Here is a 115343-nt window from a genome sequence, read left to right as displayed (position 1 = left end):
GGTGACGATATCAGTAAAATTCGTTCAAAATCTGGGATGCAGGCATTCCGTCGTGAAGTTCAAATGATCTTCCAAGATCCATACGCTTCATTGAATCCAAGAATGAAGGTCAATGATATCATTGCAGAAGGAATCGACATTAATCATTTAGCAAAAGATGCCGCTGAGCGTGAATCTAAGGTCAACGAATTACTAAAAGTCGTTGGACTTGATCCGAGTCACGGAACACGTTATCCACATGAGTTTTCAGGTGGTCAGCGTCAACGTATCGGGATTGCAAGAGCTTTGGCTGTTGATCCTCGTTTTATTATCTGTGATGAGCCGATTTCAGCTTTGGATGTATCGATTCAAGCTCAAGTTGTCAATTTATTACAAGACTTACAAAAAGATGCTGGACTGACTTATCTGTTTATTGCTCATGATTTATCCATGGTTAAACATATCAGTGACCGTATCGGTGTTATGCATAGTGGTAGATTACTGGAAATGGGGTCAAGTGATGATGTGTATAACTTTGGTGTACATCCGTATACTGAAAGTTTATTATCAGCGATTCCCTTGCCTGATCCAGATTATGAACGGACACGTAAACGTATCGTTTATAAACCACAACCAGAAGATAATAAAGAACGTAAACTAAGAGAAATCACGCCAGAACATTATGTGTACTGTTCTGAAGATGAAGTCGATGTTTATCGTAAAAAAATCGAAGAGAAAAAAGCCAAAGCAACTCAGGAGTAGCAGTTGGTCAACTAAATACTAGCTAAGAAAAAGAAACATTTTTCTTAGCTAGCATTTTTAAAAAAGGGAATGAAGATAAGAAGTGAACAGTTGAAATAGTGTGTTTTCGGGATATTTCACCGCTTCTTGTTAAGGTGGGAAATAAATGAAGGTATTAAAGGCGTATAAATATAGACTTTACCCTACTTCATTACAAGAAGAGTTTATCAAAAAAACATTTTCTTGTGTCAGACTTGTGCATAATCTTTTATTACAGGAAAGAATTCAACTGTATAAACAATTGAAAGAAAACCCTGATCTAAACGTTAAACTACCGACACCTGCTCAATACAAAAAAGAGCATCCTTGTTTAAGGGAAGTGGACAGTTTGGCCTTATCAAATGCGCAGGTATACTTAGATCGAGCATTTAAAAAATTTCATCGAGAAAAATCAGTAGGCTTTCCCAAGTTAAAACAAAAAAAGAATGCTGTTAACTCTTATACAACAAATAATCAAAATGGTACAGTGAAAATTATTGATGGAAAATATTTGAAGGTACCTAAATTAAAATCGTTGATAAAAATGAAAATGCATCGGCCGGTAATAGGGAAAATAAAGTCAGCAACGATTTCTTTAACTCCCAGCAATAAATATTTCGTTTCAATCTTGTGTGAAGAAGAAATTCCAACTGTTGAAAAAACACATTCGGCTATCGGGATAACTTTAGGTGTTTCAGAATTTGCGGTATTATCAAATGGCAGACGCATTGATAATGATAAATACACAAAAGAGTTTGAACAACGGATCACGAGAGAAGAAAGAAAGTTGATGCGGCGTAAGGAAATTGCGAAATCTAAAGGAACAGAACTCTCCCAACAGAAAAACTATCAGAAACAAAAATTAAAAATAGTAAAAATGCGGGAAAAATTAATGAATCAGCGCATTGATTTTCTGAATAAAATCACGACAGAAATTGTTAGAAAGTATGATTTGATTTGTATCGAAGATATTCAGCAAGCCGATTTTTATAGAAATAATAAGTTGCATCGAGGAGTTACAGATGTTTCGTGGGCATTATTTGTCTCGAAGTTAGAATATAAAGCATCTTGGTATAACAAACGGCTGATCAAAGTTTCTGCATGCGGAAAATGTTCTGAACATTCAGATAATAAAGAACTAAGTCAAATATTTTTTCAAGATATTAATACGAAAAAAAGTAAAAATGATCCAGAAACAGCCGCTAGTGTTCAAGTCTTGATTCGAGGCTTACAAGAAGTTGTGCAATAGTCACTGGAGATAAAGAACTGTAGGGACTACAGGGATAGCCTAGGGTATATAAGATAGATATAGCGTTTATTCGATCATTTATCTTTTTCTAGGAAATTTCTAGCGAATAGAGATAGTTCACTAATTATTAGTTAATAAAAAATCATCTTCATTCTATTGCATCAAGTATGAACGTACTTAGGTAAATAGGATGAAGTTTTTTTGTTTGGTGTTGTCAAAAGTATAGTACAATATAAATAAGATAAAAAAATCGAGAAAGGGGATAAAAATGACAGAATACCAAGCACTTGTTTTTTTTGATTTGGATGGTACGTTATTAGGTTCTGATGCAACAATTCCTAAAGAAAATAAGCAAGCAATTTTGCAGTTAAAAAAGAAAAATATTCTACCTATGATCGCAAGTGGGCGTTCTCCAAAGGAAATCAAGCAGATTACAGCAGAAACAGGAATTGATTCTTATGTGAGTTTGAATGGGCAGTATAATGTTGTCGAAAATCAGGTTGTCTCAAAACATGCGATCCCAATAAAACAAATCAATGAATTGATGACGTTTTCTAAATCTTTAAATCATTCGTTAGCCTGTTATACAGAAGATGAGTACGCTGCGTGTTATTCAACGAAAAGCATGGAAAAATTATATCAATTAGATCATGCACCACTTCCACGAATTTCATTAGATTTCCACGAAAAAAATGAAATTTATATGGTCTATCTTTTTTCAGAAGAACCTGAGAAAGATTCTCTATATCGGCAGACCTTTGCGAGAGAACTAACTTTCTTTAGGGATAGTCCTTATTCATTAGCGGTTGTTCTAAGTGGTCAATCAAAAAAATCTGGGATTCAGCAAGTCATCAAACGCTTGAACTTAAACGAGTTACCAACGTATGCCTTTGGTGATGGAAATAATGATTTAGGCATGTTTGAAGCTGTACAGACTGCGATTGCGATGGGAAATGCAGCGACAAATGTAAAAGAGCAAGCTGATTTTATTACAAAGTCCCATGTAGAAGATGGCATTCGATTTGGTTTAAAACATTTTGGCTTATTAGATTGAGAGGAAGTAGAATCATGACAGTAAAAATGATTGCAGTAGATATGGATGGAACGTTTTTGACTAGTCAACAAGACTATGATCGTGAGAAATTCAAGCAGTTGTACAACAAAATGAAGGAACAAGGTATTCGGTTTGTTGTGGCTAGTGGGAATCAATATTATCAATTGAAGTCCTTTTTTCCAGAAATCGCAACTGAAATCTCTTTTGTGGCTGAAAATGGTGCGTATATTGTCAGCGAAGGCAACGAGATTTTCAATGGTGAAATTGACCCGAAAACGATCCAAAAAGTATTGCAAATTTTAGTAAATTTTGAAGAGGGCCATATCATTCTTTGTGGGAAAAATAGTGCTTATGTTAGTCTTAACGAACCTGACGAATTTGTAGCACACGGTCAAAAATATTACCATCGTTTAAAAAAAGTGCCTGACTTACGTGAAGTGAAAGACGACACTTTGTTTAAATTTGCCTTGAGTTTTCCAGTGGATCAGGTAGAAACAGTATTGCATCAGTTGCATGTTGCTTTAGGCGATAAAGTTATTCCAGTTTCTAGTGGACACGGAGACGTTGATTTGATTGTACCTGGTATCCATAAAGCACATGGTTTGATTAAGCTACAAGAACTATGGGGGGTCAAAACAGAAGAAGTTGCAGCTTTTGGTGATAGTGGCAATGATTTAGAAATGCTGAAACATGCAGGATACAGCTATGCGATGGGCAATGGACAGCCAGAGGTCAAAGCAATAGCTAAGGAGATTATTTCATCGAATGATGAAAATGGTGTGTTACTAAAAATTGAAGAATTACTCCAAAACTAAACAAGCCAATAGATCACAGAACGCAATAGAAAGATGTTTCTCTCTTAGAAAAACTATTGACAATAGCGAATTATTATCGTATACTGTTAAAGTTGAGAAAAGAAAGCAGAAGCACCCGCTTCTCGCCTTAGTTGACAATGTCACTGGGCTAGATAGGATTCCTTGTATCGATCGATACAAGTCCGAACAATTGCGGGATCTGTATACAGAGCCTGTTTTTTATTGTATTTTATGACGATAATGAACACATAGGAAAAAAGTTTCGGCGCTGATTTTCTCTTAAAAAACTTGGAGGTGAATGACCATAGCAAAGGATATGATGGTGAACGACGGCATTCGTGCACGCGAGTTACGTTTGATCGGACAAGATGGCGAACAATTAGGTGTAAAAACAAAGGTAGAAGCATTGCAAATTGCTGAAACTGCGAATTTAGATTTAGTGCTAGTAGCACCTACTGCAAAACCGCCTGTTGCGCGAATTATGGATTACGGTAAATTCCGTTTCGAAACGCAAAAGAAAGAGCGTGAAGCTCGTAAGAAACAAAAAGTGATCAACGTAAAAGAAGTTCGTTTAAGTCCAACAATTGATTTAAATGACTTTAATACAAAACTTCGTAATGCACGTAAATTCTTAGAAAAAGGGGATAAAGTGAAAGCTTCGATCCGTTTCAAAGGCCGTGCCATTACCCACAAAGAAATTGGTCAGAAAGTTCTTGATCGCTTGGCTGAAGAAACTGCAGATATTGCTACAGTGGAACAAAAAGCGAAAATGGACGGACGCAGCATGTTCCTAACGCTGGCACCGAAGAATGAAAATTAAGCTAACAAGCTGATAATTAGTATGAAATTGTAGGAGGAAAATTAGTCATGCCAAAACAAAAAACACACCGCGGATCAGCAAAACGTTTCAAACGTACTGGTAACGGCGGGTTAAAAAGATTCCGTGCGTTTACAAGTCACCGTTTCCACGGTAAAACAAAAAAACAACGTCGTCAATTGCGTAAAGCAGGAATGGTTTCAGCAGGCGATTTCAAACGTATTCGCCAACAATTAGCAAGAATGAAATAAAAAAGCTTGCTTGATTTGAGAGAGCTGAAAAGATTCTTGTCACAACTTAGCAATTAAAAATAACTCATAGAGACAACAGATATATTAGGAGGAATTAACCATGGCACGTGTTAAAGGTGGCGTAGTAAGCCGTAAACGTCGTAAAAAGATCCTTAAGTTAGCGAAAGGCTATTACGGATCAAAACATACTTTATTTAAAACAGCAAAAGAACAAGTAATGAAATCTTATAGTTATGCATACAGAGATCGTCGTCAAAAGAAACGTGATTTCCGTAAATTATGGATTGCACGTATCAATGCAGCAGCTCGTATGAATGGCTTGAGCTATTCTAAATTAATGCACGGTTTGAAATTGGCAGAGATTGACATCAACCGCAAAATGTTAGCTGAATTAGCAGTGAACGATGCAGCAGCTTTTACAGCATTAGCTGACCAAGCTAAAGGTGCTTTAGCTAAATAATTGAATCTTCGTTGATTTATCAGCGTTTGTACCCACTCATTCGAGTGGGTATTTTTTTGAACTCATTTTAAGGTTAGGCTAAATTGAATATAATAGCTTGGAAAGTCGCTTTACAGCTATTTTTTGGTTTCAGTAAGTGAGTTACTAACTGTAATTGATAAAATTGTTGATCAAAAACAATTTCAACAGGTAATAACATTAGCACAGGAACATGTTAGATCTGCTCGAAAAGTAGCAGTCCAAAGCATTGTCTTATTGAAAAGCGAGCAAGAAGTACTACCTGTATCGGGGGGCAGGCTCTGCTTTAAGAGACGCTTGTAAAGCTGTATCAAAACGATTGATCCACAGCTACCTGCTCGATTAAAAAAGCGGGTTTTAGGAGCCTCGATTTCAAGAAATGATTACATATCTATAAAACTCGTCAAAGAATCTATGGCGTCAATTATCGCGTTGTATGTAAAGTTGGTATAAAATTTAATTTACTCATCCACCATACTTTGCTATCATGAATACATACAGAATTTTACTGTATAAGAAGGGGAGTATTGGATGGAGTATATTAAAAAGTTTTTTATTGTTATTGGATTGTTCTTATTGAGCCAAGTTAGTATGACTGCCTATACAATAGCAAAGGGATTTTCAATGGAAATGGGCGAAGTGAACATGCCGCTATTTGCAACGATTTTATTGATTTTATTGGCAATTGGAAATATCTGGCTATTGATTTATGTCGCAAAAAAGCTAGGCTTTTTGAGTTTCAAATTTGATTTTCTAACGAAGAAAAATATTGGGATCATAATTGTTGGGATTATCTTAGCAAGAGTTATCGCTATCGGCGGAACGTTATTATTGAATAATCAAGGAGCTAAGTCAACGGCTAATGATGCGGTGATTCAAACTATATTTACAGGTGAAAATCCATTATTGATTATATTGTTGCTTGGGATTTCAGCACCAATTATGGAGGAAATTGTTTTTAGAGGTGGCATCATTGGCTATTGGTTAGAAAAATTTCCAATTGTTAGTATTGCAATCAGCTCCGTTTTATTTGGCTTGATTCATGGACCAACAAACTTGATTAGTTTTTTGATTTATGGTTTGATGGGGCTGATTCTTTCACTATCGTACTATAAAACACAACGCTTGGAGGTAAGTATATCCATTCATTTTTTAAACAATATACTTCCAGCAATCGTGATTGCTTTAGGTTTGATATAATAAAATAGAAATAAAAAAAGCAAAAAATCTCGATGATTTTTTTGCTTTTTTTATGATCAGGAGCTAAAATTTCTTACAACATTCCGCGAATTATGATCAGTATAACCATGTGCAGTGGGTAAAATAGATAAAAGCCCCATTTAACCCAATTTGGCGAGTAGCCACGTTGACCATTATAATGTAAAAGCAACGGAATTGTTCCTAAAATGCCCAAAACGGATACCAGTTCATACCAAGGGACTGAACTAGGGGAAATAAGATAGGCAATCAATAGCAATAAAAACAAGAACCCAGCCGCATAAACGGGCGGAATAATTTTTTTAAAGTTAGGATTTTGAATCCGATAAAAACCAAAAATGATCAACACGCCAATCAAATTCCAATCAGACATTACTGTGGCAAAAGAAAAGCCAATGACTAAAAGGATATGTTCAGCTGTATTTTCTGTTTTATCATATAAAGTAATCAAAATCAGCCCCATTAGAAGCGTAAAGAAAATATTATTGACTAACTCGGTCGCACTAAAAGGATGATCAGGATAGAATAACATATGAAATGGATAGATAGAAATAATCCAGAAGAAAGCTAAACGCGTTGCATATTTTTTGATATTTCGCGTGTAATGAAAGCCTTCCACTAATAAATAGGCCATGATAGGAAACGTCAACTTCCCAATGAATTCAGTAAAAAAGAATAACTGATCGGAATACTCATAAAGCTTAAACCCGCTACCAATATGATTCAGCAACATAGCAACAATTGCAATTACCTTTAAATGAAAGGCATCTAATTTTTTGTTCATAAAATAATTCCCCCTAAACGTTCTGATTTAAAAATAACATATGTATCATTAAGAATCTTGGGGCTTTAGCTGTATTTTTCACTCTGATTTTTTAGATTGATGTTCACAATAATGGATTTAAGTGGTTCGTTTTGTATACATTTTTTTAGTTTTAGATTTTTACATCGTGTAAAAAAAATGATATATTATTCTTATGAGGAAAAATAGTGAAAGTCTTAGGTTAGACAGATGCATGGCATCGAGCGTTATAGGCTATCTCGCTATTAAAATGAAAGGAGGACAAAAATGAAAGAAGATCAGCGTTTCGGAATAATGAAAAAATATGTCAATCTTGTTTTAGATATTGTTTTAGGCGTGCTTGCCGTACTTATTTTAATTTTTATGATTCGTCAATTGATTGACATCAGTACATTTATTGCCAAACCAATGACACCAAAAAACTTATCGATCGTAATGCAGGAAGTTGTGGCATTTTTCATGTTATTTGAGTTTATTATGATGGTGATTCGTTATATTCAAGAAGGTCATCATATTCCAATTAGGTATTTGATTCTGATTTGTATTACGGCAATCTTAAGACAACTGATGGTGATACATGGGGATGCAATTCAAACTTTACTGTTATCAGTGTCAATTTTATCATTGGTGATTGTATTGTTTGTACTTAATTTAAGCGGCAATAAGTCTTATGTGGGATTTAAAACCAATGTGGACGAGAGCAAAGAATCAATTAAATAAACAGAAAAGAGGTTACTCCAGTGTAAGGCTGAAGTAACCTCTTTTTAAATACTTAATAATGAAATCAAGACGATTGCTAAAAGTACTTGAATAAAACCAACGGATAATCCGTAAATCAAAAAACGTTTTCCTTCTTTGAAAAACTTTTGAAAGTCTAAGCGTAAACCAATTGCTGCTAAAGCAGTGATTTCAAACCAACCACTAAAGAAATGGGCTATTTCACTGAATTCTTTCGGTAAATGAATCAGACTATTTACAATACAAAATAAAAGAAATCCTACTACGTACCATGGTAAAGCTGAGCTCTTTTTCTTAGATGGTGATCCGACAGTCTCTAAACTAGGCGTTCGTTGTTGTTTGAAGCGACCAAAAAGGTAAACAACTACTACCAACAACATGATGCGCATGATCTTAAATAACATAGCGAGTTCCACTACTTGTCCATTGATCATACTGGCACTTGCTACTACTTGCCCAACGGACTGTAAAGTACCGCCAATCAAAGCACTTTTTGTTAAAATGTCACTCCCATAAATAACAGACCCAATAAGAGGGAGTAGCAGCATCAGGATCGTGCCTAGCAAATTGACTAAAGTGATGATTTGCCCTTTCTCTTCTTCCTTTGCATGGATCGAAGGGGCGATCGATGCAATCGCAGATGAGCCACAGACAGCATTTCCACCAGCCATCAATAAGGACATATTATCTGAAAATAACATTTTTTTTCCAAGAATATACGTCGCAATAATTGTCAAACTCATTTGTAAAAGGATAAAAAGTCCGCCTTTTAGCCCGATTTGAGCAATGGTCTGAAAGGTAACGGTTGCCCCTAACAAGACCACGGAAAATTCTAACAACTTTCCTTCAGCAATTTTGGTTCCTTTTTCAAGAACTGGATTTTTCAAAAAAGTATTGCCTAATAAAATACCCAGTAAAATAGCAATCGTAGCAGCGCCCAGAGTTGGTAGCCAAATAGCCACTACTTTGCTGATAACAGCTACGACAAACGCAGTTATTAGTCCTGGTAAAATGAGCATGATCGTTGTTGCATAAGAATTTTTTCCATTATTATTTTTCACTAAATCATTCCTCTTCTTTCTTTGTATCTCTTTGAATCTAGTATAACGAAATAATTTGCATTTGAGAAATAAATAGTTAAAATAATATCTATAACGAAAATGAATGGAAAGGGTTACTATGTTTAAATTACTGAAAACCTTTCGTAGTGTTTACGAAACAAAAAATTTTTCAAAAGCGGCAGAACAGCTGTTTATCTCCCAACCAGCAGTGTCTAATCAAATTAAACAATTAGAAGAAGAACTGGCTATTCAACTATTTATTCGAAATGGGCGCCAAGAAATCATCACAACCAAGCAAGCAGATATTTTATATCATCATTTGCTTAATTTATCAGATGATTGGGAAGATGCACTACAAGCACTGCGAATCAAAGCAATTCCTAGAGAAACATGTCGGATTGTTGCTTCGAATACATTCGCCGTGTATTATCTGCCAGAAATGATAGTACAATTGATAAGCCAATTTCCAGAGGTTTCATTTATTTTAGAAATGGATAACTCTGAACAGGTCTTAGACAAAATCGAAAAACATCAAGCACACTTTGGCTTTATTGAAAAACCTTTAGTCACAGATTCAATTATTCGCCAAGAGATTTTATCCGATGAGTTAGTTCACGCTGGTGATTTTTCTCAAAAGCTTTGGCTTGTTCGAGAGGAAACTTCTGGTGTTTTTCATTATACAGAACGTTATTTTTTAGAGCAGAATCTGAATCCTCAAAAGATGGTCATCAAAAATAATGAAATGATCATTCGATGTTTAGAGCAAGGCATAGGTCAATCCATCATATCCAAAAAATCCCTGACGAAGAAAATAACCTGGCATTCTCTAAGCCAAGAATATCGAAGAAACTTTTATTTTATAAAAAGACAACACATCGAATCATCACAATTGCAAGCAATCAATCGATGGATTCAGGTCTATTGTCATAAAACAAATAGTTGAACTGCTTAAGAATGGTCGTTAAATGAATCGAAAGATTATTGTGTAAATAAAATAGCCGTTTTAATGGAAAAAAATAGGTGTCCTGTGCTATCTTAAATAAGAGATAATGAATAAAAATAGAGCAAGTATGTAGCTGAGTTTTGAGATGTGAGATGTAGTATAGTAGCTGTATGACAGGAGGAAACATCGTGGGAGAAGGATTTTTATGGAACATTCAGTTAAAAGAGTATGTGGCAACAGTGGACCAAACAATCAATATCGACCAAGAATTCATTGATTATTATCAAAAATTGGCAACGCAAGCCAATCAATTAGTAGCCAAAATAAATGCTGAGACATTGGCTGTAACCCTACCTAAATTGATGGCGATAGATGAAAAATGCACATTGGTTATTTTTTTTATCTTTAATGATTATGCACTAGAAAATGATACTGCCATCGATACAATTCGCTTAATTGAACAAGACTATAAAAAAACACATAGGGAAAAATACATTTTTGATATGCCGGAATACGAAACCTGGTCAATTTCGCAAAGAATTTTCTGATCGGTCTATCATTGTTACATAGGAACTTATTGGTAACAGCTAAAATCACTAGAACAATTTTGAAAAAGTGCAGCAAACGGTTAGCGTTGGTTGTATTTTTTTGTAAGTATTTCTAAACGTAGGAAAAACGATGAAAAGTGCTTTCTTTTTAAGAAAATGGCATGATACAATAATTCAGTCTAACTCGTTGACATAGTGAATAAAAGGGGGTGTAATAGCATAAAATCAATTGATTATGTAGCAAAAATTATTAAAGAAATGGGAATAGATCACTTATCAGAATTTAAAATAGAAGAACAAAATAAAGCCTACGAAGGCGCAACCTTTGAAGTAGGAAATCAATCCTTTAGAAGTAGAAGAGCCAAAAAAACACCTAAAAAGTTAGGCTATTTTGTTGCATTTTGGGAAAAAGACGAGAACCGTAAAAATCAACCTTACGACTACGAGTCAGCACCAGATAAATTAATCATCACTATATTTGATCAAGATAAAATAGGACAATTTGTCTTTCCAAAATCAATTTTAGCAGATAAAAATAGTTTAACTAATAAGAAAAAACGAGGTAAAATGGCCTTACGCCTTTATCCAGACTGGATAAAGGGGTTGAATAAAACAGCAGCGGAGACACAACGTTGGCAACATTCTTATTTTATAGATCTGACAAATACGTGGGATTTGGATTTTTTAGACAAACTTTATTTTGGCTGAGCGTTTAAAAAAAGCTCAATCAAAAAACTGGAGATAAGCAAAATGCTTATCTCCAGTGCTAATAGTCATCAATTAAGAAAATACAAATAACGATGTTTTTATAAAAGGAAGTATTGAAAAAGGGTGCGTTGGTTTGTACATTGCATTTTCTTAAAGAATACTTGGGAGTAGTAATTGACTATTAGCTTAAAAGAAACGCTGCTTACTCGTTTAATCATCCAGGAGAATGGGTAAGGCTGGTTGGGATCAGCCTTTAATCTTGTCAATGGTTGGTTGACATTGATATGTTATGAAAAAAAGTAAGCAAGCGTTCCTACCAGATAGAAACGGATAAATAAAAAAATGGCGCTGGATACACATCCAACGCCATTGTAAGTTCAATAAATAAACATAAACATCTCCATGCCAGAAAAAACTAGTACAAACCTCTAGAAATTTCTGTCAAAATTGAGTAAAATGGAAGATGTCAATGTATAAATATTGGCTTAAGCAACTTGATTGGTCAGGTGTTCACTGACTGTTCAGGGCTTCATGATTTAGTTGGTAGCTAAATCATGAAGTGCTTTTTTTTTATCCTATTCGTTTCTATCTAACTTCCATTTTATAGGAAAACCGTTTTAGGGTCAATAAAGGGTTGGAAAAAAATTACATGAATGAGTATTTTCTAGTACTTTTCATGTGTAAATTATCTCTTTCATTAAAAAGGAAATAACTGTCCATTCTTGTTTTTAATAAAGAGAATAGAATACTAGCTTCCTTGAAGTGGATGGATGAGATGGCTACTGCTATCAAAACAATACCATTATTTTGGTTCTACAGGATATTTCACTGCGTTTTTTTTCATCTTTTCACGAATGATTTGTGGAACATCTAGGTCTAAGTCTGAAGCCAACATGAGTGAATAGATGAGGACATCTGCTAGCTCCTCTTGGATATTTTCAAAAGTGGCTGAGACTGCTTGTTCACTGGAACACCATTGGAAGTTTTCCAATAGTTCTGAGGCTTCTAAAGAAATTGAAATGGCTAAACTTTTTGGGGTGTTATAAGGACGCCAATTCCGTTCATCTCGAAACGCATTTATTTCTTGAATCAATTCATTCATACTTATTCTCCTAACCATTTACATTTTTATCTATTCTAACATAGAAATTTTTGACTGAAATAGTTTCTGCCAAAAATTCAATGATTCTTCCCTTTGAAAAAAGCCAATGCTAGCGTAAAATGAATGGAGTACAAACAAAAAAGCTGTGAGGAGAGAAGCAGTGTTGATAGAACTTGTAATGGTACTGACAGTTTTTACATATGGCAGTAATTTTATTTTATACATGACTCTTAGAACAAAAGAAAAAATCCAAGGAATTGAAAAGTTATCGATCTTTTTTGGTGTGAATATGACGGTTCTGCTTTTAGATGGTATTTTCTTGTTTATTGGTAAAGTCTTATCAGATAGTGGTATAACTGTTTTGGAATAGGTAAATATAAATTTCTGATAACAAATTATAGATATAGTAACCAACAATACAATTTGTAGAAGAAATAAATGATTATTTTTCATGAAAATGAAAAAGATTATGAGCGAATAAAGATGATTTTGGGAACACTAAAGCAGAAGCAGATGAATTGACCGTAGGTAAAAAATATACGGGGAAAATTGATTATGATTCAGATCAAGATCATTTTTTCAGTAAAGTAGATTTAAATAATCCCTATGTGATAGTAACGAACAAACGATTAGTTGTGTTTGAAAAGAGTGAAGACCTAGAAAATCCGACTAATTGGGTTAGCGGAAGAGGAATACGCCAGTATGATGAAAGAAATGGCCGATTCTACGCAACGTGGGAAACGAGCAATCCATCGAATAAAACGTTAACCTACCTTTATTATTGTATGAGATGGGGAAAGGGCGACACTTATGAGCTGGAATTAGTGCCATATAAAAAGACAGCGCCAATCGTCAAAGAAAAAGAAGTCAAGATAAAGGTTGGCGAAAGCTATCAAATCGAAGCGCAAGCCACAATTGGACTACCAGAAGAATATCGCTTAAAGAAAGAAGTGTTCTACGAAAAAAGAAATGACCGAATCGCATTTGGTAAGAACAATTTAGACGAAACAAACCGAATAAAAGAAATAATAGGAGTAGAACCTGGGACGTCATCTGTGACAGTAATCGACGAAATCTCTTATGAGAGAACAGAAATTAATGTGACGGTAGTTTCTTAGAAACAACCATTTTGAACGATGAAAAAATAGTCTATAGTTAAATCTTATTTACTTGAAAAGATTAATCATAGGCTATTTTTTTATTTAGAAATATAAAACTAAGTTGTAACATTGTTCCAAAAATAGAATGTGCATTGTTAAGAATGGGTTTGCTTGGAATTAATTTCCATTTTCTAAAAGAGGCTATAGAATTTACGTGATTAAACTTAGCGAGGGGAGATAGAAAAACTTTTGTTTCTTTTTTTTATTAAAATTTCGGCTAAAAGTCCTATATGAATGACGCAAATTTTCTGATAAGGTACAATAGAAGGAAATAACTGGAGGGTAAAAGAATGGCAAAAATCATGATTATAGAAGATGAAGCAACGATTCGCGAATTGATCAGTGAAGAGTTGCAGAAATGGCAGTTTGATACCTTTGGAACAACGGATTTTAATAATGTTTTAGAAGATTTTCAGCGTGAAGAACCACAATTGGTTTTATTAGATATCAATTTACCTGTGTTTGATGGGTACTATTGGTGTCAGAAAATCCGAGAAATTTCGAAAATTCCAATTATCTTTATTTCAAGTCGCAATACGAACATGGATATGATCATGGCGATGAACATGGGCGCAGATGATTTTGTCACAAAACCATTTCAAATCGATGTGTTGATTGCTAAAATCAATGCTTTACTGCGTCGTTCGTATAATTATTCTGAGGTCGGTAGTGAAATCATGTCCCACAACGGAATTACATTGAATGTGGATAACGGCAGTATGGAAATCAATGGGGAAGTGATCGATTTAAGTAAAAATGAATACCGTCTATTGTATATTTTGATCAAAAAACATGGGAAAATTTTAACGAGAGAAAAATTATTGCGTGCGTTGTGGGAAGATGAACGTTTTGTAGATGATAATACCTTGACCGTCAACATCAATCGGTTAAGAAAAAAAATTGAACAGGCAGGGCTTGAAGGCTATATCGAAACAAAAGTTGGGCAAGGCTATATTGTTCCATAGATAGGAGAAGAAAATGACGATTTATAAGTATTTAAAAGATCATTGGCTTCTGTTGATTGGCTGGCTATTTTTTATTGGAGTGACCTGTTTTATTTTATGGTTATCGCCTGATATGGTTGTGAATCCATCGATCATTGGGTATCTCGTGTTATTACAAGGACTATTTTTACTCTTGTTTTTAACGATCGATTATTCCTTAAAAAAACGGTGGTGGCGCTCATTAGATATTACGGAGCATCCGCCCTCTTTACAACAATACCTAGGAGAAGCGTCAAAATCAGAAGAAAAATTAGTGCAGGATTATATCAATGGCTTGTTAGTGGAGCATCAGCAAGGTATGCAACAAGCAATCAATAATCAACAGGAACAAAAAGATTATATCGATTCATGGGTTCATGAAATTAAAGTTCCTTTAGCAGCAGTCAATTTGATTTTGCAATCGATCGAAGATGATATACCTGAAAAAAAATACTACTTAGTTGAAAATGAGCTGAGCAAAATCGATGAATATGTGGAACAAGTACTTTATTATGCTCGTTTAGACAGTTTTTCTAGAGATTATTTAATTCAGGAGTATTCGCTAAAAGAAATCGTCCAATCTGTGATTCGCACGCAAGGCAATTATTTTATTCAAAAGAATTTACGTTTTTCGATCGAAGGGGATGATCAAATAGTTTTGACTGATGCGAAGTGGGTCGCATTTATCTTCAAACAATTAGTGAGTAATGCCATTAAATATACACCGGCTGGCGGTGAGATTACAGTTACTTTTTCACAGACCAAAGAAGGTGCTTGGTTAGCCTTAAAAGATTCAGGAATCGGAATTCCTAAAGAAGACCAGCGTCGGGTTTTTGACAAAGGCTTTACAGGTGAAAATGGTCGGACAAGTGAACAGCATTCAACAGGTTTAGGACTATATTTGGCGAAAAGCCTTGCAGATAAGTTAGGGCATCAATTGACGATGGAATCAGTTGAAGGAGAAGGTACGACGATTTACTTGTTGTTTCCATTTTTAAGTTATTTTAACGAGCGAAGATAAGCATTAACATACTAAGTAAGGTGCTAATAACGAATAAAAGAATGTTAAAATCTTTAAATGAGAAAAAATCTATCAAAATTTTCCTATCTTATAGTTGTATAGTAAACGCTTTTATTGTTAGACTGAACACATCATACTTTTGATAGGAGTAGATTATGGAAATAGTAGTAGCATTGATCCCAATGTTTGCCTGGGGCAGTATTGGTCTTGTCAGTGGTAAAATCGGTGGTAGTGCGAATCAGCAGACTTTAGGCATGACCATAGGTGCGTTGATTTTTTCAATAGTTGTGTTTTTTGTTGTTCAGCCAGTGATCACTATTCAGATGATCGTGATTGGTATTTTATCCGGTTTATTTTGGAGTGTCGGGCAAAATCAGCAGTTTCATGGTATGAAATATTTAGGTGTGTCTGTAGGATTGCCTGTTTCAACAGGAATGCAGCTGATCGTCAATACGATTGCAGGTGCGGTTTTTTTTCATGAATGGAAAGGTAGTCGGGATTTTATTTTAGGATTTATTGCACTTGGGTTATTGGTGTTAGGGGCGTATTTAACGGCTCGACAAGATGATGACAGCGGTGTAGAAACAACGAATAAGCTATTTGATTTTAACAAAGGGTTACGAGCATTAATTATTTCAACAATTGGTTATGGTGCGTATACGATCATGATCAACGCAGCTGGCCTTGATCCGATGGGAATCATTTTGCCTCAAAGTATTGGTATGGTAATCGGTGCGAGTTTCTTTGCATTTAAGAAGGTTAAGCTGGATCGTTATGTCTGGACGAATATGACTTGTGGTCTGTTGTGGGGGCTAGGAAATATTTGTATGTTGTTGACGATGCGTCAAATTGGTTTGGCAATCAGCTTCTCTCTGTCCCAAATGGGCATTATTATTTCAACTTTAGGCGGAATCTACTTACTTGGTGAGCGCAAGTCTAAAAAAGAAATGAGATATGTCATTATTGGTTGCCTATTCGTTATTTTAGGTGGTATTCTTTTAGGGTATATGAAAGCGTAAATGTCCTATTTACGCTTATTTTTATGAGGACATTTTGCAATGGTTAAGAGTAGAAAATGGATAGATTTATTGGAGGAAAAGTAATGTCGATGTTTCGGAAAAAAGAGCTAACGGCTGTCTCAAGTGAGCCAAGCGCAATGAAAAAGGATTTAAAAACAATGGATCTGATCATGCTTGGGATCGGTGCCATTGTTGGAACAGGAATTTTTGTCGTGACAGGAGTTGCGGCTGAACAATACGCAGGACCTGCGTTGTCGCTTTCATTTTTAGTTGCGGCAGGAGCAATTATCTTAGCCGGGTTATGTTACGCGGAATTTGCCTCAAGGATTCCGGCAATCGGCGGTCCATACGCTTATATGTATGTTGTGTTTGGCGAACTTGTTGCTTGGATGACAGGCTGGTTAGTGATTTGTGAATTCTTTCTAGCTGTTTCTTCTGTAGCTTCAGGCTGGTCAGGTTATGTTCATGGCTTTTTAAATAGCCTTGGTGTAGATTTTCCAAAGGCATTGAGTGGTGCCTACAATCCAGCGAATGGTACTTATGTTGATTTGATCGCGATGCTGGTGCTTTTAGCAGTTACTTTTTGGGTGTCATTAGAAGCCAAAACAGCTTTACGGTTAAATAATGTGATGGTATTTGTTAAATTTGGCATTATTACTCTCTTTTTAATCGTCGGCATTTTTTATGTGAAACCTGATAATTGGCAACCGTTTATGCCGTTTGGATTTTCAGGTGTAGTAAGTGGTGCAGCTGTGGTTTTCTTTGCCTTTTTAGGATTTGATGCAGTAAGCATGACGGCAGAAGAGGTAAAAAATCCTCAAAAAGATATTCCAAAAGGCATCATCGGTTCGATCATTATAGCCACTGTTTTATATGTGATCGTGACATTAGTTTTAACTGGAATCGTACCGTTTGATGCTCTTGGTGTGAAAGACCCTGTCGCATTTGCGATGCGCTTTGTACAGCGCGATGGCGTAGCAGGTGTCATTTCCGTTGGGGCGATTTTAACACTTTTGACTGTGACAATTTCCATGATGTACAGTTTAGCTAGAATTATTTATGCCATCAGTAAAGATGGTTTATTGCCAAAATTTATGAGTAAGATCGATGAAAAAAAACGCACACCGAAAAATGCGACTTATGTAGCTGGGGGTTGCACCATGATTTTCGCAGGGCTAGTCCCAATGGAATTATTAGCCGAGTTGACAAATATTGTGACTTTGATGTACTTGATCGTTATGGCGATTGGCATTATTCGTTTAAGAAAAGTAGCCGGTGATCCTAAACCAGGAGAATTTAAAATTCCTTTTGTCCCGCTTGTTCCTATTTTATTAGTCATCGTTAGTATTGGGTTAATGCTGCAATTACAGGCGGCAACTTGGAAAGCTTTCGCAATAGCCTTGGTTTTAGGCTTTGTTATTTATTTTGCTTATGGTTATAAACATAGTAATGAAGGTAAAATTAAACATTAAACGTCAAAATCAGTGATCGAAAAGGTTGCTGATTTTTTGCTGTCTTTTTTTAGAATAAAGGAATTTTACTGTAAATCGTGATTCGTTTACAGTATAGTGATAGTAAATAATGAAAAAAGGAGAGGATCAAAAGCATGTCCTATCGTATTGAAAGGGATTCTATGGGAGAAATTCAAGTCCCGAAAAATGCTCTTTGGGGAGCGCAAACCGAACGCAGCCGTCAAAATTTTAATATTGGTATCGAAAAAATGCCGATTGCGCTTATTCAAGCCCTAGCACTGGTAAAAAAGAATGCGGCTAAAGCCAATGAAGCAGCTGGGAAGTTAAATATGCAGATCAGTCAAGCAATTCAACACGCAGCAGATACGATCATCAAAGGTGAGGTAGATGAACAGTTTCCGCTCTCTTTATGGCAGACCGGCAGTGGGACTCAAACCAATATGAACGTTAATGAAGTCATTGCTTATTTAGCGGCTAAAACTGGCATGACCGTGCACCCCAATGATCATGTCAATATGTCTCAAAGTTCAAATGACGTTTTCCCCACAGCGATTCATGTAGCCGCTGTTCGGTTGATTGAGCAGCAGCTATTCCCGGTCATGGAGCAGATGATTCAAACGCTGAAAAAACTAGAAACTGAAAATGAAAAAATCATAAAAATAGGAAGAACTCATTTACAAGATGCAACACCAGTGACTTTTGCACAAGAAATCAGTGGTTGGCGTTCTGGTCTGGAACATAGCTATCAGATGCTAGAGTTGACGTTGCATGAACTGAAACAATTGGCGTTAGGAGGCACAGCGGTAGGAACTGGATTAAATGCGTCAAAAGAATATATCCAACTATTTTTTAACTTTTTGAATGAAGAGACAGATAATCAATTTATAGAAAATCCTAATAAATTTCATGCATTAGCAAGCAAGGATGCTGTTGTTTTTACTTCAGGAGCATTAAAGGCGCTCGCTGCTAATGCGATGAAAATGGCTAATGATATTCGTTGGATGGCAAGTGGACCAAGGAGTGGCTTAGGTGAAATCACGATTCCTGCAAATGAACCAGGTAGCTCTATCATGCCTGGGAAAATCAATCCAACGCAATGTGAAGCATTGACCATGATTGGAATCCAAGTCATGGGAAATGATACAACAATTGGGATCGGTGCTTCCCAAGGCAACTTTGAATTAAATGTCTACATGCCAGTAATAGCATATAATCTGCTCCAAAGTATAGAATTGTTGGCCGATGGATTGCGTTCATTTGATCAAAATTGCTTGATCGGAATTAAAGCAGATCAGGAAAAAATGGCTTTATATGTGGAACGCTCGCTGATGCTTGTAACAGCTTTAAATCCTCATATCGGTTATGATAATGGCGCGAAGATCGCGAAAAAGGCTTTCGAAGAAAATACAACGCTAAAACAGGCCGCTCTATCTTCTGGATTAGTGACAGAAGAAGAATATGAACGTTGGGTCATACCAGAACAGATGTTAGGACAATAAATAGCGTTAATTTGGAAAGGAATGGGGAAATTATGGCAGATATTTATGAAGAAGCATTAAAAGCACACGAACAATGGCGTGGGAAAATCGACATTCATTCAAAAGTAACAGTAAAAACAAAAGAGGCCCTATCTTTAGCTTACACACCAGGAGTCGCTGAACCATGTAGAAGAATCCATGAAAATCCAAATAAAGTCTACGATTATACGTGGAAAGGGAATACTGTTGCAGTCGTAACGGATGGTACCGCAGTTCTGGGTCTAGGTGATATTGGTCCTAAAGCTGCATTGCCAGTTATGGAAGGGAAAGCCTTATTATTTAAAGAATTTGCTGGAATCGATGCGATCCCAATTTGTCTAGATACGAAAGACCCAAAAGAAATCATCAATATCATCAAAGCTATGGCTCCAACATTTGGCGGTATCAATCTAGAGGATATCTCCGCTCCACGCTGTGTAGAAATCGAACGGACATTAATGGAAGAGTTGGATATTCCTGTGTTTCATGATGATCAGCATGGTACGGCCATCGTTACGATTGCGGCATTGATCAATGCGCTAAAAATCGTTGGTAAAAAAGTCGATGAAATAAAAGTAGTTGTATCAGGAACAGGCGCAGCTGGTAGCGCAATTATAAAAATGTTGCATCATTTTGGCGTGAAGAAGATCATCGCATTTAATATAGATGGTGCATTATCTAAAACGCTGGACAGACCGCTGAATTTCTTAGAAAAAGAAATTATTGAAATCACGAATCCTGAAAATTTTAGCGGTTCTTTAGGAGAAGCGATGGTTGGAGCTGATGTGTTTATCGGTGTTTCTGCGCCTAAATTAGTCTCAAAAGAAATGGTCGCTTCAATGAATCCAAGTGCTATCGTATTCCCAATGGCGAATCCGGAATCAGAAATCGATTATCAAGATGCGATCGATGCAGGTGCGGCAGTTGTTGGAACCGGTCGTTCAGATCATCCAAATCAAATCAATAATGTCTTAGCTTTTCCAGGCTTGTTCAAAGGGGCATTTGTCGCGGGAGCCACGAAAATCACTGAAAACATGAAACTAGCGGCAGCAAAAGCAATTGCAGAAATCATTCCTGAATCAGAGCTTACAAGTGAGTACATTATTCCTTCACCGTTTAATCAAGAATTAGTGGATGTCATTATACGTGAAGTTGCTGCAACTGCAGTACAAGATGGTGTTATTAGAAGAAGATAGATAAAAAAGACAAAAAAGTTCTATCTATTGTTTTTTGCAAAATAGGTGGAACTTTTTTATCTAGAGAAAATAACAGGATTTCTAGTTCAATAAAGCCAAGTGTGGTATACTATTTAGGAGTAATTTCAAGAGAATGCTAGAAGGAGGATGTTTCTACATGTCAGAAAAAGAAACATTTTATATCACCACCCCGATTTATTATCCAAGCGGACAACTACATATCGGCAATTCTTATACAACGATTGCCTGTGATGCGATGGCCCGTTACAAACGTTTGATGGGCTTTGATGTATTTTACTTAACAGGTGTGGATGAGCACGGACAAAAAATTGAAAATAAAGCCTCGGAATTAGGCGTTACACCAAAAGAATATGTCGATAAAATGGCGGCAGATGTTCAAAAGTTATGGAAAACGCTTGATATCAGCTATGATAAGTTTATCCGTACAACAGATGATTACCATAAAAAAGCTGTTCAGCAAATTTTTAATCGCTTATTAGCACAAGGTGATATTTACCTTGGTGAATATGAAGGCTGGTATTCTGTGTCAGATGAGGAATACTTTACTGAAACACAACTAGCTGAAGTGTATCGTGATGATGAAGGCAAAGTGATCGGTGGTAAAGCACCTAGTGGGCACGATGTTGAATTGGTAAAAGAAGAATCGTATTTCTTTCGTATGAGCAAATACGCGGACCGCTTGTTAGCATATTACAATGAACATCCAGAATTTATCCAACCAGAATCACGTAAAAATGAAATGATCAACAATTTCATCAAACCTGGTTTAGAAGATCTGGCTGTCTCACGTACAACATTTTCTTGGGGAATTCCTCTATCGAATGATCCAAAACATGTTGTTTATGTATGGATCGATGCATTATCAAATTACATTACCGCATTAGGCTACGGCTCAGAAGATGACAGCTTGTTTAAAAAATATTGGCCGGCAAATGTTCACATGGTCGGCAAAGAAATCGTTCGTTTTCATACGATTTATTGGCCAATCATGTTGATGGCGTTAGAATTACCACTACCAAAGAAAATTTTTGGACATGGTTGGTTATTGATGAAAGATGGAAAAATGTCTAAATCTAAAGGAAATGTTGTTTATCCTGAGATTTTGGTCGACCGTTACGGCTTAGACGCATTACGTTATTATTTATTGCGTGCGATTCCATTTGGAAGTGATGGCGTCTTCACACCAGAAGATTTTGTTTCTCGTTTAAACTACGATTTGGCGAACGACTTAGGTAACCTTTTAAATCGTACGATTGCAATGATCAATAAATATTGTGAAGGACAGGTTCCGACCTATGCCTCAAAAGTAACGCCTTTTGATAGTGAATTATCTACAACTGCGGCAAATGTAATCGGAAAATATCATGAATCAATGGAAAAAATGGAATTCAATACGGCAATTGCTGAGGTTTGGACATTGATTTCACGTGCCAATAAATATATTGATGAAACACAACCATGGGTTCTAGCAAAAGATGAAGAAAAGAAAAATGAATTAGATAGTGTGATGGTCCATTTAGCTGAAAGTTTACGGATTGTAGCGATCCTTTTACAACCAGTGATGACTGAAACACCCAAAAAAATCTTTGAACAATTAGGGTTAGATTCGGAAACAATGAATATGGAAGCCATCCATTTTGGTGAGTTTCCAACAGATATTAAAGTTGTTGCAAAAGGGACCCCAATTTTCCCTCGTTTAGAGATTGACACGGAAGTTCTCTACATTCAAAAGAAAATGGCGCAAAACGCCCAAACAACGACAGAAGAAATCAAATGGAATCCAGAAGAAACAGAGCTTATTTCAACGAAAGAAAAAGAAATCAAGTATGAGGATTTCGACAAGGTAGAATTAAAAGTTGCTGAAGTCATTGATTGTAAAAAAGTCAAAGGTGCAGATAAATTATTACAATTCCGCTTAGATGCTGGTGATGAACAAGATCGTCAAATCCTTTCTGGAATTGCTGAATTTTATCCAGACCCAAGTGCATTGATCGGTAGAAAAGTCGTGATTGTAGCGAACTTAAAACCAAGAAAAATGCGTGGTCAGATCAGTCAGGGAATGATTCTTTCCGCTGAATCACCAGAAGGTAAACTACAGATCGTTGACGCACCGAAAGATATGCCGAACGGGGCAAGCATTGCCTAATTAAAACAGTAGAACATATAAAGAAGAGTAACAGCCTCTATGCTAAGAGTTATCTTACATAGAATTAGCTGTTTCTTTTTTTTTAATTATTTACAAAAAGGCAAGGATGATTTTATATAAATATAAGCAAAAAAATAATATCGATAAAAATTATATCAAATAAACTTATTTTATTGTATCATTATGATAGAACAAAATAATTGAATTGGAAATAAGGAGAATGTTGGATGAAAGTGAAAAAGTATCTGTTGGGGATCATCACAAGTGTAGTGATTTTGTTATTAGCAGCATGTGGATCAGATCCTAGAAAAGAATTTACTAATACCATGTTTAGCTCTAAAGGACAAGAGTATAATGCAGCAAGTTTTGAAATGAAGATCAAGGATTTAACGTATGATGGGGATGAAGGCGGCGCCTATGTCAAAATGTTTGCTAGTCAACTGAAAGATATGAGTATTGATGGAAGCTATGCGGTCGATGAGAAAAAAGATACGGTGGAAATGGAAATTACAGCAAATTTGTTTGGTGAAAAATTACCATTCCAATTCGTCGGAAATAAAGAGAACTACTATATGTCTACTAGTTTTGTCTCTGGATTGTTGGATTTAGCCAATTCATTTGGTTATCCCTTTGAGCTTAGTAAAAGCGATTTGAATAAACTAAAAGGAAAATATATTGATATTGCTGAAGCTGGTGATACACTTTCATCAGGTGAATTAGACAAGAAAACGAAGCCATTGAAGGATAAAACTTTTGTAAATATGGAAGAGTCCAAAATGGGAAGCGAAATGAAAAAATTAATTGAAAGCTTCGATAAAGATTCGTTTAAAAAAGATAAGGATGTTATCACACATACCTTTACTAAAAAAGAAATTATTAGAATGATGGAAAAAATCGATGAAGTTGCCAAAGAAGACAAAGACTACAAAAAATCAGATGATGCGATAGAAATGAAAGATGCCATCAAATCACTGAAAAAAGACATGGACAAAATGGATATAAAGGTCAGTATCAATCAAAAAACAAAAGCCTTTGATACAGAAATTGCTATTGCAGCAACTGATGAAGATGCAGCGTCCATGACTATGGTCATGGCAATCTCAGTAAAACCACAAAAAAATAGTGCAAAAATCAAAATACCAAGTAAAAAAGAAATCATCAGCCAAGATGAGTTGGAAGAAATTTTAGCAGAGATCACTGGAACTATTTCGGACGATTCGGATTTCGAGTTAGAAGATGATATATATGATTACAGTGATTTAAAAGATGATCCAGATATGCAAGAGCTGATCGATGCTCAATTAGATGCAATGATCGAACAAATCGAAGCCAATCCAAGTGCCGTCACCGAAGCAAAAGCTAATGAAGCACGTGAAGAGGCGAAAGAAATTTTCAACGACAAACAAATGAAAAAATTAAATGAAGCACTAGACAAAGCGCTAGAAGCGGGAACCATTTAAAAGATCATAAATAAGCGGTAGCTTCTACAATCAAATCAGTGATTTGATTTGTACAAAGCTATCGCTTTTTCTATTACGATAGAACGGTCATTGTGTAAACGATCAGGGGACAGAAAATTTACTTGAGTAACTAGAGTTTCAGTTCAAAGGAGGAGTACGATGTGTATTTTTTGCGAGATATCGGATTTTGTTTTAGAAAATGAATTAGCTGGAGCATTTTATGATAAATTTCCTGTGAATGAAGGACATTTGTTGATCATACCTAAAAATCATAGAAGTGACTATTTCGATTTATCACAAGTGGAAAAACAAGCAGTCGAGGAACTGATTCAAGCAGGGAAACAACTACTAGAAAAAAACTATCAACCCGTAGGATATAATATTGGGACCAACTGTGGTGTATATGCTGGTCAAAGTATTATGCATTGTCATATCCATCTAATTCCTAGATATGTTGGCGATCTAGAGAATCCTAAAGGCGGAGTAAGAGGTGTGATTCCTACAAAACAAAATTATTAAAATAGGAGTGAAGTAGCATGCTTTTAAAGGAAGTAACGTTATTAGATGAACAGATGTATTCAATTACGAAATGAGTTGACAGAGGAGAGATTACAAAAATGGTTCCGTGCTATTGGGTTGAGTTAAACGGCCAAAATAAACAGCACTTCCTAAGTAAAAGTGCTGTTTATTTTGGCTGTTTATGCCTATCATCAACTAAAATCTTAATTTTTTATTTGATTTAAATTTGTGGAAACGAGCGGGTAAAAGCATGATCAAAATCGCATAAGGAACACTGATGATCGACCAAGCCAAAGTTCGGCTCAAGCTATTGTATTTATATAACCAGTTTAATAAAAAATGTAGGCCTAAGATACCAAGAGCTACAAAAGTTAGAACAGCATAGTGCGACTCATTTTTTATGGCAAAGCGAAAAATACTACCAATCAGCGGGACCAAATAAAAATAGGCACTCGTCAATGAAATACGCCAACTTTTAGCAATCGTTCCAAGATTGATCAAAAAAAATACAATGGATAACACAATTCCTAGTGGTGGAAAAAATGCAACCAAGGTGGCATAAATAGCTCCCCATAAAATCATCAAGGGTCCCTTTACAATTGCTGCAATCACAATAAAAAGAGCAATCAGCAGAAATTGCTGTGTCATCGTTCCATAGGCCAATAAACCGAACAGAATCAATAAAAGCCAATGCCAAACTGTATTAACTTGAGGCTTCCTCTGGATCGTAACATTTTTTTGAATCGTTGATTTCAGAAAGTCAGAATCTTCGAAGAAATTTTTCAAAAGCACTCACTCCTATCAAATTGAAAATTAGACTGGAATTAAGTTTACTGCTGAATAGATAAAAAAACATCGGGCTAAAGTCGGTTGTTTTAGCCTGATGTTTTTAAGAATTCATTAAGTAGCATGGATTCGTTTTTAATATTACTTAGAGGCAAGCAACTCAGAAATCTCCCCGATATAAGGTAGAAATACCTGTTTCATCCCCCGAGAAATTGCTGTATAAAGAATTTTCTTCTCTCTTTCAGTTGTCCCATAACGTACGGTAGAAGGATCGTGGATGATCACATTATCAAATTCAAGCCCTTTTGCCATATCAATCGAAAGAATTAGGGCATCAAAAGCACTATTTTTTTGTAGAAGCTGCTGTTTCAATAATGCTGCTTCGGACGCTGTTTTGGTAATCACTACAGTATCTTCTTTCTGTGCCAATGAATCTAAAATAGAAATAAGAGTATTTAGATAACTCGCTTCATCTTTACATGAAATAAAAGTCGGTTTTTCGCCATCTTTTCGGATAGAAACAATCTTGAGTTTCTCATGATTTGTCACTAACGTTTGGAATAGCTGTGTAATTTCTTTGCTTGAGCGATAGCTATTCAATAATTGATACGAAGTAACAGAACGACTGGAAGCGGATAACAACTCTTTCAGTGCCATAAAGCTGATCGATGTATTAAAAATCGCCTGATTTTCATCTCCAGCTAAAGTAAAGTTCGCTTGCGGGAATAATTTAAGCAATAAAAGAATTTGAGCTTCAGTATAATCTTGTACTTCATCTACCAAAATAAACGCCATTTGTCGATTCGATAAATCTTCAATAAATGTATCTTTGAGCAATAACAAAATTACGACTTCATCTGCCGTATAGGCGGTCGTTACTCGTTCATACGTCTCTTGCTGATACTGTTGATACAATGCTTCAAAAAGTAACCATTGATCAAACCAAGTAAAATCAGCAATCGCAGTCACTACTTTGCGGTATTTTTGTTGCAATCGTTGAAGGGCAAATTCTGCTAATTGTTCCTCATCTTCTTCTGTAAAAGTCATGTCAAAATAGCGTAATTGTTCTGCTTCAGTTAAGTCTTGCATCTGATCAATCATTTGTTTCGATTTCGCTTGCTTGATCAAATAACGATTCCACAAACTTGAAAGCTTTTCCTTTGTTGCAGAAAGTCGATCTCTGATCGATAAATTCGTTGGGGTTTCTTGATATAAACCAAAAATCAATTCAGCAGAAAATAGTGTTTTTCGTTTGAATAAAATTGGTTGGAATAGCGATTGTTGAATGAGAGATGCATCTTGAAAATATTGAATGAAGTCCACAAATTTCTGTGACTGAATCACTCTTTGTTTGGTAGCGACTTGTTCAGCAGTGATTCGTTTAAAATAAGCTGATTCACTTTCAATGGGTGCTTTTTCCCGAAAGGTAAATTTAAGAAATTGCAGCAACGTCAAATTCATGGGATTCCGCTCCCCTAAATTTGGCAATACTTGAGAAATATAGTCAATAAAAGTTGAATTAGGAGAAAGCAGTAAAATATCATCGGCAGTGATTTTAGTCCGATGATTATAAAGTAAATAAGCAATCCGTTGCATGATTGCAGACGTTTTCCCACTGCCGGCGATGCCATTGACTAAAAGCAAGGGATGACTTTCATCACGGATGATCTCATTTTGCTCTTGTTGAATCGTCGTCGTGATATCTTTCATATATTGAGAAGAATCAGCCTCAAGTGTATGAAGTAAAATATCATCCTGAATCGCAAGGCTGGTATCAAAAAAGTTGATCAAACGATCTTCTTCAAGGATCAATTGTCTTTTCAAATTTAAGGTAACAGGAATTTCATTGTTGCTGACATGATAATTGCTGTCGCCTAAAACATTATTGTAAAAAAGAGAAGCAATCGGTGAACGCCAGTCGTAAATTCGTGATTCTCCATCCAAATTGGTAAAATCATTCATGCCGATATAAAAAACGTCACGATCCGCACCATCATCTAAAAAAGTCACATCGATTTTTCCAAAATAAGGGACTTGAAGTAGGCGTTCGACTTTTTCTAATTGTTTAGCCGCAGTTGCCTGCTGCAAATTTAATTGATCGATTTCTCTATTTTTCATTTCCATTACGGCAAATGTCTCTAAGTTATCAGAATAACTGTCGAAATTTAGTTTAGTATCACCGCTAAATTGGTCTAATACTGATTGTCCTGTCATATTAACATCATCAATAGCGGTTTGATAGACATCTTTTGCTTGGGTCAATTCCTCGTAAACTTGGTGCAGATGCTGGGTTTCTTGTGTAAGCTCGTTTGACATAGGGGTTCCTCCTGACATAAATTGCCGTGACCGAATAGTATAAGCTATTTTGTTGAATAAAGCAATTATAAGAAGCTGATAATTTATCAGTGCTGTCCATTCAGATTTTGGTTAAAATGTGATAAAGTATAGAAGACAGAGGAGGGGTTTACTTGATTTTTGATTCTCATACCCATTTAAATGTAGAACAATTTAATGAAGATATTCCAGAAACAATTCAACGTGCGAAAGAATTAGGTGTAACGGAGATGGCGGTGGTTGGTTTTGATACACCAACGATCGAAAAATCTCTGGAGCTTAGCCAACAATATAAAGAAATCCAAAGTATTATCGGATGGCACCCAACAGAAGCAGGGAGCTATACACCTGAAATCGAGAAAAAAATTCAGCAATTATTAACCACGCCTAAAGTAGTCGCACTTGGCGAAATCGGTTTAGATTATTATTGGATGGAAGATCCAAAAGAGGTTCAAGATCGTGTGTTTCGACGTCAAATCGCAATCGCCAAAGAAATGAATTTACCAATCAGTATTCATACACGGGATGCGATGGAAGACACATACAAGATTTTAAAAGAAGAAGATATTCGTGATATTGGCGGAATCATGCATAGCTTTAGTGGTGACCCTGAGTGGATGGCAAAATTTTTAGAAATGGGCATGCATATTTCTCTAAGTGGCGTTGTAACGTTCAAGAAAGCTTTAGAAGTGCAAGAAGTAGCCAAAGCAGTGCCGTTAGATCGTTTATTAGTCGAGACTGATGCACCGTATTTAGCACCTGTTCCCTACCGAGGCAAACGTAACGAACCAGGCTATACCCGTTATGTAGTAGAGAAAATCGCAGAATTACGAGAAGTCCCATTTGAAGAAATTGCGAAGCAAGCAACTACGAATGCTCATCGCTTATTTAGGTTAGATAAATGACAGACAAATTGAGAATTGAAGAAATTATTGTCGTTGAAGGAAAAGACGATACCAGACGTATCCAAGAAGTTGTGGATGCTGATACGATCGAAACGATTGGCTCAGCAATCAATGAGGATATTCTAGAACAAATCGAGCATGCACAAGAAACACGCGGCGTGATCATTTTCACTGATCCAGATTTTTCAGGTGAAAAAATTCGTAAAACGATCATGGAAGTTGTTCCCGATGCCCAGCATGCGTTTCTCTCACGACAACTTGCTGCCCCTAAAAAAAGAGGGAATAGCTTAGGTGTGGAACATGCCAGTGATGAAGCGATTTTAGAAGCACTAGAAAAAGTAGTGACGCCTATTATTGAATCAGATGATTACCAAGAAATAGCTAGACAAACCTTGATCGAATATGGTTTAATAGCGGGAGCTCGTGCAAAAGAACGTCGTGAAAAATTAGGAGATGAATTGCGCATTGGTTATACCAATAGCAAGCAATTGACCAAACGCTTGAAAATGTTTCGTATCACAGAAAAAGAATTGATAGAGGCAATGCATAATATAAACGAATTACCTAGTGAAAAATCGGAGGAATCAATTTGACAGAGTACAAAGAAATCGCCACTCCTTCAAGAACCAAAGAAATTTTGAAGAAACATGGCTTTTCATTCAAAAAAAGTTTAGGACAAAATTTTTTAACCGAACCAAATATTTTACGCAAAATCGTTGAAACAGCAGGAATCGATACCCATACTAATGTAGTAGAAGTAGGTCCTGGTATTGGGGCTTTAACAGAACAGCTAGCCAAAAACGCAGCCCAAGTCTTAGCTTTTGAAATCGATGATCGCCTGATTCCTGTTTTAGAAGAGACAATGAGTCCGTATCAAAATGTCACAGTTGTCCATAATGATGTACTAAAAGCCGATTTAGTCGGTACAACCAAAGAAGTTTTTAAAGAAGAGCGTCCAATCAAAGTTGTTGCCAATTTACCTTATTACATTACAACACCGATCATGATGCACTTTTTAGAATCTGATTTAGATGTCCAAGAAATGATCGTTATGATGCAAAAAGAAGTCGCAGATCGAATCTCAGCAAAACCCGGAACAAAAGCTTATGGCTCGCTATCAATCGCAGTCCAGTACTTTATGGAAGCAAGTATCGCGTTTATTGTACCGAAAACGGTCTTTATCCCGCAACCAAATGTTGATTCTGCCATCATCAAATTAACTAAACGTGACAAACCAGCCGTTGAGGTAACAAATGAAAAAGAATTCTTCAAATTAACAAAAGCGTCTTTCCAGTTACGTCGTAAAACACTATGGAATAACCTGATCCATTACTATGGTAAAGATGATGAGACAAAAGCATGGTTAACCCAAAGCTTATCCGAAGCGGAAATTGACCCATCACGTCGTGGTGAAACATTGTCATTAGAAGAATTTGGACGTCTAAGTAATACATTGGAAAAAAATCGTTAACTCTGTACTAAGCAAAAAGAGAGTGAGAAAAGTTGATAACTTTTCTCACTCTCTTTTTGATAGTAGACGTATAGAAGTCTATCGAAATAATTTATTTTAACTTTATGTAAAATAATTGCTTTCAGTTATTGACTTTTTCTGAATATCAAGGATAATCATAAATAGAAAGCGCTTTCTTTTATTAGGAGTGAAAATATGGAAAATAAGAAGACGAGAAATATTCATTGGATGCTGGCGGCTATTTTTTTAGGATACACATGTATTTATATCGATAAAACAACAATTGGTATGTCACTGGTGACGATTGCAAATGATTTAGGATTTGATCCGCAGCAAAAGGGTTTGGTGTTGAGCGCCTTTTTTCTAGGGTATACAGTTTTTCAAATTCCTTTTGGGTATTTATCAAGTAAGATTGGTACGAGAAAAATGATGATCATCTCCGTTTTTTTAGTAGGAATTTTTCTATTTTTATTCGGGTTTGGCTTTTCTTTATTGTATTTGCTTTTAGTTCGTTTCATGACAGGTGCGGTTGCTCATTCGGGTTATCCGTCTTCTGTCAGCACGTTCATTTCACAAGAATTGCCAATAGAAAAACGTGGGCCGGCACAATCGACTATGATCGCTTCATCAGGTTTTGCGGCAATTGTTGGTCCCTTACTGATTGCGCCACTTTTACTTCAAGTTGGTTGGCATAGGACTTATTATATTTTAGGGGCGGTGGTTCTTTTGATTGCAGTATTGATGTATGTTGTGATTCCTAAAGAATTTGGTGGAGTAAAAGAGCATTTAAAAAATAAGCGCACGATTTCATTCAGAGAAGTATTACAGGATAAAAATGTTTGGATTTTGATATTTGCAGCGTTTTTCATCAATGCTGCAATTTATGGGCTAAATGGCTGGATGGCGACTTATCTAGTCGAAGCGCACGGACTGGCTCTAACTCAAACGGCTTATGTAACGGCAGTTATTGGCTTTTTCACAATGGTGGCAGCGATGTTAGGCGGGGTTATGGTCAATAAATATTTTATTGGAAAAGAAAAAAAGGTGATTTTTGTCGCAACGATAGGTGGCGGACTTTTTGCTCTTCTAGTTTCAGTTGTCGGATCATTCTTCATGAGCATGATTTCATTAGCTTGTGCGGTGGCTTTTGCTAGTTTAGCTTTTGCGACGCTAATGAGCATTCCAGTTAAAATATTCCCTTCAGATGAAGTTTCTGCTAAATATGCGACGATCAATGCGATTGGTGTTTCAGGTGGGTTTGTGGCGCCGACTATTATTGGGGCATTGATTCAATTTTCTAATGGCGGCTTCTTCAGTTCATTTTTATTTATTGGCGTTTCATTCGTTGTTTCTGGGGGGATTACGTTATTGATTCAAAAAAATCAGAAATCTTAATTCAGAATTTTGAAAAAAGTAAAAGGGTGTGAGAAGATGTGTACGGGAATCACAGTGAAATCTAAATTAGGGAACAGCTATTGGGGACGGACACAAGAATTTAATGTATTGTTGGATTACGACGGTGCGATTATCCCTAAAAATTATGATCTAAGTACATCATTGGATCATTATAGGACACATTTTGCTGCAATGGGTATAGCTCTAGCTGGTAATCCATTATTAGTAGACGGAGTGAATGAAAAAGGATTAATGGGCGGTTCTTTTTATTTCGGCAATGATAATCGCTATGTTGAATCGGATGAAATTCGCAAGATGGGAAAATTGCCATTGGCTGGCGCTGAATTTGTGACCTATGCCTTAACAAATTATGCATCAGTTGCGGCAATAAAAGAGCGAGTCAATCAAGAGACAGCGATTGCAATTGTTGACAATCAGGTTGGCATTCCGCAGCACTACGTTTTCCAAGATGAATCTGGTGCGTCGATCGTTGTAGAACCATCGATTGAAGGCGGCTATGAAATATATGATAATCCTGTGGGAGTTTTTACGAACAGCCCAAAATTTGACTGGCATTTAACCAATCTTCAAAATTACGTAGGACTTAGTGACATGATCGCACCAGCTATTCAGATGGATAATCTTTATGTGTTTTCAAATGGTAAAGGATCTGGTTTGCGCGGAATCCCAGGCGATTTTACTCCACAATCTCGTTTTATTCGTGCAGCCTATCTAAAACACTTTTCTGAAAAAGTAGATGATGAACAGGTAATAGAACAAATTTTTCATATTTTAGATAGCTTTGATATTCCTAAAGGAGTTGTGAAAGTCAGTTCACAGACGGATGTGCAGTACACCCAATATACCAGTGCCTACGATAGTAAGGAAAAGCAACTGTATATTCATTTGTATGAAAATCGTAGAATCCAAACCTTGTCATTAAAAGCCGGTAGATTAGATAATTCTGTACCTCAGTATTTTGAATTAAAGAGGGAACAACAATATTATTCAATGCCTAAAAAGAACGAAAAATAGACCTAAAATAAAGTTGATGGAAGAGAATTACGGGAGAGACTAGTCATAGCACCGAAGGAGCAACTCTTCAAGAGGAAGACGAATCTCTCAGGTTTTTTACAGAGGAACTAGCATTTTTTTAAGATGCCTGTTCCTCTGTTTTTTTATATAGTTTAGATAGCTTGGAGGTGTCATTGGTTAAGTACTAAAAATACACAGAAGCAAAGGAGTAGAAAAGATGGATTTAAAAACACCTTTATATGACGCACATCTTGAAGCCGGTGGAAAAATGGTTTCATTTGCTGGCTACACACTACCTGTTCAGTACAAAGACAGCGGTGTGATCAAAGAACATTTAGCTGTTCGAAATCAAGTAGGATTATTCGATGTTTCCCATATGGGAGAGGTCGTTTATGAAGGAAAAGATGCTTTAGCGAATTTGCACTATTTGTTAACCAATGATTTTAGTAACTTAGAAGTAGGTCGTGTTAGATATACCTTGATGTGTAATGAAAACGGCGGTGTGATCGATGATCTACTCGTTTATAAATGTAGCGATGAAAAATATTTATTAGTAGTCAATGCAGCGAATAGAGCAAAAGATGTTGCATGGATGAAAGAACACTTATTTGGTGAAGTGGCATTTTCGGATCAATCGGATCAATTTGTTCAAATTGCATTGCAAGGCGCATTTGCCAAAGAGATGATTGAAAAACGAACGAAAGAAGAAGAGATTCCTAAAAAATATTATAGCTTTACTGAAAATGCGGATGTAGGCGGTGTGACGTGTCTATTATCACGAACCGGTTACACCGGAGAATTTGGGTATGAATTGTACTGTAAACCAGAAGACGGAATCAAATTATGGAATTTATTACTGGAAACGGGTCAAGAATATGACATCATTCCCTGCGGCTTAGGAGCTCGTGATACGTTACGGTTAGAGGCTGGGATGCCGCTTTATGGTCATGAAATGACAGAAGAAATTACTCCTCTTGAAACGGATTTAAATTTTGCCGTCAAGATGAAAAAAGAAGATTTTATCGGCAAAAAAGCGCTCATTGACAAAGGGGAACCTAAAATTACTCGAATCGGTCTGCAGTTAACGGATCGAGGAATTGTTCGTGAAGGAGCTGATGTGTATTTTAATGATAAGAAAATCGGGCAGACCACCTCAGGCACCATGTGTCCATTCATTAGTAAAGCCTGTGCAATGGCTTTAGTTGAGAAAAATAGTGTAGAAATTGGTTCTCCCATAGAAGTTGAGGTTAGAGGCAAAAAAATTAAAGCAGAAGTTGTCACACTACCATTTGTAAAAAAATAATTGAAAAAGAAGGAGTCGTTTATTATGACAAAAGCTATGGAATTGAAGTTTTCAAAATCACATGAGTGGGTACTTTTTGATGGAGATAAAGTAAAAATCGGTCTGTCTGATTATGCACAAGATCAATTAGGTGATATCGTTTTTATTGATTTACCAGATGAGGGTGACGATGTTACCAAGGGTGAATCGTTTGCAGATATTGAATCTGTCAAGGCTGTTTCAGAAGCGTATTCTCCAATCACAGCTACAGTGACAGCAGTCAATGAAGAGCTTTTGGACAGTCCTGAGTTGATCAATTCAGCACCGTTAGAGTCATGGTTAATTGAAGTGGAAGGGGTAGACGAAATCGAAGACTTGCTAAGTGCTGAGGAATATAAAAAATTCTGTGAAGAAGCTGAGGAGGCATAATGAATGGGTAACTATCTTGGTTCAACGCCACAACAACAACAAGAAATGCTGAGAACGATCGGTTTAAAAAATATGAGTGACCTTTATCAGGATATCCCGAAAGAAATGATTATAAAAAATCTAGCTATTCCAGCGGGAAAATCAGAATTTGAAGTACGACGTATTTTAGAAAAGATGGGCAAGAAAAATAAAGTCTTCTCCAGCATTTTTCGGGGTGCGGGTGCCTATAATCACTATATTCCTGCTATTGTAAAGCAAATTTCAGCAAAGGAAGAATTCATGACGTCTTACACGCCGTATCAACCAGAGATCAGTCAAGGATTGTTACAGTCGATTTTTGAATATCAAACAATGATTTGTGAAATTACCGGAATGGATGCAACGAATGCTTCTGTTTACGATGGTGCAACGGCTGCTGCTGAAGCGATCAATATGTGTTTAGAAAAAAAACGCTTAAAGGTTTTGATTTCAGAAACGACAAATCCAATGACGATTCAAACAGCGTTGACTTATTTTAGTTCTAGAGAAATCGAATTTGTGATGATTCCAGAGAAAGATGGATTGACAGATTTATCTGTTTTAAAAGAAAAATTAGATGATACAAGCGCTTGTTTTATTGTCCAACAACCTAATTATTATGGAGGAATTGAACCTGTCGAGGTAATCGCTGAAATGGTTCACGAAGCAAAAGCTAAATTTATTATGAGCGTCAATCCAGTTGCTAGTACGGTACTAAAGACAGCTGGTGAAGTTGAGGCAGATATTGCGGTTGGCGATTCACAGCCATTTGGGATACCATTAGCTTTTGGTGGACCTTATATTGGGTTCATTGCGACAAAAGAAAAAATGATTCGTAAATTACCTGGGCGTATTGCAGGGGAAACAGTGGACGAAGCAGGTGATCGAGCATTTGTTTTAACACTGCAAGCTCGTGAACAACATATTCGTAGAGAGAAAGCAGCTTCTAATATTTGTTCAAATCAGGCACTGTGCGCCTTAACTAATGCTGTTTATATGAGTACAATGGGCGCTCGGGGTATTCAGGAAGTAGCTGAGCAATGTTACAGCAAAGCTCATTACCTTTTGGATGGACTAACGCAAATCGAAGGGGTAAAACGAACGAATGATAGTCCCTTTTTCCACGAATTTGTGACAACTTTTCCAGTAGCAAATGAAGTGGTTCTAGCTAAATTAGAAGAACATGACATCTTAGGTGGCTATCCGACAGAGCAAGGTTTACTATGGTGTGTAACAGAAATGAATACGAAAGAACAAATAGATGAAGTCGTTGCATTGGTGAAGGAGGCGTGTGGACAATGAAATTAATTTTTGAACGTAGTGTAGAAGGGTATTATAACGAAATGATTTCACCATGTGATGTACCAACCACGGCTCTTCCAGAAGAAATGAAGCGCCAAAAAGAACTCCATTTGCCCTCACTGCCTCAACCTGAGATCAGTCGACATTATACAGAACTAGCAGATGCAACATTTGGTATCAATAATGGCTTTTATCCTTTAGGTTCTTGCACAATGAAATACAATCCTAAAATTAATGATGAAATGGCTACCTATCCCGCTTTTGCAAGTATTCATCCTTTGCAGCCAGAGCATACAGTTCAAGGTTCATTAGAAGTTTTTACCATGACGGAAATGTTGCTGAAAGAAATCACGGGGATGAATGCAATAACATTTCAACCAGCAGCGGGTGCACATGGTGAGTTTACTAGCTTATTGATGATCAAAGCGTATCACAAAAAGCATGGTCAACCACAACGAAACAAAATTATTGTCCCTGATTCTGCTCATGGAACAAATCCTGCAAGTGTAGCAATGACAGGGATGATTACAGTGAATATTCCATCAGATAACTATGGTTGTGTGGATATTGAAGCGCTGAGAGCTGCGGTTGGGGAAGATACCGCGGGTTTGATGTTGACCAACCCAAATACAGCTGGGATCTTTGATAAAAATATTTTAGAAATCACGAAAATCGTTCATGATGCGGGTGGATTGAACTATTATGATGGTGCAAATTTAAATGCCATTATGGGTGTTGCACGTCCAGGTGATATGGGCTTTGACATTATTCATTTAAATCTACACAAAACCTTTTCAACACCACATGGTGGCGGTGGCCCAGGATCTGGCGCTGTTGGGTGCAAATCATTATTAAAACCATTTTTACCGGACTATTATCCAGTCAAGGAAGGAGCGGAAATAGGCTTTACGAGACCTGTGAATTCAATTGGATTAGTAAAAGGCTTCTATGGGCAATTTTCAGTCTTCTTGCGAGCGTTGACCTATATTTTATTTTTAGGATCAGAAGGAATTTCGTCTGCCTCCAAGAGTGCAGTATTAAATGCTAATTACATGCTTCATGAATTAAAAGATATCTTTGAAGTGCCATATGGCGAGTCTTGTATGCATGAATTTGTAATTAGCTTAGATAAATTGAAAAAAGAAACAGGTGTAACAGCACTAGATATAGCGAAAGGGATTTTAGATCATCATATGTATCCGCCAACGATGTATTTCCCCTTAACTGTACCAGAAGCTCTGATGGTGGAACCGCCAGAAACAGAGTCAAAAGAACGGATGGATGATGCAATTGCCGTTTATCGTAAACTTTATGAAGATGCTCATAAAAATCCGGAAGCTTTTCATGAATATCCTTTACATGCTCAAATCCATCGTGTAGATGAAGTAAGAGCTGCTAGACATCCCATTGTTCGTTATGACTTTGCTTTGGAAAACAATGAATAAAGTGAGCTGCTATTGAAAAGTACAAAGCGGAACGTTGTTACCTTGAGTTATCTAGCTATGCGGGCTAGTCTCTCAGGAAATAAGAAAAATAAAATGTGATAAAGAGCATTGCAGTTCATTTTTCCTATTTTTCAGTCGAGATTAAATAAGCCCGCTATGCTTTTACCAAAAGAGTAAGGAGGAATGGTATGCGGTATGATCTAATCATAATCGGGGCGGGGCCTGGTGGATATGTTGCAGCGATCAAAGCGGCTCAGCTGGGGATGAAAGTAGCTCTTGTTGAACGTGATCGAGTAGGAGGAACATGTTTAAATCGAGGCTGTATTCCGACGAAAGCATTATTACATTCAGCTGAAACAGTTCGTGAAATAAAAAACGCGAGTGAATATGGTATCTATATTGATGATAGCCAAATGAACATGGAAGAAATTTACGCAAAGAAAAATAAAGTGGTTGAGACTCTCGTTCAAGGAATCGAAGGTTTGGTCAAAGCAAATAAAATCGAATTGATTTTCGGATCAGCACAAATCATCCAAGTGGGTGTAATTGACGTTGACGGATCAAGATACGAGACCGAAAAAATCATGATCGCAACAGGTTCAAAACCAGTGATTCCACCGATTCCAGGTAGCAATTTACCAGGTGTATTAACAAGTAACGAACTTTTAAAACAGCCAAATACCTATAAAAAAATGACCATTATCGGCGGTGGAGTGATTGGCGTTGAGTTTGCCTTGATTTTTAATGCGTTAGGTTGTGATGTAACGATTATTGAAACTGCTAATACATTATTACCAAATTTTGATAGTGAAATTTCCAAAAAATTAGCAATGGTTTTAAAAAAACAAGGAATCAAAGTAGCAACCAAATCGATCGTGTCCGGTATTTCTAAGGAGGAACAGTTGACCTGTACCTATACGTCTAAAGGAAAAGAAAAAACTGTTACAAGTGATGCAGTTTTGATTGCTACTGGTCGAAAAGCAAGCTTTGAAGAGGTATTTTCAGCTGATTTGAACGTAGAAATTGAAAATCAAAGTATTTGGGTCAATGATGCTTTTGAAACGTCTATTAAAGGCATTTATGCCATCGGAGATGTAGCAAGCCGTGGCACTCAATTGGCTCATGTAGCTTCTGCACAAGGCGTGAATGCTGTTTTGGCGATGAATCAAAAAGCAGTGGAATATGATTTAGAGGTAATTCCTTCTTGTGTTTACACTACACCTGAAATCGCTGCTGTCGGAATGACAGAAGAAGAGGCAAACAGGCAAGGAATCTCTGTGGATGTTGGCAAATACAACATGGCGGGAAACGGAAAAACAATGATTGCAGGGAATTCATTAGGATTCATCAAAGTCATTGCAAATGCACAAAATGGCAAAATTATTGGTGCGCAGCTGATGTGTGATCGGGCAACAGATATGGTCAGTGAATTTACGACAGCAATTGTTAACAGGTTGACGATTGAGGAAGTAATGTCGATTGTTCATCCACATCCAACGTATAATGAAGGAATAGGCGAGGCTTATGAAACGCTTCAAGGTCTTGGAATCCACACAATCCCTAAAAAATAATAGAAATATACCAAATATTCTGAAATATTTGGTACTATAATAAGAGAAGCAATTTTTCCGTTCGCTTTGGGTACATGATTGGTTTTTACAAATTTATTGAAAGTCATTTCATTTAAAAAGAAAAGGAGAAAAAATAATGCTGACAGAAACACAAAAAAAAGTTGCCGATAGTTTAGAAGACGAACTAATTCAAATCAGAAGACATTTACATCAGAATCCAGAAATAGGGATGGACTTACCGAATACTGTGGCTTTTGTAAAAGAGAGACTCACAGAATACGGCTATGAACCTAAAGCATGCGGAGAGTCTGGTGTCACCGTTGTGGCGGGTAAAAAAAGTGGTAAAACATTTTTACTAAGAGGTGATATGGATGCACTGCCGATTCGCGAGCTGACTGATCTACCATTTAAATCCGAAAATGGCTATATGCATGCCTGCGGTCATGATATGCACACAACGATGTTGCTTGGTGCTGCAAAATTATTAAAAGAATTTGAAAATGAATTAGACGGACAAGTGAAGTTATTATTTCAACCTGGGGAAGAAATACTTTCAGGTTCAAAAGACTGTATCAAACATCAGGCACTAGAAAATCCTACAGTAGATGCTGGCATGATGATCCATGTTTTCCCATTTGAAGGGTTTAAAGCAGGTCAGATCATGCCAACACCAGAAGGGACTTTTATGGCTAGTGCGGATTGGTTTGAAATCAATATCAAAGGTCGTGGGGGACATGGATCCCAACCTGAAACATCAATCGATCCAATCAATGTAGCTGTCCATATCTATACAGCGCTACAAGAATTATCAGCAAGAGAAATTGGTTCAGAGGAACGGTTTGTGCTGACCATCGGCGAATTTATTGGGGGAACACCAGGTGCTTCTAATATTATTCCAGAAACGACAGTGATGAAAGGAACCTTACGAACCTTAAAAGAAGAGGTCCGTGGACAGGTCAAAGAACGAATGGTTGCAATCGCTGAAAATATCGCAAAAGCATTTCGTGCCGAAGCTGAGGTGGTTTTCACGAATGGTTGCACAACCAATGTGAATGATCCTGAATTAACGGCATTTACTAAAAATTCACTGATAGAAACATTTGGAGCAGAACGTATTGTCGCTATTCCGATGTCAACACCATTGATGGGTAGTGAAGATTTTGGCGAAATCAGTCAATTGATTCCAACAACAACCGTTCTTTTGGTGGCATCTGAAGAAAATATCAATCTCCATAATCCAACTATTGTTTTTGATGAGTCTGTGTTGGTTGAAGGAGCAAAAGTTTATACAGATACAGCAATGTCGTGGTTAAAGAACAACTGAAAGAATTGATGGAATGGAGAGGAAAGAATGGTCAAAACAGATATTGAAATTGCACAAGCTACTACGATGTTGCCTATCACAAAAGTAGCAGAACAACTTGGTTTGGATGAAGAACAATTTGAATCGTATGGAAAATACAAAGCTAAAATAGAAGTTGAAAAAATCAAAGGCAACAAAGAAGGCAAAGTGATCCTGGTTACAGCAATCACACCCACGCCTGCTGGGGAAGGCAAGACAACCACAGTTGTCGGTCTAGGTGACGCATTGAATCGAATCGGAAAAGAGGCGATTATCGCGTTAAGGGAACCTTCTTTGGGACCTGTTTTTGGAATAAAAGGAGGAGCAGCTGGCGGCGGCTATGCGCAAGTTGTTCCAATGGAAGATATCAACCTTCATTTTACAGGGGATTTTCATGCGATTGGAGCAGCAAATAACCTGTTAGCAGCAATTATTGACAATCATATTTTTCAAGGGAATGAGCTAGGAATTGATAATCGTCGTATCACTTGGAAAAGAGCGGTGGATATGAACGATCGTCAATTAAGAAATATTGTTGATGGTTTAGGGGCTCGGGTCAACGGTGTTCCTAGAGAAGATGGTTTTGAAATCACAGTTGCTTCAGAAATCATGGCCGTTTTATGTTTATCTAATGATATTGAAGATTTGAAAGAAAATCTAGCTAATATCATTATCGGTTACACCTATGATAATCAACCTGTTACTGCCAGAGAACTGAATGCACAAGGCGCTATGACAGCTTTATTGAAAGATGCGATCAAGCCCAACCTCGTTCAAACATTAGAAAACAATCCAGCATTGATCCATGGTGGACCATTTGCCAATATCGCACATGGCTGCAATAGCGTGATTGCAACGAACACGGCTAGAAAACTAGCCGATTATGTTGTGACAGAAGGTGGTTTTGGTGCTGATCTAGGCGCTGAAAAATTTATCGATATCAAATGTCGGAAATCTGGTATTCGACCTTCGGCGGTTGTTGTTGTAGCGACTGTTCGTGCATTAAAAATGCATGGTGGTGTACCTAAAGATCAACTTGGCGCTGAAAATATAGCAGCCTTAACAGACGGATTGCCAAACCTTTTAAAACATATCGAAAATACAACGACTGTGTTTGGGTTACCAACAGTAGTAGCCATCAATAAGTTTCCTACAGATACAGATGCAGAACTTGAACTTGTGAAAGAAGAATGCCAAAAACGCAATGTGAATGTAGTTCTTTCAGATGTTTGGGCTCAAGGTGGTGCCGGTGGTGAAGAGCTAGCGAAAGAAGTAGTTCGACTAGCCGATCTGGAAAATCATTTTTCATTTGCCTATCCAGACGAATTGCCAATCAAAGAAAAAATCAGTGCCATCGTAGAGAAAATTTATGGAGGAAACGTTGTTCGCTATGAGCCTATTGCGGAAAGAGAAATTGCTAAACTGGAAAAACTCGGGTTCGGTCATTTGCCAATTTGTATGGCTAAAACTCAGTATTCATTTTCAGATGACCAAACCAAATTAGGAAGACCCACCGATTTTGCGATAACAGTCAGTAATATCAAGATATCGGCTGGAGCAGGGTTTATTGTAGCTTATACGGGGTCAGTAATGACAATGCCTGGGTTACCAAAGAAACCAGCTTATGAAAAAATCGATGTTGACCCCGATGGAAAGATCATTGGTCTGTTTTAAGTCGAAATAATCTGTAACATAATAAATAAACTCATTGATACGGCTATATACTGTCCGCAATGAGTTTATTTAGGTTTCTATACGAGCAACTACTTTTTAGTCAAAAGCATTACCTATGTGTCTTGACACCTAGTTGTTTTTACTTTAAAATAAATATTATCAGATATGTCAAGACACATCGGAGGGAATATGAAAAAGAACTCAGTAAGACATTTAACAATTGCCTCTTTATTAGTGGCAATGGGCATTATTATTCCTATGGTCATGCCCAGGATCACGATCGGACCAGCATCCTTTACATTGGCTAGTCATGTACCGCTATTTTTAGCAATGTTCTTTTCACCAGGAGTAGCTGTAGCAGTTAGTTTAGGAACTGGATTTGGGTTCTTTCTTTCAGCAACGCCGATTATTGCGTTAAGGGCACTTTCTCATTTACTATTTGCTGTGATAGGTGCTTTTTATTTAAAGAACCATCCAACGATTGTTTTATCTAAGCATAAATTGGTTTTGTTCAATGGACGTTTTCAATTGTTTAATTTAATGATAGGCTTTATACATTCTGCTGCAGAATTAGCTGTAGTAAGTGTTTTTTATACAATGGGTAATCTGCCGGAAACTTACTATTCACAAGGGTACATGTATTCGATTTTTTTGTTGATGGGACTTGGTGGATTGATTCATAGTTTGATTGATTACAACATTGCTTATTTTGTAGCGAATGCTTTAAGTAAACCGTTTGATATTCCAGTATTTAGTCAGGCTAAAAAGTTGGAACGAGCAAAAGTGGCCATTCTTCCCCAAAAGACTGAACCACAGATATAAGAGGTTGTTACAAAAGTCGTTTAGGCTTTAGCAATTGGACCAAAGAGGTTGGGACAGGAGTGTTTAATCCCCAGAACCACGTAGGTACTGTGCAACATCAACTCATACTTCGTTGTGTTTTACAGCAATAAGAAGGGATTGCTTCTGCTCCCACCGTTTATTTGGATTCCATGTGATTGCGATATGACTCAAAGAGTTATGTCCCAAACTCTTTTAGGAAATTGCCGAAGAGCCTGACTTTTTCACACCGTTTATTTGGATTCACGGTGACATCAATAAATCGCAAAGAGTTTTGTCTTAGTCACTTTTATAGTTTAAGGTAGTTTGATTACTTGCTCAGTTTCTGGATCGAAGAAATGGGCTTTATTAATATTGAATGCTAAATCGACCAGTTCTTCTGGCTGATGGAAATCACGCGCATCAACTTTTGAGATGAATTCTGTATCACCTAATCGGGTGTACAGCATTGTTTCAGCACCTAGTAATTCTGATACAACGACCTCAGAACGAACGACAGCGTCATTCATTGTATCTAAAGCTACTTGCTCACTATGGATATCTTCTGGTCTAATACCAAAAATAATCGATTTTCCTTCGTAACCTTTTTCACCTAATAATTTATTTTTTCCTTCTGGAATCTTTAGTTCTAATCCATGACCATCACGAATAACACCATTATTTAAGGTAACATTGAAAAAATTCATCGCAGGTGAACCGATAAAGCCTGCTACAAAAACGTTATTTGGTGTGTTATAGACCTCTTTTGGTGACCCGATTTGTTGAATAAACCCGTCTTTCATGATAACGATGCGATCAGCCATTGTCATCGCTTCGGTTTGGTCATGTGTTACATAAACTGTAGTTGTTTCCAAACGACGATGCAATTTAGCGATTTCAGCACGCATAGCAACCCGTAATTTTGCATCCAAGTTTGATAAAGGTTCATCCATCAAGAAAACTTTTGCATCACGAACAATTGCTCGACCTAAAGCGACACGTTGGCGTTGTCCACCAGATAGTGCTGCTGGTTTGCGTTGCAGATAATCAGTCAAACCTAAGATTTCACCCGCATTTTCTACCCGTTTTTTGATTTCTGCTTTATCATATTTACGCAGTTTTAAGCCAAAGGCCATATTATCAAAAACAGTCATATGTGGATATAAAGCATAATTCTGGAAAACCATGGCAATATCTCGGTCTTTCGGTGCGACATCATTCATTATTTTATCACCGATGGAAAGTTCGCCTTCCGTAATATCTTCTAAACCAGCAATCATTCTTAAAGTTGTAGATTTTCCGCAGCCTGATGGGCCAACAAATACAATGAATTCACGATCAGCAATTTCTAAATTAAAATCAGTTACAGAATAATTTTCTGCATTGTCGTATTTTTTATAGATATGTTTTAGCGCCATTTCTACCATTGTCGTCACTCTTTTCTTTTTTTTGTACCTTCAGTATAAATGAAAGCGCTATATAATCTCAATGGAAGGTTGCACAAGAAAAAAACGTTTTTTCGTCAAAGTGACAAATAATCAATCGTTCTTTTACTTTGTGAGGGTTGTCTTTGTTATAATAAGGAAAAGAAATGAAAAGAGGGCGTAATCATGAAAATTGCATTGATCGCACATGATCGAAGAAAAGAATTAATGGTCAAACTATCTTTAGCCTATCAACCAATATTAAAAGAGCATGAACTATTTGCCACGGGAACGACAGGATTGAAAATTGCGGAAGCAACTGGATTACCTGTTCACCGTTTTAAATCAGGTCCTTTAGGTGGCGATCAGCAGATTGGAGCCATGATTTCAGAAGATAAACTAGATATGGTGATTTTTTTACGAGACCCACTGGCGGCACAACCTCATGAGCCAGATGTGACCGCTTTGATTCGTTTGAGTGACGTTTATGAAATTCCTTTAGCAACCAATATCGGTACTGCTGAAATTTTATTAAGAGGCTTACAAGCAGGCTTCGCAGATTTTAGAAATGTAGTGCATGAGACAGATAATAAGCCCTTATCTTTTTAGTCAAAATTGATTGCAGTGAATAATGGAATATGCTATATTGCTCTTAGGCTTAGGCCTAATAAAACAGAGTAGGAAATAAAGCGTTAAGTGCCGAGAGGATGGGATGTTGCCTTTCGGACGAAGAATATAGGAGAATAGTGATTTTTACTATACGAACTAGCTTTTTGAAAAGTAGATAATTTTCAAAAGAGATAAGCAGTTCGCTTCACTTTTCAATGATCTAGCTGCATGAAGCAGCCTTTGAGGAAAGTAGACAATATGAACATGGAACAAAAGATGTTCCATGTTCATATTCCTAACTTTCTAAAAGGCTAGACGCTTCATTCCGCTTTTCAATGATCTAGTTGCACGAACCATCTCTTTAGGAAAATAGACAAAGTATCAGTGAAACAAAAAGCGTTTCAATGCTACTTTCCTAATTTTCAAAAGAGATAAGCAGTTCGCTTCACTTTTCTATATTCGCGGTTTTGTTTTCGCATTCGCTGCATATTTTGTGTAGCAGCTCTTAGAGGAGATGCTAGAAATGAATAAGACAAAGATTGAGACCCGAATCATTACGCTGATGAGTCTATTGATCGCGTTAATGGTGGTTTTCACACGATTTATTTCGTTTGAAACCCAATTTTTACGTATTAGTTTTACCTTTATCCCAGAATCATTGATGGGCATTCTTTTTGGTCCGTTTTGGACAGGGATCGGTAGTGCTGTTGCTGATACAGTCGGCATGTTGCTGTTTCCTAAAGGACCTTATTTTCCAGGGTTTACCTTGAATGCGTTTATTTCCGGCGCAATTTATGGTTTCTTTTATTATAAGAAGGAGTTAACCTGGAAACGAGTATTTTTAGCGACTTCATTAGTCACGTTGATTATTCATATGTTTCTAACACCACTATGGCTTGGTCTAATGTATGGCGTAGATCTCTCTAATCTGGCTTGGTGGATACCTAGGATTGTGAAGAACATCGTCTTTTTACCAATCCAAGTAGTTGCTACTTACTATTTAGGCAATAAAATTCCTTATAAGCAAATTTTAAATAAATCTTTAATTAATTTAAAATAAAAAGAACCTCAAACTGTCCTACATCCCAAGGAAGTTTGAGGCTTTTTTGTTCTTTATTTTACAGTTGATTTTTAAATTGAGCTTCATATAATGCGTGATAATACCCATCTTTTTTATCAATCAATTCATCATGACTGCCGATTTCAACAACAGATCCTTGTTCCATTACTAAAATTTTGTCCGCATTTTTAATGGTTGAAAGTCGGTGCGCAATCACAAAACTTGTTCGACCATTCATCATCTGTAAGAAGGCATCTTGAATATTTTTTTCAGTCAACGTATCGACCGAACTAGTTGCTTCATCTAAAATCAGCATTGGTGGATCACTGATCATCGTTCTTGCAATGGTCATCAATTGTCTTTGACCTTCAGAAATTTTGATGCCACTAGCACCGATCAAGGTGTCTAAACCCTCAGGCAAACGAGTAACAAAATCAAAAATATAGGCTTTGTTCATAGCAGCATTGATTTGTGCATCAGTTGCTTCTGGATTTCCATACGTCAGATTATCACGGATTGTGCTATCAAATAACCAAGTATCTTGTAAAACCATCCCAAAACTTTTTCGTAAACTGTCTCTTGTAATCTGCGTGATCGGATGACCATCGATTGAGATCTGACCGCTATCAACTTCATAAAAACGCATTAATAAATTGACTAAGGTTGATTTACCAGCACCTGTTTTTCCAACAATAGCAATGGTTTCACCAGGAAATGCCGTTAGGTTAAAATCTTGGATCAGTGGTTTTGAAGGCGTATAAGAGAAATCTACATGATCGAAGATCACTTTTCCCTTCGCATCATTTAAGACAAAACTATGTGGTCCATCTGTTTTTTCCTCAGACTGATTGATGATTTCAAACGTTCGATCTAGTCCAGCTAAAGCCGTTTGGATTTGCGTTGTGATTCCTGATAATTCAATAAACGGTTTAGAAAATTGACTAGAATAAATAGTGAAACTCGAAATAACACCGATCGTGATTGTTTGATTGCCGCTTAACAACAACAAACCACCCACAAGACCAATCGATAAATAAGCTAAATGATCAATAAAACGCGATAAAGGATTGGTTAAAGAAGAGGAGAATTGCGCTTTTTGACCGCGAACATATAATTGTTGATTTAACGCTTCAAAACGTTGTTGAGAAACGTTTTCTTGCTGAAAGGCTTTGACGATTTTTTGATTGCCAACCATTTCAGTAACGAAACCAGAAATCTCTCCAACAATTTTTTGTTGAGCAGAAAAGTTTTTCTGAGAAGAGGTTGTCACTAACCAATTGACGAGAAATATGATTGGTGTTGCAATTAAAACAACAACCGTAAGTAATGGGCTTAACTTGAGCATAAAGAAGAAGGCGATGACTACAACAGATAGTCCAGAAAAAAGCTGGTTAAAGACAGCTGAACAGGCCACCGAAATATTATCCATATCATTTGTAAAACGGCTGACGATATTTCCATGAGAAGTCTGATCATAATAATTTAAAGGCAATCGATTTAAATGAGCAAACGCATCCTTTCGAAGTTCAGCAACAGACAGGTAAGAAACACGATTACCTAAACGTTGGATCAGCCATTGACTAATAACAGTGATCATCAAAATACCTGCTAACGAACTAAGAAAATGGAACAAAAGCATAAAGTTGACGTGCCCTTTGGCAATCATTGTATCCACAGATTTTCCCATATAATAGGTCATTAAAACGGTTGTTAAACCGCTGAGGATGCCTAAAATGACCGCTGCGGTCATTTCTTTTGGATAACGTAACAAGTAAGGCATGAAACGATTCAATGAATTTGAGGTTCTTTTTTTTGTCTTCATTTTTCAGTTTCCTCCTCTTGTGATGCGACGATTTCTTGATAAGCTGTAGAATGGTGTAATAGTTCCTCGTGAGTCCCTAAGCCAACCTGTTTTCCACTAGCTAAAACGAGAATCTGATCAGCTTGTTGAATCGAGCTGATACGTTGTGAAATCAGGATAAGAGTTGTTTCTTTTAAATCTTGTTTTAGTGCTGTTCGTAAATTTAAATCGGTTTGATAATCCAAGGCGCTTAAAGAATCATCTAGAATCAACACGGCTGGTTTATGAATCAAGGCACGAGCAATAGTTAAACGTTGCTTTTGACCACCGGAAAAATTTTTGCCGCCTTCATAAACTTGCGTATCTAAACCGTCACTTAAATTTTCAACGAATTCTTTACATTGAGCAGTCTCGAGTGCTTGCCAACATTCGTCATCACTTGCCTTTTCTTTACCCCATTGAAGATTTTCTCGAATAGTTCCTGTAAATAAAATAGCTGTTTGAGGTGCAATTGCGATTTTTTTGCGTAGCTTATCTAGAGACCAGTCACGTACATTGATTCCATTGACAAATAGATTCCCTTCACTTGTATCATAAAAACGTGGAATCAATTGAGTCAGCGTACTCTTACCGCCACCTGTGGGACCAGTGATCCCTAGAACAGAATTTGCTGGAATTTCCAAGGAAATATCTGTCAATGCTAGTCCGGCAGTTGGCTGATAGCGGAAGGAGACATGATCGAATACGATGCCTTTGGCTTGTTCTTTAAAGGCTGAATCGAACTTTTCTGATTGAATACTAGGAACAACAGCGAGCACTTCACTCACTCTTGAGGCAGATGCTGAAGCTCGAGTAAAAATAATCACTAAATTTGACACAACGATCAAAGCCAGCAGCATTTGATTCATATAATTGATTAAAGCTAACACCTCACCTTGTTGCAGCCCGCCAATCTCGACTTTGATCCCGCCAAGATAAAGTAACGCTAAGATCCCAAGATTCATGACTAAGGTTGTAGCGGGAGTTAATAAAGCGGAAATATTTGAGACACGAATATAAATAGCAGAAAGGTCATCTGTTACGTTGTTGACTCGTTTTTCTTCCGTTTGTTTTCTAGCAAAGGCACGAATAACGCGGACACCACTCAAATTTTGACTGATCTGACGATTGAGCGAATCCAGTTTTTCTTGCACCTTCTTATATAAAGGTACAGTTGTTTTTATAATAAAATAAAGAATAAGACAAAAAATTGGCAGCATCAGTAGAAAAATAAAGCCCATTTGCACGTTGATGTAAAAGGCCATAATCACTGAACCGATACTTAAAAAGGGGGCCCGAATGACAAGGCGAATCAACATTGCTAAGGCTAACTGCAATTGATTGATATCATTCGTCATTCTTGTAATCAAGGTATCCGTTCCGAAGCTATTCAATTCAGCATGTGAAAGTTGATTGATCTTTTTCATCAGTTGATTTCTTAGTTCAGTTCCAAACCCTTGTGAAGCAATTGAGGAATAATATTGACAAATCATTACGCAAATTAGTCCGATGATCGACATCAAAAGCATCCAACCGGCCATTTGGATTACGTAGGCACGATCATTATTACGAATTCCTTGGTCAACTAAACGGGCCATAAATAATGGTAAGACTAACTCAAAACAAGCTTCTAAAAACTTAAAAAAAGGTCCAAGTATGATTTGCTTGCGGTACTTCTTCGCGTATCTAAGTAAATTGAACATGAATTTCCTCCTAAAATGAAAAGCGTATTACAGAATTTCTAAAAGATGAACATGATTTATTTTCCCTTCTATTGTATATCAATATTTCTTGAGAATAAAGTTGCTAGCATAAAACCATAATTATTTGTTACAATAGCTAGTAAATGCTGTTTGAAGGAGAAAATATATGAATGAATTTATCAAAATTGTTTTATTGTTTTTTATCTACTCGTTTGTCGGTTGGCTCTGGGAAACTGTTTACTGCTCATTAAAAGCTGGAAAGTTTGTCTATCGAGGGTTCTTAATCGGACCTTATTGCCCAATTTATGGCTTTGGTATTTTAGGTGTCCTGTATTTTTTAGAGCCGCTCAAACAAAATATTGTTGTTTTATATTTATTATCGACGATTCTAGTCACTATCTTAGAGTATATCACGAGTTATGGCTTGGAAAAATTATTCCACGCTTCATGGTGGGACTACAAAGATGTTCCCTTAAATATCAATGGCCGAGTTGCCTTGCCGGTATCGCTATTTTGGGGAATCGGCTGTGTATTGATCGTTCGTGTCATCCATCCAAAAGTCATGCTCCTTGAGACATTTTTATCTGAAAAATTTGGACTAGTACTACCGATCATTTTACTATTTTTGTTGCTTAGCGATTTAGTTTATACCTTAGTTAATATGCAGTCATTCAAAAAAGTTACGTCTCAACTCAATACAGCTGTGGAAGAACGTAAGCAAGAATTAACAGCAGTTTTGGCTGAAAAAAGAGAGGAGCTTGCAACGAATCTTTCTGAATTTAAAGAGTCCGTATCAGAAGAAATCAATGAACGGAAACAAGCTAAAATGACAGAAAGAATCACTTGGTTGGAAGAGTTCAAAGAAACGCCTGCAATCAAAAAATTAGTCACACATATGAGCTTTAATCAAAAGCGTTGGGTTCGAAATTATCCCAATTTGAAGCTGAAAAAGGTGAAAAACTCTTCTGAAGTCCAAGAAATCATCAAAAAAAACAAAAAGAATGTTAAATAATTTGGTGTGACTATAACAGTCGGAAAGAGTGTTTTATAACGCTTTAAAGCATTGGTATGTAAGCATTCTTTTCAGTAAAACACATTAGATAAAAACAAACAATGTTACAGCAAAAGGGATGTTTTCGCTGAAATGTAACAAATTGTAACGCTATTGAAATAAAATAAGCCTGATAGATTAGTATAATAGGTGGAGTTGGATTTAGTTAGGAAAGGTGTTGGATTCAGTGAAAGTAAAAAAATTGATACCATTTTTAGCTGCTATCATGCTAGTAAATGTTGCTCTTCCAGTTGGTGCCGCAGCAGAGTCATTAGACGAGCTGAAGGATAAAGAAACACAAGCCGCACAAACAGGAGAATCACTTAGCAAAGATATCAATACAGCTTTGAATGATGTTAATGAAAAATACGCTGAAATTGAAAAACTTAAAGCAGATATTTCAAAAGCTGAAGAAACAATCAAGAACTCTGAAGCTGAAATCACAGTGACAGAACAAAGCATTGCACGCCGTAAAGAAGTCGTTGGAAATCGTATGAAAGATATCCAGCTAAGTGGGGAACAGCGTACATGGCAAGTATTATTAGATGCTGAAAGTGTATCAGATTTCTTTAATAAAGCATATGCGATGACAATCTTACAAAATGCAGAACAAGAAAAAATCGATAGTCTATCTAAAGATAAAGAAAAATTGTCTGAACTTCAAGAAACTGTAAAAAATAAACAAGAAGAATTACAAACCAACGAAACGAAATTACAGGATGAAGCTTCAGCAATGGATGAACAAGTTGTGACATTAAAACAGCAATTATCTGATAATCAAGCAGCGTTACAACAAATCGCTGATCAAAAACAGACAGAAGAAAAACGAATCACAGATGAAAAGAATGCAGCTGAAGCGCGTAAGCAGGCAGAAGCCGCTCAAAGTAAAGCTAAAACGACTGTTTCATCGTCAAGTACAAGCAACAGTTCATCATTAAGCAGTGATTCAAGTAGCTCTTCTAGCGAAGAACAACCTGTTGTCACACCACCATCTCAGCCGGAAGAAGTACCAAGCGCTGGCGGGGATACTGGACAAGGCAATGCTAACGGGCGAGTACTCTACATGCAATCAACAGCTTATTCTTTTAGAGAAGCTGGTTCAGGATATATCACAGCGACTGGGATCGATCTTCGTTCACAAAGTAATGTGATTGCCGTTGACCCAAGTGTGATTCCACTAGGCTCATTTGTTGAAGTAGAAGGCTATGGCTTTGCGGTTGCTGGTGATACCGGTGGAGCAATCAAAGGGAATATTATTGATGTACATTTCCCATCTGTTGACCAATGTTTAACTTGGGGTCGCAGAAATAATGTCAAAGTTACAATTCAATAAAATCAAAGACACTCATTCGAGTGTCTTTTTTGCTGCAGATATACTGTTTTTCTCATTGTTTGTTAAAACAAATTAAAAAAAAAGTGAATGTAATGCATTAACAAATAATAAATGGTACACTTCATTATAGAAAGTGAGGAATAACAATGATTCGTTTTGCAACAAAAGAAGACGGAGAGGCTATTGCTCCGTTGATCTTAGTTATTTTAAAAGATATGGAATTACCTTTATTAGAAATTATCCCAGAGAAAACACTTTTAGCCGTTCTAGCCGAAGCAGTAGCCGATCCAACTTATCGTTATGGCTATCAGCGAGGATTGGTTTATGAAGACAATGGGCATGTAGCTGGAATTGCTTTTGGTTATCCAAATGAAGACGAACCAATAATTGACGAACCGTTAAAAAAAGTCTTGCGTAAATACAATTTGGATGAAGAAATCAGAATATTTATCGATCCTGAAACATTACCGGGAGAGTGGTATTTAGATTCGATCTCCGTTGATGAAAAGTATCGTGGGACTGGAATCGGTTCTAAACTGTTAGATGCTTTGCCAAAAATGGCGAAGCGAGATGGTAAAGAAATCATTGGTTTAAGTGTAGACAAGGGAAATCCTAATGCTAAAAAATTGTATAGCCGCAAAGGGTTTAAAGATGTGGCTGAGATGATGATCAGCGGACACTTGTACGATCATATGCAGAAAAAAATCAGCGAATAAAATCCGCTGATTTTTTATGTATATCAACAAGTACCCCACCCAATGATTGGTTTGTGATTCTGATCTTTCTTTTTATTATATAGCCAATAATCTAAGACTGCTGCAATACAAATACATAATGGCGCATCTTCGTCATCTGCAACATCCAGGGTAAAGTAATTACCAGAGAAAAGAGTAGCCTTACTCATTTCCATCACTTTATGATTCACTTGGTAAATAGAATACCGATGATTTTTAATATCCCCTAAAACGGTCCAATGCATATGTTGGATATAATAAAAGTCAGCATTCAAATTTAAAATCTTCCGTAAAACACCGACTTTTTCAAATCCTTTATACAAGTCAAAACGTGAACCAAACGCAAAGGAGGTCTGTCTGATGCTAGCGACTAATTCACCGCTCATCGTATATAAGGACAACGCATCACCACGTGTTCCCCAACGGCCAACAAGTAAGAAAATGGACTTGCCGTCTTCGTCTTTCACAATGGTTCTTGTAACCTTGCTCAATTGTTGTTCTTGAATAAAAAATTCAGACACCATCTCTCACCTCTTTTCCTTGTTGTTTAGCCGTTTAATACATTATAAATTTTCTCTAATTGCACGTAATATCGCTTCGCCGACCCCGTTTTCTAAGTTGGTAGACGTGATATATTTTGCATGATCTTTGACTTCTAATTCAGCATTGCCCATTGCGAAACTAACACCCGCCCATTGCAACATACTAACATCATTAAAATTATCGCCAATGGTCATCACTTCTTTTTCGGAAATTCCACGATCTTTTGCAACATGAGCGACTGCGATTCCTTTTTGAGCATTTTTGTGATTGACCTCAATATTATTTTGAGCAGAGGAAGTGACTGCTAAATCATTCAATTGTCTGATTTGAGCACTTGCCGGGCCTAATACTTTTGGTCCATCCATACTGAAACCAATGATTTTTAAGACTTCGATGTCGTCTTCTCTAATTAAAGTGCGCATATCCTCTATATAAGTGATATCTAATAAAGATAAATGCGCTGCAGCCATAGCAATAGCTACTTTATAGGTCAAATGGGGCATAGTCGTTGCAATATGTGAAGCAAAATTTTCAATTCTTTTTTCTTGTTGTTCAGAATAAATCCCCTTGTTTGTAGAGACTTCAAAATAGATATCGTGCGCTTCTAAAATATCTAAGATATCTGTTGCAGTTTGCTTTTCGATTCCTGCGGTAAAAAGTGAATTACCAGCCTTGTCAAATACTTTTGCACCATTCAACGTGATCATCGCACATTCGATCCCAGCTTCATCTAGAGCAGGTTTTGCTTCGGTATAGGCACGTCCTGTCGCAACCATAAATTCAATGCCTTGTCGTTCTGCTTCTCTGATTGCAGAAGCATTGTCCTTTGAAATCCCCATTTTTGAATCGAGTAATGTTCCATCCATGTCTGAAGCAATCAATTTAATCATAAAATTTTCTACCCCTCGTTTATTTAACTTACCTATAGTTTACCATGTTTTTGCAATTTCAGTGCAGAAAAAATTTTCTTGTCACTACTCAAAAAATCAGATATGCTTAATGTGTAAAAGAAATCTGTCAGAATAGTAGTTTTAATGAGTAAATAAAACCAATACAAGGAGGACAACATATGAAAGCTATTATCCATAATAGTTGGCAAGAGGTTTTAGAAGAAGAATTTACAAAAGAATATTATTTGAATTTACGTGATTTCCTGAAACAAGAGTATAACCAGCAAACCATTTATCCAGATATGTACCACATTTATTCCGCACTGGAATTAACACCTTATGAAGAGGTAAAAGTAGTAATATTAGGTCAGGATCCGTATCATGGACCAAATCAAGCACATGGTTTAAGTTTTTCTGTACAGCCTGGTGTGAGGATACCACCTTCTTTAATGAACATTTATAAAGAACTACAAGCGGATTTAGGGTATTCGCCAGTCTCACATGGCTTTTTAGAGAGTTGGGCGAAACAAGGTGTCCTTTTATTGAACACAGTTTTAACTGTTCGTAATGGTCAAGCTTATTCTCATCGAGGACAAGGCTGGGAAAATTTAACAGATGCCATCATCAAAAAGTTGAATGAACGTGATAAACCGATCGTATTTATTCTATGGGGCAAACCAGCACAAGAAAAAATTAAAATGATCGATACCAATAAACATATTATTATCAAATCACCCCATCCAAGCCCTTTGGCAGCCCATCGCGGCTTCTTCGGTTCAAGACCATTTTCAAAAGCAAATCAGGCTTTGGAGCAATTAGGGGAGACACCAATCAATTGGCAGTTGCCTGATACAGTGTCTTAAAACAGAACAATCTGTTATAGTGCAGTAGAGCTAGTTTGTGAAAATAATATCAGAATCAGCATTTTTTACACTAATACAGCTATAAATAACTGTTATTTTCTTGGAGAATGGTGTATGATTAGTTTGTATAAATAATCAGTTGGAGGGTATATCGTGGAATTATTCGATAGCTTAAAATTTAAAGTCATTCGCCGTAACATCAAAATTGTTTTCCCAGAAGCAACAGATCCTCGTATTTTAGGAGCTGCAGCTCGTTTGAAAGCAGAAGAATTAATGGAACCAATTTTGATCGGTAAACAAGAAGCGATTGTGGAAGCAGCACATGCTCGTGGAATCAAAACATCTAACTTTACGATTATCGATCCAGATAATTATGATGGATGGGAAGAAATGGTTACAGCGTTTGTTGAACGTCGTAATGGAAAAGTTACAGAAGAAGACGCACGTAAGATTTTAAAAGACGTCAACTATTTTGGAACAATGCTAACTTACATGGGATTTGCTGATGGTATGGTCAGTGGTGCAATCCACTCAACTGGAGACACTGTTCGTCCAGCCCTACAAATCATCAAAACAAAACCAGGCGTTAGCCGTACAAGTGGTGCAATGATCATGGTTCGTGGCCGTGATCAAGAGAAATATATTTTTGCTGATTGCGCGATTAATGTAAATCCAACAGCCCAAGAATTAGCTGAGATCGCTGTTGATAGTGCAAAAACTGCTGAATTATTCGATATCGAACCAAAAGTAGCAATGATGAGTTTTTCTACTAAAGGTTCAGCAAAAGCACCAGAAGTTGATAAAGTAGTTGAAGCAACTAAAATTGCGAAAAGCTTAGCCCCAGAACTTGAGATCGATGGTGAATTACAATTTGATGCGTCATATGTTGCGTCTGTTGCACAATTAAAAGCACCAAATTCATCTGTAGCGGGACAAGCAACAGTCTTTGTTTTCCCAGAGTTACAATCAGGAAATATTGGCTACAAGATTGCGCAACGCTTAGGTAACTTTGAAGCGATTGGTCCAATTTTACAAGGATTAAACAAACCAGTTTCTGATTTATCTCGTGGTGCAAATGAAGAAGATATCTACAAATTATCAATTATCACTGCTGCACAAACATTAATGAACGAGTAAGCTATTAGAGAACTGAAACTAGACGCTCAGCGTTTTGTCTCAGTTCTCTAGTTTTTTTTGTGAAAATTCGGTATACTACACTACATAGAAATATCAATTGTTGAAATAAGTAGGTGAAAAAATGGATATTATGCTCAACAATCCAAAAGAAACAGAAGGAATTGCGAAAATTATCGGTTCGGTCGCTGCCCCAGGAGATACGATCATACTTTCCGGAGATTTAGGTGCAGGAAAAACAACCATGACCAAAGGAATCGCAGTAGGCTTAGGTATCGATCAAATGATCAAAAGTCCTACTTATACAATCATTCGTGAATATCAGCAAGGGCGCTTGCCACTGTATCATATGGATGTTTATCGTATTGAACATGGTGCAGATGATCTTGGCTTAGATGAATATTTTGAAGGTGATGGCTTATCTGTTGTCGAATGGGGTAAACTATTAGGAGAATTTTTACCGACAGATTATTTAGACATCACGATAACGAAAGATTCTGAAGATATGGAAAAAAGAATCGTTTCCTTTCAAGCAATTGGCACGCAAGCAGAACGATTTTTAGAACGCATTCACAAAAAAATGGAGGACCATGTATGACAGAAGTTGAGTTTACGATTCGAGAAGCCATTCCAGATGATGCCACAGAGATTTTACAGGCATTAAAAATCATCGGCAGTGAGACTCCTTTTCTTGTAATGGATGAAAAAGGAATGGGCATGACATCAGCTGAGATGAGTGAGAACTTAGCAAACCTATATGAATCTGTGAATAACGTGTTAATGCTTGCTTTAGCGGATGGGAAGGTCATTGGTACAGCTTCTGTTAAAGCATCATCGAAAAAGCGAATGGAACATATTGGGGAAATCGGTATCAGTATTTTAAAGGATTATTGGGGGTTTGGGTTAGGTAGCTTGATGATGGAAGAGCTGATCGAATGGGCAAAAGAAAGTAAGGTTATCCGCCGGCTAGAATTGACTGTTCAACATCGCAATCAACGTGCAGTCCATGTTTATGAAAAAATTGGCTTTCAAACAGAAGCGATCATGGCTCGTGGTGCAAAAACGGATGAGGGCGAATTATTAGATGTGCATTTGATGAGTTTAATGATTGATTGAGAGAGGTAAAGTATTGGACATGAAAATAGTGTTCAATCCTTTTTTTGTAACGTCTTGATACATCAATGTTACAAGTGACTTCTTCTTTTGTTCTGTAACCACTTTCTTCTTTCCTATATATTCTCAATCAGCAAAAGGCTATACTAGAATCAGATAAAACGCTTAAGGAGCTGAACGAGATGTCAAAAGGAATTAAAATCGTTACGATCGGTGGAGGATCAAGTTATACACCAGAATTAGTGGAAGGATTTATTAAACGTTACGATGAATTACCTGTACGTGAGTTATGGCTAGTTGATATTGAAGCAGGAAAAGAAAAACTAGAAATCGTTGGAGCAATGGCAAAACGGATGGTCAAAGCCGCTGGTATTAACTGTGAAGTTCACTTGACATTAGATCGTCGTGAAGCACTGAAAGATGCTGATTTCGTTACAACTCAATTACGCGTAGGGCTTTTAGATGCACGTATTTTAGACGAACGCATTCCATTAAGCCACGGCTTGATCGGTCAAGAAACAAATGGTGCTGGCGGTATTTTCAAAGCGTTGAGAACTGTTCCAGTGATTTTAGATATCGTAGAAGATATGAAAGAGCTTTGCCCAAATGCTTGGTTGATCAACTTTACGAACCCAGCCGGTATGGTGACAGAAGCGGTTTTACGTTACGGAAATTGGGATAAAGTTGTCGGTTTATGTAATATTCCAGTCAATGCAGTCTTTGAAGAAGCCGAATTATTAGGTGAAAATAACCATGATTTATTCTTCCAATTTGCTGGAATCAATCATTTACATTGGCATACAATTACAGATAAAAACGGAAAAGATCGTACAGATGAATTAATTAAAGTAATGTATGGTCAAGAGGATGCTAAATCAATCGTAGCCAATATCAAAGACAATAACTTGATTTGGGAACAAGTTGAGAACCTACACATGGTTCCATGTCCGTACCACAATTATTATTATTATACAGATAAAATGTTAGCTGAAGAATTAGAAGACTTCAAAAACAATGGCACACGTGCTGAAAAGGTTAAAGAAATCGAGCATGAATTGTTTGAATTATACAAAGATCCTAATTTAGACTACAAACCAAAACAATTAGCAGAACGTGGTGGCGCACGCTACAGTGATGCAGCGTGTGAAATCATCAACTCGATCCACAATGACAAACGTACAACAATGACTGTCAGCACTAGAAACAACGGTACGATCACAGACTTACCTGCTGAAAGTGCCGTAGAAGTAACGTGTACAATTACTGGAAAAGGCCCCGTTCCTTATAACTTTGGCAGCTTTAAACCCCAAGAACGTGGGTTACTACAAGTAATGAAATCAATGGAAGAATTAACGATCGAAGCGGCTGTTACAGGTGATTACGGGACATTATTACAAGCCTTTACGATGAATCCCTTAATCACAAGTGGAAATGTCGCTAAAGAAGTGATGGATGAATTGTTAGAAGCACATAAACACTATTTACCAGCTTTCTTTAAATAAGAGAAAAAACAAGGCAACTCGTTTTTATGAGTTGTCTTGTTTTTGTTTTTGGACTTCCTTTGCTAGATACTCCACCGTATAAAGAGCTGGCACCTGAGACGTAATATCACTATCCCCAATTCTTTCCGTAGAAATATAATAAGGAATATTTACATCGGAAAGCGCAGCAATCGGAGATTTTTCACTATTCGTGATCGAAATGATCGTACTATCATTTGTAATAAAATGATTCAAATAATTAATGATGGCTTCATTTTCACCACTAACTGAAAGAGCAATCACACACACATTTTTCGCCATACTTTTATTGAAAAAATTCACAGGATGGTTGATCGGATCTTCAATATGAAACGCCATACTGAAAATAGAAGAAAAATACAAGGCACCATATTCAGCAATGATATTTGAAGAGCCTGTTCCAATAAATAAAACAAGATCTTTTTCAGACAACAATTTAGCCGCGGCTTGAATTCGTTCTTGAAAAAAAGCCTCAGTAGACCGTTGGATAAAATGAGTAAAAGAGGTTTCATCTACAGCATGGGTTGTCACAGGTTCTGCCAAAGATTTGCGATATAAGTTCAATTTGATTTTAAATTCAGAGAATCCTTCACAACCAAATTTTCGGCAAAAACGCAAAATACTAGCAGTACTACTATGGGTTTCTTGGGCGAGCTCACGAATCCGCATATACACCACTTCGTCAATATGAGCTGCAACATATTTATAGATTTCTAAATCGATGGGGCTAAGGTCAGGACTATGATCTAAAAATAACAAGATATTCCCTACTTTCTTTGATCAATGATTAGGAACTGCTTCGCTTAGAAAAAAGTCGATCACAAGTGATGCAACCAATTCTGGCGCTTCTAAATTTGCTAAATGAGCGACATTGGGAATCCCTACTTTTTTAGCATGACTGATTTTTTGATATAAAAAGGTAGAAATATCTTGAAAATCAGCAACATCCAAATCGCCAATCATAATCAATACTGGTAACTTGAGCTGATCTAATCGAGCAGACAAGGGTTGAGTTGGTGACATTTCTTTGATTGGTCGAGCTGGTTCCGGTTTAGTAAGAGCCGTCATTTGCATTTCACGAATACGCTCTTTTATTTGAGGAGCAATTGCTTCAGGTCGACGATCTCTTAGAATCCACGTTCGATAATTAAGCTCTGCTACTTGATCAAAGGACTTCGCTGTCAATAACTGCTCTTCCTTTTCATCATATTGCTGCAAGGCTTCTGAAAAATTCCATTCGTCAATGGCGGAAGACTCTAAAGCCAAACACAAACACCGTTCAGGATTTTCAGTGACAAAATCTAAGGCTATTCTTCCACCAAATGAAGCGGCAAAAATGTACGTTTGCTTAATTTTCAAATGATCTAGGAGTTCATTAATGATCATTGTATAAGAAAAAGCGCCTCCTGTAAATGAACTCTGACCAAAGCCAGGTAAATCAAATCGAGTGACTTGAAACTGCTGAGATAATGAATGAAATTCATAATCCCACATTCGTGAATCCGCAATTCCAGCATGAATCAGCAACAGATGTGGTCCTGATCCTTTAGAGTCAAAATAAATAGTTGCGCCAGAAACACTTAGATAAGGCATGTGATCCCTCCATGATTAATTAGTTAAATCAATACTATATACAAAATGACGAACGGGCAGACCAGAATAGTCTTTATCAAATTCTTTGACGATGGTCATACCATTTTTCTCAGCAACCATGCGAGAAGAAAGGTTCGTATCTCGAATGATGGAACAGATTTTTTCCGCTTTTAATTCATTTTTCGCATAGCTTATACACAATTGGCTAGCAGACGTTGCATATCCCTGATTCCTATAGCGTTTATTGACTAAGTAGCCAATTTCTAATAATGATTCAGCTTCAACATCAGAATAGACAATCCCACATTGACCAATAAAGTGTTGCTTTTTTTGATCGATGATCGCCCACAGACCAAAGCCGTTTTCTTGATAGCTTGTTAAATTCCAGTTCAGCCATGCGTTGACTTTTTCTTCTGAAAATGCTGATTCATAGGTGTACATCGTTTCTTTATCTTGTAAAATCAAACATAAATCATCAAAATCAGCGGGTGTGAATTCTCTTAAATAGAGTTGTTCATTTTCGCTTATTTTTTTACCATCGCTTTTCTCCTTTAATTTAGACGTTCACTCAAGATAGACAAAGGACCATGTGCTCCGTTGATGCTTCGTTTTGATCATTAAAGTTCTGTTTTTTTAAGGCACTTTTTCACATATCATTCATACAAATGCTTCAGCTATCTATCAGAAAGAACGTTTCTCTATTTTACCATAGTAATAGGTTAAGTCTGTAAAAAACACGTTGTAAAAAGCCAAACTGTGAAAGGAAAGTAACAGAATCTTGGGATGATTTTAACAGAACCCTGGGAGTTTCGCATCGTTATATCTTTGTATACTAGGTTCATCAAGTACGAACGGCTGTAACGATTTGATACTTAAGTCGCCCGTGACTTTAAATGAGAGGAGATGTCAAGTTGAAATCAAATGATCGTTTTGTGTCAGAAAATCAATATTTTACTTTTGAGCAGCAGAATCAGGTAATCAAAAAACAATTGAAAGTGATCGGAAAGCTGCAAAAAAGGGTGAAAGCAGAACAACGACGAAAAAATCAGCTTGCATCTCAATTAAAAAAATTGAAGCAGCAACAACACACTAAGGAGGAAATAAACAGATGACAGCATTAAGCGGAGTAGATGTAGTTTGGCGTTTTCGTTTAGCCGAAGACGAAGGAAATGAACGTGCCTGGGGCTTAGCATACAGCACAGAAAATGGCTATTCAAAATCAAAAGAAAGTGAATCAACTGTTACGAAAGATGGTAGCGTAGTGACACCAGGAGCAACCGAAACAACCGTAACGGCAACAACACTATATAAAATCGGTTCAACACAAATCGATAAATTAGAAACAGCAATGGATGAAAATAAACGTGTTCAAATTTGGCGTATCAACACCAAGGAGATTGGCACTGGCAACAACGAAGGGAAATTCAAAGCGAAATATTTTGAAGGCTATTTTACTTCGTTTGAAGAAACAGATTCAGCTGAAAATAAAGTGGAATACTCTTTGGAATGGGCAATCGAAGGCGCAGGTAAGAATGGTTTTGCAGCATTGGAGCTTGATACTTCTGAAGGTGGCGACTATGAATTCAAAGACACTGTTAAAGTGGAAACAACGCCGTAATGATTGATACGCAAGTACACATTTTAAGAGGTTAGTCTGACTAACCTCTTTGGAAATCAGGAGGAATAAATATGGAACTTACAATGAACGAAAAAATAGTCAGCTGTAAATTTGGGTACGGATTTTTAAAAGAAATCAATAAGCGTTATTCAGTAGAACGTGGTGGAATGCAGTTGAAATTAGGCGTTGGCGCCATCGTTTCAAATTTGCTTTTATCAGATGTAGATACTCTTTTTGAAGTATTGTTGATTGCAAATATGACCGAGAAACCGCGAATGACAGTCAAATGTTTAGAAGAGTACGTTGAACAAAACGGTACGAAGAATCTATTTGAAGAAGTGATCGATGAGCTAAAAAAGTCGGAATATACCGGGATGATGACCAGCAAGATGTTGGAAGAAACACAAGCGTAAAATCGATCGAATTTGATGAAGTCTATGAGCAGGTTCGTTTAAACTGTTTACGTTTTTTGAAAATCGAAGATTTTACTGAAATCGACCGCTTGACGATTCCTGATTATGAGTTGCGAATGAGAGCATATCAATTGAAGCAACTGGATCGGCAATATGAGATCCATATGCAAGCATGGGCTACAGTGATGGCTGGACAAACGCGAAAAGGCAAACCAATTTTTAGGACCTTTGATAAATTTTTCGATTATCGCAAAGCAGAAAAGAAACTACTAGGCAGACAACAAAGAACGTCTCCAGATAAAGAAAAACTTCAAAATTGGATCGCGAATTTTAATTCATAGGAAAGGAGGGGAAAAATGGACTATAAAATTAATGTAAAGGCCATCTTATCTGCTGTAGATGGAGGCTTAAACGGAGCATTAACTCAAATAACTGAAAGCACTGCTCAATTAGAAACACAAATCAATCAATTATTTTCTTCTTTTTCAAACCCGGGCACAGCAAAGGATACTTTTAATGAAATAAAAGGCTCCCTAGAAGAATTAGATAGTGCTTTAGAGAAATTTGGTTTACCCTCTGTTGAATCAATGTTTACAAGCTTTGGTTCACAGGCAACAAGTCAACTAGGAAAAGCTGCAGAGGCGTTCAATGCACTAGGTAAAAAATCACAGGGACTAAGTGGGATTGTTTCAACTAGTTTTAGTAAGATGCAATCACCCTTTAAAGAATTACCTACAAAAATGTTAGACCCGTTTATCTCATTAGATTCTAAAGTAACTGGCTTTACACAAAATCTAGCCAAAACAGTGACAAGCTTAGCGCCACAGATGGCATATGGCATGCTGTCTTTAGAAGTAGGCGTAGGAAAAGCAATGGATAAAATGGGTTCAGGTGCATTGAATGTAGCAGGTTTTTTTGAATCGATTTCATTAGGTTCTAAAAAAATTGCTGGAGAAGTTCCCTTGGTCACAAAAGCCTTTGGCGGCATCGGTCAAGGAATCCAAAAATCTGCCGGAGTAGGGACAACCGCTATGACGACAATGATTCAAGGATTAACATCTGTTTTCGGGGTTGCTTTACAAGCATTGGGGCCAGCAGCGATTTTGGGTGTTGCTCTTGTCGGTCTAGGATTAGTGAACAGCCAATTCGGAGATCAGCTGGGAGGAATGATTACTACCGCAATTGAAAAAGGCCCCGAAGTGATCCAAGGTTTTATCAGTGGAATCATTTCCAAATTACCCGATTTAATGGCTTCAGGAACACAATTGATTGCAGGTCTTGCAGAAGCGATCGCTGTCAATCTTCCTGTAATCATGCAAAGTGCAGTCGATCTGATTAGCGCACTCGTTCAAGGTGTGATTGAAAGCTTACCAACCTTGATTCCAGCAGCTTTAATGTTGATCGAATCTTTAGCCACAAGTTTACTATCAGCAGCACCACAGTTGTTGATGACAGGTTTAGATTTATTGATTGCGTTAGTTGACGGAATACTGGCGAATAAGGACCAAATCATTGATACAGTAACCAATATAATTGAGGCCTTCACTGCAAATATCACGAATAATTTACCGTTGATCATTGACAAAGGGATCGAAATTTTAACCAAGCTAGCTGAAGGGGTAGCCTCTGTTTTACCTGCATTAGTTCCAGTGGCATTGCAAGCTATTACGACCTTAGTTAGAACCCTATCTGAAAATTTACCGAAACTATTAGATGCAGCAGTAGAAATTGTTGGAAAACTGTGCGAAGGATTGTTAGCGAATTTGCCACAAATCTTAGCTGCCGCAGTTGAACTTATTTTAGCTCTAGTAAAAGGCATCGGAGAAAGTATCCCGAAAATCATTGCAGCTGGTGCTAAAATTGTGTTGAAACTTCTTGAAACAGTGATCAAAGCGGTTCCAGATTTAAAAGAAGCCGGCACAAACTTAATCCAAGGCCTGATTGATGGGATCAGTGGTATGGCTAAAGCAGCGTTAGATGCCGTTATGGACATTGGAAAAAGCATTGGAGATACCTTCAAAGGTCTGTTCAAAATCCATTCTCCATCTCGCTGGATGCGAGATGAAATCGGCGCAATGCTGCCAGCAGGTCTTGCCATTGGGATCGAAAGAAATGCTCATGTAGTAGATCAACCAATGGACAAACTAGCTTCACAAATCATGCTACCAAGCCTAGACAGTTTAGATCAGCATTTGGCAACAGTACAAGATGTGTCCGTCCAATCCAGCAGTAAACAAATGCAAGTTCAAACCAAACAACCAGCAACATTCAACATCAAACTCGGCAATCAACAATTCAAAGCCTTTGTTTCAGATATTTCAGAAGCAATGGGACAAGATTCTGCTATTAACTTAGCATTTTAGAAGGAGGGAAAACATGTATTATTTTGAAGACACAACGAAAAAAGTCCATAAAGATGATTTGATCCTTCCTTCTTCAGCCATGATGTATGACGGTGTGTATCTAGAAAAAATGATCGACGGCTACCGTACGTTAGCTGTAACAGGCAGAGAAATGCTATCACTGGATATTGAAACACAAGAAACACAAGTAGGGAGCATCAAACTGAATCAAAAATTACCAGCTCGAACAATCAAAGTAAGCTATCAATTGATCGGAAATGATGCGAAAGATATACAGAAGAAATACCGGCAATTGATGCATTTACTTTATAAAGAGTCAGATGTTGAGATTCGCTTCAAAGACGAATTGGACTACCATTATCATGGACAATATAGGACGACAGATGATGTTCGGGGAGATACAAATAATATTATTGCAAGTTTTGAAATTCTTTGTACAGATCCAAAAAAATATTCCGTTCTGTTAAAAACAGACGGAGCGATTACGACCTATTTACCCTATCATACAGCACCAGAAAAAATTGCTGTGACTATTGCAGCGTTTGGTTCTTTAGTGATTACAAATGGAGCAAAAACAATCAAAATCACAAGCTATAATTTAAGTGCGGGCGACCAAGTTGTTTTTGATTTCTTAAAGGGAAAAGTCTTTGTCAATGAACTAGATCAAACCTTTTTACTAGATTTAGAAAGTGATTTTGAAAATTTTAGTATTAAAGAAGGTCAAACTGTTCAGTGCAACAATGGTAAAATGACTATTTCCTATAGGGAGGTTCAGTTATGAATAAAAGTGTTTATTTCTTTGATGAGCGCCAGCACTTGTTACGAATCGTGAAAGAAAATGAGTTGATAGAAGTCATCCAGGAAAAGGAAATTACCGCAAACAAAGAGGAATTGATGAATGATACTCTAAATGTATCTACTCTATATGATGACGAATTAAAACAAGCAGCTTATATGGCTGTGAAAGAAGAAGCATCTTCCTATAGTTTATACAGAATTATTTTAGATAGTGAAGAGGAAAATTTGTTATCCTTTGTGGGAATTAGCTTTGCACCTGACGAGCTTGATTCATATGTTGTTAAAAATATTCAAGTAACAAATGAATCAGTCAAGAGTACAATTCAAAAATTATTAGTAGAAACAGAATGGCGCGTAGACAAATTAGACGCGAATTTACCTGCAATAACAGACGATTTCAGTTTCCTATCTGTACGGGATGCATTAAAAAATATTCAAACACAAGGCTGTGAAATTCTTTTTAAATATAAGATAGATGGCATTGGGATTACAGATAAATGGATAGAAGTTTATCGTGAAATCGGTGGAAAAAGCAAACAACGTTTTACTTACGGTGACAAGGCATTGAGCATTGTGAAAGAACAAGACCGTAATCAAGTATATACAAGCTTGATTGGCCGCGGACGTGGTGAAGATGTGGGAGATGGCAAGGGCAAACGGATCGAATTCACGAATGTAGAGTGGAAAAAAAGCAATGGCAATCCTTTGAATAAACCCAAGGGCCAAAACTGGTTAGAATTTCCTGAAATGACCAAACTATATGGTATTCCCTTAAAAAATGGCGGCATGCGCAGACGAGAAAAAGTCATCACGTTTGACGATGAAGAAAGTCCAGAAAAATTACTACAGCAAACCTATCAGTCTCTGGTGGAGTATTCTCGACCACTTGTCCAGTTTAAAACTGAGATTTTAGGCGGTGATACAATTGGCAATACCGTAACGATTCATCGACACGATCGGAATTATCATTATCAAACACGGATTTTTAAAGTGAAGATCGATCGTTTAACTGGCAAAGTCGAAGCAGGCTTAGGGGATAACATCACGAAAAGCATTTCAAAAGCCACATCTGATTTAAAGGGGAATGTTGATTCTTTAGAAGAGAAGAAGATGACTTTTTATGACTCAGAAGAAATTTCGAAATGGCAAGATGATATTATTCGTGGAGCTAAAGGCGGCTCGATAAAATTGATGAATGGGATTGAAACAGGTAAATCCCAAAGTCGTGAACCATATCAGCAAGTTTTTATGAATGGCAATTCGCTAGAAAATAGTAAACATTTTTTGATAATGAATTCTGACGGCATAGGTTTTGTTAAAGACAAATTTACCAATAAACCTCAAACTGCTTGGACAATCGATGGGAAATTTAATGCTGATTATATTAACACGGGTACTTTGAGAGCCATTGATATTAAAGGCGTAAATATTTACGGCTCCCAATTTGAATCAGATAGTAATGGATTTAAAGTGCATATTCTTGATGGTAAAATTCGCTTTCTTAATTCAAAAACAGGAAAAGAGCTCGGAGCAATTGCTCCAGCATTTACAGAAGGCAAATTAGATGGTTATACCATTATCCAAAAATCAGGCTATTCGATCAATATAGCGACACAATCAACCGATGCTAAAAATCATGCCAATGTGATTAGTATTCCACCCGACAGCACAGCAGATAATCCTAAGCTAGAGATTTTTGGAAAAGTTGCTCTCAAAGGTGAATTAAATATAAACGGTAAACTATTTCTTAATGGAAAAGAAATTACAGGAAACGGCAGCGGCGGGTCTGGTGGAGGCGGTGGCATCCCACCAGAGCTGACAACAGATCAAGAAAAAAATGCCTGGGGAATTTGGCGATTTTTTAAAAATAAAGGCTGGACAGAGCAATCTATCGCTGGAATGCTTGGAAATATCCAATCAGAATCGGGAATCATGCCTGATATTGACGAGTTAAGTGGTGGCGGCGGTTATGGGTTAACCCAATGGACACCTAAATCTAAGCTTGTTAATTGGTGTAACGAACATGGGTTGGACCATCGAACGCTTGATACTCAATGCCGTCGCATTCAATGGGAAATGGAAAATAATCAACAGTGGTTTCCAAATTATGAACGCCCAGACTTATCAACTATATCATTTAGGGACTTTACCAAATTATCAGATGTTAGACTGGCAGCGGAATATTTTATTGCATTTTATGAGCATCCTAAATATCCAAATCAACCAGCCAGAGCTCAGCAAGCTCAGTATTGGTATGACAAATTAAGAAATTTAAAACCTGGAGCTGCTACTGGAGCAGCAGGCTTGGCTCATTTAGATGCATTGTACAAACAGCCTTTAGGTAATGGACAATGTTATGCTGTCTCAGCAGAGTATTCTGGATTTCTAGGAGGCTGTGGTTTAGGCGCTAATACAGGCTATCCCTTAAGCCATGTAATCGGAAATACAGAAGCAGCGGCTGAAATTGGTAGTGGATATAATTGGGCCGCAGTCGGTTGGAAAGTTATTTATAACCCGTCTTATCAACAGTTAGTCGTAGGGGCGATCATCAACTGGAAGCGTGGCGGCAATATTGGCGGCTTTACTGTCGACAGCACATATGGTCATACAGGCGTCATCCGTGGTTTAGCCAATGGAGGTTTCCAAACCTATGAACAAAATATCGGATTAGGACAAGTAGTCGGCAAATATGAGCGATCATGGGTCGGAGCAAGTGAAATCAGCTCAATTGTCATCCCGCCCAAATAAACAATTTTTAGAAAGGAGTGAGTAAATGTCAATCGTCTATCCAATTTTTTTATCAACAACACAACCAAACGATAATATTCCTTCGATCATGATTCGTCAATTTGACGAAGGAAGCCAAGTCTTGGCTGTAACTATAACAGAACATGGAAAACCAAAAGACATTTCAAATTTAACCCCTTTTTTCTGCGTCAAACAAGGACATCATGCAGGTCTCGGTTTATCGGAACAAAAAGTCACTAAAATCATCGACGCAAAAAAAGGAACATTAGAATACACCTTAACCAATTACGATATGCAAAATATTGGAGAAAATACGGCTTACTTTAGCTTTAGAGAACTGCAAAAAGACTTAAGCTGGCACCAACAATTTTCTACCAGTGATTTTACGTATCAAGTCAAAAAAAGCATTTATGATGATGGGGTCAAAGATAGTAACTACATTTGGACATTTGAAGAAATTTTACGCTATTTTACTGAATGGGTGAAAACATGTCAGGAGGTCTATGATGACTGGTATGTGGTAGCACAAGAAGAACTACAGCGGATTATTGCTGAATTCCAAGTGTGGATCACAACAAACCAGCAGCGCTATGATCAATGGTCACAAGGTCAAAGAACAGAATTTGACCAATGGTTTGCTACGATCAAAGGAATTTTAGATGAAAATGCAGCGGGAAATCTTTTGCATTTGATCGAAGAATTAAAACGAGCACATTTTACTTTAAAAAGTGGTGAAACCGGAATTCTTAGAACGATTCGAGATGATAAATTTAGCTTGAATCATAAGGTGACGAAAGTAGGAAGCGTTACTCATAAAAAAGAAGCTTCAGCCTTAGTGATAGCTGAAATCGACAGTGAAAAACAACATACTTTCTTCCTAAGAAAGGTAGGCTCAGTCTAATGGCACATGAAGTAGAAATCAAAAAAGTTATGGAAACCGAGGAATCAGGTGTACAACGTCAAGTTTTTCCTGAAACCCATGTTAGCGCAGTTCTTGGTTTAGATCAAATCGCAACAGCAGGAATTGGTGTTAGATCAATCAATGGAAAAACAGGCGACATCACCTTAACAGCTAAAGATTTAGGTGTTGAGGGAACAGGAATAACAATAGAGAAGGTGGGAAAAGTATGACGGATATCGTTGAATTAAAAAGTGATGGATTCGTTGTTTATCCTAAAACCCATGTCAGTGCGGTTGAAGGAATGACAACAATCAAAGGTGAAAAAGGAGACACAGGTCCAAAAGGTGCAACTGGAGCTACAGGACCAGCTGGGACAAATGCTACAACAACAGCTGTGGCAACTCAAATCGCAAGTGGATTGATGAGTGCAGCCGACAAGAAAAAATTAGATACATTACCAACAATAACGTTTAGTAAGGTGGGATCAGTATAATGGCAGATATTGTACAATTAGAAGAAAAAGGGAATCTACTTTATCCGAAGACGCATGTAAGTGCAGTTGAAGATTTACCTGAAATTTTAAATACTAACAGAATAATGGCTACCGCTTATTTTACGCAGAGCGAAGATGTAGCCAATAAACACGGTGTAGTAAATATTCCACTAGAATTGACAAAAGAGAACGTAACTGGATTTTACAAATTCAATGGAGAGAATATTGTAGAAGTAAAAGAATCAGGTCTTTATGAGATTAATGGTGCATTAGCAGTAATTGATTGTACAGGTGGGATGTGGACATCATTTGCTGTAGTTATTGAAAATAATGGAAATATAGTGAACCCAAACATTGAAGGTAGAAATACAGCTAATGGAGAAGCGAGCTTAAGAGGTATTTTTGAGTTGAAAGCAGGATCTACTGTGCGCATAGCTAAAAATGGGAGTAGCAGTAATGGAAAAATTTTAAGATGTTCGGTTATTTTCAAAAAAATCGACTAATTAATTTTAATATATAACCAATAAATCCAGATAGCGATTAATTTCGCAGATATCTGGATTTATTTTGTTTAATAATAGGTTGATTAAATTAACTTGACCATACTAATGTTTTTTTGTAATATAGTTAGGAACCGAACTATATAGCGAGGAGGAAAATAATGGACAGGAAAATCGGTCTAAAAATCAGAATTTTAGCCAACGAACTCAATCGAAAGTCAGCAGAAATTTTAAAAGAAGAAGACGGCGAAGCCTCTTCAAGTATCCAAATGCGCATTCTAAACTTCATTCACCGCCGTAATAGTCAACAAATCCCAGTCTATCAAAAAGACATCGAACAAGAATTTGACATTCGACGTTCCACTGCAACAGGCGTTCTACAAACAATGGAGAAACGCTTATTTATCGAGCGAAGCAGTTGTAAAGAAGACAACCGCTACAAAACGATTATTCTAACGGGATTAGGCGAACATAAAGTTAAAGAAAACATCGTGAAGCTACATAAATTTGATGAGTTGCTCATGCAGGGAATTCCAGAAGACCAACTAGCAATCTTTTTCAAATTATTGGAAAAATTATCAGAAAACAGCAAAAAAATAAATAAGGAAGGTGAACGGATTACATGATAAAAAAACTGATCGCCAATATCGGTGTCTATAAAAAAGAAAGTATCATTACGCCGCTTTATGTAACTGGAGAAGTAATTTTAGATATCATTATCCCATTGGTTATGGCAATGATGATCGATAACGGCATCGAAAAAGGCGATACCAAAGCCATTTTGATGTATGGAGCGATTCTATTTGTTTGTGCCATCATTGCGTTATTTTTTGGTGCGATGTCCGGTCGGTATGCCGCGGTTGCATCAGCTGGATTTGCGAAAAATTTGCGAGACCAATTATTTGTTCGCATCCAAGGGTTTTCTTTTTCAAATATTGATCGTTTTTCAACCTCTAGCCTGATCACACGGATGACAACAGATGTGACCAACGTTCAAAATGCGTATCAAATGATTATTCGGCTTTTGGTCCGGAGTCCATTGATCATGATTTTTTCATTAGCCATGGCTTATAGTATCAATAAGGATCTGTCCTTGATTTATTTAGGCGTCGTGCCATTTTTGATGATTGGTTTAGCGGCAGTTATTTATTTTGCTCACCCAAATTTTAATAAAGTTTTTCGTATTTATGACAAATTAAATAACGTTGTTCAAGAAAACTTACAAGGAATTCGTGTTGTTAAATCTTATGTAAGAGAAAAGCATGAAGACGAGAAATTCAAAACGGTTTCTAAAGATATTTACAAAACATTCTCGAAAGCACAAAGCATTGTTGCCTTCAACAATCCGATTTTACAGTTTGCAGTCTACACATGTATGTTGTTGATTTCATGGTTAGGGGCAAAATTTGTAGTAGGGGGTACGTTGACTACTGGGGAACTGGTCAGTATGTTTACGTATACGATGCAGATTTTAATGAGTTTAAATATGTTATCAATGGTTTTTGTCATCGTACTGATTGCACGGACATCTGCTGAACGGATCACTGAAGTTTTATCAGAAGAAAGTGATTTAAAAAACAATGCAGATCCGCTTTATGAAATTCCAAATGGTTCTGTCCGCTTTAATGATGTTTGTTTTAGCTATGCGAATGATCTTGACAAATTAGCATTGATGCATGCAAATATGGAAATCAAATCAGGTGAAGTGATCGGGATCGTTGGTGGAACAGGTAGTTCTAAATCAACATTAGTCCAGTTGATTCCAAGATTATATGATGTGACGCAAGGATCGGTCGAAGTTGGCGGATATGATGTGCGAGAGTATGATTTGAAATCTTTGCGGGATCAAGTCAGTATGGTTTTACAAAACAATGTATTGTTTACAGGAACAATCAAAGAAAACCTACGTTGGGGAAATGAAGATGCGACAGATGAAGACTTGATCAGAGTTTGTAAGATTGCACAAGCGGATAGTTTTATTGAAGAATTTCCTGATAAATATGATACGATGCTTTCCCAAGGTGGGAATAATGTATCTGGTGGGCAGAAACAACGTCTATGTATTGCCCGTGCGTTGTTGAAGAAACCAAAAATTTTGATTTTAGATGATTCGACAAGTGCCGTAGATACAAAAACAGATCGTTTGATTCGGGAAGGAATGCGACAAGAAATTCCTGGAACGACAACCTTTATCATCGGACAACGTGTTTCTTCTGTTCAAGATTCTGATCGTATTATTGTGATGGATAAAGGCTTGATCAATGCCATCGGAACCCATGACGAATTACTTGCTACTAATCAAATATATCAAGAAGTCTATGAGTCTCAGGAGAAAGGATTTGGTGAAGAGAATGCGTGATGAACAAACAAAAGGGATTCGCAAAAGTCAAGATCCTTTGAGAACGCTAAAGCGACTGTTTTCATATATGGTTAAAAAATATAAGTTTCGTCTCGTATTAGTAATGATTCTCATTTTGCTGAGTACCTTCGCCAATGTTCGAGGCTCGTTATTTTTACAAGTTGTGATTGATGACTATATCACACCATTACTTGGACAAAGTAATCCTAATTTTTCTGGATTATTGAAGGCAATTACGACGATGGCACTAATTTATGGTGTTGGGATCATTTCAAATTTAGGGTTTAATCTCATTATGGTACGTATCAGCGAAGGCACACAAAAAACGATTCGAGATGAAATGTTTACCCATCTTGAGACATTACCGATTCGCTATTTTGATTCGAATTCTGATGGGGATATCATGAGTCATTTTACAAATGATACGGATACTTTGCGGCAGATGATTTCTCAAAGTATTCCTAATCTGATTGCAGCGGTGGTTAGTTTTATCAGTGTGTTTATTGCAATGTTTACCATCAGTGTGCCATTGACTTTAGTGGTGCTCGTCTCTGTTTCTATAATGATTGTGACCATTCGAATGATAGCTGGGCGCAGCAGTGGTTATTTTGGCAAACAGCAACGGGATTTAGGTAGTGTGAATGGTTATATCGAGGAAATCATGCATGGGCAAAAAGTCGTGAAAATTTTTAATCATGAGCCTCAAACAATCAAGCAATTTAAAGAAATCAATGAAGAACTACGTCAAAGTGCTACGCAAGCCAATAAGTATGCCAATAGCCTAATGCCGATCATGATGAATTTATTAAATATTCAATATGTCCTTTTGGCAGTCGTTGGAGGAATCTTTTCGGTATATGGTGTTTCTGGTTTGACGATTGGGATGATTGCCTCATTTCTACAATTGAGTCGTTCATTGAATATGCCGATCAGTCAAGTGTCCCAACAAATCAATTTTGTCATTATGGCTTTAGCTGGAGCAGATCGGATTTTTACATTGATTGATGAAAAATCAGAAGTAGATGACGGGTATGTGACGTTAGTTAATGTGAATCGTGATGGAGATAAATTTGTTGAAAGCGACACAAGAACTGGTATTTGGGCATGGAGGCATCCGCATCACGATGGCACGGTAACCTATACGGAATTAACTGGAGATGTTCGTTTTGAAGATGTGTCCTTTGGCTACAATAGTCAACATCGAGTATTAAAAGACATCAATCTGTACGCAGAACCAGGTCAAAAAGTTGCCTTTGTCGGCGCCACCGGAGCTGGTAAAACCACGATCACGAATTTGATCAATCGTTTTTATGATATTCAAGAAGGTAAAATTCGCTATGATGGGATCAACGTAAAAAAAATCAAAAAGAGTTCTTTAAGACGATCTTTAGGAATTGTTTTACAGGACACCCATCTATTTACTGGAACGATTCGCGAAAATATTCGGTATGGTCAATTGAATGCATCTGATGAAGAGGTGATCCATGCAGCCAAACTTGCCAATGCAGAAGATTTTATCAATAATCTACCTGAGAAGTACGATACTGTGATCACAGGTGACGGAGAAGGCTTGTCACAAGGACAGCGTCAATTATTAGCAATCGCACGAGCAGCCATTGCTAATCCACCAGTGATGATTTTAGATGAAGCAACCTCTAGTATTGATACCAGAACCGAAAAACATGTACAAGCTGGAATGGATCGTTTGATGAAGGGCAGAACTGTATTCGTTATCGCTCATCGTCTATCAACAATCCAAAATTCGGATGCCATCATGGTGATGGATCATGGTCGTATCATCGAACGAGGCAGTCATGAAGATTTACTAGAAGAAAAAGGAATTTATCATCAACTGTACACTGGAAAAGTAGAATTATCATAAGAACAATAAAAAAACACCAGCCAATAAATGGTTGGTGTTTTTCATATAAACGTTTAAAATAATACGCCAAGAGAGATTCGAACTCCCGACCGCTCGCTTAGAAGGCGAGTGCTCTATCCAGCTGAGCTATTGGCGCAATATGTTAACGCAACAGAGTTTATTATAATGAACATATAAAATAAAGTCAATCATAAATTTGAAATAACAACTAATTTTTTTTGAAAAGTGATTTATAGGACTAAAGCATTAAGTTTTTATTGACTCTCAGTCCTTAATTTGATATAATATTAATGTTGTAATTGTGGACTCCACAGCTACAACCGCACAGAACAAGTTTTTAAGTAGGACAGTTATGTTGTCACTTGGGATGGCGAGTCTAAGTCTAGAAGAAGGAGGTGCTGTATAGCATGTACGCAATTATCAAAACTGGTGGTAAACAAGTAAAAGTTGAGGTAGGTCAAGCAATTTACGTTGAAAAATTAGACGTAGAAGCTGGCGAAAAAGTTGTTTTTGACGAAGTTATCTTAGTGGGTGGCGAATCTACGAAAGTAGGAGCTCCAACTGTCGCAGGTGCAACTGTCGAAGGAACTGTAGAAAAACACGGCAAACAAAAGAAAGTCGTGACTTTCAAATACAAACCTAAAAAACACACTCACCGCAAACAAGGTCACCGTCAACCATATACAAAAGTTGTAATCAACGCAATCAACGCATAATTCTTTTAAGTTGCATAGGAAAGAAGGCCTATCAATGATTAAAAGTTCTTTTAAACGAAATGACTCAGGTCAAATTGTTTCTTTTGAAGTCTCAGGGCATGCAGAATCAGGTCCATATGGGAGTGATATCGTTTGTGCAGCTGTGTCTGCTTTAACGATCAGTACTGTCAATGGGATCGATGCGCTAGCTGGATTTGAACCGATTGTTGAAACCAACGAAGATGAAGGTGGTTATCTTTATGTTGAAGTGATTTCAAAGGCCAATCAGGAACAAACCAACATTGCCCAAATTCTCTTGGAAAACCTTTTATTAGGTCTACAAGCAGTCGAGCAAGAAAATCTTGACTTTATTCAAGTCAAAACCATAAATGAAAAATAGGAGGTGCAGACGATGTTATTAAACATGAATTTACAATTATTCGCCCACAAAAAAGGTGGAGGTTCGACTTCCAATGGTCGTGATTCAGAATCTAAACGCCTAGGTGCTAAAAGTGCTGATGGACAAACTGTTACTGGTGGATCAATTTTATACCGTCAACGCGGAACTAAAATTTACCCAGGAGCAAACGTAGGTATTGGCGGAGACGACACTTTATTTGCTAAAGTTGACGGTGTAGTACGTTTCGAACGTAAAGGCCGTGACAAAAAACAAGTGTCTGTTTACCCAGTAGCTCAATAATAATTTTAAAAAGTTGCTCTATCCCTTGTTACGTAAGGGATAGAGCTTTTTTTATTTTATCTAATTTTCGACTGACCTTGAACAACTAAAAAACTTGCGAACTTTGTTAGTTGTTTAACGGTTTTTTCTTTTGATTTCTTAGTTACATGGGTATATATATCCATGGTCATTTCGATCGAACTATGGGCAAGTCTTTCTTGTGCATCCTTCATTGAAACGCCAGCTTTAAATAGTATAGAAGCTTGACTGTGACGAAAGCCGTGCGTTCCGATGTTAGGCAATCCTGTTTTCTCTGTAAGTCTGCTAGAGCGCTGATAGAGAGAGTGCCTTTCAGTATGCGTTCCATTTATATCCGCAAAAATAATATCACACCCCTTGATACGATTCCTAAAAAGAAATTCTTTTTGTCTTGATTGCCAACGTTTCAAAATTCTTAGCGTTTTAGCATCCATGCCGATCACTCGGTTCGAACTTTTATTTTTAGGTGTTGAAACTGCGAAACCTTCCCTCGTTTTAGATAGAGTTTTACCAACATTTAATCTCTGCTCTGTAAAATCTATATCCTCCCAATGTAAAGCAGCAGCTTCTCCGCCCCTTAAACCAGTGAAAGCTATTAGCCTATATAAAATATATTCATATTCGGCGAAAAACTTTTGTAGCAATGTGCCATCCTGGTATTTATTCACCTTTGTTTCCAGATAAACCATAACTCTTTCTAATTCTTCTGCACTTTTCAAACACTGATAAGATGTGAAGTTTCATATACCGCTCTGTTTCGATGCTGGTTGATTCTTTAACGGTATTCTTATAACTCGATACCAAAGGTCGTAAACCTCTTGAAATGTCGCTATATTTTGTTTTTGTAAGCCATTCTTTTCGTAATCAACTAGTAAGGATGCGACACTTTACACGCAAAACAGCACTAGAAAAAAATGGATCAAAATAGAAAAATATTGAAAGGCCAGTGAATGTAATGACGGTGAAATTTGTTGATGTTAGCAGTAGAAGGAAAAGTCAGAAAAAGTCAGAAAGAGTTAAGAAAAGAATTACTTAGCCTTATAGGTGATGATCTGTTTTTGTGGAAACAAGACAATAAAAAAACAAGGAAAGTACAAGAAATCGGGTGGATGCTCGGTGCTGACTCAATGGAGGAATCTAGACCGCTAGATGCTATCGATCCAAATAGTTTTACTCTTGCGGAGTATAAGACTTTGCAAAATTTAGGTTATAGCGGACAATCCATATACGAGGTGTTAGGATTTAAAAGCCTGAGCAAATGATTGAATTGGAGGAAAGAACGAGGTTTTTGTATTAGGGAAAAGAAAACCCAGAATTACTAAACGAGATAGACTAAAAAACAGACTAACGACTAAGCGTTAATCTGTAAGGGTGTTACGATCTAATGTAATTTCGTAACATAATGGATACAGCAAAAAATGATGCAAACATTAAAAACACTCCTTTCAGTATGGCGGTAAAATAATTATAACTCTATGTAAAGTGTTGTCGATATGAAATTTGAATTTAGTGAAAATTAAGGAGGACACACCACACGGGAAAGGTTGGGGAATTGATAGAAAAATTTATTGAAGATAATGCCGATAAATGTTTCGCACATCTAGGAGATAGATTTATTAATCGGAATGCGTTGCTCGGATAGCTCGAACAACTCAAATCATCACTACCAACCCAACAGGACAAGGTTGTGATGCCGTAGTTTGTGGCTGAGTGGATTGAGAAGAATGAATCCTTGTTTGTTAATGCTGTTGTTAACAGCTACACCGTGGAAAAAGAGCCTAAAGTCCACAACATCAAAATAAAACCTAATTTTTTAGCTGATATTGTTTCTGGTATTAAAACTTTTGAAATTCGTAAAAACGATCGTGGTTATAAAAAAGGTGCCATTTTAAATTTGTAAGAATATAAAAACGGAGAACATACAGGCAACGAGCTAAAAGTAAAGATTACATACATTCCTGATTTTCCTTTGCCAAATAATTATGTAGTGATGGGGGGATTGAGTTAATGGAGGGGAACCTAGCATTAAATCAAGCAGGTTTGTTAACCGTTACAGATTGGTTTAACGGACATGTTGCCAAATACTACGACTCTAATCCTGATAATGTCAAAAAAAGGATGCCGCAGTAGTATAAAGACGTTATTGACCGTATTTTGGAAGCACAAGGAGTTTTAGACAACAAAAATGCCTAGAGCCAGAACACTAGGCATCACGCTTAAGAATTCTAGGTCCGAGCGGTGATCGCTCGGAAATAGTGTATCAAAAATATAGCATGATTACAAATAGACTTTTAGAGGAGGAGGCGGAATGATTATCGTTTTGACTGCAATTGTTCTTTAGCTATGAAAACCCATGCGATTAACCATAAAACCATTACTACAAAAAACGGTTTGAACATAGTGTGAGTTAAAAAATATATGTTTAATGCGCAAAATACAACGGATAAGGAAGCAAACTTTTTAGACAAAATAATCACAACCTTTTTATTTTTGATTATACCACAGGAAGACTGACAATGAGCGAAAAAACGTTAAAGCATGAAATTTGTAAACAATGGTAGCTATCTTATAAGTCTGAAAGAATCAGGATCAGAATTTGTCAATATTGATGACGAGATTAAAAAAATGAAGAACTATTTCAGCTGGCATCAAAAAAAGACCACCAACCAGCGTTTTCGGTTGGGGAGTACTGCTCAGCCAATTATGATGGCGAAACAAGAATATACAGAATAGAGAACTACAATAAATCAAAAAGTCCGTCGATTTTAGTCAAAAGTCTTGATTTGAAAACAGGGGAATTTTTCGATATTTGTTGGGGTATTGATCAAACTAACGACGACAAATCAGGTACTGCCGAACAAATAGCAACTTTCCAACGTTCGGAAGGGCGTAAGTTGGATGAGCTTCGGATGGGGGATAGTATTGTTATAGACGGAACAGATGAGATAGTTAAAATCGAGTCTTTAAGAGGTGGCGCTATTAGCGGAATATTAGACTTAGGGAATTCTTACAGTATATCATTGCTGTGAGCGCCTGCCATCACCCTCGCCCAAACAGCCGAAGAACTTCAGGAAGAATTTAAGAAAAGTAGTAATTTGAAAGATTCAGAGCTGAAATAACAAATACGATTAAAGAGATAAAAATTATGACAACAGCAACTAGTTTAGACTTTTTTGTCAAAGTTTTACGCTTTGTAAGTGAACCATGAACAAGTCCAAAAAAGACGATAATAGATCCTGCGAATAATACCCCGATATTATTTCCGTAGCCTTCGGTTAGCAGATTATCGTCAAAGAAGATTAATTCGACATTGTTAGAATTAAGATGTGAATCTATAGACATTCCTAGTAAAAAAAGTATTGCAGCTGCAAAAAGAGAAGCATAAAAAATTTTCATGTAATACCTCACAAAAATAGTAATAAATAATTATAACATAACAACTAAACGAAAGGAGTAGGAGATTTCCTGCAGGACTAAAAGGCTTTTTACTCCCTTGTGATTATGATACATACTTTAGAATTATTCGGTGGCGTTGGGTTACCTTTTAAAGCGTTAAACAATTTAGGGATACCAGCCAAAGTGATTGACTAGGTAGAGATTGACCCAAAAGCTATAACGCTATTTTTGCAGAGGACCTACTTTATAAAACTCATTCAGTGGCGGGATGGAATCTCAATCCAGATATTCTTATCCATGGCTCACCTTACCAGGTTCATTAGCATTACAGGTCAACGATTAGGCGCAGATGCTAACAGCAGTACACGTTCGAGCATGATGCGGAATACAATCAACATTATTAGATAGCTGGGCAAGTGGCTTGCTAAAGCATGGCAAGAGTATCAAATAGATCCTAATCGCACAATTGTTTTTTTGGATACCTGCAAGGACAGATACAAGTTATTGGTATGATTACATTTTTGGTAAAGCAGAGATTGAGTTTTTAAGAGGTCGTTTATATTTTGAGGATAACGGACAAAAAAGAGATCGTGAACCGTTTCCGTCAGCAGTGGTTGTATACAAAGCAGGTGATAGCTGATGTGTGAGTATTGCATAAGAGGTGACAGTTTTATAAATAATCTATAATAGATTTAAGTATAAAAAAGACTGGTATCAATGTAGCTATTGCAACTAACTCTATCAGAAGAAAAGATTTTAGATTTAGCTTCATGTCTTGTTTAGGGTTCATGAAGTTTTTTCTCCTCTCAGGATGAACTTTTCTTATATAAACTTCAGCCTGCAGTAAAAGAAATAATGATAATAACAACGCAAGGACAAATCCATAGCTTTTGGGAGGATTTTTATACCCACTTTCAGCAAATGTTTGCCAAACAATATGATCCGGAACACCTATCTTCACAAGAATCCAATTTATTATGAAACTACTTAAAATCAGACTTATAAAATAAATAACAATACTATTAATTTTTTTCAAAAAAAAACTCCTTTATAGAGTAATTATAACATAGGAGGGGTAACGAATTGAGTAAAATTACTGAATTGTCAGATTAACAACTGGATATACTAGCGGATAAAATCACCGTTAGAATAACACGAGAGCAACAAAACGAATTCGAAAAAATGAGACAGTACGTTTTCCATAATACGCGACTGCTTCTTAAAAACTACGACAAATTGAAAGTTCATGTCCAAACGCTAGAAAATCAATTGATTGGCGCTCAGGAAACTTTTTGGAATCACAATTATCTAACACTAAGCGCACTAATGCAGAACAGAGCTAAGACGGTCAAGATTATGCATCATGTGATGAATTGTGCAGACGAATACGAAAGAATATGCGATAAATCTCATAGCAGAGGATATAAGTTGCTATAATAAAAGTATTTTGGCCCTAAACTTAGCGACGAGATGATTGCAAGCTACTACGATATTTCCAGGTAAGTAGCCAATAGTCAAATCAAAGAGGCGATCAATGATTTTTCTATATTGTTATACGGCGTTGAAGCGTTAGAGATTAAGTGACTAGTTGCATTTCGGTTGCAAAGCACTTACCACAATGCTACATTTTCCATTGTATAATGATATTGTGGAATTAAACCAAACATCAAACGAAAGACAATCACATAGAAATAAAAGCTAAAACCAACTTTTCAGTATTGATGTTTGGATTGTTTCCGTTAAGTTGATGGAGAATCTAAGAATAGACCACTCACATAGTGCCATTCTTAAATCAACCGTTGACTGAGAAAACACTCACAGGTAAATACATAGTTTACAAGCTGTGGGTGCGGTACATAAAGGCAAAAACGGTTAGACCGTTTACCGCTCAATTGCTAAGTTTTGGTTGAGATGGTTATAGTATTTAACGACAATGCCTTCATTTCCTATAGGACAGATACGCTCTGGCGTGAAGGCTCTTAAATTAATTTAGGGTGCTTTGCGCCTACACAGTCATCGTTTATGCGGTAGCTTTTTATCAAATGTGTATCAATAAAACTATCTTTATGTTATAATTAAATTACTATGAATTAAGGAGTGATTTTTTTTATGAAAAAGAAATTGTTTATAAGTGGTGGCTTAGTAGTTTTAGGGTTGCTTTTAAATGCTTTATCGCCGGTGACAGCATTGGCTGAGGATCTATTACCTAGCGAAGTATATTATCGTGATCATATAGCAGTGTATGAAGTGAATGCGAAGTCACCGCAACTAAAACAAAACGAACAACTTGATCCAGGAGGCGCGGCTATAGGAGGCGGCGGTTACGTAGGATCTGGCAGAGCAAGTAGCGGCAGAACAAGTTCTCGAAAAAGCTCGAGTTATAGGTCTCCTAGTGGTAGAAGTTCGTCTAGGCGAACTTCTGCATCTAGCAGATAACAAAATAATAAACAAACAAGGAGACAGCTCAACAGCTATCTCCTTTTCTTGTGTCGCGGTTTATACTGCTTATCCCTGTGACGGTGATAGATACCATTCGGTATTTTAACCATGGATAAAGTTTTAAACAGTAAATCTAATATGGCAGTACCTCCTTATGAGGTCGCCGAGTCAATAATATAGCATAATCAACTAACCGTCATTCGTGGCCGTTGTTTTCTATTTAATCAGCAAGGAGGTTGTGACAATGTATGACGATATAGATATCAAGGCGACGAAAGAAAACGCTCGGAGCTTGTTAGCTAAGTACAGACGTTAGAGCAGAAACTACAAATTTAAATAATTAGCTGAAGCTATCATGTGCGCTGTTAATAAATGTGACGAGATGGAACGCGAGATCCTTTATAAAAAGTACGTTGATTACAACGGTAACAACTGCAGCAAGATATACATCGAAATGAACGTATTGGAATCAACTTTCTATCGATATTTAGAAACAGCTTTAAAGCATACGAAGAAGGTGATTTGTTGGTGTATAAGGATGGGCTAGAGCATGTTGAATAGATGTATATCTCAACCGTTCTATCGGTCCGCTAAGTGACAGAAGACGAGGGCTGCTGACATCAAGTCAGTAGGAGGTCTGTCTGAACATTGCATGAAGAAAGGGGAAATTGTACTTGGCAGAATTGCGGATCATGTTATCTACATTAGAATAGAAGAAACACGTTTATTTTTTTGCATAAACAATTTAAGCAAAATTTTTTGAAAAATTAGAAAAATTTAACTTACGAGATTTTTTTATATATGATAGCATAAACTCTGCTACAAAAATCAAAGAGGAGTGTCTATATGCCGCAAAATAAAAAAGAAGGAATATTTTTTACAACGATTGTCTGTTTTTCAATGGTGCTTTCTATGAGTGCCTATAATCTTTTACTACACGGACAATTTTCACTAAGTAATCTATTGGTAGGGCTTGTTCCAGGTTTTATCGTTGCCTTTTTATTCGATGTCTTAGTTGTTGCAACACCTGCTAAAAAAATTGCTTTTGCTCTACCGATCAATAAATCAAAAAAAATTCATATGATCATTGCTGTTTCTAGTTGTATGGTTTTGGGAATGGTCTTTTTTATGTCAATGTATGGTGTTGTCATGCAATTTGGGTTTACACAAAATTTCTTAGGCTATTATATTGGAGGCTTTTTTAGCAATTTAATTATGGCGTTGCCGCTACAATTATTGATTGTCGGTCCGCTTTGCCGCTGGATTTTAAGTAAAAGTCGCCAAAGCAATTGGTTGAAAGAAAAGAATCAAATCAGCGAGTAGGCTTGTTGAAACGAGAAGAAATTGTGGCAAATGTTCTTCTCGTTTTTTCCTTTGTTAAAAAAGGGTATAGCTTTCCAAAAGCACTATAACCTTGTTATAATTAATAGAAACTTGATTAACAGGGGGCCTTCAACGATGGAAATACATGAGCGAATTGTCAGGTTATTAAATTCAAGTACCGTATTTTTGATTTCAACAATTGATAAACGTGATTTTCCAACGGTTATTACTGTTTCTGAACCGCTATGGAGAGAGGGCTTATTGAAGTTACAATTTTATTTAGATGGACATGGTGAAACAGTAAAAAATATTCAATGTAATCAAAACGGATCGGTTTGTTGCTATCAAGAAATTGAACATGAGAGTCTGCTTTTAAAAGGGAAGTTTGCCATTGAGCAGATTGAATCAATGGAAATGATCGAACCTAAATTATCCTCCTATCAAAAAGAATTGAATCATCCAGAACCTGTCTTGGTTACTTTCGAAACTTGGACAGCTAGAATACATATGGATAAGAAAACAAAAGACATTATTGTTTAGCAGTACAGTCAGTCGTTTTTTTGATCATTTATTGTGAAGAGCTGAGAGAATAAACGATCTCCGCTCTTTTTTGTTTTTCAAGGAGAAAAAATATTTTTAAGCAAAAATAATTGTTTTTCGTAATGTCTTAATAAGTGTTCATAAAATCTTCGAGGATTTTTATGTTTGGGTTAAGTTGTGTTGGCTATAGTTGAGTTACATCAATTAGTACAGTTCATAAATGATAAAGGGGGAATGGCAATGTACGCTGTAAAAGTATTACATGGCTATATTGGTAGAGACGGGCAACGTACAAGAGATAAAAAAAGTGTTCGAATCTTTCAAACTAAAAATTATGCAAAAAAATTCGCTGATAAAATTGGCGGTCGAGTAAAGGAACTTGATTAACGTACTAAACTAACAGGAAACGACTACCCCAAAATAATATTATTTTGGGGTAGTCGTTTCCTGTTGATTCTAAATATAAAGATCGAAAACGGCAATTTCAGGGGGCACTCTAAACCGTGCTGGAATTTTTGTCGTTCCCAACCCTGTATTGACATAGAGAGTTGTGTTGTTTGCTAAATCATAAAAGCCAGTGAAATACTTTTCTGCCAACGTATTCTTAATAGTAATAAAAGGGAGCTTGATTTGACCGCCGTGGCTGTGACCCGATAAAATCAATTGAACATTGTGATCAAGAACGTCATCAGCTTTATCTGGCTCATGACTTAGTAGAATAGTATACTCACTTTGACGATCAACTAAAGTGTCATCGATGGATGAATTTCCCAATATGGAATCATCTAAACCGCCGATATAAACTGATTTTTCGTTAGGCAATGAGACATTTATGCCCGTATTTTCTAGTAGCTGAAAATCTGCAGCTGCTAAAATATCGGGGTAAACGCGAGCCGCACCACCGCCATAATCATGATTGCCCCAAACCGCGTATTTCCCTAGAGGAGCTTTTAAGCGGCTCAAAGCGGCGATTACTTCTTCGGCTGGTCCGTATTTAGCGTAGTTATCGAATAAATCACCTGTAAATACAATGATATCTGGATTTTCATTATTTACTTTTGTTACGATTTTTTCTAGTTGGGTAACAGGATATTTTTCTTGAATATGAATGTCTGAAAGTTGAACAACTTTGACTGGTTTTTTTCCGTCATTATTTCCAATTGTGTAGTTATGTACAACAATCCTTTTTGGTTCTATAAAAAAGGCATAAACGATTATACCGATGATAGCGAACAGAGTTAAATAGATAAAGTATCTTTTCTTCATTCAGTAACCTCACTTTCGTTTTAAACTATAACTGAAATAAATTAAAAAAGAATAAAATTAGCGCTTATACTGGAGAAACTTTAGAATAATTTAGAGGTTGTATGTCTTCGGTGTTTTTCAAAATCATTATTTGTTATAATAAGAAAGAACCTATTTTGGAAAGAAGGATGAAAAAAATGATGGCAAGAGTAAATAAATTAAGAACATTGATGAAAAAAAACGATCTTTCAGGGTTTTTAGTGACAAGTCCGTATAATTTACGTTATTTAACGAATTTCACAGGAACAACTGGATTAGCCGTTATCACGTTGGACAAAGCTTTTTTTATAACGGATTTTCGTTATACTGAACAAGCAGCAGAGCAAGCACAAGGGTTTGAAATCATTCAAAATTCTGGTCCGATTTATGATGAAGTTGTGGCTATCGCAGAAAAAGAACAATTGGCTAATTTGGCATTTGAAGAAACGTTTGTTAGTTTTGCAGAATATAGCTTATTAGAAGAAATTACACCGTGTGATTTAATTCCAGTAGCAGGCTTGATCGAAGAGCTTCGTGAAGTTAAAGATGAAGAAGAAATTGCGATTATTGAAAAGGCGTGCAGCATTGCAGATATGGGCTTTAAGCACATTTTGACGGTAATCAAACCAGGTATGACGGAAATTGAAATTGCCAACCAATTAGATTTTTATATGCGTTCTTTAGGTGCTTCGGGCGTATCTTTTGAAACAATCGTTGCAAGCGGTGTTCGTTCAGCAATGCCTCATGGCGTTGCGAGTCAAAAGGTTATCGAAAAAGGGGATTTGATCACACTAGATTTTGGCTGTTATTATGAAGGCTATGTTTCAGATATGACTAGAACCTTTGCAATTGGGGAACCAGATAGCAAATTAAAAGACATCTACCAAATTGTTTTAGAAGCACAATTAAAAGTATTAGATGAGGCAAAACCTGGCTTAACAGGTATTCAATTGGATGCGATTGCTCGTGATCATATCGTTTCTTATGGCTACGGTGAGGCATTTGGTCATAGTACAGGTCACGGGATTGGTTTAGAAATCCACGAAGGACCAAATGTTTCCTTTAGAGCAGATCAACAATTTGTTCCTGGAAATGTAATTACGGATGAACCAGGAATTTATCTGCCTGGCCTTGGAGGTGTTAGAATCGAGGACGATTTATTGATTACTAAAGATGGGAATCGAGTACTGACACATTCCCCTAAAGAATTGATTATATTATAAAAATGAGCATACTCATAAGAAAAAAACAGTAGATTTCTGGAGTGACCCTTTATTTTAAGCTCAAACCGTTTTTGACTCATTTTCTCATAGTTTTTTTGGTAGCGAAACGAGTGAATTAATGATAAACTATGGAAGAATGGAAACATTAGATAGGTAAATGGATAGAAGCTTTGATGATTTAAAAAGTTTCTTGTCATAACTGAATGTCAACTACGTTTGTGTGTTTATCTAGCTACGCTTTTATTATAAGGAGGATTAAAATGACTGACGAAAAAAATCTAGTGATCAATACAAAAGATTCTTTAGGCGAAATCGTGATTGCGCCGGAAGTAATTGAAGTCATTATTGGTATTGCAGCATCTAAAATTGATGGTGTATATGGCATGCGAGGAACATTTGCTAATAATGTAACAGAATTTTTAGGCCGTGCCGCTCACGGTAAAGGCGTTTATTTAAGAGCTGAAGAAGAAGGATTAAAAGTCGATATTTATTGTTACTTAAATTATGGCATCTCTGTCCCTAAAGTAGCATTAGAGATGCAAGATCGTGTGAAACAACAGGTATTATTCATGACGGATATCGATTTAGTAGAAGTGAATATTCATGTCGTCGCTGTTGTTCCTGAAAAGCTTCCTGAACCAGATTTTGATGAATTATTCCCGGAAGATGAGGGCGAAAATGAGTAAGCCAAGTTTTACTCGTCGAGAGATTCGTGAAAAAGCGCTTCAAGCGTTATTTCCTTTAGATTTTAATGTTGACTTAACAAAACAAGATGCAATTTCTTATGCATTAGAGTTAGATAATCAAGAAATCATTAGTGAAGACGGAGAAGAATTTGTTCCAACTTACTTAGATTTATTGGTAGGTGGCGTTTGTGATCGAAAGGCAGAACTTGACGAGGTTATCAAAAAACATTTAGGGAACAATTGGTCAATCACCCGTATTGCTAAAATGGATCTGATCATTTTACGGATAGCGATTTTTGAAATGCTTTATGTGGGAGATGTTCCTAACACAGTCGCTTTAGACGAAGCAATTGAATTAGCGAAAAAATATAGTGACGACCGTTCAAGAAAATTTGTTAATGGTGTCTTATCGAATGTAATGAAAGAAATTGATTCAAAGTAGAAATACTTTGAATCTTTTTTGTTGTGAATCACTACGACTGGCTTAGCCAGAGTAGATGATGAACAATACAAGGCGTGTAAAGGGAGAGAAGTTTCATTGATATACAATTCAAGGAGATAGACAGTATAGAGTGTTAAGACTAGCAGAATTATGCTAAAATAAAAGAATATAATCAAAAAATGAGGAGTGATCTTATGGGAGAGTTAATCAACGGCCGCGAATTAGCAGATAAAATGCAAGCACAAATCAAAGAAGAAGTGCAAGACCTTGAAAAAAAAGGCATTCATCCTGGGTTAGTTGTATTATTAGTTGGTGAAAATCAGGCAAGTCAAACCTATGTGAAAAACAAAGATTTGGCTGCTGCTAAAATCGGTATTCGCTCGAAAATCGAACGTTTGCCGGAAACTATTTCAGAAGTAGAGCTACTTTCTGTAATCGAACAGTACAATCAAGATTCAAATTACCATGGTATATTGGTTCAGTTGCCGCTACCAAAGCATATTGATGAAGAAAAAGTTTTGTTAGCTGTTGATCCTAACAAAGATGTCGATGGTTTCCATCCAATGAATATGGGGCATTTATTCATTGGTGAGCCGACGATGATCCCTTGTACTCCTTATGGCATTATGAAGATGTTTGAAGCCTATAATATTGACCTAGAAGGAAAACGTGCAGTTGTGATTGGTCGCAGTAATATCGTGGGTAAGCCAATGGCTCAATTAATGATGATGAAAAACGCGACGGTAACGATTGCCCATTCAAGGACCGTTGATCTACCAGCAGTAGCAAAAGAGGCGGATATCTTAGTTGTTGCAATTGGTCGGGGGCATTTTGTGACAAAAGAATTTGTTAAACCAGGTGCAGTCGTGATCGATGTTGGCATGAATCGAGATGAAAATGGCAAACTGATCGGGGATGTAAAATTCGACGAAGTTTCAGAAGTTGCGAGCTTTATCACACCAGTACCAAAAGGTGTGGGTCCGATGACCATCACGATGTTGATGTATCAAACAGTTGAAGCCGCTAAAAAACAAAAGTAAGGTGAGAAGATGGAACAGCAGTATTTAACAGTCACAGCTTTAACCAAATATTTGAAACGTAAATTCGATGCTGATCCATATTTAGAACGGGTTTATTTAACAGGCGAAATTTCCAATTTTCGTCTGCGCCCAAATGCACATCAATATTTTAGTATAAAAGATGATGGTGCTAAGATTTCTGCGATCATGTTTAAATCTGCTTTTCAAAAACTAAAGTTTCAACCAAAAGAAGGGATGAAAGTCTTATTGGTTGGTCGGGTTTCACTATATGAAAGCGGGGGCTCTTATCAAATTTATGTCGAGCATATAGAGCCGGATGGTGTGGGAGCTTTATATCAAGCTTTAGCTGAGTTGCGTGAAAAATTAGGCAAAGAAGGTTTGTTTGAAGGACCTAAAAAGCTATTACCTCGATATCCTAAGCGGATTGCAGTGGTTACTAGTCCAAGCGGCGCAGTGATTCGAGATATTATTACGACAGTCAAACGAAGATATCCGATCGCTCAATTGGTCTTATTTCCAACACTTGTTCAAGGAGATCAAGCGGCTGATGATATTGTTCGTAATATTCAACGCATTGAAGAACTTGGGACATTTGATACAATGATCATTGGACGTGGTGGTGGCTCGATCGAGGATCTGTGGCCTTTTAACGAAGAAAAAGTTGCTAGAGCCATTTATCAAGCAAACACACCGATCATTTCTTCAGTGGGACATGAAACGGATGTGACGATTGCCGATATGGTAGCAGACGTCAGAGCCGCAACGCCAACGGCTGCAGCTGAGTTGGCTGTCCCTGTTTTAAATGAAGAATTGCTAAGGATCAAGGAACGACAAACGCGTTTAGAGCAAAGCTTCCTTTATCAACTACAACAAAAAAACGAGCGTTACCAACGATTGAAAAACTCCTATGTATTTAAACAGCCTGAGCGTTTATATGAAGGTCAAACGATTAAATTAGATCGAATCAATCAAAGACTGTTTCAATCGATGGAAACGATTTACCATCAAAAGCAACGAACAGCACAGGAAATCATTGCACAATTTAGACAACAAACACCGCTTGGACAAATTAGAGAAGGACAGCAGCAACTAAGTTTTTTGGCTAAATCACTTCATGACCGAATGGATCAATACATGAAAGACAGACAAAAACAATTTACTTCTGCTGTTCAGCAACTTGATTTGTTAAGCCCGTTAAAAATCATGGGCCGCGGTTACAGTTATACGACCAAAGATCAACAAGTGATCAAGTCGGTCAATGAATTACAAGTAAAAGAAAAAATCCAAATCCATTATGTCGATGGATTAGTAGATACGGTGATTGAGAAAATAACACCAGTTGAAGAGGAGTAGAAAGATGGCCAAAGAAAAAGCAGTCGAAAAAACATTTGAAGAATCATTAGCTGAATTAGAAGAAATCGTTCAGCGTTTAGAACGTGGTGATGTTCCTCTAGAAGAAGCCCTATCAGCCTTTCAAGAAGGGATGGTTTTAAGCAAACAATGCCAAGATACTTTGGAAAAAGCAGAAAAGACATTGACGAAAGTTATGACGGCAAACGATGAAGAAGTCGCTTTTGAAGAAAGTGAGGAAAATTGATGGAAGATTTCAATGATTTTCGTGAGCAGAGTCTACCGCTTATAGAAAAAGAAATGGAAAATTTTATCAATGACTACACGACAAATAACCAACTAAAAGAAGCAATGTTGTATTCGATTCGTGCAGGAGGCAAGCGATTTCGTCCACTTCTAGTATTAGCTGTGCTTCAGGCTTTTAACAAAGAAGTGCAAACACATGACTATCAAGTAGCGGCAGCCTTAGAAATGATTCACACATATTCCTTGATTCATGATGATCTACCTGCAATGGATGATGATGATTTAAGACGCGGTAAGCCAACAAATCATAAAGTATTTGGAGAAGCGCAGGCAATACTAGCTGGCGATGGTTTACTGACCGCAGCATTTCAATTAATAGCTATCAGCCAAATTGAGTCAGATCAAAAGATCTTGCTGATTCAATTATTAAGTAAGGCGGCTGGTACCCAGGGAATGGTCGCAGGCCAAGCAGGAGATTTACAAGGTGAAAATCAATCGCTCTCTTTGAGTGAATTAGTGGATATCCATGAAAAGAAAACAGGGGCTTTGATTGAATTTGCACTTTTGGCAGGCGGTATTTTAGCTGAGCAACCAGAAGAGATCGTTCTTTTATTAGGCACATTTGCCCAACATTTAGGGTTGGCGTTTCAGATCAAAGATGATTTATTGGATGCGACTAGTTCAGAAGAAGCGTTAGGAAAACAGGTTGGACGTGACGAAGCGTTACACAAAAGTACCTATCCAAGCCTACTGGGTTTAACGGGTGCTAAAGAAGCGCTAGAGGAACAATTGGTTTTTGCCAGTACGGTTCTAGAGACAATAAAGCAAACTAGCTGTGAGTTTCATTCGGAATTATTACAAGAATTAGTCGAACAATTGCGATTATGATAGAAAGAAGGCCCTTATGAAAAAAGAGCGCGTAGATATTTTAGCGTTTACTCAAGGATTATTTGAGACAAGAGAAAAAGCCAAACGAGCAGTGATGGCTGGATTAGTTTATAATGACAAGAATGAACGGTTGGATAAACCAGGTGAGAAAATCTTGATTGAAACGCCACTTCAGGTAAAAGGACAAACATTACCTTATGTGTCGCGTGGCGGTTTGAAATTGGAAAAAGCTTTAGACGTATTTGGTCTAGATGTTGCTGGGAAAACCATGTTAGACATCGGTTCTTCAACTGGCGGATTTACGGATGTCGCTTTGCAAAATGGTGCGCGTTTAAGTTATGCGTTAGATGTGGGTTACAATCAGTTAGCTTGGAAGATTCGTCAGGATGAACGTGTAGTAGTCATGGAACGAACGAATTTTCGTTACAGTACACCAGAAGATTTTCAAGAAGGTGTTCCAGATATCGCCACGATTGATGTATCATTTATTTCACTAAAACTAATCTTACCTCCACTGCACAACATTTTAAAACCTGGTGGGAAAGTTGTCGCCTTGATCAAGCCGCAATTTGAAGCCGGAAAAGAATTGGTTGGTAAAAAAGGAATCGTTCGAGAACCAGAAACCCATAAATTTGTGTTGAATGAGATTCTTACATTTGCACAAGAGCATGGTTATTCAATTGGCGGCTTAGATTTTTCTCCTATTACAGGCGGAGAAGGAAATATAGAATTTTTGGCTTACTTGACGTCTGTAGAAGGTCAAGGTAGTCTTGAAGTTACAGTAGACATAGATGAAACTGTAGCAACTGCACACCAACAATTAAAAAAATAGAAAAAAACAAGTACCAGTATACACTGAATAATCGTCGTGTACGCTAGTGCTTGTTTTGTTTGTGCTTAAACAGTTGCTGTTATATCCGTATCTTTGACATGTTTTTTATACTCATGTGCTTGTTCTGATTTGTCATGAAGAGGATTCCAGACTTGAGCAAAAAATGGACTATGTTTAGCTAATTCATGATAATTCCAGCTTGTTCGCTCACATTCATCACACCAATGTCCACCTTCTAAAATCAGACGAGGGCTGGCAGAAAATGTATGCCCCTTATGACAGACGAAAGCCAATTGAGTCGTCCAATCGCCTGTGGTCATTGTTTCTGAAAGACAAGTGCCACCTCTAAAGTGAGCCGCTTGCTGCAAGTCGTTGATGGTTAATTCTGCTTCTGGTTTTGCTTCGTCATAGCCGTGATCCAATACAATCGCATCGCCATCTGGGCGATAAAGAATAAAGCGATCCCAGCCAGGAATCTTAGCCCACTGTTCTTTTGAAATGAAGAAAGGATTTAGTTGTTCATCTTGATTGTGAATAAGCCAATGTAAGGTACCAGTATCAGTTAAAGCAACTTGCTCATTCCCTTGCTTGATCATAGCCGCAATCTGTTGACTCGTCATAACAGGTGCATTTTCCGGCGCTTGTTCACGCATCACTTTCCCATAATAACGAACAAAATCTTCTGTTGTTTGCGAACGGAAATGAAGAAAATCATTTAATTTATCTGAATCTAAATACCATTGACCGTGGAAATTATGTGTAGCGTACCAATTTGGCTCGCACACGTCTTTAAACTGTTCAACACCGATTTCCTTCATCATAGCAGCCATTAATTCATAATTTGTGTTTCGACAGTCTTCACCTCCGCCGATATTGTACACATGTCCCCAGAAATCACTATCGACCCACTCCTCGCAAGCATTGGCGCACAGCACACCAGAATCCTGATCGGTCACCCATTCAAGAACATTATTTAACGGTTGATGAAAAGCGATCCCTTCATTTAAGCTGAATTCTTTGATCGACATGATGCCAGTCTGACGTAAAGACACCCAATGTTTGATGCCAGATTCAATAACTGCACGTTCAGCTGCGATTTTTGATACAGCATAATAATCATGAACACTGGGTTTTAGAGGGTCCCCGATGCGTCCCCAATGAATAGGTGCTGTTCGATCACCAGTTTCTGCTACGGTCCCGATATTGACCAACTTAATCTCCTCTTTGTTGGGTTGAGCTAAAATCGCTTTGATTAAATTTAGAGTACCGCCATAATTGATTTTCATTGCATCGGCAGGATAACGATCAGCTGCAGGAGAGACAAATGCAGCACAATGAATCACAAAGTCACAGCCAGTGACACATTGAAGGACATCGTCATAATTTACAAGATCCCCCCAGTAGATTTCTAGGCTAGAATTATTCTTGTACTGTTCCATAAATGTTCGATTTTTTTCTGAATCTCTTGCTAAAGTAACCACTTGAAATCGATCAGATCGATTTAAGAGCTGCTTCATTGTTTCGCCGCCCATCGTACCTGTTGTACCAGTAACAAACACTCTTTTTTTATTCATATAAACTCTCTTCCTTTCTTTGATGTAGTTGTAATGTTAGCGCTTTCTTGTTCGATTTGTCAATAGTAGATGACTTTTTTTGAATAGGATTAAGTATTTCTTTAGATGAAAAAACAAGTATTCAATAGATAACATGAACTAGATCGTAGCTAAAGACTTGCATATTCCCATGGATTCTTAGCTTTTACACTTTCAAAATGAATAAAAATACGCTATGATAAAATGGAAATGAAACGAAAAAGGGGTCAATTATTTATGAGGAAAAAGGATCGGCATCGTTTGATTACTCGTTTATTAGCTGATAAAAATATTCAGAAACAAGAAGATTTTGTTATATATCTAGAAGAAAAAGGAATAGAGGTCACTCAGGCAACAATTTCTCGTGATATTAAAGAAATGAAGTTGATCAAAGTTCCTTCAATCGATGGTGGTTATCGTTACAGTATTCCCGCTGAAACAAAAGAAGATACGTCGGTAAAATTAGAAAAATTATTAAAAGATGCATTTGTTTCAGTTGACCAGATGGAAAAGCAGGTTATTTTGCGTACTATACCAGGGAATGCTGCGGCTGCTTCCAATTTAATAGAAAAGCATTATAAAGAGATTGTTTTTGCCACACTCAATGACGATGATGGTGTTTTGATCATTGCACGCACTGAAAAAGATGCTGAATTTTTAAAAAATGAATTTTTCCGATATCTATAAAATCGAGGTGAATAGAAATGCTGCAAGAACTTTCTGTAAAGAATTTTGCGATCATATCCTCTTTACAATTAGAATTCCAGATGGGAATGACTGTCTTAACAGGTGAAACGGGTGCAGGTAAATCAATTATTATCGATGCCATGAGCTTGTTGACTGGGGGAAGAGGATCAAGCGATTATATCCGTCAGGGTGCTTCAAAATGTACATTAGAAGGTTTGTTTACAATGCCTAAAAATCAAGAATTGTATAACCTTTTACATGAGCTAGGCATCGAAATGGATGAAGAATCGATCGTGATCCAACGCGATATTTCAACTTCTGGTAAAAATGTTTGCCGCGTCAATGGTCGGATCATCAATATCGCAAATTTACGTAAGGTCGGTGAATTTTTAGTTGATATCCATGGTCAAAATGAGCATCAAGAATTGATGCAAAGTGAGAAACATTTAGGTATGTTGGATGATTTTGGCGGTAAAGAGTTGCTTAAAATAAAAGAACGATATGAAGAGTTGTATTCTGAATACCGTATGATCGAAAAAAAAGTTAGAAATCGTCAAAAAAACGAAAAAGAATTTGCACAGCGGATGGATATGCTACAGTTTCAAAGCGATGAGATTGCTAGCGCAGAACTTGTCTTAGGTGAAGAAGAACAATTGATCGAAGAACGAAATAAGTTAGGGAATTTCCAAAAAATCGCAGATGCATTAGCAACAAGCTATGAAGCCGTTAATGGAGAGTCTGAAAGTAGTCTGGATAAAATTGGCTATGCAATGAATGAACTATTGTCGATTGAAACACTTGATCCAGAATACAAAGCAATCTCAGAAGCATTTCAAAATAGTTATTATCTGCTGCAAGAAGCAAGCGGCGACTTGTCGCGGCATATCGATAGTTTAGAACTGGATGAAAACCGCTTGAATGAAGTTGAAACCAGATTAGAACTAATTCGGCAGATGAAAAGAAAATACGGTGAATCGATCGAGTCGATTCTTGATTACTATCAAGAAATCACGCGTGAGTTGGCGGATGCTGATTTTCTAGAAGGTCGTACGGGTGAATTGGAATCATTACTGGTTGAAAAGAGAAATCAGGTGATTGAAAATGGCTTGAAGTTGAGAACGATCAGAAAAAAAATTGCCAAAAAATTAGAAAAAAATATTTTGCGAGAATTAAAAGAATTATATATGGAAAGAACGGTCTTTGATATTCGCTTTACAGAATTGGCCGAAGAACAAATCACAGAAGAAGGGTTGGACCAAGTTGAATTTTATATCACGACGAATCCAGGTGAACCATTAAAACCTTTAGTTAGAGTAGCTTCAGGTGGAGAGCTTTCTCGTGTGATGTTGGCATTGAAAACTATTTTTTCTAAATCTCAAGGAATCACTAGCATCGTTTTTGACGAGGTAGATACAGGTGTGAGCGGACGCGTTGCCCAAGCAATTGCCGATAAAATCTATCAAATCTCTGAAAATTCACAAGTTTTATGTATCACCCATCTTCCGCAGGTTGCAGCTGTTGCGGACTACCAGTATTTTATTGAAAAGGAAATTATTGGTGAGCGGACTGAAACGAAAGTCCGTAGATTAAATCAAGATGAACGTGTGGCAGAGATAGCCCGCATGCTTTCTGGCAGTGAAATCACTAAACTAACCATAGAACATGCTAAAGAATTACTGAATATGGCTGGAAATGAGCGGAAAAGTCGTTAAAAAACTTTTTGAATACAGTAAAAAATGGAGAAGAACAGACGATGCTTTACATCATGTTCTTCTCCTAATTGTTTATTTAGTTGATTATCCTAAACTCATTACAGCAGTCAAAATTGTTGAGCCAGCAATGGCAATCAGCATCAACCAAACAACGATTTTTGTGACTTTAGAAAATGTACTTGTCTTTTTATCGTTCATTGATCATACACATCCTTATTCTTTACTTCCTACAGTTTACATCCTTTTGGTAAAATCAGCAACTAAAAATTTTACAAAAGGTTTCGTTTCTTTAGCCTGTGGATAACGAAAACGCAAGTCGCTGTAGTTATGATAAAAATCCAAAAAAAGGCATCTTCACGATTTGCAAAAGGGAGTTTAACATTCATTCCAAAAATTCCCCCGATGATCGTTGGGATCGTTAAGACAATTGTCAAAGAAGTCAAAATCTTCATGACATTATTTAGATTGTTGGAAACGATAGCTGAAAAAGTGTCACTGATTTTATCTACAAGTTTTAATTGGATCTTCGTTGTTGTGGCCGCTTGTTTCGTTTCGACAAGAATATCATGGAGGCGTGGTAAATGTGCTCTGGGATCTTTGAAAAGACTGGCACTATAAAGCATATTTAACACGTCAAGATTGGAATTGATCGCCGATTCGAAATAGACTAAACTTTTTTGGATATCCATAATTTGATAAAGCTGGCTATTTTCTGTAGAGACTTTTAGTTCGCCTTCTAATTTATTCGTTTCTTTGATCAACTCTTTTAAAAAACGATTATAGCAAGTTGAAATGTGCCAAGATAAATATAAAATAAGTGTCTCTTGAATTGGTAATTCAATTGTTGGAACTTCTGTAGAAAGAGCCTTTTTTATAAAATCAGCAGAATTATTAATCACTGTAATTACTTTTCCATCAGTCGTTAAAATGACTGCAAACGGAAAGGTATTTAACTGAGTATACCCGCTGGGGCTAATTGTTGCATGGGGATACTGAATCAACATCAGGGCAGGTTCTTCCAGTACATTTTGATGAAGACCTTCAAAACGAGAATTTTCGTCATCATCTAGTACACCTGTGATATAATCTTTAGGGAGCTTGTAAGTCGTGACTAAGTGATCGATTTCTTCTTCAGTAGGCTTTTCAACAGCAAGCCAAACTGTATCCTCTGTATCGGTTCTCGATGGAGTGAAACGTCTATTTTCTATTTTCAAATAATTGATCAAAGTGCCACCTCATTTTTTCAAATCTATTTTCCTCCATTATAATAGACTTGACCTGTTTTTGGCGAATAAAGGCCTTAGAAATTAGTATTATTTAGGCATGAACATTTAAACGAAATGAAACACAGGTGTAAAGAAAATAAAGTATAGTTAATAAAGCGTGTTACGAAAGGAATTGTTAGTAAATGGTGTCGTTTTCAGTCATTATGCTTTTTTGGTATGTTTTTCCAGTAATTGTGTTATTTGCGTGTAATTTTATTATTTCAACGTTTTCCTTAACGGAACGTTTTAAAGTCAAAGCACCAGATATCTCGATTCCATTTTTATTTATAGGATTAAATGAACTATCCAAAGACAGTTATGGACAATCAATTGTGCCTTATATGATCATCTCTGTTTTATTACTCGGTATTTGTGTGGCAGTTTTTCAAGCCTATTATTATGGGGAAATTCTGTATGGCAGATATTTTAAAATGTTTTGGCGCTTAGTCTTTCTTCTTAGCTTAGTCTTATATGCAGTACTCGTTTTATTAAATATCCTCCATTATTTTTCATAAAATAGAATAGGTTGGGCAGCTATCTGCCCACTTCCCCCCACGCATCCTGTTTGTAATATTTTTATGAGAGAGTTGACGGAGAAATAAACAGATGATTTCTTTTAAAAATCAATTACATAGATGATGAGAACGCTTTTCTTCGAAATTAAACCACAAATTGAAATATTACAAACTTTTTAAATAACTATTAAAAGAAAGAAGATTTATTGTTTTTGGTGGTAGAAAGTGGTGGGATGTGGTAGACTGTTTCTATCAAGTGGAAAAGTGGGAGGAATTGGCTATGTTTATGGGTGAATTTCAACATAATATAGATGCCAAAGGCCGGCTCATCGTACCAGCTAAATTTCGCGACCAATTGGGTGAGAAATTTGTGGTAACTAGGGGAATGGATGGCTGTTTATTTGGTTATCCAATGTCCGAATGGGAGCAATTAGAGGAAAAGTTAAAAGAAATGCCTCTAGCTAAGAAAGATGCCCGCACATTTGTCCGCTTTTTTTACTCGGCTGCTACGGAATGTGAGATCGATAAGCAAGGTAGGATCAATATCCCTGCCGCTTTGAGAACACACGGTAGTTTGGAAAAAGCTTGTGTAATCATCGGTGTTTCAAATCGAATTGAGATTTGGGATGAAGCCCGTTGGCAAGAATTTTCAACTGAAGCTGAAGAAAATTTTGATGAAATTGCAGAAACAATGATTGATTTTGGTTTTTAGAAAGAGGAGCATTATGACGGAAGAGTTTCAGCACTATACTGTTTTATTAAAAGAAACAGTTGACGGCTTACATGTGAAAGAAGATGGCATTTATGTCGATTGCACATTGGGCGGTGCAGGTCATAGTGAGTACCTACTCTCGCAATTAGGGGAGCATGGGCACTTATACGCATTCGATCAAGACCAAAAAGCTTTGGACTTTGCAGCACAACGATTAAAAAAATATGTTGATCAAGGCATGGTGACTTTTATCAAGTCGAATTTTCGACATTTAAAACAACAATTAGCGAATGATGGAATCGATCATGTCGATGGTATTTTATACGATTTAGGAGTGTCTTCTCCGCAATTGGATGAAGCTGAGCGTGGATTTAGCTATCATCAAGATGCGCCGCTTGACATGCGGATGGATCAAGATGCACCCTTATCTGCTTATGACGTCGTTAATGATTACAGCTATCACGAATTAGTGAAGATTTTCTTCCGCTATGGTGAGGAAAAATTTTCTAAGCAGGTTGCTAGAGAAATCGAACGAGTACGGGAAAAAGCACCGATCGAAACAACTAGTGAATTAGTAGAAATCATTAAATCTGCAATCCCTGCACCTGCTAGACGTAAAGGCGGACATCCAGCCAAACGAATCTTTCAAGCCATTCGAATTGCTGTGAATGATGAGCTAGGTGTTGTAGAAGAGTCGTTAGAGCAAGCAATTGCTTTACTGAATAAAAATGGTCGAATCAGTGTGATTACATTCCACTCTTTAGAAGATCGAATTGTAAAAAACATGTTTAAAGAATATAGTACGATGCAAGATTTACCACCAGGTCTTCCAGTGGTTCCAGAAGAATTCCAACCAGAATTAAAAGTTATTACTAGAAAGCCGATTTTACCAGGTGAGACTGAATTGGCTGAGAATAATCGCTCACGAAGTGCTAAATTAAGAATTGCCGAAAAAGTTAAATTAATCTTATAAAGAAAGGGGTAACGACATGGCTGAGCTAAAAAAAATGGAAGATTTTCAATATGATATTCCAGTAATTGATGAACCAGTCATTGGTCCTGAACATGAGCCTAAGGTTCAAAGAAATGTAGACCTACCCCAATCTCCTAAAAGGAAGTTGAGAAATATCTCACTTTTAGAAAAGACAATCGGCTTTTTATTACTCGTAGCGATTATTGGTATAGCAATTCTCACCATTCAAGTACGTACCTCCATTACACAAATGACCAATGAAATCACTGAAACACAAGCAATAATCCAAGAAAAAGAAGAGTCTGCATTGAAGCTAGAACAACAAAAAAATGAATTGTCAAAAGCAGATCGTATCAAAGAAGTTGCTAAAAACAGAGGTCTTTCAGATAACCTTGATAATATAAGGAAAGTGAAATAAATGAGCATAAAAAATAAAATAAAGAATTTTGTCAAAAAGAAGAACTTAAATCCAATGAACAATCGTAAAAAAGTAGGCATTATTTTATTTGCTACGAGTATTGGATTGTTCTTTTTATTTGCCTTTAGATTAACGTACATTGTAGCTGTAGGAAAGGTTGCAGGTGTTTCTCTTCCTGAAAAGACAGCGAATCTTTATCAAGGCAGCAGTGTGGTCAAAGCGAAAAGAGGAGCTATTTTAGACCGTAACGGGGAAGTTATTGCAGAAGATGCTACCTCTTATTCCGTTTATGCGATCTTGTCTGAGACTTATTTAGGTGAAGAAAATAAAAAACTTTATGCACAGAAAAAAGATTTTCAAACACTAGCAGAAATCTTAGATAGAAATACTGAGCTGACCAAAGATGAAGCATTGGGTTTTCTTAATAGTGGAGTAAATGAAGATGGAACTGTAAAATTCCAAGTAGAATTTGGTTCTAAAGGAAAAGATATCACATTAGAAACAAGACAAAAAATTGAAGATGAACTAAAACAAAATAAACTTGCGGGTCTCTATTTTGAAGGCCATCCAGCAAGAATCTATCCAAATGGCGTCTTTGCTTCTCATTTTATTGGATATACTGACTCTGCCGACGCAGAGGACGATTCAAAAGGGTTAATCGGAAAAATGGGAATTGAAAAATCGTATAATGACATCTTAAGTGGACAAGATGGCAAAATCGATTACGAAAAGGATGTATACGGAAATCCTTTACCTGGGACAGTTGCTAGTGAGAAGAAAGCTGTTGATGGAAAAGACATCTATACAACGCTGGATACTCGTATTCAAAGCCGCTTAGAATCATTGCTCGATCCAGTGGTAGAAGAATTCAAGCCGGAAGATATGACGGCAATGTTAATGAAAGCTAAAACAGGAGAAATTCTCGCGATGTCACAACGCCCATCGTTTAATCCGGAAACAAAAGAAGGATTAGACAAAGACACAGTTTGGCGTAATATTCTCGTAGAAGATAAATTTGAACCTGGTTCAACTATGAAATTATTTACGGCAGCAGCAGCGATGCAAGAAGGGAAATTCAGCCCTAACACAACGTTTACTTATCCAGCCGGTGGGTACAAGTTAGATGACCGTACAGTGAACGATCATGATTATGGTGCGGTTGGGCCATTAACATTCCGTCAAGCGATTTCTTGGTCTAGTAATGTCGGAATGCTGACATTGGAACAGGCGATGGATCCAACTGGTGAAGTTTGGAAAAGCTATTTAGAAAAATTTGGGTTTGGAAAATCAACGAATTCAGGCTTAGCAGGAGAATCTGCTGGAGAACTTCCTGGTGATAACTGGGTCGATCTAGCGATGTCATCGTTTGGTCAAGCTGTTTCGGTAACAAATTTTCAAATGATGCAAGCTTATACAGCGATTGCAAATGATGGTTCTATGTTGAAGCCACAATATATTAGTAAAATCGTGGATAAGGATACTGGTGAAGAAAAAGTAACTCAGACAGAGAAAGTGGGTCAACCTGTAATAACTCCGCAAGCCGCAAGCGATATTCGGACTTATATGGTTGATACTGTAGAAGATCCTAATTATGGGATTGCATATGATGTATATTCAGTTCCAGGTTATCATGTAGCAGCTAAAACGGGAACGGCTCAAATTACTGGAGAAAATGGTTATATGGCAGGACTAACAGATTACACCTACTCAGTGGTAGAAATGGTTCCAGCAGATAACCCTGAATATATTTTGTATCTTACAATGAAAAAACCTCAAACTTATACAAGAGAGGCGCTTGCAAAAATTGCGAATCCATTAATGAAAGTGGTAATGGATTCAATGGACAGTGAATCAACAGAATCGGTAGATGCAGCGAAATAAATAGTTAAAAGAATATCAAGGTAGACCAATACGAGTCGAATAATTAGGAGAGATATCATGGAGTGGACACAGATTTTTATTCCCATAGTATGTAGTTTTGCTATAACAGTGGCAGTGATGCCAATGTTTATCGGTTATTTCCAAATGAAAAAACAAGGACAAACAACACGCGAAGATGGTCCTACTTGGCATAACGTCAAAACTGGGACACCAACGATGGGTGGGTTAGTCTTTTTAGTAGCAAGCTTTATCACGTCACTATTAGTGGGACTATGGAAACAAGAGCTTACTCCGTCTTTACTAATTATTCTATTTATTTTGGTTCTTTATGGACTATTAGGATTTTTAGATGATTTTATCAAAGTGTTTAAAAAAAGAAACCTAGGCTTAAATTCTCGCCAAAAGCTGATTGGACAAATCATTGGCGGACTTGTTTTTTATTTTGTTTACCGTTCAGAAGGCTTACCTGATACATTAGATTTATTTGGTGTAGTGACATTACCTTTGGGTATTTTTTATGGTGTATTCGTCATTTTTTGGCTAGTTGGATTTTCAAATGCAGTGAATTTGACTGACGGTATCGATGGTTTAGTAGCAGGCTTAGGGACGATTTCATTTGCTACTTATGCGATCATTGCATGGAAACAGCAACAATTTGATGTAGTGATCATCTGCTTGAGTGTGATTGGAGGCTTATTAGGCTTCTTTCCTTATAACCGAAAGCCAGCCAAAATCTTTATGGGCGATGTTGGTTCGCTTGCTTTAGGTGGTTTGCTTGCAGCTATTTCTATTATTTTACGTCAAGAATGGACATTATTATTGATAGGACTTGTTTATGTTTGTGAGACAGCCAGCGTAATTTTGCAAGTGGCATCATTTAAACTTTTTGGTAAACGGATCTTTAAAATGTCGCCGATCCATCATCATTTTGAAATGTGTGGCTGGTCAGAGTGGAAAATCGATATTATTTTTTGGTTGACTGGAGCTATTTGCTCTGCCATCACATTGTGGATCGTATTTTAAAAAGTTCAGAGATTTTGATTCTATCTAACATCGAGAATGAGCTTTTAAGAAAGTAGAGAATAGTGAACTGGAACTAAAAGCGTTCCACCTCACTATTCCTAACTTCCTACAGAGTTAACCGCTTTTTTCAGCTTTTCTAAGATAAGGGGAAATGATAATGAAAAAAATAACAGATTATGAAAACAAAAAAGTCCTTGTTCTTGGACTTGCTAAAAGTGGCGTTAGTGCGGCGAAGTTGTTGCATGAGTTAGGTGCGTTAGTGACAGTCAATGACTTTAAACAATTTGATCAAAACCCGGAAGCCCAAGATTTATTAACCTTGGGTATTCGTGTTGTTACAGGTGGTCATCCAATCGAGCTGTTAGATGAAGACTTTTCCTTGATCGTAAAAAATCCTGGTATTCCTTACTCGAATCCTTTAGTAGCAAAAGCGTTAAGCATGAAATTACCTATCTTGACAGAAGTTGAATTAGCCTATCAGATTGCCGAGTGCCCAATTATCGGGATTACTGGAACAAATGGAAAGACAACGACAACGACAATGATCGGGTTACTTTTAAATGCTGATCGTGAAAGTGGGACAGCGCGTTTAGCTGGAAATATTGGTTATCCAGCCAGTGAGGTCGCTGAGAGTGCTAGGGCTGATGATGATATTGTTATGGAATTATCAAGTTTTCAATTAATGGGAATTCAAACATTTCGCCCTCAGATTGCTGTCATCACAAATGTGTATGAAGCACATTTAGACTATCATGGTTCAAGAGAAGAATATGTGAAAGCAAAATGGGCAATTCAACAAAATATGCAGGAAACGGATTTCCTTATATTAAATTGGAACCAAGCAGAACTTCAAGAATTAAGTAAAACAACGAAAGCTGCAATTATTCCTTTTTCAACAAAAGAAAAAGTCGCAGGAGCGTATCTTGCAGATGAGAAAATATATTATAAAGATGAATTCATTATGCTTGCTGGTGAATTAGGTGTACCTGGCAGTCACAATATTGAGAATGCACTGGCTGCAATTTCTGTAGCAAAGTTAAAAGGTATTCCTACAGATGTAATCAGACAAACATTGATGGTCTTTACTGGCGTTCCTCACCGCACGCAATACGTGGGGGAGATCGCGGGAAGAAAATTCTATAATGACTCAAAAGCGACAAATATATTAGCAACTGAGATGGCATTAAGCGGATTTGATCATTCTGCACTGATTTTGTTAGCAGGCGGATTAGATCGAGGAAATAGCTTTGATGAACTGATTCCTTCATTAGTAGGAATCAAAGCAATCATTCTTTTTGGTGAAACAAAAGATAAACTGCACAAAGCCGCAATCGAAGCAGGCGTCAAAACAATTAAATTAACAAAAAATGTTGAAACGGCTGTACGTGACGCCTATGATTTTTCTGAAAAAGATGATACTATTCTATTATCGCCCGCATGCGCAAGTTGGGACCAGTATCCTAATTTTGAACTGCGCGGTAATGCCTTTATTCAAGCAATGCACCAGCTAAAAGACATAGAAAAGTGAGAGAATTATGAAGATATTGATAACCGGCGGCGGAACAGGCGGACATATTTATCCTGCTTTGGCTTTCGTTAACTACGTAAAAAAAATCGAACCGAATACCGAATTCATGTATGTAGGAACTGAAAACGGCCTAGAAAGTCAGATTGTTCCTAAATACAAGATCCCATTTAAAACAATCAAGATTCAAGGATTTCGTCGTTCACTTAGTCCTCAGAATGTCAAAACGGTCTACCTTTTCTTAAATAGTATTGGAAAAGCAAAAAAAATTATTAAAGATTTTCAACCAGATATTGTGATTGGAACAGGGGGCTATGTATCTGGTTCTGTTGTGTATGCTGCTACACGCTTGAAAATACCAACAATCGTTCATGAACAAAATAGCATCCCTGGAATGACAAATAAATTTTTAAGTAAGTATGCTACAAAAGTGGCCATTTGTTTTCCTGACGTTGCTGATTACTTCCCTAAAGATAAGGTGATTTTAACCGGTAATCCAAGAGCGCAAGAGGTCGTAATGATCGAAAAAACGAATATCCTTAAAGAGTATGGCTTAGATCCTAACAAGAAGACGGTTGTGATCTTTGGCGGTAGTCGAGGTGCATTGAAAATAAACCAAGCATTCATTGAAGCATTTCCTTTATTTGAAAAGAGAGAATATCAAGTTCTTTATGCATCAGGCGAGCGATATTTTAAAGAATTACAAGAAACCTTAAATCTTTCTGAAAAAAAATTGACAAACATCAGCATTCAGCCTTATATTGATAAAATGGCAGAAGTTTTAGCTGCTGCGGACCTAATGGTTGGTCGAGCGGGTGCAACTTCAATAGCGGAATTTACAGCATTAGGGTTACCTGCTATTTTGATCCCAAGTCCATATGTTACCAATGATCATCAAACGAAGAATGCACAAAGTTTAGTCAAATCTGGAGCAGTAGAAATGATTACTGACCAAGAGCTTACAGGGCATAAATTGATCGCCGAAATCGATGCCATTTTACTGGATGAAACTCGTCATCAATTGATGGCGAATGCCTCAAAAAAAGAAGGTATTCCTGATGCGGCAAAACGACTTTACGAAGTGGTAAAAGAAATTATTTGATAGGGGGTGTAAAAGATCAGTAAGAAAAAAGAGGATTCAGAGGGTCAAACAGACCAACAACTAGAGTCTGCTGAACAACCAGATGAGCAAAAACTGACCCCATGGCAAAAAGAAAATCTAGAGTACTTAAAAAAACACGGTAATCAGCCTGTATGGAATCCGTCTGTTGTTTCTGAAGAAGCAGAACAAGAAGAAGTGACGGAAGAAAATGCAACTGAAACAGAAGACTCAACAGAAGAGCCTGAAACAGAAGAAAAACAAAAGAAAACTTACGAATCTTTTGCAGACCGCTTACCAAAAATAAAAGAAGTACGAAACAAACGATTATACCGTCGGCTGACGTTGATCGTCTCGGTTTTTTTAATCGCCATATTAATCGTACTTTATTTTGTTTCACCACTTAGTAAGTTAGGGAGTATAAGTGTAACTGGAAGTGTGTCTGTTGATAACCAGCAAGTCATTGCCCAATCTAAACTGGAAAAAGGTAAAAGTTTATGGGAGCAGTTTGGTGACAGAACAATTTATGAAGAAAAGATCAAGCGTCAATTGCCACGTGTCAAAAAAGCAACAATCTCATTGAGTGGGATCAATTCATTCAATATAAAAATTGATGAATATGAAGTAGTGGCTTTAGAATCAGTCAATAATGTCTACCACCCTATTTTAGAAAACGGTAAGATTTTACCAGAAGAAATGAGTGCGCCAATAAGTGGTATGCCAGTTTTTCAAAACTTTCAGGACCAATCAATTATAAAAAACTTAATGGATTCTTATAAAAAACTTCCTGAAGATATAAAACAAAATATCTCAGAAATTCGCTATACACCTTCTAATGCAAACAAAGAATTAATCACTCTTCACATGAAAGATGCTAATGAAGTAATTGTTAATATCTCTCAATTAGTAGAGAAGATGGCGTATTATGGGAAGGTAGCAAGCCAAATGGAGAAACCAGGAATCATTGATATGGAAGTCGGGATTTTCTCATATCCTTTTAATAATGAGTCAACTGAAGAAAGTGTAGACGAATCTTCACAGGCACTAGAATGAAGTTAATAAAAATAAAAGAATAAAATAGTAGAATCTGCTTTCTAAAAAGCCTATGTTTATGGTAAAATTGAAAGAAGTGAGTATTCATAAAAAATATATATGTAAATGGGCATTTTTTGCCACGTACATATTGGAATTAATAGGAGGAGGAACCCCATTCATGGCAAAGACAGGAATGTATGTAGGCCTTGATATTGGTACAACATCAGTAAAAGTTGTAGTGGCTGAGTTTATTGAAGGTCAAATGAATATCATTGGCGTAGGAAACGCAAAATCTGATGGATTAAATCGAGGGATCATTGTCGATATCGATAAAACAGTAAACGCGATTCAAAGAGCAGTAAGACAAGCAGAAGAAAAAGCGGGAATTCAAATTAAAAGTGTGAATGTGGGGTTGCCAGCAAACTTACTTGAAGTTGAAAATTGTCAAGGGATGATCGCTGTTAGTAGTGAGTCAAAAGAAATCACTGATGAAGATGTAAGAAACGTTGCATCGGCAGCTCTGGTTCGTTCAACTCCTCCTGAACGTCAAATCGTAGCAATCCTACCACAAGAGTTTACAGTGGATGGATTCGAAGGGATCAAAGATCCTAGAGGAATGATTGGCGTTCGTTTAGAAATGTTCGGCGTAGTTTTCACAGGACCGAAAACGATTATTCATAATACAAGAAAATGTGTTGAAAAAGCTGGGTTGATCGTTAATGAATTAGTCATTATGCCATTAGCGTTGACAGAAACAGTTCTTTCAGACGGTGAAAAAGATTTTGGTACGATTGTCATCGATATGGGTGGCGGTCAGACAACGACCTCTGTTATGCATGATAAACAATTGAAATTTACTCATGTGAATCAAGAAGGCGGCGAATTTGTCACTAAAGATGTTTCGATTGTATTAAATACTTCATTTAATAATGCGGAAGCACTGAAAATCAATTATGGTGATGCATACCCTGAAAGAACGTCTGTCAGCGAAGAATTTCCAGTTGATGTGATCGGCAAGTCTGAACCTGTAAAAGTTGATGAACGTTACCTTTCAGAAGTGATCGAAGCAAGAGTGGAACAAATCTTTAAAAAATCAAAAGAAGTATTAGACGAAATCGACGCTTTGGAACTTCCCGGCGGAGTAATTTTAACTGGTGGCGGTGCAAGCCTTCCAGGAGTAGTTGACTTGGCACAAGAAATTTTTGATGCGAGTGTGAAACTATACGTACCAAATCATATGGGATTACGCAATCCAGTATTTACAAATGTGATTAGTATCGTAGAATATTCAGCTCAATTAAATGATATTTATCATATTGCCAAAGGCGCGATTCCAGGAGAGAAAATCAAATCGGCGCAACCAATCGCTGTTCAGCAAGAAGTACAATATGATACTTATGCAGACACAACTCAAGATGATTACGATGATTCTGAAATTCACGAATCTGGTGAAAAAGTTACAGGTAAAATCAAAGACTTCTTCTCAAACATTTTTGACTAACAATTAAAACAGGAGGAAACGATACTATGGAATTTTCTTTAGATAATAACATTAACAATGGCGCAGTCATCAAAGTTATCGGTGTAGGCGGCGGCGGCGGTAATGCTGTTAACCGCATGATCGATGAAAACGTCAAAGGCGTTGAATTTATCGCTGCAAATACAGATGTACAAGCTCTTAAAAACTCGAAAGCAGAAACAGTGATTCAACTTGGTCCTAAATATACACGTGGTCTAGGTGCTGGTTCTCAACCAGAAGTTGGCCAAAAATCAGCAGAAGAAAGTGAACAAGTTCTCTCAGATGCCTTACAAGGAGCTGATATGATTTTTATCACTGCTGGTATGGGTGGTGGAACCGGGACTGGAGCAGCTCCTGTAGTTGCAAAAATCGCCAAAGAATTGGGCGCTTTAACAGTTGGGGTCGTTACGAGACCATTTAGCTTTGAAGGACCAAAACGTGGACGATTTGCTGCTGAAGGTATCGCTCTTTTGAAAGAAAACGTTGATACATTACTAATCATTTCGAACAACCGTCTATTAGAAGTTGTTGATAAAAAGACACCAATGCTTGAAGCTTTCCGTGAAGCAGATAATGTATTGCGTCAAGGTGTACAAGGTATTTCAGATTTGATTACAGCCCCAGGCTATGTCAACTTGGACTTTGCGGATGTGAAGACTGTTATGGAAAACCAAGGAACTGCTTTGATGGGAATCGGTGTTGCTAGTGGTGAAGATCGTGTGATCGAAGCAACTAAAAAAGCAATTTCTTCTCCATTATTAGAAACATCTATCGATGGAGCCGAACAAGTGTTATTGAACATCACTGGCGGTTTAGATATGACATTATTTGAAGCACAAGATGCTTCTGATATTGTGACAAGTGCTGCAACAGGAGATGTAAATATTATTTTAGGTACATCGATCAATGAAGATTTAGGCGATGAAATTCGTGTTACAGTAATTGCAACAGGAATCGACCCTTCAAAAAAAGATCGTAAACCACACCGTCAAAATCGACCTACTCAAATCCAAACCGTGCAACAAGCACCAGTCTTGGATATGGAACAGTCAAAACCTGCGCCATCACAACCACAGCCACAAGAAGAAACAAGTGCTTTTGGTGACTGGGATATCCGTCGTGAGCAAAACGTACGACCTAAAGTCGAAGATACAACGTTTGAAAATGTTGAAAAGAAAGATTTTGAAACATTTCATCGTGAAGAACCATCGCATAACAATGACGATGAATTAAATACACCACCATTTTTCCGCAGAAAAAGATAGGAGCGATTTTTAATTATGCTAGTTGATAACTTAGAAAAAATAAATCAAGAAATTCAGCTAGCATGTCAAAAGTCTACTAGGTCAGTCAATGATGTAACCATGATTGCCGTGACTAAATCTGTGGAAAGTGGCACTGCCAAGGAGCTTGCTGAACTTGGTATTGAGAATATGGCTGAAAACCGAGTTGATAAATTATTAGAAAAAAAGATGGCACTGAGAAAGTTTTCATCGATTAAGTGGCATTTAATTGGTAATTTACAACGTAGGAAGGTAAAATCAATAATAAATGAGATAGATTATTTTCACGCTTTAGATAGTTTCAAACTAGCAGAGGAAATCCAAAAACGAGCAGAGAAGCAAATTCTCTGTTTTGTGGAAGTGAATATCACTGGTGAGGAGAGTAAACACGGTTTCAAATCAGATGAAGTAATTGATTTTATTCATCAATTAGCGGAATTTGATAGAATAAAAGTTGTAGGATTAATGACTATGGCTCCGTTGGATGCTTCTGAGCAAGTTCTTCACGAGGTGTTTTCTCAGTTGAAAAAACTACAAACAGCAATAAATAATCAGCATCTGTCATATGCACCATGTACAGAGCTTAGCATGGGAATGAGTAATGATTTCCCAATTGCTATTGAAGAAGGTGCAACTTTTGTACGAATCGGAACAGCAATTTTCAGAGGTGCGTAAAGGAGGGGAATCTATGTCAATTTTTAGTAAAAATGCGTTATCGAGCTTTTTTGGATTATCTGGTGAAGATGAATATGATAATTATGATGAATATGAAGAGCAAAAGGTTGTTAACGAACAACCCAGACAGACGGTTCGACAAGCACAAGTACAAAGACCGACTGCAACTGAACCTTTAACCGAAAAACCATCTGCTCGTTATCGTTCAACAGAAACGCATCAAGATAAGAAAGAAAGCCGTCAGGAAACAGCATTTAATGAGCAAAAAGTTGTCTCCATGCGTAGCTCTAATAACTCAAATTCAAAACGTTCGCAAGATACACATAGTACAAGTAAACCAGGTAAGATTACAATTATTGAACCAAGGGTTTATTCTGAAGCAATGAACATTGCTAAACATATTATTGCAAGTGATGCTGTATTGATCAACTTTCATTTAGTGGAAGAAAATCAAGCAAGAAGAATTGTTGACTTTCTTACGGGAACTGTTTATGCGTTAGATGGAGACATTCAACGTGTAGGCGATGAAATTTTTCTTTGTACACCATCAAACATAGAAATCGATAGTGCTACCGCACAATCGTTAGCTAAGAAACAAATGTTTGATTTTTAGTTAGGAGGTAATGAGTATCGCTCTATTTATATTTCTATTGTATAGAGGTGTCCAAATCTATTCGGGTATTTTAATTATTTATGCATTATTATCTTGGTTTCCAGGAGCATATGATTCTACGTTTGGCCGTTTGATTTCAAGAATTGCTGAACCTTATTTGAGCCTATTTGATCGATTAAATTTGCGAATTGGTATGGTAGGGTTTAATGTAATGATTGCAATTATCGTGTTGAACTTAGCAGCGAGTGGATTAGGTCGGATTTTGCAATCAATCATGTATTAATAAAAGAAAGGATGATCTATCTATGAACGCAAATGTGTACCAACATTTTCGAAAAGATGAGCATCCTTTTATTGATTCTGTTGGTGATTGGTTAGAACAAGTTGAAAGTCAATATGCACCATATTTGTCTGATTTTTTAGATCCTAGACAAGCATATATCTTAGAGACACTGATAAGGCAAAGCAGTGAGCTTGAGTTTAAATTTTATGGTGGATATGAGCAGGCTGAGCGCAAACGCTGTCTGATATTTCCAGATTATTACGAGCCAAAAGAGGAAGATTTTGAAGTAGAATTACTAGAAATCGTTTATCCAGTAAAATTCTCTACGTTATCTCACAGTAAGGTGTTGGGTACCTTAGTGAATACAGGGATTAAGCGTGAATACTTTGGAGATATTATTTCTGATGGTGAGAGATGGCAAGTATTTATTGCAAAAGAAATAGTCAATTTCGTGATTACTCAGGTAGAAAAAATCGGGAAAATATCTGTGCGATTAGAAAAAAGAAAGTATACAGAGATAATACTGCCTAAAGATGACTGGACACATGAACGGACAACAATAAGTTCCTTACGTCTAGATATTTTGATCTCTAGCGTATATAATATATCTAGACAAAGATCAAAGCAGTTGATCGAATCTGGAAAAGTCAAAGTGAATTGGACGGAGAATGTCAGACCAGATTTCTTAGTAGATTTGCTAGACATTGTGTCGATTAGAGGATTTGGGCGAATTCAGATCCAAGAGTTAGAAGGTAAGACGAAAAAGGACAAGTTTCGTTTGTTATTGGGAGTTCTACGAAAATAATCCAAAGAGGTGAAGGAATATGGCATTAACTCCATTAGATATTCAAAATAAAAATTTTTCTTCAAAAATGAGAGGGTACAATCAAGACGACGTAGATGATTTTTTAGATCAAGTAACGAAAGATTATGAAGATTCTCTACAAAAAACACGAGAACTTGAAAAATCATTAAAGCATGCCGAGGAAAAATTACAATATTTCAATGAATTGAAAGATGCATTGAACCAATCGATCATTGTAGCACAAGATACTGCTGATAAAGTAAAAACAAGTGCAAACAAAGAATCAGAAGTAATTGTAACATCCGCTGAAAATACAGCAAATGAAATGATTTCTTCTGCTGAAAAGCGCTCAAGTAATCTTATTACGTCTGCAGAAGAAAAAGCAAAAGAAATTTTAACAGATGCAACAGATCGTGCGCGTCAATTAGCCGCTGAAACAGATGATTTGAAGAAAAAGACACGTGTTTTCCATCAACGTTTAAGTTTGATGTTAGAAGCACAATTAGAACAAGTGAAAAGTGAAGAGTGGAATGAACTATTAAAACCATTTTCAAGCTATGTAAGTGACTCACATACTGTGATCAAAGAAGTGTTAGCAGATGAACTTGATAAAAGTGACGATGCGGCTGTCAAACCAGTTGAAGCTGATACACAAGCAAAGCCGACACTTGAACAAGCGGCATTGGATCCAAAAGCAATGCTTGATTTATTAAATCAAGATCCTAAATAATTTTAGTAAATAAATAGAACAGAAAAGTCAATAACCATTCTTTTAGCGAGTCAATGATAGTGAAAGTTTGACAGATCCTGGTATTGAAAAGATCCTCTATTTTACTCAAGTTTGAAGCAAGTAAAACTTGACGAGTGATTTCGTTAACAATCAACAGAGGAAATAATTGAATGGCTTAATTATTTTAAATTTGGGTGGTAACGCGAGTACTTTCGTCCCTTGGGATGAAGGTACTTTTTGCTGTTCATCACTACACTTCGTTTCGATCTCATTAATTTCTAAGGCTAAAGCACAAAGAATTGAAGGACTACGATTGGCTTCGCCAGAGTAGATGATGAACAGTACTTGGCGAGCGAAGTATCCGTACTAATGAATCACACTATGAAAGTACGATTAATCCTAGCGAGACAATAAAATACCCAATCAAAAATTGTAAAAGGTTGGTTTATACGCTATTAAATCGAACAACAGTATTAATAGCTACAAAAGAAAGTGAGGAAATAAAAATGAAAATGAAAGAAACATTACAATTAGGAAAAACAGCTTTTCCAATGCGTGGGAATTTGCCGAACCGTGAAGTAGAATGGCAAAAAGATTGGGAAGAGCAAAAAATCTATGAAAAGCGTCAAGAATTAAATGAAGGTAAACCAACGTTTGTTTTGCATGATGGACCGCCATATGCTAATGGAAATATCCATTTAGGTCATTCCCTAAACAAAATTAGTAAGGATATCATCATTCGTTCAAAATCTATGTCAGGCTTCCGTTCACCATATGTACCTGGTTGGGATACTCATGGTTTACCAATTGAACAAGTTTTAACGAATAAAGGAATCAAAAGAAAGGAAATGACCTTAGCTGAATACCGTGAAAAATGTGAAGAATATGCTCGTTCGCAAGTCGACACTCAACGTGCTGATTTTAAACGTTTGGGGGTTGCTGGTGATTGGGATCATCCTTATGTCACACTAGATCCAACCTATGAAGCAGCTGAAATTCGTGTATTTGGAAAAATGGCTGAAAAAGGGTACATCTATAAAGGCTTAAAACCAATTTACTGGTCTCCATCAAGTGAGTCTTCTTTAGCAGAAGCTGAAATCGAATATAAAGATGTTAAATCAGCCTCTATTTATGTTGCATTCAAAGTGGTTGACGGAAAAGGAATTTTAGATACAGATACATCATTTGTGATCTGGACAACTACGCCTTGGACACTGCCAGCAAACTTAGGGATTTCAGTAAATCCAGCGTATCAATATGTTGTAGTAAATGCCTACGGTAAAAAATATGTAGTAGCGAAAGATCTTCTAAACACAGTTAAAGAGGCGATTGGTTGGGAAGAGGTCGAAGTTCTTGAAACGATCTCTGGTAAAGACATGGAGTACATGACAGCTCAACATCCGTTCTATGATCGTACGTCATTAGTAATGCTTGGCGATCATGTCACATTAGAAGCTGGTACTGGATTGGTTCATACTGCACCAGGACATGGTGAAGATGACTACATTGTAAGTAAAAAATATAATCTAGATGTTTTATCACCTGTGGATAACAGAGGAGTATTTACTGATGAAGCACCTGGCTTTGAAGGTGTTTTCTATGATAAAGCAAACCCAATGATCACAGCTTTACTTGATGAAAAAGATGCCTTATTAAAATTAGATTTCTTTACTCACAGTTATCCACATGACTGGCGTACAAAAAAACCGGTGATTTATCGTGCAACACCACAATGGTTTGCCTCGATCGATAAGTTCCGCCAAAATATCTTAGATGAAGTAGAAAAAGTTGATTGGATTCTGCCATGGGGAAAAACACGCCTTTACAATATGATTCGTGATCGTGGTGACTGGGTGATCTCTCGTCAACGCGCGTGGGGCGTACCATTGCCGATTTTCTATGCTGAAAATGGAGAGGCAATCATCACACCTGAAACAATCGAACATGTTGCCAATTTATTTGCGGAACATGGATCTAATGTTTGGTTTAAACGTGAAGCAAAAGAATTATTACCAAAAGGCTTTACACATCCAGGTTCGCCAAATGGTGAATTTACAAAAGAAACAGATATCATGGATGTCTGGTTTGATTCAGGGTCATCACATGAAGCTGTTTTACGTCAACGTCCAGAACTGACTTTCCCAGCTGATATGTACCTAGAGGGCTCTGATCAATACCGTGGCTGGTTTAATTCAAGTATTACAACTAGTGTAGCTAGCAATGGTGTAGCACCTTATAAAGCAGTCTTGTCACAAGGCTTTACATTAGATGGTGAAGGCCGTAAGATGAGTAAATCTTTAGGGAATACAATTTTACCTGATAAAGTAATCAAACAAATGGGTGCGGATATTTTACGCCTGTGGGTAAGTAGTGTGGATTACGAAGCAGATGTACGTGTTTCAATGGAAATCTTGAATCAAGTTTCTGAAGTTTATCGTAAAATCCGTAATACAATGCGCTTTTTATTAGCAAATACAAGTGATTTTGAACCCAAAGAGCATACTGTATCCTATCAAGAGTTGCGGTCTGTGGATAAATATATGATCGTTCGTCTAAACCAAGTAATTCAAGAAATTCGTGAAAAAGGCTACGAAAAATACAACTTCATGCAAATCTATCGTTCAGTGATGAACTTCTTAACAGTTGATCTATCTTCATTTTATTTAGATTTTGCGAAAGATGTTGTCTACATTGAGGCGGAAGATAACGATCAACGTCGTTGCATGCAGACTGTGTTCTATCAAACAGCTGTTGCATTAACGAAACTGTTAACGCCGATCATCCCTCATACTTCTGAGGAAATCTGGAGCTTCCTAAAAGAAGAGGAAGACTATGTACAATTATCTGAATTCCCAGGTTATCAAGAGTTTGCCAACCAACAAGAGCTTTTAGATACATGGGCAGCCTTTATGGACTTTAGAGATAATGTACTGAAAGCTTTAGAAGAAGCACGTAATTCTAAATTGATTGGTAAATCATTAGAAGCTAAAGTAACCGTCTATCCTAATGAACAAATCCATGAGTTATTAACAGCTGTAGATGCAGATGTGGCACAATTATTGATTGTTTCAGATTTTGAGGTGGCTTCAAGAACGGCAGAAGTTCCAGAAAATGTTGAAAAATTCGATGATATGTCGATTCTTGTAGAAAAAGCAGCGGGGGAAACTTGTGACCGTTGCCGTGCGGTACGTACGGATGTTGGGGAGGATGAAAAATTACCTCATTTATGCGGACGTTGCGCAGCAATCGTTGAAGAAAATTATCCAGAAGCTGTAGCAGAAGGATTTGAAGAGTAAGAACTAAAAAAGGCTGAGGAAAAAAGTGTCTCGCCTACAAATTGCCGTTTTTTTCTTATCATTATACAGATAAAGAGTGTGAACCAAAACGAGTTTTGAAGTGAGCCCCCTAAGTTAGACCAGAAAATCTAACTTAGGGGGCTTTTTATAGTAGCTAAATATGATTATGACTTTAAAAAATCAGTAGTTGAAGCGTATCAGAGGGGAGAAGGTGGGTATGTGGCTCTAGCTCGCCGATACGGTATTCCAG

117 protein-coding genes, 1 tRNA gene, 1 pseudogene, 2 riboswitches and 1 other annotated feature (1 of these 122 running past the window's edge) are annotated in these 115343 nt (G+C 37.0%); of the genes and pseudogenes, 98 read left to right on the top strand and 21 right to left on the bottom strand.

Annotation, left to right across the window (positions count from 1 at the left end):
- From BCR24_RS04345 to BCR24_RS04310, 8 genes are all read left to right on the top strand, one after another.
- On the top strand, window positions 1-741 hold the 3' portion of the coding sequence (locus tag BCR24_RS04345; protein WP_069639341.1) for an ABC transporter ATP-binding protein. The gene continues 219 nt to the left of window position 1, outside the view; 741 of the gene's 960 nt are visible here — the last part of the coding sequence; its start codon lies beyond the left edge, outside the window; it ends in the stop codon at window positions 739-741.
- 145 nt (window positions 742-886) lie between these two features.
- Window positions 887-2008, top strand: coding sequence for an RNA-guided endonuclease TnpB family protein (locus BCR24_RS04340; protein WP_069639340.1), 1122 nt, complete (start codon window positions 887-889; stop codon window positions 2006-2008).
- A gap of 268 nt (window positions 2009-2276) precedes the next feature.
- Entirely contained in the window at window positions 2277-3062 is a 786-nt protein-coding gene (locus BCR24_RS04335) for a Cof-type HAD-IIB family hydrolase (protein ID WP_069639339.1), read from the top strand.
- A gap of 14 nt (window positions 3063-3076) precedes the next feature.
- Window positions 3077-3877 (top strand): Cof-type HAD-IIB family hydrolase, encoded by an 801-nt coding sequence (locus BCR24_RS04330; RefSeq protein ID WP_069639338.1) that lies wholly within the window; start codon window positions 3077-3079, stop codon window positions 3875-3877.
- Window positions 3878-4175: 298 nt separating this feature from the next.
- Entirely contained in the window at window positions 4176-4697 is a 522-nt protein-coding gene (gene infC / locus BCR24_RS04325; RefSeq protein WP_010762696.1) for a translation initiation factor IF-3, read from the top strand.
- 47 nt (window positions 4698-4744) lie between these two features.
- Window positions 4745-4945 carry a 50S ribosomal protein L35 gene (gene rpmI, locus BCR24_RS04320; protein WP_010771140.1) on the top strand — a complete coding sequence of 67 codons (201 nt, stop codon included), beginning with the start codon at window positions 4745-4747 and terminating at the stop codon, window positions 4943-4945.
- Between the two features lie 100 nt (window positions 4946-5045).
- Window positions 5046-5405 carry a 50S ribosomal protein L20 gene (gene rplT, locus BCR24_RS04315; protein WP_069639337.1) on the top strand — a complete coding sequence of 120 codons (360 nt, stop codon included), beginning with the start codon at window positions 5046-5048 and terminating at the stop codon, window positions 5403-5405.
- Between the two features lie 549 nt (window positions 5406-5954).
- Window positions 5955-6623, top strand: a complete 669-nt coding sequence (locus BCR24_RS04310) for a CPBP family intramembrane glutamic endopeptidase (protein ID WP_069639336.1) — start codon at window positions 5955-5957, stop codon at window positions 6621-6623.
- 73 nt (window positions 6624-6696) lie between these two features.
- Here BCR24_RS04310 and BCR24_RS04305 read toward each other — a convergent pair whose 3' ends face one another.
- The gene (locus BCR24_RS04305; protein WP_069639335.1) at window positions 6697-7425 is read right to left on the bottom strand and encodes a TraX family protein; all 729 of its coding nucleotides are present in this window, start codon (window positions 7423-7425) and stop codon (window positions 6697-6699) included.
- 285 nt (window positions 7426-7710) lie between these two features.
- Between BCR24_RS04305 and psiE the strand changes: the two genes are divergently transcribed.
- Window positions 7711-8163, top strand: a complete 453-nt coding sequence (gene psiE / locus BCR24_RS04300; protein ID WP_069639334.1) for a phosphate-starvation-inducible protein PsiE — start codon at window positions 7711-7713, stop codon at window positions 8161-8163.
- A gap of 44 nt (window positions 8164-8207) precedes the next feature.
- Here psiE and BCR24_RS04295 read toward each other — a convergent pair whose 3' ends face one another.
- Window positions 8208-9200, bottom strand: a complete 993-nt coding sequence (locus BCR24_RS04295; RefSeq protein ID WP_069639356.1) for a YeiH family protein — start codon at window positions 9198-9200, stop codon at window positions 8208-8210.
- 160 nt (window positions 9201-9360) lie between these two features.
- Between BCR24_RS04295 and BCR24_RS04290 the strand changes: the two genes are divergently transcribed.
- The 3 genes from BCR24_RS04290 to BCR24_RS04280 all read left to right on the top strand — a co-directional run bounded on the left by BCR24_RS04290 (window position 9361) and on the right by BCR24_RS04280 (window position 11441).
- A complete protein-coding gene (locus BCR24_RS04290) occupies window positions 9361-10185 on the top strand; it encodes a LysR family transcriptional regulator (RefSeq protein WP_069639333.1) in 825 nt (274 codons plus the stop codon).
- A 188-nt stretch (window positions 10186-10373) separates the two neighbouring features.
- Entirely contained in the window at window positions 10374-10733 is a 360-nt protein-coding gene (locus BCR24_RS04285; protein WP_239574205.1) for a DUF7006 family protein, read from the top strand.
- A gap of 258 nt (window positions 10734-10991) precedes the next feature.
- Window positions 10992-11441 (top strand): MepB family protein, encoded by a 450-nt coding sequence (locus BCR24_RS04280; RefSeq protein ID WP_069639331.1) that lies wholly within the window; start codon window positions 10992-10994, stop codon window positions 11439-11441.
- Window positions 11442-12243: 802 nt separating this feature from the next.
- Here the strand turns inward: BCR24_RS04280 and BCR24_RS04275 are convergent.
- Window positions 12244-12543 (bottom strand): nucleotide pyrophosphohydrolase, encoded by a 300-nt coding sequence (locus BCR24_RS04275; protein ID WP_069639330.1) that lies wholly within the window; start codon window positions 12541-12543, stop codon window positions 12244-12246.
- A 163-nt stretch (window positions 12544-12706) separates the two neighbouring features.
- Between BCR24_RS04275 and BCR24_RS04270 the strand changes: the two genes are divergently transcribed.
- The 11 genes from BCR24_RS04270 to BCR24_RS04220 all read left to right on the top strand — a co-directional run bounded on the left by BCR24_RS04270 (window position 12707) and on the right by BCR24_RS04220 (window position 25057).
- On the top strand, window positions 12707-12913 hold the full coding sequence (locus BCR24_RS04270) for a hypothetical protein (protein ID WP_069639355.1): 207 nt from the start codon (window positions 12707-12709) through the stop codon (window positions 12911-12913).
- A gap of 148 nt (window positions 12914-13061) precedes the next feature.
- Window positions 13062-13661: a hypothetical protein gene (locus BCR24_RS04265; RefSeq protein WP_069639329.1), complete on the top strand. Its 600-nt coding sequence runs from the start codon at window positions 13062-13064 to the stop codon at window positions 13659-13661.
- A gap of 332 nt (window positions 13662-13993) precedes the next feature.
- Window positions 13994-14668 (top strand): two-component system response regulator SapR, encoded by a 675-nt coding sequence (gene sapR, locus BCR24_RS04260; RefSeq protein WP_069639328.1) that lies wholly within the window; start codon window positions 13994-13996, stop codon window positions 14666-14668.
- Between the two features lie 13 nt (window positions 14669-14681).
- Window positions 14682-15707 (top strand): two-component system sensor histidine kinase SapS, encoded by a 1026-nt coding sequence (sapS, locus tag BCR24_RS04255; RefSeq protein WP_069639327.1) that lies wholly within the window; start codon window positions 14682-14684, stop codon window positions 15705-15707.
- A 155-nt stretch (window positions 15708-15862) separates the two neighbouring features.
- A complete protein-coding gene (locus BCR24_RS04250; protein ID WP_069639326.1) occupies window positions 15863-16726 on the top strand; it encodes a GRP family sugar transporter in 864 nt (287 codons plus the stop codon).
- 83 nt (window positions 16727-16809) lie between these two features.
- Window positions 16810-18198, top strand: a complete 1389-nt coding sequence (locus BCR24_RS04245; RefSeq protein WP_069639325.1) for an amino acid permease — start codon at window positions 16810-16812, stop codon at window positions 18196-18198.
- Between the two features lie 134 nt (window positions 18199-18332).
- Window positions 18333-19697, top strand: a complete 1365-nt coding sequence (gene fumC / locus BCR24_RS04240) for a class II fumarate hydratase (protein ID WP_069639324.1) — start codon at window positions 18333-18335, stop codon at window positions 19695-19697.
- A gap of 32 nt (window positions 19698-19729) precedes the next feature.
- Window positions 19730-20911 carry an NAD(P)-dependent malic enzyme gene (locus BCR24_RS04235; protein WP_069639323.1) on the top strand — a complete coding sequence of 394 codons (1182 nt, stop codon included), beginning with the start codon at window positions 19730-19732 and terminating at the stop codon, window positions 20909-20911.
- A gap of 157 nt (window positions 20912-21068) precedes the next feature.
- Window positions 21069-23078 (top strand): methionine--tRNA ligase, encoded by a 2010-nt coding sequence (metG, locus tag BCR24_RS04230; RefSeq protein WP_069639322.1) that lies wholly within the window; start codon window positions 21069-21071, stop codon window positions 23076-23078.
- 227 nt (window positions 23079-23305) lie between these two features.
- Entirely contained in the window at window positions 23306-24538 is a 1233-nt protein-coding gene (locus BCR24_RS04225) for a hypothetical protein (protein WP_069639321.1), read from the top strand.
- Window positions 24539-24697: 159 nt separating this feature from the next.
- Window positions 24698-25057, top strand: a complete 360-nt coding sequence (locus BCR24_RS04220) for an HIT family protein (protein WP_069639320.1) — start codon at window positions 24698-24700, stop codon at window positions 25055-25057.
- Between the two features lie 195 nt (window positions 25058-25252).
- Here the strand turns inward: BCR24_RS04220 and BCR24_RS04215 are convergent, their stop codons facing one another.
- Together BCR24_RS04215 and BCR24_RS04210 are read right to left on the bottom strand one after the other, a co-directional pair.
- A complete protein-coding gene (locus BCR24_RS04215) occupies window positions 25253-25843 on the bottom strand; it encodes a hypothetical protein (protein ID WP_069639319.1) in 591 nt (196 codons plus the stop codon).
- 141 nt (window positions 25844-25984) lie between these two features.
- Window positions 25985-28159, bottom strand: a complete 2175-nt coding sequence (locus tag BCR24_RS04210) for a HelD family protein (protein WP_069639318.1) — start codon at window positions 28157-28159, stop codon at window positions 25985-25987.
- 152 nt (window positions 28160-28311) lie between these two features.
- Here BCR24_RS04210 and BCR24_RS04205 point away from each other — a divergent pair, with 152 nt between their 5' ends.
- The 13 genes from BCR24_RS04205 to BCR24_RS04145 all read left to right on the top strand — a co-directional run bounded on the left by BCR24_RS04205 (window position 28312) and on the right by BCR24_RS04145 (window position 42868).
- A complete protein-coding gene (locus BCR24_RS04205; RefSeq protein ID WP_069639317.1) occupies window positions 28312-29082 on the top strand; it encodes a TatD family hydrolase in 771 nt (256 codons plus the stop codon).
- The gene (rnmV, locus tag BCR24_RS04200) at window positions 29079-29675 is read left to right on the top strand and encodes a ribonuclease M5 (protein WP_069639316.1); all 597 of its coding nucleotides are present in this window, start codon (window positions 29079-29081) and stop codon (window positions 29673-29675) included. Before BCR24_RS04205 ends, rnmV begins: the two co-directional genes overlap by 4 nt.
- Window positions 29672-30553 carry a 16S rRNA (adenine(1518)-N(6)/adenine(1519)-N(6))-dimethyltransferase RsmA gene (gene rsmA / locus BCR24_RS04195; protein ID WP_069639315.1) on the top strand — a complete coding sequence of 294 codons (882 nt, stop codon included), beginning with the start codon at window positions 29672-29674 and terminating at the stop codon, window positions 30551-30553. Before rnmV ends, rsmA begins: the two co-directional genes overlap by 4 nt.
- Before the next feature lie 195 nt (window positions 30554-30748).
- The gene (locus BCR24_RS04190) at window positions 30749-31948 is read left to right on the top strand and encodes an MFS transporter (RefSeq protein ID WP_069639314.1); all 1200 of its coding nucleotides are present in this window, start codon (window positions 30749-30751) and stop codon (window positions 31946-31948) included.
- Window positions 31949-31984: 36 nt separating this feature from the next.
- Window positions 31985-32983 carry a linear amide C-N hydrolase gene (locus tag BCR24_RS04185; RefSeq protein WP_069639313.1) on the top strand — a complete coding sequence of 333 codons (999 nt, stop codon included), beginning with the start codon at window positions 31985-31987 and terminating at the stop codon, window positions 32981-32983.
- Between the two features lie 20 nt (window positions 32984-33003).
- Window positions 33004-33095: riboswitch (glycine riboswitch) on the top strand.
- A 105-nt stretch (window positions 33096-33200) separates the two neighbouring features.
- Window positions 33201-34286 (top strand): glycine cleavage system aminomethyltransferase GcvT, encoded by a 1086-nt coding sequence (gene gcvT, locus BCR24_RS04180; RefSeq protein ID WP_069639312.1) that lies wholly within the window; start codon window positions 33201-33203, stop codon window positions 34284-34286.
- Window positions 34287-34310: 24 nt separating this feature from the next.
- Window positions 34311-34694, top strand: coding sequence for a glycine cleavage system protein GcvH (gcvH, locus tag BCR24_RS04175; RefSeq protein WP_069639311.1), 384 nt, complete (start codon window positions 34311-34313; stop codon window positions 34692-34694).
- Between the two features lie 3 nt (window positions 34695-34697).
- Window positions 34698-36014 carry an aminomethyl-transferring glycine dehydrogenase subunit GcvPA gene (gene gcvPA / locus BCR24_RS04170; RefSeq protein WP_069639310.1) on the top strand — a complete coding sequence of 439 codons (1317 nt, stop codon included), beginning with the start codon at window positions 34698-34700 and terminating at the stop codon, window positions 36012-36014.
- Entirely contained in the window at window positions 36011-37459 is a 1449-nt protein-coding gene (gcvPB, locus tag BCR24_RS04165) for an aminomethyl-transferring glycine dehydrogenase subunit GcvPB (protein WP_069639309.1), read from the top strand. The genes gcvPA and gcvPB overlap by 4 nt, the downstream gene beginning before the upstream one ends.
- Before the next feature lie 188 nt (window positions 37460-37647).
- Complete coding sequence (gene lpdA, locus BCR24_RS04160) at window positions 37648-39030, top strand: dihydrolipoyl dehydrogenase (protein WP_069639308.1); 1383 nt, start codon at window positions 37648-37650, stop codon at window positions 39028-39030.
- A gap of 136 nt (window positions 39031-39166) precedes the next feature.
- Window positions 39167-40354 (top strand): M20 metallopeptidase family protein, encoded by a 1188-nt coding sequence (locus BCR24_RS04155; protein ID WP_069639307.1) that lies wholly within the window; start codon window positions 39167-39169, stop codon window positions 40352-40354.
- Between the two features lie 27 nt (window positions 40355-40381).
- A complete protein-coding gene (locus BCR24_RS04150) occupies window positions 40382-42046 on the top strand; it encodes a formate--tetrahydrofolate ligase (protein ID WP_069639306.1) in 1665 nt (554 codons plus the stop codon).
- Window positions 42047-42235: 189 nt separating this feature from the next.
- Window positions 42236-42868, top strand: a complete 633-nt coding sequence (locus BCR24_RS04145) for a hypothetical protein (protein WP_069639305.1) — start codon at window positions 42236-42238, stop codon at window positions 42866-42868.
- A gap of 314 nt (window positions 42869-43182) precedes the next feature.
- On the opposite strand, the gene BCR24_RS04140 is transcribed toward BCR24_RS04145, so the two are convergent.
- A complete protein-coding gene (locus BCR24_RS04140; protein WP_069639304.1) occupies window positions 43183-44292 on the bottom strand; it encodes an ABC transporter ATP-binding protein in 1110 nt (369 codons plus the stop codon).
- 183 nt (window positions 44293-44475) lie between these two features.
- Here BCR24_RS04140 and mgsA point away from each other — a divergent pair, with 183 nt between their 5' ends.
- Window positions 44476-44898: a methylglyoxal synthase gene (gene mgsA, locus BCR24_RS04135; RefSeq protein ID WP_069639303.1), complete on the top strand. Its 423-nt coding sequence runs from the start codon at window positions 44476-44478 to the stop codon at window positions 44896-44898.
- 62 nt (window positions 44899-44960) lie between these two features.
- Window positions 44961-45063, top strand: a riboswitch (THF riboswitch).
- A 358-nt stretch (window positions 45064-45421) separates the two neighbouring features.
- A complete protein-coding gene (locus tag BCR24_RS04130) occupies window positions 45422-45958 on the top strand; it encodes a folate family ECF transporter S component (protein WP_083244304.1) in 537 nt (178 codons plus the stop codon).
- 58 nt (window positions 45959-46016) lie between these two features.
- Here BCR24_RS04130 and BCR24_RS04125 read toward each other — a convergent pair whose 3' ends face one another.
- Window positions 46017-47780: an ABC transporter ATP-binding protein gene (locus BCR24_RS04125; protein ID WP_069639301.1), complete on the bottom strand. Its 1764-nt coding sequence runs from the start codon at window positions 47778-47780 to the stop codon at window positions 46017-46019.
- Window positions 47777-49501 (bottom strand): ABC transporter ATP-binding protein, encoded by a 1725-nt coding sequence (locus BCR24_RS04120; protein ID WP_069639300.1) that lies wholly within the window; start codon window positions 49499-49501, stop codon window positions 47777-47779. The genes BCR24_RS04125 and BCR24_RS04120 overlap by 4 nt, the downstream gene beginning before the upstream one ends.
- A gap of 166 nt (window positions 49502-49667) precedes the next feature.
- Between BCR24_RS04120 and BCR24_RS04115 the strand changes: the two genes are divergently transcribed.
- From BCR24_RS04115 to BCR24_RS04105, 3 genes are all read left to right on the top strand, one after another.
- A complete protein-coding gene (locus BCR24_RS04115) occupies window positions 49668-50513 on the top strand; it encodes a putative ABC transporter permease (RefSeq protein WP_069639299.1) in 846 nt (281 codons plus the stop codon).
- A gap of 217 nt (window positions 50514-50730) precedes the next feature.
- The gene (locus BCR24_RS04110) at window positions 50731-51885 is read left to right on the top strand and encodes a 3D domain-containing protein (protein WP_083244303.1); all 1155 of its coding nucleotides are present in this window, start codon (window positions 50731-50733) and stop codon (window positions 51883-51885) included.
- A gap of 146 nt (window positions 51886-52031) precedes the next feature.
- Complete coding sequence (locus tag BCR24_RS04105; protein WP_069639297.1) at window positions 52032-52601, top strand: GNAT family N-acetyltransferase; 570 nt, start codon at window positions 52032-52034, stop codon at window positions 52599-52601.
- 23 nt (window positions 52602-52624) lie between these two features.
- On the opposite strand, the gene BCR24_RS04100 is transcribed toward BCR24_RS04105, so the two are convergent.
- Together BCR24_RS04100 and BCR24_RS04095 are read right to left on the bottom strand one after the other, a co-directional pair.
- Entirely contained in the window at window positions 52625-53140 is a 516-nt protein-coding gene (locus BCR24_RS04100) for an LURP-one-related/scramblase family protein (RefSeq protein WP_069639354.1), read from the bottom strand.
- 42 nt (window positions 53141-53182) lie between these two features.
- Window positions 53183-54052, bottom strand: coding sequence for a Cof-type HAD-IIB family hydrolase (locus BCR24_RS04095; protein ID WP_069639296.1), 870 nt, complete (start codon window positions 54050-54052; stop codon window positions 53183-53185).
- A 179-nt stretch (window positions 54053-54231) separates the two neighbouring features.
- Here BCR24_RS04095 and BCR24_RS04090 point away from each other — a divergent pair, with 179 nt between their 5' ends.
- The 5 genes from BCR24_RS04090 (at window position 54232) to BCR24_RS04070 (ending at window position 58664) form a co-directional block, all read left to right on the top strand.
- On the top strand, window positions 54232-54915 hold the full coding sequence (locus BCR24_RS04090; RefSeq protein ID WP_069639295.1) for a uracil-DNA glycosylase: 684 nt from the start codon (window positions 54232-54234) through the stop codon (window positions 54913-54915).
- 153 nt (window positions 54916-55068) lie between these two features.
- Window positions 55069-56052 carry a phosphate acetyltransferase gene (gene pta, locus BCR24_RS04085; RefSeq protein WP_069639294.1) on the top strand — a complete coding sequence of 328 codons (984 nt, stop codon included), beginning with the start codon at window positions 55069-55071 and terminating at the stop codon, window positions 56050-56052.
- Window positions 56053-56173: 121 nt separating this feature from the next.
- Entirely contained in the window at window positions 56174-56647 is a 474-nt protein-coding gene (tsaE, locus tag BCR24_RS04080) for a tRNA (adenosine(37)-N6)-threonylcarbamoyltransferase complex ATPase subunit type 1 TsaE (RefSeq protein ID WP_069639293.1), read from the top strand.
- Window positions 56644-57165: a GNAT family N-acetyltransferase gene (locus BCR24_RS04075; RefSeq protein WP_069639292.1), complete on the top strand. Its 522-nt coding sequence runs from the start codon at window positions 56644-56646 to the stop codon at window positions 57163-57165. Before tsaE ends, BCR24_RS04075 begins: the two co-directional genes overlap by 4 nt.
- Window positions 57166-57344: 179 nt before the next feature.
- Window positions 57345-58664, top strand: coding sequence for a 6-phospho-beta-glucosidase (locus BCR24_RS04070; protein ID WP_069639291.1), 1320 nt, complete (start codon window positions 57345-57347; stop codon window positions 58662-58664).
- A gap of 24 nt (window positions 58665-58688) precedes the next feature.
- Here BCR24_RS04070 and BCR24_RS04065 read toward each other — a convergent pair whose 3' ends face one another.
- From BCR24_RS04065 to BCR24_RS04055, 3 genes are read right to left on the bottom strand one after another with little or no spacing between them, the layout of a single operon-like run.
- A complete protein-coding gene (locus BCR24_RS04065) occupies window positions 58689-59441 on the bottom strand; it encodes a MurR/RpiR family transcriptional regulator (protein ID WP_069639290.1) in 753 nt (250 codons plus the stop codon).
- A 21-nt stretch (window positions 59442-59462) separates the two neighbouring features.
- Window positions 59463-60275: an alpha/beta fold hydrolase gene (locus tag BCR24_RS04060; protein ID WP_069639289.1), complete on the bottom strand. Its 813-nt coding sequence runs from the start codon at window positions 60273-60275 to the stop codon at window positions 59463-59465.
- A 15-nt stretch (window positions 60276-60290) separates the two neighbouring features.
- Window positions 60291-60803: a GNAT family N-acetyltransferase gene (locus BCR24_RS04055; protein ID WP_069639288.1), complete on the bottom strand. Its 513-nt coding sequence runs from the start codon at window positions 60801-60803 to the stop codon at window positions 60291-60293.
- Window positions 60804-61186: 383 nt separating this feature from the next.
- Here BCR24_RS04055 and BCR24_RS04050 point away from each other — a divergent pair, with 383 nt between their 5' ends.
- From BCR24_RS04050 to BCR24_RS03985, 14 genes are all read left to right on the top strand, one after another.
- A complete protein-coding gene (locus BCR24_RS04050) occupies window positions 61187-61387 on the top strand; it encodes a hypothetical protein (RefSeq protein WP_239574202.1) in 201 nt (66 codons plus the stop codon).
- Window positions 61384-61893, top strand: coding sequence for a phage major tail protein, TP901-1 family (locus BCR24_RS04045; RefSeq protein ID WP_069639286.1), 510 nt, complete (start codon window positions 61384-61386; stop codon window positions 61891-61893). Before BCR24_RS04050 ends, BCR24_RS04045 begins: the two co-directional genes overlap by 4 nt.
- A gap of 71 nt (window positions 61894-61964) precedes the next feature.
- Window positions 61965-62306, top strand: coding sequence for a tail assembly chaperone (locus BCR24_RS04040; protein WP_069639285.1), 342 nt, complete (start codon window positions 61965-61967; stop codon window positions 62304-62306).
- A 56-nt stretch (window positions 62307-62362) separates the two neighbouring features.
- Entirely contained in the window at window positions 62363-62647 is a 285-nt protein-coding gene (locus BCR24_RS04035) for a hypothetical protein (protein ID WP_083244301.1), read from the top strand.
- Window positions 62648-62662: 15 nt separating this feature from the next.
- Window positions 62663-64669, top strand: coding sequence for a phage tail protein (locus tag BCR24_RS04030; RefSeq protein WP_069639284.1), 2007 nt, complete (start codon window positions 62663-62665; stop codon window positions 64667-64669).
- 13 nt (window positions 64670-64682) lie between these two features.
- Window positions 64683-65450, top strand: a complete 768-nt coding sequence (locus tag BCR24_RS04025; protein WP_069639283.1) for a distal tail protein Dit — start codon at window positions 64683-64685, stop codon at window positions 65448-65450.
- Window positions 65447-68215 (top strand): phage tail spike protein, encoded by a 2769-nt coding sequence (locus BCR24_RS04020; protein ID WP_069639282.1) that lies wholly within the window; start codon window positions 65447-65449, stop codon window positions 68213-68215. Before BCR24_RS04025 ends, BCR24_RS04020 begins: the two co-directional genes overlap by 4 nt.
- 25 nt (window positions 68216-68240) lie before the next feature.
- Entirely contained in the window at window positions 68241-69116 is an 876-nt protein-coding gene (locus BCR24_RS04015; RefSeq protein WP_069639281.1) for a phage baseplate upper protein, read from the top strand.
- Window positions 69116-69346, top strand: a complete 231-nt coding sequence (locus BCR24_RS04010; RefSeq protein ID WP_069639280.1) for a hypothetical protein — start codon at window positions 69116-69118, stop codon at window positions 69344-69346. The genes BCR24_RS04015 and BCR24_RS04010 overlap by 1 nt, the downstream gene beginning before the upstream one ends.
- Window positions 69343-69609, top strand: a complete 267-nt coding sequence (locus tag BCR24_RS04005) for a hypothetical protein (RefSeq protein ID WP_069639279.1) — start codon at window positions 69343-69345, stop codon at window positions 69607-69609. Before BCR24_RS04010 ends, BCR24_RS04005 begins: the two co-directional genes overlap by 4 nt.
- Window positions 69609-70112 carry a hypothetical protein gene (locus BCR24_RS04000; RefSeq protein WP_069639278.1) on the top strand — a complete coding sequence of 168 codons (504 nt, stop codon included), beginning with the start codon at window positions 69609-69611 and terminating at the stop codon, window positions 70110-70112. Before BCR24_RS04005 ends, BCR24_RS04000 begins: the two co-directional genes overlap by 1 nt.
- Before the next feature lie 158 nt (window positions 70113-70270).
- Entirely contained in the window at window positions 70271-70735 is a 465-nt protein-coding gene (locus BCR24_RS03995) for a MarR family winged helix-turn-helix transcriptional regulator (RefSeq protein ID WP_069639277.1), read from the top strand.
- Window positions 70732-72468 carry an ABC transporter ATP-binding protein gene (locus tag BCR24_RS03990; RefSeq protein ID WP_069639276.1) on the top strand — a complete coding sequence of 579 codons (1737 nt, stop codon included), beginning with the start codon at window positions 70732-70734 and terminating at the stop codon, window positions 72466-72468. Before BCR24_RS03995 ends, BCR24_RS03990 begins: the two co-directional genes overlap by 4 nt.
- The gene (locus tag BCR24_RS03985; RefSeq protein WP_069639275.1) at window positions 72461-74350 is read left to right on the top strand and encodes an ABC transporter ATP-binding protein; all 1890 of its coding nucleotides are present in this window, start codon (window positions 72461-72463) and stop codon (window positions 74348-74350) included. Before BCR24_RS03990 ends, BCR24_RS03985 begins: the two co-directional genes overlap by 8 nt.
- Before the next feature lie 62 nt (window positions 74351-74412).
- On the opposite strand, the gene BCR24_RS03980 is transcribed toward BCR24_RS03985, so the two are convergent.
- Window positions 74413-74486, bottom strand: a tRNA-Arg gene (locus BCR24_RS03980).
- 172 nt (window positions 74487-74658) lie between these two features.
- Window positions 74659-74738 (top strand) — a sequence feature (ribosomal protein L21 leader region).
- A 19-nt stretch (window positions 74739-74757) separates the two neighbouring features.
- Between BCR24_RS03980 and rplU the strand changes: the two genes are divergently transcribed.
- Genes rplU through rpmA form a run of 3 tightly spaced genes read left to right on the top strand, consistent with a single transcriptional unit; the run spans window position 74758 to window position 75745 of the window.
- Window positions 74758-75066 (top strand): 50S ribosomal protein L21, encoded by a 309-nt coding sequence (gene rplU, locus BCR24_RS03975; protein WP_010762829.1) that lies wholly within the window; start codon window positions 74758-74760, stop codon window positions 75064-75066.
- A 34-nt stretch (window positions 75067-75100) separates the two neighbouring features.
- Window positions 75101-75445 carry a ribosomal-processing cysteine protease Prp gene (locus BCR24_RS03970; protein WP_069639274.1) on the top strand — a complete coding sequence of 115 codons (345 nt, stop codon included), beginning with the start codon at window positions 75101-75103 and terminating at the stop codon, window positions 75443-75445.
- Window positions 75446-75457: 12 nt separating this feature from the next.
- Window positions 75458-75745 carry a 50S ribosomal protein L27 gene (gene rpmA, locus BCR24_RS03965; RefSeq protein ID WP_010762831.1) on the top strand — a complete coding sequence of 96 codons (288 nt, stop codon included), beginning with the start codon at window positions 75458-75460 and terminating at the stop codon, window positions 75743-75745.
- Window positions 75746-75801: 56 nt separating this feature from the next.
- Here rpmA and BCR24_RS03960 read toward each other — a convergent pair whose 3' ends face one another.
- Window positions 75802-76482 (bottom strand): site-specific integrase, encoded by a 681-nt coding sequence (locus tag BCR24_RS03960; RefSeq protein WP_141707028.1) that lies wholly within the window; start codon window positions 76480-76482, stop codon window positions 75802-75804.
- A 255-nt stretch (window positions 76483-76737) separates the two neighbouring features.
- Between BCR24_RS03960 and BCR24_RS03955 the strand changes: the two genes are divergently transcribed.
- The 4 genes and pseudogenes from BCR24_RS03955 to BCR24_RS17250 all read left to right on the top strand — a co-directional run bounded on the left by BCR24_RS03955 (window position 76738) and on the right by BCR24_RS17250 (window position 78792).
- A complete protein-coding gene (locus BCR24_RS03955; protein WP_069639272.1) occupies window positions 76738-77025 on the top strand; it encodes a hypothetical protein in 288 nt (95 codons plus the stop codon).
- A 440-nt stretch (window positions 77026-77465) separates the two neighbouring features.
- Window positions 77466-77771: pseudogene (locus BCR24_RS16645) on the top strand (DUF3850 domain-containing protein).
- Window positions 77771-77893 (top strand): hypothetical protein, encoded by a 123-nt coding sequence (locus BCR24_RS17255; RefSeq protein ID WP_275579445.1) that lies wholly within the window; start codon window positions 77771-77773, stop codon window positions 77891-77893. Before BCR24_RS16645 ends, BCR24_RS17255 begins: the two are co-directional and overlap by 1 nt.
- Window positions 77894-78657: 764 nt before the next feature.
- Window positions 78658-78792: a hypothetical protein gene (locus BCR24_RS17250; protein WP_275579444.1), complete on the top strand. Its 135-nt coding sequence runs from the start codon at window positions 78658-78660 to the stop codon at window positions 78790-78792.
- 49 nt (window positions 78793-78841) lie between these two features.
- Here BCR24_RS17250 and BCR24_RS03940 read toward each other — a convergent pair whose 3' ends face one another.
- On the bottom strand, window positions 78842-79159 hold the full coding sequence (locus BCR24_RS03940) for a hypothetical protein (protein WP_069639269.1): 318 nt from the start codon (window positions 79157-79159) through the stop codon (window positions 78842-78844).
- Between the two features lie 670 nt (window positions 79160-79829).
- The gene (locus tag BCR24_RS03935; protein ID WP_069639268.1) at window positions 79830-80195 is read right to left on the bottom strand and encodes a hypothetical protein; all 366 of its coding nucleotides are present in this window, start codon (window positions 80193-80195) and stop codon (window positions 79830-79832) included.
- A 1073-nt stretch (window positions 80196-81268) separates the two neighbouring features.
- Between BCR24_RS03935 and BCR24_RS03925 the strand changes: the two genes are divergently transcribed.
- The 4 genes from BCR24_RS03925 to BCR24_RS16815 all read left to right on the top strand — a co-directional run bounded on the left by BCR24_RS03925 (window position 81269) and on the right by BCR24_RS16815 (window position 83848).
- Window positions 81269-81595: a hypothetical protein gene (locus BCR24_RS03925; RefSeq protein WP_069639267.1), complete on the top strand. Its 327-nt coding sequence runs from the start codon at window positions 81269-81271 to the stop codon at window positions 81593-81595.
- Window positions 81596-82444: 849 nt separating this feature from the next.
- Window positions 82445-82921, top strand: a complete 477-nt coding sequence (locus BCR24_RS03920; protein ID WP_069639266.1) for a DUF2798 domain-containing protein — start codon at window positions 82445-82447, stop codon at window positions 82919-82921.
- Window positions 82922-83056: 135 nt separating this feature from the next.
- Window positions 83057-83461 carry a hypothetical protein gene (locus BCR24_RS03915; protein ID WP_069639265.1) on the top strand — a complete coding sequence of 135 codons (405 nt, stop codon included), beginning with the start codon at window positions 83057-83059 and terminating at the stop codon, window positions 83459-83461.
- Between the two features lie 240 nt (window positions 83462-83701).
- Entirely contained in the window at window positions 83702-83848 is a 147-nt protein-coding gene (locus BCR24_RS16815; protein WP_167351662.1) for a hypothetical protein, read from the top strand.
- A gap of 69 nt (window positions 83849-83917) precedes the next feature.
- Here BCR24_RS16815 and BCR24_RS03910 read toward each other — a convergent pair whose 3' ends face one another.
- On the bottom strand, window positions 83918-84727 hold the full coding sequence (locus tag BCR24_RS03910) for a metallophosphoesterase (protein ID WP_069639264.1): 810 nt from the start codon (window positions 84725-84727) through the stop codon (window positions 83918-83920).
- Between the two features lie 176 nt (window positions 84728-84903).
- On the opposite strand from BCR24_RS03910, the gene BCR24_RS03905 reads away from it, so the two are divergent.
- From BCR24_RS03905 to BCR24_RS03870, 8 genes are all read left to right on the top strand, one after another.
- On the top strand, window positions 84904-85968 hold the full coding sequence (locus BCR24_RS03905; RefSeq protein WP_069639352.1) for a M24 family metallopeptidase: 1065 nt from the start codon (window positions 84904-84906) through the stop codon (window positions 85966-85968).
- Between the two features lie 260 nt (window positions 85969-86228).
- Window positions 86229-86654, top strand: a complete 426-nt coding sequence (locus BCR24_RS03900; protein ID WP_069639263.1) for an Asp23/Gls24 family envelope stress response protein — start codon at window positions 86229-86231, stop codon at window positions 86652-86654.
- Complete coding sequence (gene nusB / locus BCR24_RS03895; RefSeq protein ID WP_069639262.1) at window positions 86647-87096, top strand: transcription antitermination factor NusB; 450 nt, start codon at window positions 86647-86649, stop codon at window positions 87094-87096. The genes BCR24_RS03900 and nusB overlap by 8 nt, the downstream gene beginning before the upstream one ends.
- 194 nt (window positions 87097-87290) lie before the next feature.
- Window positions 87291-88136 (top strand): bifunctional methylenetetrahydrofolate dehydrogenase/methenyltetrahydrofolate cyclohydrolase, encoded by an 846-nt coding sequence (locus BCR24_RS03890; RefSeq protein ID WP_069639261.1) that lies wholly within the window; start codon window positions 87291-87293, stop codon window positions 88134-88136.
- Window positions 88137-88145: 9 nt separating this feature from the next.
- Window positions 88146-89489 (top strand): exodeoxyribonuclease VII large subunit, encoded by a 1344-nt coding sequence (gene xseA / locus BCR24_RS03885; RefSeq protein WP_069639260.1) that lies wholly within the window; start codon window positions 88146-88148, stop codon window positions 89487-89489.
- Between the two features lie 4 nt (window positions 89490-89493).
- Entirely contained in the window at window positions 89494-89733 is a 240-nt protein-coding gene (locus BCR24_RS03880) for an exodeoxyribonuclease VII small subunit (protein ID WP_069639259.1), read from the top strand.
- Window positions 89733-90620 (top strand): polyprenyl synthetase family protein, encoded by an 888-nt coding sequence (locus BCR24_RS03875; protein WP_069639258.1) that lies wholly within the window; start codon window positions 89733-89735, stop codon window positions 90618-90620. The genes BCR24_RS03880 and BCR24_RS03875 overlap by 1 nt, the downstream gene beginning before the upstream one ends.
- Before the next feature lie 16 nt (window positions 90621-90636).
- A complete protein-coding gene (locus BCR24_RS03870; protein WP_069639257.1) occupies window positions 90637-91452 on the top strand; it encodes a TlyA family RNA methyltransferase in 816 nt (271 codons plus the stop codon).
- 65 nt (window positions 91453-91517) lie between these two features.
- Here BCR24_RS03870 and BCR24_RS03865 read toward each other — a convergent pair whose 3' ends face one another.
- On the bottom strand, window positions 91518-93026 hold the full coding sequence (locus BCR24_RS03865) for an NAD-dependent epimerase/dehydratase family protein (RefSeq protein ID WP_069639256.1): 1509 nt from the start codon (window positions 93024-93026) through the stop codon (window positions 91518-91520).
- A gap of 255 nt (window positions 93027-93281) precedes the next feature.
- On the opposite strand from BCR24_RS03865, the gene BCR24_RS03860 reads away from it, so the two are divergent.
- Window positions 93282-93731: an arginine repressor gene (locus tag BCR24_RS03860; RefSeq protein ID WP_069639255.1), complete on the top strand. Its 450-nt coding sequence runs from the start codon at window positions 93282-93284 to the stop codon at window positions 93729-93731.
- Window positions 93732-93748: 17 nt separating this feature from the next.
- Window positions 93749-95443: a DNA repair protein RecN gene (gene recN / locus BCR24_RS03855; RefSeq protein WP_069639254.1), complete on the top strand. Its 1695-nt coding sequence runs from the start codon at window positions 93749-93751 to the stop codon at window positions 95441-95443.
- Window positions 95444-95527: 84 nt separating this feature from the next.
- Here recN and BCR24_RS16365 read toward each other — a convergent pair whose 3' ends face one another.
- Both BCR24_RS16365 and BCR24_RS03845 read right to left on the bottom strand, forming a co-directional pair.
- Window positions 95528-95641 (bottom strand): DUF4044 domain-containing protein, encoded by a 114-nt coding sequence (locus BCR24_RS16365; protein WP_083244299.1) that lies wholly within the window; start codon window positions 95639-95641, stop codon window positions 95528-95530.
- A gap of 71 nt (window positions 95642-95712) precedes the next feature.
- Window positions 95713-96669: a magnesium transporter CorA family protein gene (locus tag BCR24_RS03845; protein WP_069639252.1), complete on the bottom strand. Its 957-nt coding sequence runs from the start codon at window positions 96667-96669 to the stop codon at window positions 95713-95715.
- 182 nt (window positions 96670-96851) lie between these two features.
- On the opposite strand from BCR24_RS03845, the gene BCR24_RS03840 reads away from it, so the two are divergent.
- From BCR24_RS03840 to ileS, 17 genes are all read left to right on the top strand, one after another.
- Window positions 96852-97223: a DUF3397 domain-containing protein gene (locus BCR24_RS03840; protein ID WP_069639251.1), complete on the top strand. Its 372-nt coding sequence runs from the start codon at window positions 96852-96854 to the stop codon at window positions 97221-97223.
- A gap of 280 nt (window positions 97224-97503) precedes the next feature.
- The gene (gene mraZ / locus BCR24_RS03835; protein WP_010762855.1) at window positions 97504-97935 is read left to right on the top strand and encodes a division/cell wall cluster transcriptional repressor MraZ; all 432 of its coding nucleotides are present in this window, start codon (window positions 97504-97506) and stop codon (window positions 97933-97935) included.
- Window positions 97936-97948: 13 nt separating this feature from the next.
- On the top strand, window positions 97949-98908 hold the full coding sequence (gene rsmH / locus BCR24_RS03830) for a 16S rRNA (cytosine(1402)-N(4))-methyltransferase RsmH (protein WP_069639250.1): 960 nt from the start codon (window positions 97949-97951) through the stop codon (window positions 98906-98908).
- A 16-nt stretch (window positions 98909-98924) separates the two neighbouring features.
- On the top strand, window positions 98925-99326 hold the full coding sequence (gene ftsL, locus BCR24_RS03825) for a cell division protein FtsL (RefSeq protein ID WP_069639249.1): 402 nt from the start codon (window positions 98925-98927) through the stop codon (window positions 99324-99326).
- Window positions 99327-101207 carry a peptidoglycan D,D-transpeptidase FtsI family protein gene (locus BCR24_RS03820; RefSeq protein WP_069639248.1) on the top strand — a complete coding sequence of 627 codons (1881 nt, stop codon included), beginning with the start codon at window positions 99327-99329 and terminating at the stop codon, window positions 101205-101207. It begins immediately after the preceding gene.
- A 57-nt stretch (window positions 101208-101264) separates the two neighbouring features.
- Complete coding sequence (gene mraY / locus BCR24_RS03815) at window positions 101265-102230, top strand: phospho-N-acetylmuramoyl-pentapeptide-transferase (RefSeq protein ID WP_069639247.1); 966 nt, start codon at window positions 101265-101267, stop codon at window positions 102228-102230.
- Between the two features lie 157 nt (window positions 102231-102387).
- Window positions 102388-103758 carry a UDP-N-acetylmuramoyl-L-alanine--D-glutamate ligase gene (gene murD / locus BCR24_RS03810; protein WP_069639246.1) on the top strand — a complete coding sequence of 457 codons (1371 nt, stop codon included), beginning with the start codon at window positions 102388-102390 and terminating at the stop codon, window positions 103756-103758.
- A 7-nt stretch (window positions 103759-103765) separates the two neighbouring features.
- On the top strand, window positions 103766-104857 hold the full coding sequence (gene murG, locus BCR24_RS03805) for an undecaprenyldiphospho-muramoylpentapeptide beta-N-acetylglucosaminyltransferase (protein WP_069639245.1): 1092 nt from the start codon (window positions 103766-103768) through the stop codon (window positions 104855-104857).
- Between the two features lie 195 nt (window positions 104858-105052).
- Entirely contained in the window at window positions 105053-105907 is an 855-nt protein-coding gene (locus BCR24_RS03800) for a cell division protein FtsQ/DivIB (protein WP_240604527.1), read from the top strand.
- Between the two features lie 160 nt (window positions 105908-106067).
- Window positions 106068-107390 (top strand): cell division protein FtsA, encoded by a 1323-nt coding sequence (gene ftsA, locus BCR24_RS03795; protein ID WP_069639243.1) that lies wholly within the window; start codon window positions 106068-106070, stop codon window positions 107388-107390.
- Window positions 107391-107416: 26 nt separating this feature from the next.
- Window positions 107417-108673, top strand: coding sequence for a cell division protein FtsZ (gene ftsZ / locus BCR24_RS03790; RefSeq protein ID WP_069639242.1), 1257 nt, complete (start codon window positions 107417-107419; stop codon window positions 108671-108673).
- Window positions 108674-108688: 15 nt separating this feature from the next.
- The gene (locus BCR24_RS03785) at window positions 108689-109366 is read left to right on the top strand and encodes a YggS family pyridoxal phosphate-dependent enzyme (RefSeq protein WP_069639241.1); all 678 of its coding nucleotides are present in this window, start codon (window positions 108689-108691) and stop codon (window positions 109364-109366) included.
- A gap of 13 nt (window positions 109367-109379) precedes the next feature.
- Window positions 109380-109979, top strand: a complete 600-nt coding sequence (locus BCR24_RS03780) for a cell division protein SepF (protein WP_069639240.1) — start codon at window positions 109380-109382, stop codon at window positions 109977-109979.
- A 10-nt stretch (window positions 109980-109989) separates the two neighbouring features.
- Window positions 109990-110262 carry a YggT family protein gene (locus BCR24_RS03775; RefSeq protein ID WP_069639239.1) on the top strand — a complete coding sequence of 91 codons (273 nt, stop codon included), beginning with the start codon at window positions 109990-109992 and terminating at the stop codon, window positions 110260-110262.
- Window positions 110263-110284: 22 nt separating this feature from the next.
- Window positions 110285-111067 (top strand): YlmH family RNA-binding protein, encoded by a 783-nt coding sequence (locus tag BCR24_RS03770; RefSeq protein ID WP_069639238.1) that lies wholly within the window; start codon window positions 110285-110287, stop codon window positions 111065-111067.
- Window positions 111068-111086: 19 nt separating this feature from the next.
- Window positions 111087-111797, top strand: a complete 711-nt coding sequence (locus BCR24_RS03765) for a DivIVA domain-containing protein (RefSeq protein ID WP_069639237.1) — start codon at window positions 111087-111089, stop codon at window positions 111795-111797.
- A gap of 506 nt (window positions 111798-112303) precedes the next feature.
- A complete protein-coding gene (ileS, locus tag BCR24_RS03760) occupies window positions 112304-115093 on the top strand; it encodes an isoleucine--tRNA ligase (protein WP_069639236.1) in 2790 nt (929 codons plus the stop codon).
- The last annotated feature ends 250 nt before the right edge of the window (window positions 115094-115343 follow it).

This window comes from Enterococcus ureilyticus (genome assembly GCF_001730315.1).
Classification (GTDB): Bacteria; Bacillota; Bacilli; order Lactobacillales; family Enterococcaceae; genus Enterococcus_L; species Enterococcus_L ureilyticus.
This window is presented reverse-complemented; position numbering and strand designations above follow the sequence as displayed.

Excerpts from the sequence above, each read along its gene's own strand:
- BCR24_RS04145 (WP_069639305.1), top strand. The coding sequence starts at position 42,236 with ATGAAAAAGAACTCAGTAAGACATTTAACAATTGCCTCTTTATTAGTG.
- gcvH (WP_069639311.1), top strand. The coding sequence starts at position 34,311 with ATGACAAAAGCTATGGAATTGAAGTTTTCAAAATCACATGAGTGGGTA.
- BCR24_RS04335 (WP_069639339.1), top strand. The coding sequence starts at position 2,277 with ATGACAGAATACCAAGCACTTGTTTTTTTTGATTTGGATGGTACGTTA.
- BCR24_RS04310 (WP_069639336.1), top strand. The coding sequence starts at position 5,955 with ATGGAGTATATTAAAAAGTTTTTTATTGTTATTGGATTGTTCTTATTG.
- rsmH (WP_069639250.1), top strand. The coding sequence starts at position 97,949 with ATGACGGAAGAGTTTCAGCACTATACTGTTTTATTAAAAGAAACAGTT.
- BCR24_RS04190 (WP_069639314.1), top strand. The coding sequence starts at position 30,749 with ATGGAAAATAAGAAGACGAGAAATATTCATTGGATGCTGGCGGCTATT.
- BCR24_RS16815 (WP_167351662.1), top strand. The coding sequence starts at position 83,702 with ATGTACGCTGTAAAAGTATTACATGGCTATATTGGTAGAGACGGGCAA.
- BCR24_RS03915 (WP_069639265.1), top strand. The coding sequence starts at position 83,057 with ATGGAAATACATGAGCGAATTGTCAGGTTATTAAATTCAAGTACCGTA.
- BCR24_RS04015 (WP_069639281.1), top strand. The coding sequence starts at position 68,241 with ATGTCAATCGTCTATCCAATTTTTTTATCAACAACACAACCAAACGAT.
- BCR24_RS04275 (WP_069639330.1), bottom strand. The coding sequence starts at position 12,543 with ATGAATGAATTGATTCAAGAAATAAATGCGTTTCGAGATGAACGGAAT.
- BCR24_RS03890 (WP_069639261.1), top strand. The coding sequence starts at position 87,291 with ATGGGAGAGTTAATCAACGGCCGCGAATTAGCAGATAAAATGCAAGCA.
- BCR24_RS03770 (WP_069639238.1), top strand. The coding sequence starts at position 110,285 with ATGAACGCAAATGTGTACCAACATTTTCGAAAAGATGAGCATCCTTTT.
- BCR24_RS04120 (WP_069639300.1), bottom strand. The coding sequence starts at position 49,501 with ATGTTCAATTTACTTAGATACGCGAAGAAGTACCGCAAGCAAATCATA.
- BCR24_RS04290 (WP_069639333.1), top strand. The coding sequence starts at position 9,361 with ATGTTTAAATTACTGAAAACCTTTCGTAGTGTTTACGAAACAAAAAAT.
- BCR24_RS03860 (WP_069639255.1), top strand. The coding sequence starts at position 93,282 with ATGAGGAAAAAGGATCGGCATCGTTTGATTACTCGTTTATTAGCTGAT.
- BCR24_RS16365 (WP_083244299.1), bottom strand. The coding sequence starts at position 95,641 with ATGAACGATAAAAAGACAAGTACATTTTCTAAAGTCACAAAAATCGTT.
- rpmI (WP_010771140.1), top strand. The coding sequence starts at position 4,745 with ATGCCAAAACAAAAAACACACCGCGGATCAGCAAAACGTTTCAAACGT.
- BCR24_RS04150 (WP_069639306.1), top strand. The coding sequence starts at position 40,382 with ATGGTCAAAACAGATATTGAAATTGCACAAGCTACTACGATGTTGCCT.
- BCR24_RS04225 (WP_069639321.1), top strand. The coding sequence starts at position 23,306 with ATGAAAGTGAAAAAGTATCTGTTGGGGATCATCACAAGTGTAGTGATT.
- murD (WP_069639246.1), top strand. The coding sequence starts at position 102,388 with ATGAAAAAAATAACAGATTATGAAAACAAAAAAGTCCTTGTTCTTGGA.
- BCR24_RS03925 (WP_069639267.1), top strand. The coding sequence starts at position 81,269 with ATGAAAAAGAAATTGTTTATAAGTGGTGGCTTAGTAGTTTTAGGGTTG.
- tsaE (WP_069639293.1), top strand. The coding sequence starts at position 56,174 with ATGGATATTATGCTCAACAATCCAAAAGAAACAGAAGGAATTGCGAAA.
- BCR24_RS17255 (WP_275579445.1), top strand. The coding sequence starts at position 77,771 with ATGGAGGGGAACCTAGCATTAAATCAAGCAGGTTTGTTAACCGTTACA.
- BCR24_RS04040 (WP_069639285.1), top strand. The coding sequence starts at position 61,965 with ATGGAACTTACAATGAACGAAAAAATAGTCAGCTGTAAATTTGGGTAC.
- psiE (WP_069639334.1), top strand. The coding sequence starts at position 7,711 with ATGAAAGAAGATCAGCGTTTCGGAATAATGAAAAAATATGTCAATCTT.
- BCR24_RS04095 (WP_069639296.1), bottom strand. The coding sequence starts at position 54,052 with ATGATTAAATTGATTGCTTCAGACATGGATGGAACATTACTCGATTCA.
- BCR24_RS04155 (WP_069639307.1), top strand. The coding sequence starts at position 39,167 with ATGCTGACAGAAACACAAAAAAAAGTTGCCGATAGTTTAGAAGACGAA.
- BCR24_RS04245 (WP_069639325.1), top strand. The coding sequence starts at position 16,810 with ATGTCGATGTTTCGGAAAAAAGAGCTAACGGCTGTCTCAAGTGAGCCA.
- BCR24_RS03780 (WP_069639240.1), top strand. The coding sequence starts at position 109,380 with ATGTCAATTTTTAGTAAAAATGCGTTATCGAGCTTTTTTGGATTATCT.
- BCR24_RS03970 (WP_069639274.1), top strand. The coding sequence starts at position 75,101 with ATGATTAAAAGTTCTTTTAAACGAAATGACTCAGGTCAAATTGTTTCT.
- gcvPB (WP_069639309.1), top strand. The coding sequence starts at position 36,011 with ATGAAATTAATTTTTGAACGTAGTGTAGAAGGGTATTATAACGAAATG.
- rpmA (WP_010762831.1), top strand. The coding sequence starts at position 75,458 with ATGTTATTAAACATGAATTTACAATTATTCGCCCACAAAAAAGGTGGA.
- recN (WP_069639254.1), top strand. The coding sequence starts at position 93,749 with ATGCTGCAAGAACTTTCTGTAAAGAATTTTGCGATCATATCCTCTTTA.
- BCR24_RS04115 (WP_069639299.1), top strand. The coding sequence starts at position 49,668 with ATGAATGAATTTATCAAAATTGTTTTATTGTTTTTTATCTACTCGTTT.
- mgsA (WP_069639303.1), top strand. The coding sequence starts at position 44,476 with ATGAAAATTGCATTGATCGCACATGATCGAAGAAAAGAATTAATGGTC.
- sapS (WP_069639327.1), top strand. The coding sequence starts at position 14,682 with ATGACGATTTATAAGTATTTAAAAGATCATTGGCTTCTGTTGATTGGC.
- BCR24_RS03995 (WP_069639277.1), top strand. The coding sequence starts at position 70,271 with ATGGACAGGAAAATCGGTCTAAAAATCAGAATTTTAGCCAACGAACTC.
- BCR24_RS04025 (WP_069639283.1), top strand. The coding sequence starts at position 64,683 with ATGTATTATTTTGAAGACACAACGAAAAAAGTCCATAAAGATGATTTG.
- BCR24_RS04010 (WP_069639280.1), top strand. The coding sequence starts at position 69,116 with ATGGCACATGAAGTAGAAATCAAAAAAGTTATGGAAACCGAGGAATCA.
- BCR24_RS04305 (WP_069639335.1), bottom strand. The coding sequence starts at position 7,425 with ATGAACAAAAAATTAGATGCCTTTCATTTAAAGGTAATTGCAATTGTT.
- BCR24_RS04000 (WP_069639278.1), top strand. The coding sequence starts at position 69,609 with ATGGCAGATATTGTACAATTAGAAGAAAAAGGGAATCTACTTTATCCG.
- BCR24_RS04105 (WP_069639297.1), top strand. The coding sequence starts at position 52,032 with ATGATTCGTTTTGCAACAAAAGAAGACGGAGAGGCTATTGCTCCGTTG.
- BCR24_RS04235 (WP_069639323.1), top strand. The coding sequence starts at position 19,730 with ATGGCAGATATTTATGAAGAAGCATTAAAAGCACACGAACAATGGCGT.
- BCR24_RS04125 (WP_069639301.1), bottom strand. The coding sequence starts at position 47,780 with ATGAAGACAAAAAAAAGAACCTCAAATTCATTGAATCGTTTCATGCCT.
- rplT (WP_069639337.1), top strand. The coding sequence starts at position 5,046 with ATGGCACGTGTTAAAGGTGGCGTAGTAAGCCGTAAACGTCGTAAAAAG.
- BCR24_RS04070 (WP_069639291.1), top strand. The coding sequence starts at position 57,345 with ATGTCAAAAGGAATTAAAATCGTTACGATCGGTGGAGGATCAAGTTAT.
- BCR24_RS03785 (WP_069639241.1), top strand. The coding sequence starts at position 108,689 with ATGCTAGTTGATAACTTAGAAAAAATAAATCAAGAAATTCAGCTAGCA.
- BCR24_RS03990 (WP_069639276.1), top strand. The coding sequence starts at position 70,732 with ATGATAAAAAAACTGATCGCCAATATCGGTGTCTATAAAAAAGAAAGT.
- mraZ (WP_010762855.1), top strand. The coding sequence starts at position 97,504 with ATGTTTATGGGTGAATTTCAACATAATATAGATGCCAAAGGCCGGCTC.
- BCR24_RS03875 (WP_069639258.1), top strand. The coding sequence starts at position 89,733 with ATGGAAGATTTCAATGATTTTCGTGAGCAGAGTCTACCGCTTATAGAA.
- BCR24_RS04030 (WP_069639284.1), top strand. The coding sequence starts at position 62,663 with ATGGACTATAAAATTAATGTAAAGGCCATCTTATCTGCTGTAGATGGA.
- BCR24_RS03775 (WP_069639239.1), top strand. The coding sequence starts at position 109,990 with ATGAGTATCGCTCTATTTATATTTCTATTGTATAGAGGTGTCCAAATC.
- BCR24_RS03905 (WP_069639352.1), top strand. The coding sequence starts at position 84,904 with ATGATGGCAAGAGTAAATAAATTAAGAACATTGATGAAAAAAAACGAT.
- BCR24_RS03920 (WP_069639266.1), top strand. The coding sequence starts at position 82,445 with ATGCCGCAAAATAAAAAAGAAGGAATATTTTTTACAACGATTGTCTGT.
- BCR24_RS04280 (WP_069639331.1), top strand. The coding sequence starts at position 10,992 with ATGGGAATAGATCACTTATCAGAATTTAAAATAGAAGAACAAAATAAA.
- BCR24_RS04060 (WP_069639289.1), bottom strand. The coding sequence starts at position 60,275 with ATGCCTTATCTAAGTGTTTCTGGCGCAACTATTTATTTTGACTCTAAA.
- BCR24_RS03940 (WP_069639269.1), bottom strand. The coding sequence starts at position 79,159 with ATGAAAATTTTTTATGCTTCTCTTTTTGCAGCTGCAATACTTTTTTTA.
- BCR24_RS03865 (WP_069639256.1), bottom strand. The coding sequence starts at position 93,026 with ATGAATAAAAAAAGAGTGTTTGTTACTGGTACAACAGGTACGATGGGC.
- ftsA (WP_069639243.1), top strand. The coding sequence starts at position 106,068 with ATGGCAAAGACAGGAATGTATGTAGGCCTTGATATTGGTACAACATCA.
- BCR24_RS04045 (WP_069639286.1), top strand. The coding sequence starts at position 61,384 with ATGACAGCATTAAGCGGAGTAGATGTAGTTTGGCGTTTTCGTTTAGCC.
- BCR24_RS03870 (WP_069639257.1), top strand. The coding sequence starts at position 90,637 with ATGAAAAAAGAGCGCGTAGATATTTTAGCGTTTACTCAAGGATTATTT.
- rplU (WP_010762829.1), top strand. The coding sequence starts at position 74,758 with ATGTACGCAATTATCAAAACTGGTGGTAAACAAGTAAAAGTTGAGGTA.
- BCR24_RS04185 (WP_069639313.1), top strand. The coding sequence starts at position 31,985 with ATGTGTACGGGAATCACAGTGAAATCTAAATTAGGGAACAGCTATTGG.
- BCR24_RS04295 (WP_069639356.1), bottom strand. The coding sequence starts at position 9,200 with ATGCTCATTTTACCAGGACTAATAACTGCGTTTGTCGTAGCTGTTATC.
- gcvT (WP_069639312.1), top strand. The coding sequence starts at position 33,201 with ATGGATTTAAAAACACCTTTATATGACGCACATCTTGAAGCCGGTGGA.
- BCR24_RS03910 (WP_069639264.1), bottom strand. The coding sequence starts at position 84,727 with ATGAAGAAAAGATACTTTATCTATTTAACTCTGTTCGCTATCATCGGT.
- mraY (WP_069639247.1), top strand. The coding sequence starts at position 101,265 with ATGGAGTGGACACAGATTTTTATTCCCATAGTATGTAGTTTTGCTATA.
- BCR24_RS03765 (WP_069639237.1), top strand. The coding sequence starts at position 111,087 with ATGGCATTAACTCCATTAGATATTCAAAATAAAAATTTTTCTTCAAAA.
- BCR24_RS04210 (WP_069639318.1), bottom strand. The coding sequence starts at position 28,159 with ATGTCAAACGAGCTTACACAAGAAACCCAGCATCTGCACCAAGTTTAC.
- murG (WP_069639245.1), top strand. The coding sequence starts at position 103,766 with ATGAAGATATTGATAACCGGCGGCGGAACAGGCGGACATATTTATCCT.
- lpdA (WP_069639308.1), top strand. The coding sequence starts at position 37,648 with ATGCGGTATGATCTAATCATAATCGGGGCGGGGCCTGGTGGATATGTT.
- ftsL (WP_069639249.1), top strand. The coding sequence starts at position 98,925 with ATGGCTGAGCTAAAAAAAATGGAAGATTTTCAATATGATATTCCAGTA.
- ileS (WP_069639236.1), top strand. The coding sequence starts at position 112,304 with ATGAAAATGAAAGAAACATTACAATTAGGAAAAACAGCTTTTCCAATG.
- BCR24_RS04075 (WP_069639292.1), top strand. The coding sequence starts at position 56,644 with ATGACAGAAGTTGAGTTTACGATTCGAGAAGCCATTCCAGATGATGCC.
- BCR24_RS03820 (WP_069639248.1), top strand. The coding sequence starts at position 99,327 with ATGAGCATAAAAAATAAAATAAAGAATTTTGTCAAAAAGAAGAACTTA.
- BCR24_RS04250 (WP_069639326.1), top strand. The coding sequence starts at position 15,863 with ATGGAAATAGTAGTAGCATTGATCCCAATGTTTGCCTGGGGCAGTATT.
- BCR24_RS03985 (WP_069639275.1), top strand. The coding sequence starts at position 72,461 with ATGCGTGATGAACAAACAAAAGGGATTCGCAAAAGTCAAGATCCTTTG.
- nusB (WP_069639262.1), top strand. The coding sequence starts at position 86,647 with ATGAGTAAGCCAAGTTTTACTCGTCGAGAGATTCGTGAAAAAGCGCTT.
- BCR24_RS04130 (WP_083244304.1), top strand. The coding sequence starts at position 45,422 with ATGAATAAGACAAAGATTGAGACCCGAATCATTACGCTGATGAGTCTA.
- BCR24_RS03880 (WP_069639259.1), top strand. The coding sequence starts at position 89,494 with ATGGCCAAAGAAAAAGCAGTCGAAAAAACATTTGAAGAATCATTAGCT.
- BCR24_RS04140 (WP_069639304.1), bottom strand. The coding sequence starts at position 44,292 with ATGGTAGAAATGGCGCTAAAACATATCTATAAAAAATACGACAATGCA.
- BCR24_RS04330 (WP_069639338.1), top strand. The coding sequence starts at position 3,077 with ATGACAGTAAAAATGATTGCAGTAGATATGGATGGAACGTTTTTGACT.
- sapR (WP_069639328.1), top strand. The coding sequence starts at position 13,994 with ATGGCAAAAATCATGATTATAGAAGATGAAGCAACGATTCGCGAATTG.
- BCR24_RS04090 (WP_069639295.1), top strand. The coding sequence starts at position 54,232 with ATGAAAGCTATTATCCATAATAGTTGGCAAGAGGTTTTAGAAGAAGAA.
- rnmV (WP_069639316.1), top strand. The coding sequence starts at position 29,079 with ATGACAGACAAATTGAGAATTGAAGAAATTATTGTCGTTGAAGGAAAA.
- metG (WP_069639322.1), top strand. The coding sequence starts at position 21,069 with ATGTCAGAAAAAGAAACATTTTATATCACCACCCCGATTTATTATCCA.
- fumC (WP_069639324.1), top strand. The coding sequence starts at position 18,333 with ATGTCCTATCGTATTGAAAGGGATTCTATGGGAGAAATTCAAGTCCCG.
- gcvPA (WP_069639310.1), top strand. The coding sequence starts at position 34,698 with ATGGGTAACTATCTTGGTTCAACGCCACAACAACAACAAGAAATGCTG.
- xseA (WP_069639260.1), top strand. The coding sequence starts at position 88,146 with ATGGAACAGCAGTATTTAACAGTCACAGCTTTAACCAAATATTTGAAA.
- BCR24_RS04005 (WP_069639279.1), top strand. The coding sequence starts at position 69,343 with ATGACGGATATCGTTGAATTAAAAAGTGATGGATTCGTTGTTTATCCT.
- BCR24_RS03955 (WP_069639272.1), top strand. The coding sequence starts at position 76,738 with ATGTTAGCAGTAGAAGGAAAAGTCAGAAAAAGTCAGAAAGAGTTAAGA.
- infC (WP_010762696.1), top strand. The coding sequence starts at position 4,176 with ATGACCATAGCAAAGGATATGATGGTGAACGACGGCATTCGTGCACGC.
- ftsZ (WP_069639242.1), top strand. The coding sequence starts at position 107,417 with ATGGAATTTTCTTTAGATAATAACATTAACAATGGCGCAGTCATCAAA.
- BCR24_RS03900 (WP_069639263.1), top strand. The coding sequence starts at position 86,229 with ATGACTGACGAAAAAAATCTAGTGATCAATACAAAAGATTCTTTAGGC.
- BCR24_RS03840 (WP_069639251.1), top strand. The coding sequence starts at position 96,852 with ATGGTGTCGTTTTCAGTCATTATGCTTTTTTGGTATGTTTTTCCAGTA.
- BCR24_RS04020 (WP_069639282.1), top strand. The coding sequence starts at position 65,447 with ATGAATAAAAGTGTTTATTTCTTTGATGAGCGCCAGCACTTGTTACGA.
- BCR24_RS04340 (WP_069639340.1), top strand. The coding sequence starts at position 887 with ATGAAGGTATTAAAGGCGTATAAATATAGACTTTACCCTACTTCATTA.
- BCR24_RS04220 (WP_069639320.1), top strand. The coding sequence starts at position 24,698 with ATGTGTATTTTTTGCGAGATATCGGATTTTGTTTTAGAAAATGAATTA.